The organism is Halosubterraneus shenae (genome assembly GCF_050510935.1).
Classification (GTDB): Archaea; Halobacteriota; Halobacteria; order Halobacteriales; family Haloferacaceae; genus JBDGPU01.
In genome coordinates this window covers 220,004-332,414 of the sequence record NZ_JBNLVO010000005.1, presented here as the reverse complement: position 1 = coordinate 332,414, position 112,411 = coordinate 220,004, and the positions used below count along the sequence as shown (strand labels likewise).

At 67.9% G+C, this 112,411-nt stretch carries 106 protein-coding genes and 1 tRNA gene (2 of these 107 cut by a window edge); 43 read left to right on the top strand and 64 right to left on the bottom strand.

The features are described from left to right. From ACQE3M_RS13150 to ACQE3M_RS13125, 6 genes are all read right to left on the bottom strand, one after another. Positions 1-918 carry the 5' portion of an adenosylcobalamin-dependent ribonucleoside-diphosphate reductase gene (locus ACQE3M_RS13150; RefSeq protein WP_430506081.1) on the bottom strand. 852 nt of this gene lie to the left of the window's left edge, so 918 of the gene's 1,770 nt are visible here — the first part of the coding sequence; the start codon lies at positions 916-918; its stop codon lies off the left edge, out of view. A gap of 93 nt (positions 919-1,011) precedes the next feature. After that, entirely contained in the window at positions 1,012-1,176 is a 165-nt protein-coding gene (gene paaE, locus ACQE3M_RS13145; RefSeq protein ID WP_430506080.1) for a 1,2-phenylacetyl-CoA epoxidase subunit PaaE, read from the bottom strand. A 2-nt stretch (positions 1,177-1,178) separates the two neighbouring features. Next, the gene (gene paaD, locus ACQE3M_RS13140) at positions 1,179-1,664 is read right to left on the bottom strand and encodes a 1,2-phenylacetyl-CoA epoxidase subunit PaaD (RefSeq protein ID WP_430506145.1); all 486 of its coding nucleotides are present in this window, start codon (positions 1,662-1,664) and stop codon (positions 1,179-1,181) included. A 92-nt stretch (positions 1,665-1,756) separates the two neighbouring features. Continuing rightward, entirely contained in the window at positions 1,757-2,584 is an 828-nt protein-coding gene (gene paaC, locus ACQE3M_RS13135; protein ID WP_430506079.1) for a 1,2-phenylacetyl-CoA epoxidase subunit PaaC, read from the bottom strand. Then, positions 2,581-2,907: a 1,2-phenylacetyl-CoA epoxidase subunit PaaB gene (gene paaB, locus ACQE3M_RS13130; RefSeq protein WP_430506078.1), complete on the bottom strand. Its 327-nt coding sequence runs from the start codon at positions 2,905-2,907 to the stop codon at positions 2,581-2,583. The genes paaC and paaB overlap by 4 nt, the downstream gene beginning before the upstream one ends. A gap of 2 nt (positions 2,908-2,909) precedes the next feature. Next, complete coding sequence (locus tag ACQE3M_RS13125; protein ID WP_430506077.1) at positions 2,910-3,851, bottom strand: Phenylacetic acid catabolic protein; 942 nt, start codon at positions 3,849-3,851, stop codon at positions 2,910-2,912. Positions 3,852-3,942: 91 nt separating this feature from the next. On the opposite strand from ACQE3M_RS13125, the gene ACQE3M_RS13120 reads away from it, so the two are divergent. Next, positions 3,943-4,599: a helix-turn-helix domain-containing protein gene (locus ACQE3M_RS13120; RefSeq protein WP_430506076.1), complete on the top strand. Its 657-nt coding sequence runs from the start codon at positions 3,943-3,945 to the stop codon at positions 4,597-4,599. A 95-nt stretch (positions 4,600-4,694) separates the two neighbouring features. Here ACQE3M_RS13120 and ACQE3M_RS13115 read toward each other — a convergent pair whose 3' ends face one another. The 5 genes from ACQE3M_RS13115 to ACQE3M_RS13095 form a co-directional block, all read right to left on the bottom strand. Beyond that, positions 4,695-5,753: a DNA-methyltransferase gene (locus tag ACQE3M_RS13115; protein ID WP_430506075.1), complete on the bottom strand. Its 1,059-nt coding sequence runs from the start codon at positions 5,751-5,753 to the stop codon at positions 4,695-4,697. Between the two features lie 80 nt (positions 5,754-5,833). Beyond that, entirely contained in the window at positions 5,834-6,355 is a 522-nt protein-coding gene (locus tag ACQE3M_RS13110; RefSeq protein ID WP_430506074.1) for a MaoC/PaaZ C-terminal domain-containing protein, read from the bottom strand. A 281-nt stretch (positions 6,356-6,636) separates the two neighbouring features. Continuing rightward, positions 6,637-6,831 carry a cold-shock protein gene (locus tag ACQE3M_RS13105; RefSeq protein WP_430506073.1) on the bottom strand — a complete coding sequence of 65 codons (195 nt, stop codon included), beginning with the start codon at positions 6,829-6,831 and terminating at the stop codon, positions 6,637-6,639. Positions 6,832-6,991: 160 nt separating this feature from the next. Then, positions 6,992-7,660, bottom strand: a complete 669-nt coding sequence (locus ACQE3M_RS13100) for a DUF6517 family protein (protein WP_430506072.1) — start codon at positions 7,658-7,660, stop codon at positions 6,992-6,994. A 66-nt stretch (positions 7,661-7,726) separates the two neighbouring features. Further along, the gene (locus ACQE3M_RS13095) at positions 7,727-10,060 is read right to left on the bottom strand and encodes a DEAD/DEAH box helicase (RefSeq protein ID WP_430506071.1); all 2,334 of its coding nucleotides are present in this window, start codon (positions 10,058-10,060) and stop codon (positions 7,727-7,729) included. A gap of 275 nt (positions 10,061-10,335) precedes the next feature. Between ACQE3M_RS13095 and ACQE3M_RS13090 the strand changes: the two genes are divergently transcribed. The 5 genes from ACQE3M_RS13090 (at position 10,336) to ACQE3M_RS13070 (ending at position 18,399) form a co-directional block, all read left to right on the top strand. Next, entirely contained in the window at positions 10,336-13,755 is a 3,420-nt protein-coding gene (locus ACQE3M_RS13090) for an MEDS domain-containing protein (protein WP_430506070.1), read from the top strand. Further along, positions 13,755-14,213, top strand: a complete 459-nt coding sequence (locus ACQE3M_RS13085) for a response regulator (protein ID WP_430506069.1) — start codon at positions 13,755-13,757, stop codon at positions 14,211-14,213. Before ACQE3M_RS13090 ends, ACQE3M_RS13085 begins: the two co-directional genes overlap by 1 nt. A 101-nt stretch (positions 14,214-14,314) precedes the next feature. Then, positions 14,315-16,264, top strand: coding sequence for a threonine--tRNA ligase (gene thrS / locus ACQE3M_RS13080; protein ID WP_430506068.1), 1,950 nt, complete (start codon positions 14,315-14,317; stop codon positions 16,262-16,264). Positions 16,265-16,402: 138 nt separating this feature from the next. Further along, complete coding sequence (locus tag ACQE3M_RS13075) at positions 16,403-17,545, top strand: pyridoxal-phosphate-dependent aminotransferase family protein (RefSeq protein WP_430506067.1); 1,143 nt, start codon at positions 16,403-16,405, stop codon at positions 17,543-17,545. Between the two features lie 122 nt (positions 17,546-17,667). Continuing rightward, on the top strand, positions 17,668-18,399 hold the full coding sequence (locus ACQE3M_RS13070) for a methyltransferase domain-containing protein (protein WP_430506066.1): 732 nt from the start codon (positions 17,668-17,670) through the stop codon (positions 18,397-18,399). Positions 18,400-18,450: 51 nt separating this feature from the next. On the opposite strand, the gene ACQE3M_RS13065 is transcribed toward ACQE3M_RS13070, so the two are convergent. Continuing rightward, positions 18,451-19,734, bottom strand: coding sequence for an MFS transporter (locus ACQE3M_RS13065; protein ID WP_430506065.1), 1,284 nt, complete (start codon positions 19,732-19,734; stop codon positions 18,451-18,453). A gap of 120 nt (positions 19,735-19,854) precedes the next feature. On the opposite strand from ACQE3M_RS13065, the gene ACQE3M_RS13060 reads away from it, so the two are divergent. After that, positions 19,855-20,289 carry an acyl-CoA thioesterase gene (locus ACQE3M_RS13060; RefSeq protein ID WP_430506064.1) on the top strand — a complete coding sequence of 145 codons (435 nt, stop codon included), beginning with the start codon at positions 19,855-19,857 and terminating at the stop codon, positions 20,287-20,289. 253 nt (positions 20,290-20,542) lie between these two features. Here ACQE3M_RS13060 and ACQE3M_RS13055 read toward each other — a convergent pair whose 3' ends face one another. Further along, positions 20,543-21,133 (bottom strand): DUF998 domain-containing protein, encoded by a 591-nt coding sequence (locus ACQE3M_RS13055; RefSeq protein ID WP_430506063.1) that lies wholly within the window; start codon positions 21,131-21,133, stop codon positions 20,543-20,545. A gap of 252 nt (positions 21,134-21,385) precedes the next feature. Beyond that, positions 21,386-21,459, bottom strand: a tRNA-Lys gene (locus ACQE3M_RS13050). 172 nt (positions 21,460-21,631) lie between these two features. On the opposite strand from ACQE3M_RS13050, the gene ACQE3M_RS13045 reads away from it, so the two are divergent. Beyond that, entirely contained in the window at positions 21,632-23,095 is a 1,464-nt protein-coding gene (locus ACQE3M_RS13045; RefSeq protein WP_430506062.1) for a DHH family phosphoesterase, read from the top strand. Positions 23,096-23,208: 113 nt separating this feature from the next. Here the strand turns inward: ACQE3M_RS13045 and ACQE3M_RS13040 are convergent, their stop codons facing one another. The 4 genes from ACQE3M_RS13040 to ACQE3M_RS13025 all read right to left on the bottom strand — a co-directional run bounded on the left by ACQE3M_RS13040 (position 23,209) and on the right by ACQE3M_RS13025 (position 28,371). Further along, positions 23,209-23,502, bottom strand: coding sequence for a PRC-barrel domain-containing protein (locus tag ACQE3M_RS13040; protein WP_430506061.1), 294 nt, complete (start codon positions 23,500-23,502; stop codon positions 23,209-23,211). A gap of 194 nt (positions 23,503-23,696) precedes the next feature. Then, on the bottom strand, positions 23,697-25,925 hold the full coding sequence (locus ACQE3M_RS13035; RefSeq protein WP_430506060.1) for an LUD domain-containing protein: 2,229 nt from the start codon (positions 25,923-25,925) through the stop codon (positions 23,697-23,699). Continuing rightward, entirely contained in the window at positions 25,922-26,428 is a 507-nt protein-coding gene (locus ACQE3M_RS13030) for a LutC/YkgG family protein (protein ID WP_430506059.1), read from the bottom strand. The genes ACQE3M_RS13035 and ACQE3M_RS13030 overlap by 4 nt, the downstream gene beginning before the upstream one ends. Positions 26,429-26,634: 206 nt before the next feature. Continuing rightward, positions 26,635-28,371 carry an L-lactate permease gene (locus ACQE3M_RS13025; RefSeq protein ID WP_430506058.1) on the bottom strand — a complete coding sequence of 579 codons (1,737 nt, stop codon included), beginning with the start codon at positions 28,369-28,371 and terminating at the stop codon, positions 26,635-26,637. 285 nt (positions 28,372-28,656) lie between these two features. On the opposite strand from ACQE3M_RS13025, the gene ACQE3M_RS13020 reads away from it, so the two are divergent. Next, positions 28,657-31,776, top strand: a complete 3,120-nt coding sequence (locus tag ACQE3M_RS13020; protein WP_430506057.1) for an FAD-binding and (Fe-S)-binding domain-containing protein — start codon at positions 28,657-28,659, stop codon at positions 31,774-31,776. Positions 31,777-31,837: 61 nt separating this feature from the next. Here the strand turns inward: ACQE3M_RS13020 and ACQE3M_RS13015 are convergent, their stop codons facing one another. Then, complete coding sequence (locus ACQE3M_RS13015; RefSeq protein ID WP_430506056.1) at positions 31,838-32,878, bottom strand: DUF5787 family protein; 1,041 nt, start codon at positions 32,876-32,878, stop codon at positions 31,838-31,840. 1,110 nt (positions 32,879-33,988) lie between these two features. Beyond that, the gene (locus ACQE3M_RS13010; RefSeq protein ID WP_430506055.1) at positions 33,989-34,435 is read right to left on the bottom strand and encodes a bis(5'-nucleosyl)-tetraphosphatase; all 447 of its coding nucleotides are present in this window, start codon (positions 34,433-34,435) and stop codon (positions 33,989-33,991) included. Positions 34,436-34,680: 245 nt separating this feature from the next. Here ACQE3M_RS13010 and ACQE3M_RS13005 point away from each other — a divergent pair, with 245 nt between their 5' ends. Beyond that, positions 34,681-35,013 (top strand): 30S ribosomal protein S10, encoded by a 333-nt coding sequence (locus ACQE3M_RS13005; RefSeq protein WP_430506054.1) that lies wholly within the window; start codon positions 34,681-34,683, stop codon positions 35,011-35,013. 84 nt (positions 35,014-35,097) lie between these two features. Then, positions 35,098-36,378: an amidohydrolase gene (locus ACQE3M_RS13000; protein ID WP_430506053.1), complete on the top strand. Its 1,281-nt coding sequence runs from the start codon at positions 35,098-35,100 to the stop codon at positions 36,376-36,378. A gap of 39 nt (positions 36,379-36,417) precedes the next feature. On the opposite strand, the gene ACQE3M_RS12995 is transcribed toward ACQE3M_RS13000, so the two are convergent. The 5 genes from ACQE3M_RS12995 to ACQE3M_RS12975 form a co-directional block, all read right to left on the bottom strand. Then, positions 36,418-37,452, bottom strand: a complete 1,035-nt coding sequence (locus tag ACQE3M_RS12995; protein WP_430506052.1) for an ABC transporter permease — start codon at positions 37,450-37,452, stop codon at positions 36,418-36,420. Beyond that, positions 37,445-38,785, bottom strand: a complete 1,341-nt coding sequence (locus tag ACQE3M_RS12990; protein ID WP_430506051.1) for an ABC transporter permease — start codon at positions 38,783-38,785, stop codon at positions 37,445-37,447. Before ACQE3M_RS12990 ends, ACQE3M_RS12995 begins: the two co-directional genes overlap by 8 nt. Beyond that, a complete protein-coding gene (locus ACQE3M_RS12985; RefSeq protein WP_430506050.1) occupies positions 38,782-40,377 on the bottom strand; it encodes an ABC transporter ATP-binding protein in 1,596 nt (531 codons plus the stop codon). The genes ACQE3M_RS12990 and ACQE3M_RS12985 overlap by 4 nt, the downstream gene beginning before the upstream one ends. Positions 40,378-40,698: 321 nt before the next feature. Then, positions 40,699-41,829 carry a BMP family lipoprotein gene (locus ACQE3M_RS12980; RefSeq protein ID WP_430506048.1) on the bottom strand — a complete coding sequence of 377 codons (1,131 nt, stop codon included), beginning with the start codon at positions 41,827-41,829 and terminating at the stop codon, positions 40,699-40,701. Positions 41,830-41,982: 153 nt separating this feature from the next. After that, on the bottom strand, positions 41,983-43,512 hold the full coding sequence (locus ACQE3M_RS12975) for a phosphohexomutase domain-containing protein (RefSeq protein ID WP_430506047.1): 1,530 nt from the start codon (positions 43,510-43,512) through the stop codon (positions 41,983-41,985). A 114-nt stretch (positions 43,513-43,626) separates the two neighbouring features. Between ACQE3M_RS12975 and ACQE3M_RS12970 the strand changes: the two genes are divergently transcribed. Next, positions 43,627-43,941, top strand: a complete 315-nt coding sequence (locus ACQE3M_RS12970; RefSeq protein ID WP_430506046.1) for an acylphosphatase — start codon at positions 43,627-43,629, stop codon at positions 43,939-43,941. A 69-nt stretch (positions 43,942-44,010) separates the two neighbouring features. Here ACQE3M_RS12970 and ACQE3M_RS12965 read toward each other — a convergent pair whose 3' ends face one another. The 3 genes from ACQE3M_RS12965 to ACQE3M_RS12955 all read right to left on the bottom strand — a co-directional run bounded on the left by ACQE3M_RS12965 (position 44,011) and on the right by ACQE3M_RS12955 (position 48,847). Beyond that, entirely contained in the window at positions 44,011-46,527 is a 2,517-nt protein-coding gene (locus ACQE3M_RS12965; RefSeq protein WP_430506045.1) for an efflux RND transporter permease subunit, read from the bottom strand. After that, on the bottom strand, positions 46,524-48,104 hold the full coding sequence (locus ACQE3M_RS12960) for a COG1361 S-layer family protein (RefSeq protein WP_430506044.1): 1,581 nt from the start codon (positions 48,102-48,104) through the stop codon (positions 46,524-46,526). The genes ACQE3M_RS12965 and ACQE3M_RS12960 overlap by 4 nt, the downstream gene beginning before the upstream one ends. Positions 48,105-48,493: 389 nt before the next feature. Next, positions 48,494-48,847: a winged helix-turn-helix transcriptional regulator gene (locus ACQE3M_RS12955; protein WP_430506043.1), complete on the bottom strand. Its 354-nt coding sequence runs from the start codon at positions 48,845-48,847 to the stop codon at positions 48,494-48,496. Between the two features lie 69 nt (positions 48,848-48,916). Here ACQE3M_RS12955 and ACQE3M_RS12950 point away from each other — a divergent pair, with 69 nt between their 5' ends. The 3 genes from ACQE3M_RS12950 (at position 48,917) to ACQE3M_RS12940 (ending at position 50,598) form a co-directional block, all read left to right on the top strand. Further along, positions 48,917-49,366 (top strand): DoxX family protein, encoded by a 450-nt coding sequence (locus ACQE3M_RS12950; protein ID WP_430506042.1) that lies wholly within the window; start codon positions 48,917-48,919, stop codon positions 49,364-49,366. A 114-nt stretch (positions 49,367-49,480) separates the two neighbouring features. Next, on the top strand, positions 49,481-49,981 hold the full coding sequence (locus tag ACQE3M_RS12945) for a VOC family protein (RefSeq protein ID WP_430506041.1): 501 nt from the start codon (positions 49,481-49,483) through the stop codon (positions 49,979-49,981). Then, complete coding sequence (locus ACQE3M_RS12940) at positions 49,981-50,598, top strand: flavin reductase family protein (protein WP_430506040.1); 618 nt, start codon at positions 49,981-49,983, stop codon at positions 50,596-50,598. Before ACQE3M_RS12945 ends, ACQE3M_RS12940 begins: the two co-directional genes overlap by 1 nt. A 320-nt stretch (positions 50,599-50,918) precedes the next feature. Here the strand turns inward: ACQE3M_RS12940 and ACQE3M_RS12935 are convergent, their stop codons facing one another. Together ACQE3M_RS12935 and ACQE3M_RS12930 are read right to left on the bottom strand one after the other, a co-directional pair. After that, entirely contained in the window at positions 50,919-51,677 is a 759-nt protein-coding gene (locus ACQE3M_RS12935; protein ID WP_430506144.1) for a DUF2797 domain-containing protein, read from the bottom strand. A 131-nt stretch (positions 51,678-51,808) separates the two neighbouring features. Beyond that, positions 51,809-52,483 carry a mechanosensitive ion channel domain-containing protein gene (locus tag ACQE3M_RS12930; protein WP_430506039.1) on the bottom strand — a complete coding sequence of 225 codons (675 nt, stop codon included), beginning with the start codon at positions 52,481-52,483 and terminating at the stop codon, positions 51,809-51,811. 118 nt (positions 52,484-52,601) lie between these two features. On the opposite strand from ACQE3M_RS12930, the gene ACQE3M_RS12925 reads away from it, so the two are divergent. The 6 genes from ACQE3M_RS12925 to ACQE3M_RS12900 all read left to right on the top strand — a co-directional run bounded on the left by ACQE3M_RS12925 (position 52,602) and on the right by ACQE3M_RS12900 (position 58,010). Beyond that, positions 52,602-53,018: a hypothetical protein gene (locus tag ACQE3M_RS12925; protein ID WP_430506038.1), complete on the top strand. Its 417-nt coding sequence runs from the start codon at positions 52,602-52,604 to the stop codon at positions 53,016-53,018. 85 nt (positions 53,019-53,103) lie between these two features. Continuing rightward, on the top strand, positions 53,104-53,427 hold the full coding sequence (locus tag ACQE3M_RS12920; RefSeq protein WP_430506037.1) for a hypothetical protein: 324 nt from the start codon (positions 53,104-53,106) through the stop codon (positions 53,425-53,427). Positions 53,428-53,693: 266 nt separating this feature from the next. Then, positions 53,694-54,281, top strand: a complete 588-nt coding sequence (locus ACQE3M_RS12915) for a hypothetical protein (RefSeq protein ID WP_430506036.1) — start codon at positions 53,694-53,696, stop codon at positions 54,279-54,281. Between the two features lie 78 nt (positions 54,282-54,359). Further along, positions 54,360-55,409: a signal peptidase I gene (locus tag ACQE3M_RS12910; RefSeq protein WP_430506035.1), complete on the top strand. Its 1,050-nt coding sequence runs from the start codon at positions 54,360-54,362 to the stop codon at positions 55,407-55,409. A gap of 50 nt (positions 55,410-55,459) precedes the next feature. Next, complete coding sequence (locus ACQE3M_RS12905) at positions 55,460-56,779, top strand: FG-GAP repeat domain-containing protein (protein WP_430506034.1); 1,320 nt, start codon at positions 55,460-55,462, stop codon at positions 56,777-56,779. Positions 56,780-56,927: 148 nt separating this feature from the next. Then, positions 56,928-58,010 carry a DUF5305 family protein gene (locus tag ACQE3M_RS12900; protein ID WP_430506033.1) on the top strand — a complete coding sequence of 361 codons (1,083 nt, stop codon included), beginning with the start codon at positions 56,928-56,930 and terminating at the stop codon, positions 58,008-58,010. Here ACQE3M_RS12900 and ACQE3M_RS12895 read toward each other — a convergent pair. Then, the gene (locus ACQE3M_RS12895; protein WP_430506032.1) at positions 57,993-58,997 is read right to left on the bottom strand and encodes an acetamidase/formamidase family protein; all 1,005 of its coding nucleotides are present in this window, start codon (positions 58,995-58,997) and stop codon (positions 57,993-57,995) included. The genes ACQE3M_RS12900 and ACQE3M_RS12895 overlap by 18 nt on opposite strands. 128 nt (positions 58,998-59,125) lie before the next feature. On the opposite strand from ACQE3M_RS12895, the gene ACQE3M_RS12890 reads away from it, so the two are divergent. Next, positions 59,126-59,362, top strand: a complete 237-nt coding sequence (locus ACQE3M_RS12890; RefSeq protein WP_430506031.1) for a hypothetical protein — start codon at positions 59,126-59,128, stop codon at positions 59,360-59,362. Between the two features lie 38 nt (positions 59,363-59,400). On the opposite strand, the gene ACQE3M_RS12885 is transcribed toward ACQE3M_RS12890, so the two are convergent. Continuing rightward, entirely contained in the window at positions 59,401-60,768 is a 1,368-nt protein-coding gene (locus ACQE3M_RS12885) for an APC family permease (protein ID WP_430506030.1), read from the bottom strand. 96 nt (positions 60,769-60,864) lie between these two features. On the opposite strand from ACQE3M_RS12885, the gene ACQE3M_RS12880 reads away from it, so the two are divergent. Together ACQE3M_RS12880 and psmB are read left to right on the top strand one after the other, a co-directional pair. Beyond that, positions 60,865-61,041: a hypothetical protein gene (locus tag ACQE3M_RS12880; protein WP_430506029.1), complete on the top strand. Its 177-nt coding sequence runs from the start codon at positions 60,865-60,867 to the stop codon at positions 61,039-61,041. A 104-nt stretch (positions 61,042-61,145) separates the two neighbouring features. Beyond that, positions 61,146-61,880, top strand: coding sequence for an archaeal proteasome endopeptidase complex subunit beta (gene psmB / locus ACQE3M_RS12875; protein ID WP_430506028.1), 735 nt, complete (start codon positions 61,146-61,148; stop codon positions 61,878-61,880). Positions 61,881-62,070: 190 nt separating this feature from the next. Here psmB and ACQE3M_RS12870 read toward each other — a convergent pair whose 3' ends face one another. Then, on the bottom strand, positions 62,071-63,717 hold the full coding sequence (locus tag ACQE3M_RS12870) for a glutamate-cysteine ligase family protein (RefSeq protein ID WP_430506027.1): 1,647 nt from the start codon (positions 63,715-63,717) through the stop codon (positions 62,071-62,073). A gap of 397 nt (positions 63,718-64,114) precedes the next feature. Next, entirely contained in the window at positions 64,115-64,573 is a 459-nt protein-coding gene (locus ACQE3M_RS12865) for a DUF4112 domain-containing protein (protein ID WP_430506026.1), read from the bottom strand. A gap of 303 nt (positions 64,574-64,876) precedes the next feature. On the opposite strand from ACQE3M_RS12865, the gene ligA reads away from it, so the two are divergent. Next, positions 64,877-66,796 (top strand): ATP-dependent DNA ligase LigA, encoded by a 1,920-nt coding sequence (gene ligA / locus ACQE3M_RS12860; RefSeq protein ID WP_430506025.1) that lies wholly within the window; start codon positions 64,877-64,879, stop codon positions 66,794-66,796. Positions 66,797-66,852: 56 nt separating this feature from the next. Here the strand turns inward: ligA and arsN2 are convergent, their stop codons facing one another. The 3 genes from arsN2 to ACQE3M_RS12845 form a co-directional block, all read right to left on the bottom strand. Then, complete coding sequence (gene arsN2 / locus ACQE3M_RS12855; RefSeq protein ID WP_430506024.1) at positions 66,853-67,338, bottom strand: arsenic resistance N-acetyltransferase ArsN2; 486 nt, start codon at positions 67,336-67,338, stop codon at positions 66,853-66,855. Between the two features lie 67 nt (positions 67,339-67,405). Further along, on the bottom strand, positions 67,406-67,693 hold the full coding sequence (locus ACQE3M_RS12850) for a hypothetical protein (protein WP_430506023.1): 288 nt from the start codon (positions 67,691-67,693) through the stop codon (positions 67,406-67,408). Between the two features lie 75 nt (positions 67,694-67,768). Next, the gene (locus tag ACQE3M_RS12845; RefSeq protein WP_430506022.1) at positions 67,769-68,119 is read right to left on the bottom strand and encodes an ArsR/SmtB family transcription factor; all 351 of its coding nucleotides are present in this window, start codon (positions 68,117-68,119) and stop codon (positions 67,769-67,771) included. A gap of 160 nt (positions 68,120-68,279) precedes the next feature. Here ACQE3M_RS12845 and ACQE3M_RS12840 point away from each other — a divergent pair, with 160 nt between their 5' ends. Then, positions 68,280-68,999: an MBL fold metallo-hydrolase gene (locus ACQE3M_RS12840; RefSeq protein ID WP_430506021.1), complete on the top strand. Its 720-nt coding sequence runs from the start codon at positions 68,280-68,282 to the stop codon at positions 68,997-68,999. Positions 69,000-69,055: 56 nt separating this feature from the next. On the opposite strand, the gene ACQE3M_RS12835 is transcribed toward ACQE3M_RS12840, so the two are convergent. The 7 genes from ACQE3M_RS12835 to ACQE3M_RS12805 all read right to left on the bottom strand — a co-directional run bounded on the left by ACQE3M_RS12835 (position 69,056) and on the right by ACQE3M_RS12805 (position 75,635). Further along, positions 69,056-69,469, bottom strand: a complete 414-nt coding sequence (locus tag ACQE3M_RS12835; protein WP_430506020.1) for a methylated-DNA--[protein]-cysteine S-methyltransferase — start codon at positions 69,467-69,469, stop codon at positions 69,056-69,058. Between the two features lie 63 nt (positions 69,470-69,532). After that, entirely contained in the window at positions 69,533-70,177 is a 645-nt protein-coding gene (locus ACQE3M_RS12830) for a class II aldolase/adducin family protein (RefSeq protein WP_430506019.1), read from the bottom strand. Beyond that, positions 70,174-70,875 (bottom strand): HAD family hydrolase, encoded by a 702-nt coding sequence (locus ACQE3M_RS12825; RefSeq protein WP_430506018.1) that lies wholly within the window; start codon positions 70,873-70,875, stop codon positions 70,174-70,176. Before ACQE3M_RS12825 ends, ACQE3M_RS12830 begins: the two co-directional genes overlap by 4 nt. Before the next feature lie 180 nt (positions 70,876-71,055). Next, a complete protein-coding gene (locus ACQE3M_RS12820) occupies positions 71,056-71,463 on the bottom strand; it encodes a DUF7522 family protein (RefSeq protein WP_430506017.1) in 408 nt (135 codons plus the stop codon). Positions 71,464-71,615: 152 nt separating this feature from the next. After that, positions 71,616-72,026 carry a peptide-methionine (R)-S-oxide reductase MsrB gene (msrB, locus tag ACQE3M_RS12815; RefSeq protein WP_430506016.1) on the bottom strand — a complete coding sequence of 137 codons (411 nt, stop codon included), beginning with the start codon at positions 72,024-72,026 and terminating at the stop codon, positions 71,616-71,618. Between the two features lie 71 nt (positions 72,027-72,097). Further along, positions 72,098-73,186: a DNA topoisomerase IV subunit A gene (locus tag ACQE3M_RS12810; protein WP_430506015.1), complete on the bottom strand. Its 1,089-nt coding sequence runs from the start codon at positions 73,184-73,186 to the stop codon at positions 72,098-72,100. A 1-nt stretch (position 73,187) separates the two neighbouring features. After that, complete coding sequence (locus ACQE3M_RS12805; protein ID WP_430506014.1) at positions 73,188-75,635, bottom strand: DNA topoisomerase VI subunit B; 2,448 nt, start codon at positions 75,633-75,635, stop codon at positions 73,188-73,190. A 365-nt stretch (positions 75,636-76,000) separates the two neighbouring features. On the opposite strand from ACQE3M_RS12805, the gene ACQE3M_RS12800 reads away from it, so the two are divergent. The 3 genes from ACQE3M_RS12800 to ACQE3M_RS12790 all read left to right on the top strand — a co-directional run bounded on the left by ACQE3M_RS12800 (position 76,001) and on the right by ACQE3M_RS12790 (position 77,770). Beyond that, positions 76,001-76,447: a DUF2267 domain-containing protein gene (locus ACQE3M_RS12800; RefSeq protein ID WP_430506013.1), complete on the top strand. Its 447-nt coding sequence runs from the start codon at positions 76,001-76,003 to the stop codon at positions 76,445-76,447. Positions 76,448-76,572: 125 nt separating this feature from the next. Then, on the top strand, positions 76,573-77,379 hold the full coding sequence (locus tag ACQE3M_RS12795; RefSeq protein WP_430506012.1) for a ZIP family metal transporter: 807 nt from the start codon (positions 76,573-76,575) through the stop codon (positions 77,377-77,379). Between the two features lie 103 nt (positions 77,380-77,482). Then, positions 77,483-77,770 (top strand): amphi-Trp domain-containing protein, encoded by a 288-nt coding sequence (locus tag ACQE3M_RS12790; RefSeq protein WP_430506011.1) that lies wholly within the window; start codon positions 77,483-77,485, stop codon positions 77,768-77,770. A gap of 83 nt (positions 77,771-77,853) precedes the next feature. Here the strand turns inward: ACQE3M_RS12790 and ACQE3M_RS12785 are convergent, their stop codons facing one another. Both ACQE3M_RS12785 and ACQE3M_RS12780 read right to left on the bottom strand, forming a co-directional pair. Further along, a complete protein-coding gene (locus ACQE3M_RS12785) occupies positions 77,854-78,138 on the bottom strand; it encodes a hypothetical protein (RefSeq protein ID WP_430506010.1) in 285 nt (94 codons plus the stop codon). Further along, the gene (locus ACQE3M_RS12780) at positions 78,138-80,363 is read right to left on the bottom strand and encodes an ATP-binding protein (protein ID WP_430506009.1); all 2,226 of its coding nucleotides are present in this window, start codon (positions 80,361-80,363) and stop codon (positions 78,138-78,140) included. The genes ACQE3M_RS12785 and ACQE3M_RS12780 overlap by 1 nt, the downstream gene beginning before the upstream one ends. Positions 80,364-80,492: 129 nt before the next feature. On the opposite strand from ACQE3M_RS12780, the gene ACQE3M_RS12775 reads away from it, so the two are divergent. Further along, positions 80,493-82,814 carry an ATP-dependent DNA helicase gene (locus tag ACQE3M_RS12775; protein WP_430506143.1) on the top strand — a complete coding sequence of 774 codons (2,322 nt, stop codon included), beginning with the start codon at positions 80,493-80,495 and terminating at the stop codon, positions 82,812-82,814. 15 nt (positions 82,815-82,829) lie between these two features. Here ACQE3M_RS12775 and ACQE3M_RS12770 read toward each other — a convergent pair whose 3' ends face one another. Then, positions 82,830-83,495 (bottom strand): 2,5-diamino-6-(ribosylamino)-4(3H)-pyrimidinone 5'-phosphate reductase, encoded by a 666-nt coding sequence (locus ACQE3M_RS12770; RefSeq protein ID WP_430506008.1) that lies wholly within the window; start codon positions 83,493-83,495, stop codon positions 82,830-82,832. A gap of 135 nt (positions 83,496-83,630) precedes the next feature. Between ACQE3M_RS12770 and ACQE3M_RS12765 the strand changes: the two genes are divergently transcribed. The 3 genes from ACQE3M_RS12765 to ACQE3M_RS12755 are packed head-to-tail and all read left to right on the top strand — an operon-like array spanning position 83,631 to position 87,621. Further along, positions 83,631-85,043, top strand: coding sequence for a Single-stranded DNA binding protein (locus ACQE3M_RS12765; protein WP_430506007.1), 1,413 nt, complete (start codon positions 83,631-83,633; stop codon positions 85,041-85,043). After that, positions 85,040-86,860 (top strand): RPA family protein, encoded by a 1,821-nt coding sequence (locus tag ACQE3M_RS12760; RefSeq protein WP_430506006.1) that lies wholly within the window; start codon positions 85,040-85,042, stop codon positions 86,858-86,860. The genes ACQE3M_RS12765 and ACQE3M_RS12760 overlap by 4 nt, the downstream gene beginning before the upstream one ends. After that, positions 86,860-87,621: a metallophosphoesterase gene (locus ACQE3M_RS12755; protein WP_430506005.1), complete on the top strand. Its 762-nt coding sequence runs from the start codon at positions 86,860-86,862 to the stop codon at positions 87,619-87,621. Before ACQE3M_RS12760 ends, ACQE3M_RS12755 begins: the two co-directional genes overlap by 1 nt. A 17-nt stretch (positions 87,622-87,638) precedes the next feature. On the opposite strand, the gene ACQE3M_RS12750 is transcribed toward ACQE3M_RS12755, so the two are convergent. Continuing rightward, positions 87,639-88,229, bottom strand: coding sequence for a tRNA (cytidine(56)-2'-O)-methyltransferase (locus ACQE3M_RS12750; RefSeq protein ID WP_430506004.1), 591 nt, complete (start codon positions 88,227-88,229; stop codon positions 87,639-87,641). Positions 88,230-88,353: 124 nt separating this feature from the next. On the opposite strand from ACQE3M_RS12750, the gene ACQE3M_RS12745 reads away from it, so the two are divergent. Beyond that, a complete protein-coding gene (locus tag ACQE3M_RS12745) occupies positions 88,354-89,307 on the top strand; it encodes an NAD-dependent epimerase/dehydratase family protein (RefSeq protein ID WP_430506003.1) in 954 nt (317 codons plus the stop codon). Positions 89,308-89,346: 39 nt separating this feature from the next. Here ACQE3M_RS12745 and ACQE3M_RS12740 read toward each other — a convergent pair whose 3' ends face one another. The 3 genes from ACQE3M_RS12740 to ACQE3M_RS12730 form a co-directional block, all read right to left on the bottom strand. Further along, on the bottom strand, positions 89,347-89,685 hold the full coding sequence (locus ACQE3M_RS12740) for a BsuPI-related putative proteinase inhibitor (protein WP_430506002.1): 339 nt from the start codon (positions 89,683-89,685) through the stop codon (positions 89,347-89,349). An 82-nt stretch (positions 89,686-89,767) separates the two neighbouring features. After that, positions 89,768-90,955: a S8 family peptidase gene (locus tag ACQE3M_RS12735; protein WP_430506001.1), complete on the bottom strand. Its 1,188-nt coding sequence runs from the start codon at positions 90,953-90,955 to the stop codon at positions 89,768-89,770. Positions 90,956-91,320: 365 nt separating this feature from the next. Then, positions 91,321-92,010, bottom strand: a complete 690-nt coding sequence (locus ACQE3M_RS12730; RefSeq protein ID WP_430506142.1) for a hypothetical protein — start codon at positions 92,008-92,010, stop codon at positions 91,321-91,323. Positions 92,011-92,129: 119 nt separating this feature from the next. Here ACQE3M_RS12730 and ACQE3M_RS12725 point away from each other — a divergent pair, with 119 nt between their 5' ends. After that, positions 92,130-92,312 (top strand): hypothetical protein, encoded by a 183-nt coding sequence (locus ACQE3M_RS12725; protein WP_430506000.1) that lies wholly within the window; start codon positions 92,130-92,132, stop codon positions 92,310-92,312. Between the two features lie 187 nt (positions 92,313-92,499). Then, positions 92,500-93,189: a class I SAM-dependent methyltransferase gene (locus ACQE3M_RS12720; protein WP_430505999.1), complete on the top strand. Its 690-nt coding sequence runs from the start codon at positions 92,500-92,502 to the stop codon at positions 93,187-93,189. Here ACQE3M_RS12720 and ACQE3M_RS12715 read toward each other — a convergent pair whose 3' ends face one another. From ACQE3M_RS12715 to ACQE3M_RS12690, 6 genes are all read right to left on the bottom strand, one after another. Further along, positions 93,190-93,432, bottom strand: a complete 243-nt coding sequence (locus ACQE3M_RS12715) for an Rdx family protein (protein WP_430505998.1) — start codon at positions 93,430-93,432, stop codon at positions 93,190-93,192. It lies immediately after the preceding gene. A 37-nt stretch (positions 93,433-93,469) separates the two neighbouring features. Next, positions 93,470-94,141, bottom strand: coding sequence for a DUF7546 family protein (locus ACQE3M_RS12710; protein WP_430505997.1), 672 nt, complete (start codon positions 94,139-94,141; stop codon positions 93,470-93,472). Beyond that, positions 94,138-95,490: a heme o synthase gene (cyoE, locus tag ACQE3M_RS12705; protein WP_430506141.1), complete on the bottom strand. Its 1,353-nt coding sequence runs from the start codon at positions 95,488-95,490 to the stop codon at positions 94,138-94,140. Before cyoE ends, ACQE3M_RS12710 begins: the two co-directional genes overlap by 4 nt. Positions 95,491-95,627: 137 nt before the next feature. Continuing rightward, the gene (locus tag ACQE3M_RS12700; protein ID WP_430505996.1) at positions 95,628-96,068 is read right to left on the bottom strand and encodes an FAD synthase family protein; all 441 of its coding nucleotides are present in this window, start codon (positions 96,066-96,068) and stop codon (positions 95,628-95,630) included. Beyond that, on the bottom strand, positions 96,065-96,601 hold the full coding sequence (locus tag ACQE3M_RS12695) for a Mov34/MPN/PAD-1 family protein (RefSeq protein WP_430505995.1): 537 nt from the start codon (positions 96,599-96,601) through the stop codon (positions 96,065-96,067). The genes ACQE3M_RS12700 and ACQE3M_RS12695 overlap by 4 nt, the downstream gene beginning before the upstream one ends. A gap of 101 nt (positions 96,602-96,702) precedes the next feature. Further along, positions 96,703-97,953: an RNA-guided endonuclease InsQ/TnpB family protein gene (locus ACQE3M_RS12690; protein WP_430505994.1), complete on the bottom strand. Its 1,251-nt coding sequence runs from the start codon at positions 97,951-97,953 to the stop codon at positions 96,703-96,705. A gap of 207 nt (positions 97,954-98,160) precedes the next feature. Here ACQE3M_RS12690 and ACQE3M_RS12685 point away from each other — a divergent pair, with 207 nt between their 5' ends. After that, entirely contained in the window at positions 98,161-100,107 is a 1,947-nt protein-coding gene (locus ACQE3M_RS12685; RefSeq protein WP_430505993.1) for a DHH family phosphoesterase, read from the top strand. 31 nt (positions 100,108-100,138) lie between these two features. Here ACQE3M_RS12685 and ACQE3M_RS12680 read toward each other — a convergent pair whose 3' ends face one another. Together ACQE3M_RS12680 and ACQE3M_RS12675 are read right to left on the bottom strand one after the other, a co-directional pair. Next, positions 100,139-101,779: a phospholipase D-like domain-containing protein gene (locus tag ACQE3M_RS12680; RefSeq protein WP_430505992.1), complete on the bottom strand. Its 1,641-nt coding sequence runs from the start codon at positions 101,777-101,779 to the stop codon at positions 100,139-100,141. Between the two features lie 145 nt (positions 101,780-101,924). Further along, on the bottom strand, positions 101,925-103,241 hold the full coding sequence (locus tag ACQE3M_RS12675) for a HEAT repeat domain-containing protein (RefSeq protein WP_430505991.1): 1,317 nt from the start codon (positions 103,239-103,241) through the stop codon (positions 101,925-101,927). A 234-nt stretch (positions 103,242-103,475) separates the two neighbouring features. Here ACQE3M_RS12675 and dpsA point away from each other — a divergent pair, with 234 nt between their 5' ends. Next, positions 103,476-104,018: a DNA starvation/stationary phase protection protein DpsA gene (gene dpsA / locus ACQE3M_RS12670; protein WP_430505990.1), complete on the top strand. Its 543-nt coding sequence runs from the start codon at positions 103,476-103,478 to the stop codon at positions 104,016-104,018. Between the two features lie 108 nt (positions 104,019-104,126). Here dpsA and ACQE3M_RS12665 read toward each other — a convergent pair whose 3' ends face one another. Together ACQE3M_RS12665 and ACQE3M_RS12660 are read right to left on the bottom strand one after the other, a co-directional pair. Next, positions 104,127-104,285: a hypothetical protein gene (locus ACQE3M_RS12665; RefSeq protein ID WP_430505989.1), complete on the bottom strand. Its 159-nt coding sequence runs from the start codon at positions 104,283-104,285 to the stop codon at positions 104,127-104,129. Positions 104,286-104,360: 75 nt separating this feature from the next. Continuing rightward, positions 104,361-105,194 carry a hypothetical protein gene (locus tag ACQE3M_RS12660; protein ID WP_430505988.1) on the bottom strand — a complete coding sequence of 278 codons (834 nt, stop codon included), beginning with the start codon at positions 105,192-105,194 and terminating at the stop codon, positions 104,361-104,363. Positions 105,195-105,354: 160 nt separating this feature from the next. Here ACQE3M_RS12660 and ACQE3M_RS12655 point away from each other — a divergent pair, with 160 nt between their 5' ends. The 3 genes from ACQE3M_RS12655 to ACQE3M_RS12645 all read left to right on the top strand — a co-directional run bounded on the left by ACQE3M_RS12655 (position 105,355) and on the right by ACQE3M_RS12645 (position 108,817). Next, positions 105,355-106,437: an NADH:flavin oxidoreductase/NADH oxidase gene (locus ACQE3M_RS12655; protein ID WP_430505987.1), complete on the top strand. Its 1,083-nt coding sequence runs from the start codon at positions 105,355-105,357 to the stop codon at positions 106,435-106,437. An 84-nt stretch (positions 106,438-106,521) separates the two neighbouring features. Continuing rightward, entirely contained in the window at positions 106,522-107,769 is a 1,248-nt protein-coding gene (locus ACQE3M_RS12650) for a GNAT family N-acetyltransferase (RefSeq protein WP_430505986.1), read from the top strand. Between the two features lie 22 nt (positions 107,770-107,791). Then, on the top strand, positions 107,792-108,817 hold the full coding sequence (locus ACQE3M_RS12645; protein ID WP_430505985.1) for a DUF7547 family protein: 1,026 nt from the start codon (positions 107,792-107,794) through the stop codon (positions 108,815-108,817). A gap of 36 nt (positions 108,818-108,853) precedes the next feature. Here ACQE3M_RS12645 and ACQE3M_RS12640 read toward each other — a convergent pair whose 3' ends face one another. Then, a complete protein-coding gene (locus ACQE3M_RS12640) occupies positions 108,854-109,267 on the bottom strand; it encodes a PhlB family protein (RefSeq protein WP_430505984.1) in 414 nt (137 codons plus the stop codon). Continuing rightward, a complete protein-coding gene (locus ACQE3M_RS12635; RefSeq protein WP_430505983.1) occupies positions 109,264-110,418 on the bottom strand; it encodes a thiolase family protein in 1,155 nt (384 codons plus the stop codon). The genes ACQE3M_RS12640 and ACQE3M_RS12635 overlap by 4 nt, the downstream gene beginning before the upstream one ends. Positions 110,419-110,540: 122 nt before the next feature. On the opposite strand from ACQE3M_RS12635, the gene ACQE3M_RS12630 reads away from it, so the two are divergent. Further along, complete coding sequence (locus ACQE3M_RS12630) at positions 110,541-111,575, top strand: DUF7983 family protein (RefSeq protein WP_430505982.1); 1,035 nt, start codon at positions 110,541-110,543, stop codon at positions 111,573-111,575. A 34-nt stretch (positions 111,576-111,609) separates the two neighbouring features. Here ACQE3M_RS12630 and ACQE3M_RS12625 read toward each other — a convergent pair whose 3' ends face one another. Then, positions 111,610-112,062, bottom strand: a complete 453-nt coding sequence (locus ACQE3M_RS12625) for a hypothetical protein (protein WP_430505981.1) — start codon at positions 112,060-112,062, stop codon at positions 111,610-111,612. 183 nt (positions 112,063-112,245) lie between these two features. Here ACQE3M_RS12625 and ACQE3M_RS12620 point away from each other — a divergent pair, with 183 nt between their 5' ends. Continuing rightward, positions 112,246-112,411 carry the 5' portion of a DUF2062 domain-containing protein gene (locus tag ACQE3M_RS12620; RefSeq protein ID WP_430505980.1) on the top strand. It continues 305 nt past the right edge of the window, so only the first 166 of its 471 coding nucleotides appear in the window; its start codon is at positions 112,246-112,248; its stop codon lies beyond the right edge, outside the window.

Here is a 112,411-nt window from a genome sequence, read left to right as displayed (position 1 = left end):
GACCGTCCGGTCGAGTTTGTCCCAGTCGACCGCGTCGCCGTCGGTCATCTTCGAGAGGTTTACCGAGCCGAGGACGCAGGCCTCGTAGGGGAGCAGCGGGGTCTCGCCGCAGGGGTTCGTCGCGCGGATCCGGCCGACCTCCGGCGTCGGGTTCTCCGCGTTGATCCGGTCGAGGAAGAGGACCCCAGGGTCGCCGACGCCCCAGGCCATCCGCGCACAGGAATCGAGGACTGCTTCGGGGTCGACGGCGTCGACCGCCTCCCCGGTCCGGGGATTTATCAGGGGGTACTGCTCGCCCGCCTCGTACGCGTCCCAGAAGGCCTCGTCGGTGGCGACGGAAACGTTGAAGTTTCGCAGCGCGCCCTCTTCCTCCTTCGCCGTGACGAAGTCGTCGACGTCGGGGTGATGGGCTGGGAGAATCCCCATGTTCGCGCCGCGGCGGCGCCCGCCCTGCTTGATCTGCTCGGTCGCGGCGTCGAAGATGCGCATGAAGCTCACGGGGCCGCTGGCCACGCCGCCGGTCTTCATCACCACGTCGCCCGAGGGCCGGACGTCGCCGAAGGTGAAGCCCGTGCCGCCCCCGCTCTGGTGGATGAGCGCGGTCGACTTCAGCGCGGAGAAGATGCCGTCGATGGAGTCGGGGACCGGGAGGACGAAGCAGGCCGCTAGCTGCTGGAGCTCCGTGCCGGCGTTCATGAGCGTCGGCGAGTTCGGGAGGAACTCCAGGGACGAAAGGGCGTCGTGGAACCGCTCCTCGACCGCGTCCGGATCGCCGCCCCACTGGCTCTCCGCCCGCGCGAGGTCGTGGGCGACGCGCTCGAACAGCTCCGCGGGGGTTTCGACCACGTTCCCCGCCTCGTCCTGCTGCAAGTAGCGCGCTTCGAGCACCGTTTCGGCCACGTCGTCAAGGTTGTCCACAGTCGAACCTCTGTGGTAACGCACGCCACGACCCGGCAAAAACGCGGTGGCCGGTTCCCCCGGCGCGGCCCGCGAGTGCGACCACCCGGAGGGTTATCCGAACCGCTCGAATGGCTGATCGCAGGCGGCGCAGTAGTGCATCGAGCGGCAGAGCCCCGACCCTTTCGGGTGGTCGCGCTCCGTGTCGGTCGACCCGCAGTACGGGCATTCGACAGGGCCGTCCGCCTCGTCCGTCGCCGTCGATGGATCGAAGCGCATCGTCAGACGCTGAGGCCGAACTCGCGGAGGTCGGCCCGTCCCCGGTCGGTCACCATGTTCACGTTCCACTCCGGCGAGTACCGGAGGTCGACCTCGGCGCTCGCTACCTCGGGGACCGTCTCCGCTGCACAGCGGACGTCGTTCGTCAGGACGTCGCGAGCCGGACAGCCGGTGTACGTCAGCGTCATCTCGACCGTCACCGTCGTGCCCTCGCGTCCGTCGCCAGCGCCGTCCCCGTCCGCGTCCTCGACCTCAACGTCGTAAATGAGTCCAAGGTCGACGACGGAGACGGGCATCTCGGGGTCCTGGACCTCGTAGAGCGCGTTCCACACGTCGCGCGCGACGCCCTCGGTGCCGGCGCCGGTCTTCGGGTACTCGTCGGGCGCCTCGCCGTCCTCGTAGCTCGTGTACGCACAGGCGTCCGAACCGACCGGCGCACGGTCCTCGCGCGGATCCGCGGGGTCGACGGCGCCGTGTTCCTCGCGGATCGACTGGATGTCGGACGGCTCGGGCGACTCGTCGGCCTCGTCGTCGGTTGCGTTGCCCGCGCCGCCAACGCCGTTACCGAGGTCGGGCGTCGTCACGCCTCCTCACCCCGGAGCGTCACCGGCTCGTCGGGCTGGAGGTCGTCGTACGTCGCGGTGAACGCCTCGTACAGCTCGGGCCAGGCGTCGGTGTGCGTCCCGTCGCGGCCGCGGATACCGTTCGGGCGAACTTCGTCCGGGTCGGGCACGACGAACTCCAGCGATTCGAGGTGTGGCACGACGACGTCGAGCCACTCCTCGCGGAGGGCCTCCAGCGATTCCGTCCGGAAGCCGTTCGCGCGGATCGCTGGCTCGTGCGGGCCGGCCTCGAAGATGGTGAGTGCGTGGGGGAACAGGTCGTCGACGGCGCGCTGGATCCGGTCGCGCTCGTCGCTGTCGGCAAGTCGGTCCAGCCAGTTCTCGGCGTGCTCGCGGTGGTACTGCTCCTCCGAGAGCACCTTCTCCACGCGGTCGGCCAGCGGCTCGTAGCTGCTGTCGACGATGGCTTCCAGGCGGAGCCGCTCGGCGACGTCGTAGAGGTAGCCGCGCACGACGGCGTCGCCCCAGCCGTCGTCGGCGAAGGGCCGCTCGACGAGGGTGGCGTGGCGCCACTGTCCGGGCGGTTTCTCCCAGATGCAGTCGGCCTCGCTGTAGCCGAAGTCCTCCAGCAGGTCGTACCAGAGGCGGGCGTGGCCGAACTCGTCCTGCGCGATGTTCGCCAGCGCGAGGTCGGATTCGAGCGTCGGTGCGTAGATCTGCCACTCCGTGAGCCGCTCCGCGTGGACGAACTCGTCGTCGGCGAGGCGGAAGAGCAGTGTCTCGAGTGCCTCGGCCGCGTCGGCGTCGAGCTCGTCCGGGCCGGCGTAGCGGGTCGTGGGCGTCACGGCTCCACCTCTTCGCGCTTCTCGGCGGCCTCGCGCTGCTCCTCCTCGCTCTCCGCGACCTCCTCGGCGAAGCTGGCGTCGATGTCGTTGTACGTCATCGCCCAGCGGTACGACTTGTCCGTTGTGCCACCGAAGGCGGTCTCGTCGGCCGACACCTCGCCGATCTCCTCCTTCGGCGCGACCCAGAGGCTGTTCGTCGTCATCCGTCGTCCGTGCTGGATCTGCGCGAACAGCAGCGCCATCTCCCGGTCGGGCGCGTGGACGTTGCCGCAGTGCTGGTGAGCCTCGCCGGGCTCCTCCTGGCGGAAGACTTCGTAGATCATGGTCAGTCGGCCGCCTCCGCGGCGAGGCTGGCCCGGGTTTCGTGGTCGTCGAGCGCGCTCCGGACCCACGCCACCGCCTCCTGTCGCTGGCGACGGGAGCCGATCTGGATCTCCGAGCCCTCGTAGTCGTTTTGCGCGATGGTCCAGAACTCGTCCCAGTCGAGGTCGTCGTACTCCAGCTCGTAGCGACCGGTCTCCTCGTCGTACTCGATCCGGGGGTGGTCCGGGATCTCGAGGCCGTACTTCTCGGCTTTGGGGATGTACATGTCGAGGAACGACTGGCGCAGGTAGTCGTTCGAGGCGGTCTTGAGTCCGACCGCCTGCGCGAAGTCGTTGTGCTTGCTGTCCTCGTCCGGGGGACCGAAGAACTGGACGATCCGCGGCCACCACTCCTCGAACGTCTCCTGGACGCGCTCCTGGACGGCCTTCGAGCTGGTCATCAGCTCCTTGAGGATCGACTCGCCATGTTTGACGTGGAACCCCTCCTCGAAGCAGACCTTGTCCATCGCGTGGGCGTACGGCTCCCAGGAGGTCGTCTTCAGGGTCGCCTGCCGGCGCATGGCGCCGCCGTCGACGAAGAAGTCGATCATCGGCGCCTCGTACCAGGAGTCGACCGGGTAGTGAAAGCAGTTGAGGAACTTCCCCTCGCCCGCGGCGAGCTCGTCGAGCATCTCGTCGCGCGTCTTTACGCCGAGCGTCTCCGCGGCCCGGTAGAGCAGCTGGGCGTGGCCGATCTCGTCCTGGGTCTTCGCCGTACACGCCAGCTTCCGGTCCAGGCTCGGCGCGTGGCGGGTAAACGCTTTGTCGAGATACCCGCCCATCACCTCGCTGTTCGCGTGGAACTGGATCATCCGGGTCGCCGCCTCGCGATACTCGTCCGGCATGTCGTCGGCCGGACTGAACGCGCGCGGCCCGGCGCGCTCCGTGACCTCTTCGATGTTCATGATCGTTGGTTAGATCTACTCGCGGTCGGGGGATATCAGTTAACCCGCGTATAGACGGGCTTTATAAGCGATCGCCGCGTGATCGTCCCACATGATCGAGGAGTGCCTCGTCGTCGAGTTCCACGTCGAGGGCGACGGCTGTCCGCTGGCGACGGCGTCGCGATCGAGCGGCGTCGCCGTCGACGCGCAGCCGCCCCAGCGCCGCGCGGACGGGACGACGCTGCTCCGCTTTTCGGCGGCCGACCCGGACGGGTCGCTCGCGGGCGCGCTCGGCGCCGACGACCGGATCCGGTACCTGCACGCCGCCGACGACGGAGACCGCACGGACTTCCGGTGCGTTTCGCTGTCCCCCTGCGTCGTGCATCGACTCGTCGACCGTGGGTTCCTCGCGGAGTCGCTCCGCTATGCCGACGGCGAGGAGCGATACACGGGCGCGGTCGTCGGCCGCGACGTGCTCGGCGACGTTCTCGAAGCCGCGGGCGAAACCGTCGGCGTCTCCGTCCGGCGACTCTACCCGCTCGGTCCGGAGGACAGCGACCCGGTCGCAGCCCGGTGGGACATCACCCCGCAGCAGGAGGCCGCGCTCAGGGCCGCCGTCGACGCCGGCTACTTCGAGGTTCCCCGGGAGGCGACCGCCACCGAGGTCGCCGCGGACCTCGACATCTCGAAGTCCGCGTTCCTCGAGCGCCTCCGACGTGGGCAGAACCGGCTGTTCGGCCGTGAGTTCGGGGACGGAGAGTCGGAGTAGCCCGTCGACCCAGTTCGTGGGATCGGTGACCGAGCAGTAGTGTCGGACTCGTGCCGTCGCAGTCGCGGGCCGTTGCAATGGGCACCGGCGCCCTTTTAAGATCCGGACCCTCGCCCGCCGACCGGCTCGTGAACGACTTCGTATCCGGACTCCGTCCGCTCCACGTCGGACACGGTGTACAGCAGGATCGGGCGCTCCTGTTTCGTCGTGACCGGGAAGTCGTAGTACTCGGCCTCGTACCCGAGTTCCTCACCGGCCGCCTGCCGCTCCGCGACGAACTCGCGGTGGTCCGCTAGCCGGCGGTCGACCACGCGGCGGGAGAGGGCCGCCACGTCCGCGACTCGGTCCGCGAACACCTCGGTGAGCGACGCTTCGAGCTCGTAGCCGACTGACGAGCGTCCGGCCACCATCGCTGCGAGCGACGTCGTGCCGGTCCCCCAGAACGGGTCGAGGACGGTGTCGCCGTAGACGCTGTACATGTTGATCAGGCGGTACGGGATGGCGAACGGGAATGCTGCCGAGCGCTCGCGCGGGGCCGCCGCGTCGAGCGTCTGGCGGTCGCCGCGGACGTCGGTCCAGAGGTCGCTGAACCAGCGGTTGCGCTCCTCCCAGAGGAACGCCGAGTTGTAGCGCCGCTCGCTGCCGGATTCGAACGTCCGATGCTCCGTACCGTTCCGGAACACGAGGACGTACTCGTGTTCGAGCGTGACGTAGGCGTTCGGCGGCAGCATGCCGCTGCCCATGAACTTCGCGCCGGCGTTGGCCGGCTTCCGCCAGAGGATCTCGGGGAGCGGCTCGAAGCCGAGCGCCTCGAAGCGGTCGACGATCCGCGAGTGGTTCTGATAGACGCGGAAGCTCTCACCGACCTTTCGCGTCGCGTCGCCGACGTTGACGCAGGCGATGCCGCCGTCGACGAGGACGCGCTCGACCTCCGCCCAGACGCGGTCGAGCTGTTCGTGCATCGCGTCGAACGCGGCTCGTCCCTCTGCAGCGTCGAGGAGGGCGCCGATCTCGGGGTCGAGGTCGGCGAACAGGTCGTCCCACATCTCGATCATCGGGTACGGCGGCGAGGTGACGACCAGCTCGACGCTATCGTCGGCGAGGCCGTCGAGCGAGCGCGCGTCGCCGACGACGACGCGATGCTCGGTCTTCATGCTGCCTGGTACCACGACACGCCATTTATAAGTCGGGTTCGGGAGAAACGGGAGTTTGGCAGTGCGAGCGTCGCAGTCGGTCAGGACTCGCGCTCGATCATGAACTTCATGTCGCCCTCGAAGACGGTCTCGTCCTCCTGGTTTCGCATTTCGGTGTCGATGACGACGATGCCGGCGGTCGGGTCGGAGGAGAGCTCCTTCTTCTCGGTGACTTCCATGTCGAGTGAGACGGTGTCGCCGATGGTCACGGGTGCCGGTATCTCCATGTAGTCCATCCCGAGGAACGCGCGGACCGTCCGTTCGAGGAACCCGCACCGGTAGACGAACCCCGTCGCGAGCGTGAACGTCATCGGGCCGTGGACGACGCGCTCGCCGTACGCGCCGTCCTCGGCGTACTCGCTATTGGAGTGCAGCTCCGTCCAGTCGCCCGTGAACATCGAGTGGAAGGTGACGTCCGACTCCGTGACGGTTCGCCCGACGCTCTCGAACTCCTGTCCGACGGTGAAATCCTCGAAGTGGTGCGGCTCGTAGCTGTATGGCATGCCCGAGCGGTTGCGACCTTCAGGATAAATAGTTACCGTCGTGGGCGGCGACCCGGTCACGTTCGCCGATTCGGCGTCGCGGCTAGCGTCCCTCGCGCGTCGAGGCCGGCGATATCGCAGATGCTATCGGCGTCGCTATCGGCGTCGCTATCGCCGACGTTGTCATCGCAGTCGCCGCCGGCGGACGGGTGACTATCGGGTCGACGTCGTCGAAAAATACAAACGGGCGCCGCAGCGACGCGGTCGCCCGGACGCGAGCCGTCCGCGAGCGGATCGTCACCGGAACGACGACACCGGCAGCGATCCCCGCGAGGTCAGCGTCGCCTCGTCAGGGGGGTCTCTTACAGGCGCTCGAGGTTCTTCGCGCGCGGACCCTTGTCTGCCTGTTCGATCTCGAACTCGACTTCCTGCCCCTCCTCGAGGTCGGGGCCGCCGATGTCTTCCATGTGGAAGAACACGTCCTCGTCGGACTCGTCGGTTTCTATGAAGCCGTAGCCGCCAGTGTCGTTGAAGAAGTCTACAGTGCCAGTAGCCATTACTGCGTCTCCACGCTCACATACCGGCTCCGTTTATAAATATTCTATGGTGGATCCGGGTTTAAATACGCTGGAACTTCCGAAGCGGCGGTGAATCGGTCGGCCTTCGCCGGATCCTCCGGAAAGCAGCAGCCCGTTCCGAGCGGTCTCGCTGTCGTTGTTACGATTCGGTCGGCGTTGCCGCCGGATGCTCGAGCGACTCGATGAGCGTCACGATGTTGGGTTCCTCCTCGTCCTCGCGCTGCTGCGGGTAGATGCCGACGGGGATGACGAAGTCCTCGCCGTCCTTCAGCGAGCCGACGTGGACGAAGATGTCGATCTCCTGGCCGTTGAACGTCGCCGTCGCGTCGAACTTCGAGATCTCGACGCTCGTGCCGAGCGTCGACCGGCTGTTCGTCGCGACCTCCTCGTTGACCTCCAGCTGCTCGTACTGGGAGGCGAGGAGTGTGACGAGCTTCTTGTTGCTGTAGTCCTTGACCGGGCTCAGCGTCTGGCCCGCGATCTCGAAGGCCGGCGTCGACACGGCCGCGAAGACGCCGGTCTCCGTCTCGCCGAGGATCGGGTGGTCGAGCGTCTTCTCGTAGGTGGCGATCCAGTTTGTCGCGACGACCGTGCGCTCCTGCCCGGCGATCTCGCGCGTCTCCTCGATCTCCTGGGACTCGACGCCTTTCAGCTCGTAGCCCGTCTCCTGGCTCGCGTCGTCGCTCGCCCGAACGGGCGACGCGGACGCCTCGTAGGCCTCCTCGCCGGTGAGGATACCCAGACAGCCACTCGTCGCGATAACTCCGGTTCCGGCCAGCGCACCGATCAGTTGACGACGCGTTTGCATGTGGTGGCCCTTTGGCGCTGGCCTTCTTATAATCCCCGGCCGAACGTGTGAGCCGCTCTACCCTTGCTATTCGTCACCAAGCAACGCTTCGAGCAGCTGGACTGCCGGCGCTTTCGCCAGGGGGTCGTTCGCGTTCCCGCAGTGGGGCGACTGCACACAGGCCGGACAGCCGTCAGCGCAGTCACAGCCGTCGATGAGCGTCGCCGTCCGCTCGAACAGCTCTTCGACTCGCGCGTGGCCGCGCCGCGTGAGGCCGACGCCGCCCGGGTAGCCGTCGTAGATGAAGACGGCGGCCGAGTCGGTGTGGGCGTGATACGGCGTCGAGAGGCCGCCGACGTCCGCGCGGTCACAGAGCAGGTGGAACGGGAACAGGGAGATGATCCCGTGCTCGGCGGCGTGGATGCCGCCGTTGAAGCCGTACTCGCCCGCCGCCTCGCGCATCGTGAACTCCACGTCCTCGGGGACCGGGAAGTAGAGGGACTTCGTCCGGAGCGTCGTCTCCGGCAGGTCCAGCGTCGAGGTCCCGAGCGTCTCGCCCGTCTTCGAGTCCTTCCGCTCGTAGCCGGTGATCTGCTCCGTGACGGTGACGTCCGCGAAGCGGACGGTCGTGTCCGGGCGCGCCGAGAGTGGCTCCGTCTTCAGGTCCTCGTTGACGACGACGTCCTTCTCCGACAGGATCTGCGTGTAGTAGTCGGCCCAGGACTGCTGGAGTCGCGCTGTGTCGCGGTCGAGGTCGAGGTCGACGACCTCGTAGGTTCGCCCCTGCTGGTGGTAGATCGCCCCCGGGTGCGCGTCCCGGAGCGCGTCCGAGAAGCCGAGCGTCGCGATCGTCTCGTTGCTCGACTGGTCGATTAGGCTGATCTCCCGCTCCTCGGCCGTCCGCAGGTTCATGTCGTGTTGCGGGCTGCCGTCGCCGTTGAACGTCCAGCGGGGGCCGTCGTCCGTCTCCCGCCTTTTTAAGACGCCGGCGTCCGCGAACCGCGAAACGACGTCCGAGAAGGGCTCGCCGAAGTGAGCCTCGTCGTCCTCGGAGAGCCAGTTCTCGTTGGCGGCGCAGGCGACGTGGCGCGGGAGCAGCTGGTCGTTCTCCGGGTCACAGATGGCGTCCTCCGGCGGCGCCTCGAAGACGTCCTCGGGATTCGCCATGAGGTACTGGTCGAGCTGGTCCTCGCCGCCGACCATCATCACCAGGGCGGGGTCGTCGCCGCGCCCCGCGCGTCCGGCCTGCTGGAACGCCGACATGCGCGTTCCGGGGTAGCCGTCCATCAGCACCGCGTCGAGGCCGCCGACGTCGACGCCGAGCTCGAGGGCGTTCGTCGACCAGACGCCCCGGAGGTCCCCCGAGTGGAGGCGGTCCTCCAGCTCGCGGCGCTTTGCCGGCTTCAGCGCGGCCTGGTAGGCGCCGACCTTGCCGGCGAGGTCGCCCTCACCGCGCTCCCGAAGTTCGGTCGCGCTGTCGGTCGCGTACTGCTCGGCGGTCTGGCGGGCCCGCGTGAAGGTGAGCGTCTGGAGCCCCTTCGTGACGAGGTCGGTGAAGAGCCGCTTCGTCTCTGTGTGGCTCGACTTGCGTCGGCCGCTCCCCCGCTCCTGCCAGTCGTCGTCGTACTCCGGCGGGTTCCACAGCACCCAGTCACGGGGGCCGTGGCCCGAGGTGTCCTCGTCGACGAGGGTGAAGCCGTCCGGGTCGCGGCCGGTGACCGTCGCCGCGTGGTCGACCGGGTTGCCGATGGTCGCCGAGCAGCAGACGAACTGCGGGTCGGCGCCGAAGCGCTCGCACATGCGATTGAGTCGGCGCATCGTCAGCGCGACCTGCGAGCCGAAGACGCCGCGGTAGCTGTGTACCTCGTCGATGACGACCAGCTCGAGCGAGGAGAAGAACCACTCCCAGAGGTTGTAGCCGTGCGGGAGCAGCCCGTAATGGACCATGTCCGGATTCGAGAGGAGGACCGTCGGCCGCCGGTCGCGGACGTCGCGCTTCTCGCTTCGGGACTGTCGGCCGGTATACTGGTCGACGGAGACGCGCGAGCCGAAGCCGAGCCCCCGGGCGAGTTCGGAGAGCGTCTCCGCCTGGTCCTCGACGAGGGCGTTCTGGGGGCCGACGTACAGCGTCCGGCCGCCGTGGTCCATCGCGTTCTCGAAGGCGGGGACCGTGTACGCCAGCGACTTCCCGCTGGCCGTCGCCGTCGCGATGACGACGTCGTCGCCGTCGCGCACCGCCTCGATGGCCTCGGCCTGGTGTCGGTAAAGGCGGTCGACGCCCTGCTCGTCGAGCGTCTTCACCATGCGGGGCTTGAGGTCGACGTCCGCGAACTCCGGCTCCTGGCCGGGGATCCGGCGATGGTCGGCGATCTGCCCCTCGTAGTAGGGGCGGTCGCGGAGCCACTCGACGATGTCGTCCACTGCGTAGGGGTCGGGAGTCGGGACGCCTAACCGTTGCGGTCGGTCGGATCCGCGGACGGCCGGAAGCACCGGTCGCGGTCCGCTGTGGCAGTTGCAAGCGGCGGTGTCGAGGCGGCGTCGACGGCAGCGGATCCAGCGGTTTCGATTGCGGCAGTTCGTGGTCCGATGTCGCGTCGTCGACGCCGAACAGTCGTCAGCGGTCTTGCGTTCGGTGCTCGCGAGAGGTTCAGTCGCGACGCGCAGCTTTAAGCGCTTTGAGCCTGTTTGCCCCCGTAATGAGTCAGCAGGTGGACGGATTGTCGGACGGCGGCGACTACGGTCCGGGAAGCGGGCTCGAAGCCCTCCGTCGCAGTTCGGCGTTTCAGGGGCCGGTCGAGCCCCTCGACGGGCACGACCACGCGCACGACCACTTCGCGCTGGTACACGAGGACCGGGAGGAGCAGTTCGGCAGCGTCGTGCCGTTCGTGCGACAGGGTCTCGACCGGAACGAGCGGTGCATGTACGTCGCCGACGACCACTCTCGGGCCGAGATCGTCGCGGAGCTGCAGGCCGGCGGCGTCGACGCCGAGGCCGCCATCGAGTCCGGCGCTCTATCGATTCACACGACCGGCGAGACCTACCTCGAGGACGGGTCCTTCGATCCCGACGACATGATCGCCTTCCTGGAGGAGGCCATCGCGGACGCGACGGCCGACTACGAGTCGCTCCGCGTCGCCGCCGAGATGACCTGGGTGTTCGGGGAGGACCCCGCGGTCGAGGACCTCGTCGAGTACGAGGGCCGGGTCAACGAGCTGTTCTCGGACGGGGACATCGTCGCCGTGTGTCAGTATGACGAAACCCGGTTTCCGCCGGCCGTGATTCGGGACGTCGTCAGGACGCATCCGATGCTCATTCGCGACAACGTCGTCTCCCACAACGTCTACTACACGCCGCCCGGGGAGTTCTTCGGTCCGGATAACCCCGAAAAGGAGGTCGAGCGCATGCTGGGGACGCTCCGCGAACGAACCGAGGCGAAAGTTGAGCTGAAGGAACATACGGAGTCCCTGCGGGAGCAAAACGAGATCACCGCGGATCCGGACCGGGACTTCGAGGAGAAGCTCCAGGCACTGTTCGAACTGGGCTGTGATCGATTCGACGTCGACCTCGGCGGGATGGCCAGGATCGACGCCGACGCGGACCGGTTCGAGCTCGAGTACGTGAGCGGTGACCACGAACACATGGAGGCCGGCCTCCAGCTCCCGCTCTCGGAGACGTACTGCCGTGCGGCTACCTCGGTCGACACCCCAGCGAGTATCGATGACCCCGAGTCCGCGGACTACGACGACGTCACGATGTATCAGGAGTACGGACTCCAGGCGTATCTGGGTACGGCCATCGAAGTCGACGGCGCCACGAATCGAACGTTCTTTTTCGTGACCGACGAACCGCGGACGCGCGGCTTCACCGAGGACGAACGCGAGTTCCTGCAGCTGATGGGCCAGTGGGTCAAGTACGAGCTCGAACACCGACGACACGAGCAGGACCAGCGCCGGCTCTACGAGATCGCTGCCGATACTGAGCGGACCTTCGAGGAGAAGATCCAGGATCTCTTCGAGTTCGGCTGCGAGCGCTTCGACCTCGACCTCGGCGGCATGGCCCGTATCGACCGAGAGACCGACCGGTTCATCGTCGAGCGAGTCAGTACTGACCACACGCACCTTCAGCCGGATACGGAGGTTGCGCTCTCGGAGACGTACTGTCGGGTCCACACCGCCGAGGGGCAGACGACCGGTATCGCGGATCCGCTCGAAGACGGCTTCGAGGGCTCGCTCGCCTACGAGGAGTTCGGCGTGAACTCGTATCTCGGCACCCGGATCGGCCTCGACGACGACCTCGACCGGACGCTGTTCTTCGTCTCCTCGGAGCCACGGAACTCCGGATTCACCGAAGCCGAGCGCACGTTCCTCGACCTGATGGGCCAGTGGGTCGGGTACGAGCTGGAGCGCCGCCGCCGGGAGGAGTATCTCCGCAAGAGCTACGAGATCACCTCCGACGCGACGCTCTCGTTCGGGGAGAAGGTCGAGCAGCTACTCGAACTGGGTTGCGAGCGGTTCGACCTCGAAATGGCGGGGCTGAACCACCTCCCCTCGTGGGACGGCGAGTTCCGGCTGGAGACGGGCGTCGGGCTCGACGTCAGCCCGGAGGACAAACCGCTGTGGACGGATCCGGACGAGGGCTGCTTCTGTCGGCAGACGATGCTGGAGAACTCCCCGGTCTGTCGGGTCGACGTCCGCGGGACGAAATGGGAGGACGACCGGATCCACCGGAAGCTCGGGTTGACGAGCTACTTCGGCACGAGGGTGACCAGCGGGTCGACGCCGTACGGCACGCTCTGGTTCGCCAGCGAGGATCCACGTGAACGACCCTTCACGGACGCACAGCGGACGTTCCTCGATCTGATGGGCCAGTGGGTGAGCTACGAGATCGAGCGCCGCGAGCACAAGCAGTCGCAACGAGAGCTCTACGAGATCACCGCGAACAGCGACCTCACGACCGACGAGAAGATCGACCGGCTGCTGGAGGTGGGTCGCCGGCACCTCGACTTACCGATCGGGGCGCTCAACCGGGAGACAGGCGATTCCTTCGTCGTCGAGCAGCTGAACAGCATGCATCCCGAATTCGACGAACCGACGGTTTCGGCGCTGCCGGACGACTACTGCCGCCGCGTCGTCGACACCGGCGAGCCCTTCTGTACTGTCGATGTCGAGTCGGCTGTTGAAACAGGGAGTGCTGGTCCGCCGCCCCGTGAATCGCCGTCCCTCGCCGTCGACGACCTGGAGGCGTATGCCGGGATCCCCGTCTCGGTCGACGGGGCGACGTACGGGAGCATCTTCTTCGTCGACACGAAGGTCCGGACGGAGCCGTTCACGGAGGGCGAGCTGGCGTTCCTGGACCTCATGAGCCAGTGCATCGGCTACGAGCTCGAACGTCGCCAGCACAAAGCGGATCTCGAGAAAACGATCGACCAGCTCCAGCAGTCGAACGACCGCCTGAAGCAGTTCGCCTACGCGGCCTCCCACGACCTGCAGGAGCCGCTGCGGATGGTGTCGAGCTACCTGCAACTGCTCGATGACCAGTACGGCGACGACCTCGACGAAACCGCTCACGAGTACGTCGACTTCGCCGTCGACGGCGCCGAGCGCATGCGGGAGATGGTCGACGACCTGCTCGCGTATTCTCGCGTCGAGCAGTCGGAGGGCGAACTCGAGCGGGTCGACACCGGCGCCGTCCTCGACCGCACCCGCGACGACCTCCAGGCGCGGATCGAGAAGACCGACGCGACCGTCTCCGCCGAGTCGTTGCCGACGGTCCGGGCCGACCGCGATCAGCTCGAGCAGCTGTTCCGGAACCTCGTCTCGAACGGGATCAAGTACAACGAGGCGGACCCTGCGGTCGAAGTCGACGCCCGAAAACGGGCCCAGTGCTGGGAGTTCACCGTCGCCGACGACGGCATCGGCATCGATCCGGGGAGAGCGGACCGGATCTTTGAAGTCTTCAAGCGACTGCATCACGATGATGAGTACACGGGTACGGGCATCGGACTCTCGCTGTGTCAGGAGATCGTCGAGAATCACGGCGGGGACATCTGGGTCGAGTCCGAACCCGGCACGGGATCGACGTTCCACTTCACGCTGCCCAGGAGCGACGCCCAGTGATGAGTGAGGATGGACCGACAGCGGCGGTCGACGTGTTGCTCGTCGAGGACAACAGCGGGGACGTCACGCTGGTCGAGCGAGCCTTCGACGAACGCGACCTGCCGGGAACGCTACACACGGCCCGCACCGGGAGCGACGCGCTCGATTGGCTGAACCAACGTGGCGAGTACGCGGACGCCCCGATGCCCGAGATCGTGCTTCTCGACCTCAACCTCCCGGCCACCAGCGGACACGACGTGCTGCGGGAGATCAAATCCACACCGGAACTACGACAGCTTCCGGTCGTCGTCCTCACCAGCTCCCAGGCGACGGCCGACCTCGAGGAGGCGTACGAGCAGCACGCGAACGCGTGTCTGATCAAACCGGTCGATCCCGAGGAGTTCGCGGACCGGATCGAGACGCTCACCGACTTCTGGATATCGACGGCCGTGCTGCCGAGCAGCTCGTCGTCACAGTAACCGGTCGTTTCGGACCGAAGCGCGCAAAGTCGTTTCGGGGGTGTGTATCGTCGTGACGGCGTCCAATAACCCTTAAACCCCTCGTCTGGTTTGTCCGTTGTATGAGCGAAAGCGACTCCCAGGCCGACGTGACGGTCGTCCTTCCGGACGGATCAGCGATAACCGTGCCGGAGGGGTCGACAGTCGAGGACGTGGCCTACGAGATCGGCCCGGGGCTCGGACGCGACACGGTTGCGGGCAAACTCGACGGCGAGCTCGTCTCGAAGCACGACGAGGTGTACGACGGCGCCGAGATCGAGATCGTGACCGACCAGTCCGACGAGTATCTGCAGGTGCTGCGCCACTCGGCAGCCCACGTCTTCGCCCAGGCGCTCCAGCGCGAGTACCCCGAGGCGGAGCTCACCATCGGCCCGCCGACGGAGGAGGGCTTCTACTACGACGTCGCGGACGTCGACCTCGACGAGGACGACCTCGAGGCCATCGAGGCGGAGATGGAGTCGATCATCGAGGCCGACTACGACATCGAGCGCGTCGAGCGCGACCGCGAGGAGGCGGAGGAGATCTACGCGGACAACGAGTTCAAACGGGAGATCCTCGCGGAGGAGGCCGCTGGCGAGGAGACGGTCACGTTTTATAAGCAGGACGCCTGGCAGGACCTCTGTCAGGGCCCCCACGTCGACTCGACCGGCGAGATCGGCGCCGTCGAGCTGCTCAACATCTCCGCGTCGTACTGGCGCGGCGACGAGGACAATCAGCAGCTCACGCGCGTCACGGGGACCGCCTTCGAATCCGAGTCCGACCTCGAGGAGTTCCTCGAGATGCGCGAGGAGGCCAAGGAGCGCGACCACCGCAAGCTCGGCCAGGAGATGGACCTGTTCTCCATCCCGACGGTGACGGGTCCCGGGCTCCCGCTGTATCACCCCAACGGCAAGACGGTGCTCAGCGAGCTGGAGGGGTTCGTCAACGAGCTCAACGAGGACGCGGGCTACGAGCAGGTGGAAACGCCGCACCTGTTCCGGACGGAGCTGTGGAAGCAGTCCGGCCACTACGACAACTACCAGGACGACATGTTCCTCCTCGACGTCAACGACGAGGAGTACGGCCTCAAGCCGATGAACTGCCCCGGCCACGCCACCATCTTCGACCAGAAGTCGTGGTCCTATCGGGAGCTCCCCCAGCGCTACTTCGAGAACGGGAAGGTGTACCGGAAGGAGCAGCGCGGCGAGCTCTCCGGGCTCTCCCGCGTCTGGGCGTTCACCATCGACGACGGGCACCTGTTCGTCCAGCAGGACCAGATCGAGGGGGAAGTTCGCCAGGTGATGGACATGATCTTCGAGGTCATCGAGACGTTCGACCTCGAGGTCGAGGTCGCGCTGGCGACCCGCCCGGAGAAGTCCGTCGGCAGCGACGAGATCTGGGAGTCCGCCGAGGACCAGCTCCGCGAGGTGCTCGACTCGGGGGGGTACGACTACGACCTCGAGCCCGGCGACGGCGCCTTCTACGGCCCGAAGATCGACTTCAGCTTCGAGGACGCCCTCGGTCGCACGTGGGACGGCCCGACGGTCCAGCTCGACTTCAACATGCCCGACAGGTTCGACCTGACGTACACGGGCGAGGACAACGAGGACCACCAGCCCGTCATGATCCACCGGGCGCTCTACGGCAGCTACGAGCGCTTCTTCATGGTGCTCATCGAGCACTTCAACGGCAACTTCCCGACGTGGCTCGCGCCGGAGCAGGTCCGCGTGCTCCCCGTCTCCGACGACAACCTCGGCTACGCCCACCGCGTCAAGAACGAGCTCGACGACGCGGGCTTCCGCGTTGAAGTCGAGGACCGCGACTGGACGGTCGGCCGCAAGATCCGCGAGGCGCACGACGACCGCCTCCCGTACATGCTCATCGTCGGTGACGACGAGGAGGACGCCGGCACCGTCTCCGTCCGCGACCGCTTCGAGGCGGAGGCCGACGACGTCGACCTCGAGGACTTCCTCGACCACCTCGAACGCGAACGCGACGAGAAGCGCATCGAACCCGACTTCGTCGGCGAGTAAGCGGACGGCGGCAGGTCCCCGAGTTTACTCACCCTTCGGGCCGAAAATATCTCCGCTGTCACGGGAGCCCTTCACACGGGATCGACGGCCTGAACCCGCTATCGCCGCGTTTTTGGCCTCCCACCGCAACTCACGTCCATGAGCGACGCACCCGACGTTGGCGAGCTGACGCCGCCGGACCGGACCCTGATGGGGCCGGGTCCGAGCGAGGCGCACCCCCGCGTACTGAAAGCGATGAGCACGCCGCTGGTCGGCCACCTCGACCCCTCCTTCGTCGAGATCATGGACGAGACGCAGGAGCTCCTGCGGTACACGTTCCGCACGGACAACCAGTGGACCATCCCCGTCTCCGGCACCGGGTCGGCGGCGATGGAGGCCGCCATCGGCAACGTGGTCGAGCCGGGCGACACGATGCTCGTCCCGACGAACGGCTACTTCGGCGGCCGGATGGCGTCGATGGCGCGCCGCGCCGGCGGCGAGGTCGTCGAGGTGTCGGCGCCGTGGGGCGAGCCCCTGAACCCGGCCGACGTCGAGGCCGCCTTCGAGCAGTACCAGCCGGACGTCTTCGGCTTCGTCCACGCGGAGACGTCGACCGGCGTCCTCCAGCCGAACGTCGACGAGCTCACGTCCATCGCGCACGCCCACGACGCGTACGTCATCGCGGACACCGTCACCTCGCTCGGCGGCGTGGAGCTCCGCGTCGACGACTGGGACGTCGACGTCGCCTACTCCGGCCCCCAGAAGTGTCTCTCCTGCCCGCCGGGCGCGAGCCCGCTGACGCTCAACGACCGCGCGATGGACAAGGTCCTCGACCGCGAGGAGGATCCGCGCTCGTGGTACCTCGACCTCTCGCTACTGGAAGGGTACTGGGGCGACGAGCGTGCCTACCACCACACGGCGCCCGTCTCGAACGTCTACGCGCTCCGCGAAGCGCTCCGGCTCGTCGCCGAGGAGGGCATCGAGCAGCGCTGGGCCCGCCACCGCGACGTCGCGGGCGACCTGAAGGCCGGCCTGCAGGAGATGGGCCTCGAGATGAACGCGCCTGACGAGTACTGGCTCCCCAGCCTCAACGCGGTGCAGGTCCCGGACGGCGTCGACGACGGTGCGGTTATCGACTACCTGCTGAACGAGTACGACCTGGAGATCGCCGCCGGCCTCGGTGCGCTCTCCGGCGACATCTGGCGCATCGGCTGCATGGGTCACTCCGCGCGCTCGCAGAACGTCGAGTTCCTGCTGTCCGTCCTCGAGGAAGCCCTCGCGGAGCAGGGCTTCGAGGCGTAAGCGGTCGCTGCGGTCCGGGATTTCCCGTCACTACGCCGGTCGCAGGTCCACCGTACTGCCGTCGTTGTTGACTGGTACCGACTCTCACATACACTTTTTCCGACAGGCTGTCACCTGCAGCCATGGCTGCCGACCATCCCGACGCCTTCGGACGAGCCATTCGCGATCACCACCGCGGCGACCTGGCGGAACCGCTCTACCAGGTCGACGGTTCCGAGCGCCGCGAACACCCGATCGAGCAGTTCTACTTCACCGAGTTCGACCCCGAGACGAGTGCGGATCACCGCTGGTTCGCCGAGCGACTCGAGGGGCCACTCGTCGATCTCGGTGCCGGCGCCGGGCGACACGCGCTGTACTTCCAGGAGCAGTTCGAGACGGTCGCCGTCGATCCGAGCCCGGCGCTGGTCGAGACGATGCGCGATCGCGGCGTCGACGACGCCAGGGAGGGGGACATGTATACGCTCCGCGAGCTGTTCCCGGCGGACCGCTTCGCGTCGGCGCTCGCGCACGGCACCCAGCTCGGTCTCGCGGGGTCGCTCGCCGGCGTCGAGGCGTTTCTCGGGGACCTCGCGCACGTGACGACGGCGGACGCGACGGCAATCGTCGACTGCTACGACCCGACCCGCGGCGACGGCGAGGCGATGCTGGGCTACAGGGCGGACGAGCCGACGGGCCTCGCGCACCGCGTGAACTGGTTCGAGTACGACGGCGACGCGGACCCGGTGCTCCACTTTCGGCTGTTCTCACCCGACCGGCTGCGCGAGGCCGCCGCCGAAACTTCGTGGGCAGTACGCGAGGTCAAGCGCGGCGGGACGGACGGCGCTCACTACGACGCGATGCTCGAGAAGGAGTAACTCGGCCCGTTAGACCGTAGCGACGGTCGCCGGCGCCGATCGCCAGGCCGATCACCACGCCGTCAGCGCTTCTTTTCCGTAATCGCGAGCGAGGATCCCGAGGAACGCCAGCGCGCCGGTGATCGCGAACGCGCCGCCGACGAAGAACACCGAGGCCATGCTCACTTCGACCATTAGCCAGCCGGCCATCAGCGGCGCGGCGACGGAGCCGGGCCGCCAGACGAGCTCGCGGATGCCGAAGCTGGAGGCGACGCCCCCCTCGTCGGTGCCCTCGTCCGCGAACAGCGCCATGCTCGCGGGCTCGCGGAAGGAATCGACGACGCCGAGGAGCCCGGAGAGTATCACGAGCGGGAGGTACGCGGGCGGCGTCGCGCCGAGCAACGGCAGCGACGCCGGCGCGCCGATGATGGCGCCGATCTCGGGCGCGAACGGGATCGCGAGCGAGATGAGCCCGTAGCTCCCGCCCCCCGCGAAGACGAACAGAGCGCGGCCGAAGCTGTCGGAGAGGCGGCCGGTGAACAGCTGGCCGACCATGTTCGTGCCCTTCTCGGCCGTTACGGTGACGGCGACCGCGAGGGCGGCGACGTCGAGCCCGCCGGCGGCCATCTCCGTGCCGGCGTAGATGGGGATCCACGTCCGGACCATCGTGACGGCGAAAGCGTACTGGAAGCGGAAGCTGGAGATCGTGATCAGCTTCCGATTGACGGCGAGGTCGGTGAAGGGGAACCCCTCGACGCGCGTCTCGTCCGGCTCGAGGAAGACGTACAGCCCGGCCCAGGCGACGACCATGAGGACGACGATGATCGAGAAGATGGGGCCGAAGCCGACGGCGTCGTAGATCGCGCCGGCCGACAGCGAGCCAACGATGGAGGCGGCGAAGGCGGCGGCGTTCGCCCGGCCGATGGCCTTTGCGCGGGTGCCGACGGGCGCGATCTGGCCGACCAGCGAGAGGCTCATCAACCCCGCGCCGGTGACGGCGACGCCCTGGAGCGCGCGGATCGCGACGAAGGAGGCGGAGGAGTCGACGACGGGGAATAAGGCGTACACGCCGGCGCCGAGCGCGAGCGTGCCGAGCAGCATCGTCCGCTTGTCGAACCGGTCGCCGGCCCACGCGAGCGGGACGACCGCGGCGGTCTGGGCCAGCGTGAAGCCGGTGGTGTACATCCCGATGATGAACCCGGCGCTGATCGTGATGCCGAGAACGGTCGTCGCTTGCGGGTCGAGATTGTTGATGTAGGTCGGGAGCAGCGTCAGCAGCGTGATGAACCCGAACCCCTCCGCGAACCGGGTCAGGTAGAGCGCGTAGAACTGCAACCGGGAGTCGCCGTCGGTCACGTTCCTACCGGTGGGTGGGCACTGAAAAGCGGTTTCGGTTCGAAGCCATCGCCCGCGCCGGCATTCCGAGACCGAGCGCCCTGCGCAAAGCCTCAAGCACCGCGGCCGTGAGGTGCCTCCATGGTCGACCTGATGGAGACGTATCTGGAGAACCGCTCGCGGATCCAGCCGAACCACACCAACAACTACGGCAACGCGCACGGGGGCAACATCATGAAGTGGATGGACGAAGTTGGCGCCATGTCCGCAATGCGCATGGCCGGAGAGACGTGCGTCACCGCCAACATCGAGGGGATGGACTTCAAGCGCCCCGTCCCCGTCGGCGATACGGCGGTGATCCGGGCGTACGTCTACGACACGGGGCGCACGAGCCTGCGCGTTCGCCTGCGGGCGTTCCGCGAGCAGCCGCGAAGCGGCGAGATCGAGCAGACCACCGAGTCGACGTTCGTCTTCGTCGCCATCGACGAGGAGAACGAGCCGACGCCGGTGCCGGAGCTGACCGTGTCCTCCGAGCGCGGCCGGCGGCTGAAGGAGGAGGCGCTGGCGACGGAGTAGCGCGCCGACGCTCGGTTCGTCCTGTCGCGACCGCCGAAACTGTCAACTACTCACACGCCGAACGACGGGTATGGGCGACCAGAGCTGTGACCGGGTGTTCTGCCCGTCGTGTGACCTGCCGCTGACGACCGCGGACGACGAGTGCCCGGATTGTGGGGCGGCGATTCCGGACTCGTGAGGCGCGGCGGCGAGCGGCACGCCCAGTCGAACGCCTGTGCCACCGGCCGTCGGTGAGGTCTTTTAAAAAGCGAATTCAGGTAGCCGTCGTGTCCCGGGGGAGCAGAAACCCACCGAACGCCGTCGCCCAGGCGATCCCCAGGTACGCCACCCAGCGCTCGAGGCCGCCGATACCGAGCGGCGTCGCTTCGCCGATCGTCACGAAGGCCACGAACGCGAGCAGTTCGAGGACGCCCAGCCCGGCGGACAGGTACCGGAACGGTCCGCGGACCGTCGCCGCGACGACGAGCGCCGACACCCCGATCCCCCCGAAGGCGATCACCGCGGCGAGGAAGTGCGGGAGACCGGTCTCGGCTGGAAAGACGCCGACGCCAACCAGCCCACCGAGGCCGGTTACCGCCACGAGTGCTGTGAGTCCTCGTCGCCCGTAGACGCCGTGGAGACCGTAGGCGGCGACCAGCGTCACCCCGCCACTCAGGACCATCGCGCCGTTGAACACGGCTCGCGACGCCGGCGTTCCCCGGGCCGACCCGAGCGCGCTGATCGTCTGCGTCGACGTGCTGTACCCGGGGAACTGCGATTCCGCGGTGACGAAGCCGAGGAGCAGGATCACGCCAACCGCGACGAACGAGACGCCAGCGAGGGTCCGGTCTCGGATGCGGTCCATCGGCGTACTAATGCCGGGGCGGGCTTGAATACGTATGGGTGGATCCGAGGGAGATTACTCGGCTTCGAGGCGACTGGTCCGTACCCAAAGCCGCCGCTCGCGACGTTGCTCGCGGCAGAAAACGGGCCGGGAGGGAGTTGAACCGAGCGAAGACGTTCCTGCTCACTCCGTTGCGCGGGCTGCGTCTTCCCGGGTTCAACTCCTCCCTGCCGGTTCCCGCACCGCCGAGCTGTCGCTCGGCGGTTTACTGCACGGGCCGGGAGGGAGTTGAACCCCCGACCGACGGATTAAGAGTCCGTCGCTCTCCCTGACTGAGCTACCGGCCCTCACTCTCACGTATCGCGGTGAGTAGTAAAGGCGTTTCCCTTCGGGTGCGCCCGCGTCAAAAAGGCGCACACGGGCCGGGGACGACCCGCGTTCGTCGGCGTTCACGGAAGCTAGCCAGGAACAGGCCCAAGCAGGGCTGTTAAGTGTCGGCCGTGCGGAAATCGGGTAGCTATGAGTACTGGGGCGAGTGGGTCTTCTCGAACGCGATATGCGATCCTTGGGTGTGGGAGCGTGGGGCACGCTGTCGCGGAAGATCTGACGGAGCGAGGCAAAGACGTCCTCATCCTGGACCGCGACGAGAGTCGCGTCGAAGCGCTCCGGGACCAGGACCTCAACGCGCAGGTACAGGACATCGCGGACCCCGACGTCGCCGACGTCGTCGCCGACCGCGACATCATCCTCATCCTCGCGTCCGACGTCGAGGCGAACAAGGACGCCGTCGAGGCGATCCGCGAGCGGGGCGGCGACCACTACGTCGTCGTCCGCGCCTCCGACCCCGTCAGCGAGGACGAGCTGCGGGACCTCGGCGCCGACGTCGTCATCAACCCCTCCACGGTCATCGCCGACTCCGCGCTCCGCTCGCTGGAAACCGGCGAGCTGGAGTACAAGTCGCGCCAGCTGGCCGACATCCTCCGGGAAACCGACGGCAAACTGGGTATCCTTACTCACGACAACCCCGACCCGGACTCCATCGCGTCCGCGAGCGCGCTCCAGGCGATCGCCGGCGCGTACGACACCGAGGCCGACATCGTCTACACGGGCGACGTGGGCCACCAGGAGAACCGCGCATTCGTCAACCTGCTCGGTATCGACCTCGTCTCGCTGGAGGAGGCCGGGCCGCTCGAGTCGTACGACACCGTCGCGCTCGTCGACCACGCGAAATCCGGGCAGCCGGAGGTCGAGTTCGACGCCGACATCGACATCTACATCGACCACTTCGAGGCCGAGACGGAGGTCGAGGCCCGCTTCGTCGACGTCCGGACGAACGTCTCCTCGACGTCGACGATCCTGACGAAGTACCTCCAGGAGTTCGACATCTCGCCGTCCGAGGCGGTCGCCACCGCGCTCCTGTACGGCATCCGCGCGGAGACACTCGACTTCAAGCGCGACACGACGCCCGCGGACCTCACCGCCGCCGCGTACCTCCACCCGTTCGCGAACCACGACACGCTCGAACAGGTGGAGTCGCCGTCGATGTCCCCCGAGACGCTTGACGTCCTCGCGGAGGCCATCCAGAACCGCGAGGTGCAGGGGAGCCACCTCTTCTCGACCGCGGGCTTCATCCGCGACCGCGAGGCGCTCGCGCAGGCGGCCCAGCACCTCCTCAACCTCGAGGGGATCACGACGACGGCCGTCCTCGGGATCGCCGACGAGAAGATCTACCTCTCCGCGCGTTCGAAGGACATCCGGATCAACATCGGAAACGTCCTGCAGGAGGCGTTCGACGAGATGGGCGACGCTGCGGGCCACTCCACGCAGGGCTCCGTCGAGATCCCGCTCGGCATCTTCACGGGTATCGAGACGAGCGAGGAGAACCGCGACACGCTCCTCCAGCTCACCGAGGAGGCAGTTCGCAAGAAGCTGTTCGAGGCGATGGGCGTCGAGGGCTCCAGCGAGAGCTCCAACGGGTCCTGACCGGCCCTCCCGCTCCTGACAGGCTCATTCTCCCTCCTGACAGGCTCTCCCGCTCCTGACAGGTACCTTCGCTGGTCGCTACGCGACCGGCAGCAACGCAAAAGGGGTCGCCGCTACACCGCCGCTTCTTCGGCTTCTTCCTCGCCAGTCTCCAGCCGCTCGATGACGTCGTTGACGAGGATCACGTCACCGACGGCGCGGACCCAGCGGTAGGGCACGATGGCCCCCTCGCCGGGCGCGACGCGTCCCCGGAACAGTTCCCCGTTCAGTTCCGAGAGCGCGAGCCCGGTCACGCTTTCCGCGTCGAGGTCGAGTCGCACGTCCTCGACTTCCCCGACGAACACCCCGTTGCTCGAGTAGACCTCGCGACCAACGAGGCTCGTGATCTCCTCAGGCGTCGTGTCCATACCACATCACTTGCAAGCCCGCCTATTAAGCGTTCAGTGTCGGACGACGTGTGTCTGACAGCGATCCCCGGTCTCGACGCCGAAAATCGGGTCGAATGACTCGGTGGTCGAGCCGATCGACCGGATAACCTGTCCGGCGAGCCGGGAGCCCATCGAACTAGCTAGAAACTCGCCCGTTCACCTCGGGCCGTCGCTCACTTCGGCGGCGCGACGACCTCGACCGGGTGCCGGGTGGACCGGCCGAGCAGCGCGTCCAGCTGCTCGGAGCAGGACGTGCCCTGTGCGACGAGCGTCCGGTCGGTGTCGCCGAACTGCTCGACGAGGGGCTCGCCCACGTCGACGCTCAGCTCGTAGTACTCCTGTTTGTACCCGAAGGAGCCGGCCATGCCGCAACACTCGGTGTCCGAGGTCAACACGTCGTAGCCGAGGCGGTCGAACACCTCGGTCGTGTACTGGTCGATCTCGATCGTGCGTGCCTGGCAGTGCGCGTGGAAGGCGAGCTCCGCGTCGCGCCCGGCCTCGCCAGCGCCCACGAGTTCGTCGTCGCTTCCGCCGTTCTCCAGCAGGCCGAACAGGTACTCCATCACGTCGTAGCTCGACTCGGAGAGGCGCTCGAAGGCAGCGGGCTCGAGGAACTTGTCGTACTCGTCGCGGAACATCGCGAGGTCGCTCGGCTCGACGACGACGACGTCGCGGTCGGCGTCCAGCTGCTCGGCCAGCGCGCCGTAGAGGTCGTGTGCCTTCCGCTCGGCGGTGTCGATCATCCCCTGCGAGAGCGGCGGGCGACCACTGCCCGGCAGGTCCGGGACCTCGACGTGGACGTCGAGGGCCTCGAGCGCGCGAACCGCGGCCTTCCCGCGCTCGGGGTTTACGTAGTTCGTGTTCGTGTCCGCGTAGAGGATCGCCTCGCGGGCGGCGTCCTCGCGGTCGACCTGCGCGCCGCCCCGGTTCTCGAACCACTCGACGAGGCTCTCGTTCGCGAAGTCCGGGAGGTCGCGTCGGCGGTCGATGCCGGCGACGCGTTCGAGCGCCGCCCGGACCGGGCCCGTGTTCTGGACGCGGTTGGCGACGGGCGCCGTCTTGTGCCCGAGCTTCGCCAGCGTCTCGAAGTTGCCGACGAGCCGCTTCGTGACGTCGAGGCCGTCGGGTTCCTCGTCCGGCACGAGCCCGTCCGGCAGGAAGTCGACGTCGCTCTCGTCGGCCTTCTTCCGGTTGATCCGGTCGCGGACGACGGTGTTGATCCACGGGATGTCGATCTCGACGGGGCAGGCTGGCTTGCAGCGCGAGCAGCCCGTACAGAGGTCGTTGAAGTCGTCGGCGACGTCGAGGCCCTCGATGCCGGCCTCCCAGCCGCCGGCGATGCCGCCGGTGTACGTCTCGCCGCCGAACTCGTGGCCGCCGACGCTCTGGAAGTTGCCACAGGAGTTCGCGCAGGCGCCACAGCGCACGCAGTACAGTGTCTCCTTTAAGTGCTCGTCCTCGCGCATCGCGAGCCGGCCGTTGTCGACGAGCACCATGTGGAACTCGCGGTCGGGGTCCTCGCCGGCGTCGGCGTCAACGAGCGGCTGGTCCGGCGCGGAGAAGTCCGGCACGGGGCTCTCGACCGGCGGCGTCAGCAGCGAGGTGTACACCGTCAGGTCCTGGCCCGTCCCGGAGCGCCCGAGCAGCTGCATGAACGGTTCGAGGTCGTCGACGGTCGGCAGGATCTTCTCGACGCCCGCGACGGCGATGTGCGTGTCCGGCGTCACCGCCACCTTGCGGGCGTTCCCCTCGTTGGTGACGAGCATGATCGACCCGGACTCCGCGACGATGAAGTTCGCGCCCGTCATCCCCACGTCGGCCTCGCGGATCTGCTTCCAGAGCTTCTTGCGAGCGAACTGGGTGAGCTTCTCCGCGGTGTCGAGCTCCTCGTCTGGGTCGAACGTCTCGTAGAGCAGCTCCCGGATCTCGTCCTGCGACTCGTGGATCGCCGGCGCGATAAGGTGGGACGGCTTGTCCTCGGCGAGCTGGACCACCCACTCGCCCAGGTCCGTCTCGATCGCCTCCGACCCGGCTGCCTCGAGCGCCTCGTTGACGTCGAGCTCCTCCGTCGTCATCGACTTCGACTTGACGACGGACTCGCCCTCGTCGACGACGTTCGTGATGTAGTCGTTCGCGTCGGCGGCGTCGTCGGCGACGTACAGGTGGCCGCCGTTGGCCTCGACGCTCTCGCGCAACTGGTCGATCAGCTCCGGCAGGCGCTCGATGGCCTCCTCCTTCTTCGCTCGGGCCCGGCTCTTCAGGTCCTCGTACTCCGGCAGGTCGGCGACGGCGTCCTTCCGACCCTGGTTGTGGTCCCGCGCGTGGTGGGCGATGGCGTCGCCGTCCTCCGCCATCGTCTTCCGGAGCTCCGCGGCGCGCTGCTGACGGTCGGATCGGCTCATGCGTTCGCCTCCTCGACGAGGACGACGTGGACCTCGCCCGGGCCGTGGGCGCCGACGACGAGCGCGCCCATGTCGGCGGTCGCGCTGGGTCCCGTAGCGATGATCCCCGAGTTCCCGTCACGCAGTTCCGGGCCGACGCGGTCGACCGCGGCCGGAACGTCCGGGACGAGGTCGGCCTCGCGCAGGACGGCGACGTGCCGGTACGGATAGAGGCTGATCGGCTCCGTCCCCGGGTGATCCGCCTTCAGATAGATGCTGCCCGTCTCGGCGATGCCGAACGTGGCCGGCGTCACGCCGGTTTCGGCCGATTCCAGGTCGCCGTTCGTGGGGTCAGTGTGGACCTCCTCCGGGAGGTCGAGGTCGTGGTGGAGCGGGACGCCGACCGCCTCGCCCGCGAGGGCGTCGGCGACCGCGTCGGCGCAGCTCTCGGGCGTCGTCCGCGAGAGCGACACGTCGAGCTCGTCGAGCGCGTCGACGAACGCCGAGGTCGATGATCCTGTCATGAGTGATGAGTACGGTCGAGGCTTTATGTGCCTTTGCCAGGCGGCGACGTTGGCGAAACCGGCATTGCGACCGGAACCGACGGGATCCATCGATAGCTCCGGGCCCCTGGGGCCGGTACTACCCCGTTCTGGAGGCTCGTCTGGATCACCTCGCCGCAAAAGAATCGGACCGCACCGCGTCGAAAGTGCGACCGGCGTCGGACCGCCTAGAAGACGCCGGTGAACGTCACGTACGAGAAGAGCAGCGCGAGCAGTCCCGTGAACGTTGCGTAGTACGCCAGCGGGATCAGCTCGTACCGGATGACGCGTCCCTCCTCGCCGACGAGGCCGACGACGGCCAGCGCCGCGACGACGTTGTGGACGGCGATGAGGTTCCCGATCGCGCCCCCGACCGCCTGCGCGGCGACGAGGACGGTTCGGGAGACGCCGAGCTCGGTGGCGACGCCGTACTGGAACGTGCCGAACAGGATGTCACTGACCGTGTTCGATCCCGCCAGGAACGCGCCGAAGGCGCCGACTAGCGCCGCGAAGAAGGGGTAGACCCCACCCGCGGTATCTGCCGTCGCCTCCGAGAGGATCTGCAGCATGCTCTGGCCACCGGTCGCGGTGCCGGACTGGATCATGATCTGGACCGTGCCGACAGCGAACAGCAAGGCGACCGTCGCGGGCGCGACCTTCTTCCCCGTCTCGACCCAGGCGTCCTTCACCTGCTCGCCATTCATCCCGTGCAGCGGGATGGTGACGAGGTGGATCGCGAGGAACACGGCGCCGGGCAGGTAGAGGAAGGCGAACTCCCCACTGAGCCCGGTGCCGAGAATGTCCTTCCACGAGAGGACTAACGTCGACTGCAGGAACGACGTGAGCGGGCCGATCGTCCGAGTCATGACGAGCAGCGCAGCGAGACCGATGTACGGCGTCCACGCCTTCCAGATTCCCATCCGCTGGGCGACGCCGCCGTCAGCGGTGACGGTCGCGCCCGAATCCGAGCCGGAACCGACGCCCGTGCCGACGCCGGATTCGCCGGGCTCGATGTCGCCGACCCAGTGTTCGGGCCAGCTGTCGCGCGGACCGAAGTCCCACTCCTCGTCGGGGTGGAGGTAGCCGAGCTTCAACACGCCGACAGTGAGCGCGAGGCCGACCATCGACCCGAGGAGCCCCGGGAAGACCGGGCCCAGGAAGTACGCCGTAAGCCAGTAGGGAACGGTGAAGGCGGCCCAGGCGAACAGGCAGAGCGGCAGCGCCTCGAGCGCGGGCTTGATCGAACGCTCCTCACCGAAGAAGCGCGTCATCATCGCGACGCCGATGAACGGGAGCGCGACGCCGACGATGCCGTGGTACGTCGCCGCGAACACTGCGATCTCTCCGACCCACTCGGTGACGTTCATGCCGGTGCCGGCGAGGTCGCTGGTGATCGTCTCGGACTCCTGGAAGACGTCCTGGAGGCCGATGACAAGCGGCGTCCCGACCGCGCCGAAGGTGATCGCCATCAGGTTCCCGGTCAGTGCCACCACGACGGCCGCGAGCGGCGGGAAGCCGAGCCCGACCAGCAGCGGCCCGACGACCGCGGCGGGCGTCCCGAAGCCGGCCGCGCCCTCGATGAACGAACCCATCAGGAAGACCAGGAGGACGACCTGCACGCGACGATCGTTACTGATCGACGCGAAGCCGGCGTTGATCGCGTCGAAGGCGCTCGTCTGCTTGAGCGTGTACAGTAGTAGCACGGCGCCGAAGACGATGAACAGGATATTCAGCGCCGTGATGAAGCCGGATATCGTCGCGGCGGCGATCCAGGTGGACGACATCCCCCAGCCGGCGAAGCCGATGGCGACGGCGACGCCCCACGCAATTGGCATGGCTCGCGTCGCCGGCCAGTACCGCGCCACCATCAGATAGGCGATGGTCAGCAGCGGGAGGACCGCCATCACGATCTCCGCGACACTCATTCGTTCTCACCCGCAGTTGACTGACAACTCGATTCGACCGCAGTGTGTGTGGCGCTTCGTAACACACCACCAGCACAGCGATCTACTATCATAATTAACCATGTTTGAGCAAAAATTACACGGCGACGCAAGGTTTTCGTATTTCGACGTCCGTAGATCCCTAACTATCCACCACGATCCAATCCGCTGGCGGCTCTCCACCGGATTTTTTCCGAATGCGGATATCAGCTCGTGATATCGCCGCGTACCGGGTGCTTTTGGGGATACGGATCGAGTTTCAGGCAAATGGCTTCGCATCGTGATGCCGCTCCCGACCCCACCACCGCGGGGAATTTCGACTATCAGAGCGAGGACGTCGAACGACCCGACCTGGCCGCAGCCCTCGAATCGCGCGTCGACGGCGACGTGCGGTTCGACAGCTACTCGCGAGAGCTATACGCGACCGACGCGTCGGCCTACGAGGTGACGCCCATCGGCGTCGTCCTCCCGCGGTCGACCCGCGACGTCGCCAACGTGGTTTCCTACTGCGCCGAGGAAGGGATCCCCGTCCTCCCGCGGGGCGGTGGCACGTCGCTGGCGGGCCAGACGGTCAACGAGGCCGTTGTCCTCGACTTCACCCGCTACATGGACGGCATCGACGAGGTCGACCCCGACGCCGAGCGGGCGACGGTCGACGCCGGCGCCTACATCGGCGACCTCAACGCCGAACTGGAACCGCACGGCCTGAAGTTCGCCCCCGATCCGGCCTGGCGGGACAAAAGCGCCGTCGCCGGCGCCATCGGTAACAACTCGACGGGCGCGCACTCGCTCGTCTACGGGAAGACCGACCACTACGTCGAGGAAGTAGAGGTCGTGCTGGCCGACGGCACTGTGACAACGCTCGGCGAGGTCGCGGTCGAGGACCTCCGCGAGCGTGCGGCGGGCGTCGAGCGCGTCGACCCCGCGGTGGCCGCCGCCGGGGCGGAGTCGGACGCACCTGAGGCCTTCCCCGGCGAGGTCGACCTGGAGGCCCGCATCGCGGCCGAGGTCGTCCGGATCCTCGACGACGCGGCCGACGACATCGACGACCGCTACCCGGAGCTCAAGCGAAACGTCTCCGGCTACAACCTCGACCGCCTGCTCGCGGAGTATCGCGGCGAGTACGGGGAGGAGGGCGTCGTCAACCTCGCGCGCCTGCTCGCCGGCAGCGAGGGGACGCTCGGGGTCGTTACCGAGGCGACGGTGTCGCTGGAGCCGATCCCCGAGACGAAGGCCGTGGCGCTGCTCACCTACGAGGACCTCCAGAGCGCGATGGAGGACGTCTCCGCAGTGCTCGAACACGACCCGGCCGCCGTCGAGGTGATGGACGACGTCCTCCTGGACCTCGCCCGCGACACCTCGGAATTCGCGGACGTGGTCGGGATGCTCCCGGAGGGGACGGACTCGGTCCTGCTCATCGAGTTCTACGCCGACAGCGACGAACAGGGCCGCCAGCTCGTCGCCGACCTCATCGCGGACCGCGTCCCCGACGCGTCGACGGTGGCGACGCCTTCGGACGACGCCGCCGACGTGACCGACGACCCCGTCCGCGCGCTGACCGCGATGGAGGCCCACGACGCCGAGACGCGCGAGAAGTTCTGGAAGATGCGCAAGTCCGGTCTACCGATCCTGCTCGGCCGGACGAGCGATGCGAAGCACCTCTCCTTCATCGAGGACTGCGCCATCCCGCCGGAACACCTTCCCGAGTACAGCCGCGAGTTCCAGCGCATCCTCGATGACCACGACACGTTCGCGTCCTTCTACGCGCACGCGGGCCCCGGCGTGCTCCACATCCGCCCGCTCATCAACACGAAGATGGTCGAGGGGGTCGAGCAGATGGCGAGCATCGCCGACGAGGTCTCGGACCTCGTCGTCAGCCTCGGCGGGTCCATCTCCGGCGAGCACGGCGACGGTCGCGCGCGGACCCAGTGGAACCGGAAGCTGTACGGCGAGGAGCTGTGGACCGCCTTCCGCGCGCTCAAGACCGCCTTCGACCCCGACTGGCTCCTGAATCCGGGGCAAGTCTGCGGGGACATCGACATGACCGAGAACCTCCGGTTCTCGCCGGACTACGAGTTCGAGACCGCCATCGACACGTCCCTGAACTGGCCCAACGAGAACGGCATGCAGGGGATGGTCGAGCTCTGTCACGGCTGTGGCGGCTGTCGCGGCCCGCAGGAGACGACCGGCGGCGTCATGTGCCCGACCTTCCGCGCCGCCGAGGAGGAGATCCAGTCGACCCGCGGGCGGGCGAACATGCTCCGCGGGGCGATGTCCGGCGACGTCCCGGACGACCCGACGGAAGACGAGTTCGCGGAGGAGGTCCTCGACCTCTGTGTCGGCTGCAAGGGCTGCAAGATGGACTGCCCGAGCGAGGTCGACATGGCGAAGCTGAAGACCGAGGTCGCCCACGCGCGCCACGAGGAGCACGGTCCGAGCCTCCGGGACCGGGTCTTCGCGAACGTCGAGACGCTCTCGGCCTGGGGATCGAAGCTCGCGCCGCTGTCGAACAAGCTCCCGAAGCTGCCCGGCGCCCGCAAACTGATGGAGAAAACGGTCGGGATCACCGCGGAGCGAAAGCTCCCGACCTTCCGCTCGGAGAGCCTCGAGGACTGGTTCGACGCCCGCGGCGGCGCCGCTATCCCCGAGGCCGACGCCGACCGGAAGGTCCTGCTGTTCCCGGACGCGTTCACGAACTACAGTCGCCCGCAGGCGGGGAAAGCCGCGGTCCGCGTGCTGGAGGCCGCGGGTTGCCACGTCGCGATCCCGGACGTGCCCGGCAGCGGCCGCCCGGCGCACTCGAAGGGCTTCCTCGACCAGGCCCGGGAGACGGCGACCGACGTCGTCGAGGAGCTCTCTCCTGCGGTCCGCGACGGCTGGGACGTCGTCGTGGTCGAGCCCTCGGACGCCGTCATGCTCCAGTCCGACTACCACGACGTCCTTGGCGGGGACGTCTCGTCGGTTGCGGACGACCACGTCGCCGCCGTCGCCGAGTCGACCTACGGCGCGCTGGAGTACCTCGACGTCCTCCGGCTCGACGACGAGCTCCCGCTGTCGGCCCCGGACGAGCAGCTCACCTACCACGGCCACTGCCACCAGAAGGCGACGGCGAAGGACCACCACGCGGTGGGCGTCCTCCGCCGCGCCGGCTACGGCGTCGACCCGCTCGACACGACCTGCTGTGGGATGGCCGGCTCGTTCGGCTACGAGGAGGAACACCTCTCCATGAGCGAGGCCATCGGCCAGCTGCTGTACGACAAGGTCGACGAGAGCGACGGGGAAACCGTGGTCGCGCCCGGCGCGTCCTGTCGCTCACAGCTGGAGCACCGCGAGGGCGCCAGCGAGCCGCCGCACCCGATGGAGAAGGTCGCCGAGGCGCTGGAGTAGCTCGGGCACCGTTTCTATTTAAAAGGACGAGGGGATCAGTCGCCGGCGCGTGACTCGCTGTTCAGTCGCCGGCGCGTGACTCGCCGCTCAGGTCCGGTCGCCCGTCCTCCCGTTCCTCGCGCGCCTGCGTTCGCTCGCGAGCCCGCTCGCGACGCCGGTCGAGCAATCGCTGGATGCCCTTCCCGGGACCGCCTTCGATGGGCCAGCCGTTCGTCCGCCACTGCGGCGGCTCGGGGCCGTAGCGGGAGCAGGATCCGGCGCACTCGCGCGCAGTCGGGCACTTTTGCTTTGCCGTGCAGTACGGCACGAGCGCGTCGCCGGCGCGGTCCAGCTGGAACGACCGGCAGTCCGGCCGCATGGTGTCGTGATACGAGCGCCAGCCCTTGCCGTAGGCGCGCTCCGCGAGCTCGAGGCGTCGCGTGCGCTGATCCTCGGTGCGCTCGGTCCGCGAGAGGTCGCTCGGGAGCCACTTGACCTCGGCCGCGTCGGCGTGGACGCCCTCCGAGAAGTCCGTCACGAGGATGCCGGCCTCGACGGGCATTTCCCGAAGCAACGCGGGCTCGACGCGGTCGTCCGTCGCCGAGGTCGCGAGCCAGACCTCGTCGGCCAGCGCGGCGTCGACGTCGTGTTCGAGCTGGTCGGCCAGCGCGTCCGCCGCGCTCGCGGTGAGATCCGGCTTGTTCTCGATGGCGACGACGCGCTCGACCCAGTCCGGGTACGGCCGCTGCCGACGGAGCTCGATCCGGCCGTCGCGCTTCCGCTTGTCGATGACCCCGCGACCGCCGGCGCGGTGGACTGCCGCCCGGACGTAGCGCCAGGGGTAGCCGGGGTACGGCAGGGCGTCCTGGTACCACTCCCACTCGGCCGGCGCGTTGCGGACGACGTGGAGGAGGTCCGAATCGATCTCGCGGTCGCCGAACTCCTGGCGTTGCGCGAGCGCGTCGGCGTCGACCTCGAGGACGACGGTGTCCCAGCGCCGCTCCTGCGTGCCCAGCTGCCGGGAGACGACGACCGGCTTGCGGCCGGGCTCGTCGGGGGGCCAGGCCAGCTCCGCCCAGCGGCAAGTCAGCAGTTCGTAGCCGAACTCCGAATCCGGAACCACGACTGGGGTTTTGAATGGGGGTTAGAAAATTGTTCGCTCGTATTCTTCCGATCTACCTCGTGTGATGGAGGTGGTGCTGGAGATCGATGGGAAGATATCTGATGGTCTTTATAAGCCATATTTAAATTAATAGGTGGAATTACTCTGAACGGCGTCTAGAAAACCCCCTACTGCTTCCCATTCCCGGGTTTGGACAGATGATACGGTTTCACGCTCGACAGCACCGCAGAGTCCCTGAAAGCCCTCGGCCGCTCTTGCTTATAAACTGGATGCACAGGTGGAGACGCTGCTACGCTTGCCAGCACCGCAAACACCCAGAAAGCCCTCGGCCGCTCGCGGTCGCTGCACGACATATCCACGCCTCTCCGCCTCGGAAGACGTTCCGGGCTGCCTGCAGTAGCGGGCTGCCGGGCTGCGACTTTCTGGCCTTCGTTCACTGCGTTCACGAAGACACCGCCCGGCGTGGATAGGGGTCGGTGCAGCGACTCCCCTTCGGCGCGACCGGCACACGCCCTTTCAGTCCGCCAGGACCGCACCCGCGACAGCACCGCGACCGCCCAGCAACCACAATCCCTCAGCCCTCCCCAGCCTCGGCCGTGGCGCGCCGGCACCGCAACGCACGGCGCGGCGCGCCCCGCCCTCCCTCGCACGCGTTGCTCGCGCGCGCCAACCGCCCGGCACCGCGAACGTCGAGCAGCCGCCGCGAGCGACGCCAGGCAACCACTCCTGGGCGGGACTGAAAGGGGCAGCCGCTGAGCGGGACGCCCTGCGAAGCTAGCACCGCAATCCCGGCGAGCGACCGAACGAAGTGAGGGAGCAAGCCGGGTGCGGAGCGCAGCGAGCAGCGCGACCGCTCAGCGGCTGGGGCTTTCTGGGTGTGCTGAGTGGTGTTGCTGACGACGATAGCCGATCCTGTTTATAAGTGCGACCGCTCAGTGGTTGGGGCTTTCTGGGCATGCTGAGTGGTGTCGCTGGCGACCGTAACCGGTCTCATTTATAAGTAACCGCCCGCCAAATCCCCTCTCGCCAACCTCACCCAGCGAACACGGAACTCACGAAAGAAGCAGCTACGCAGTCGAAATAGGACACCGAAAAAGCCCGAAACGCCCGTTAAACGTAGCCGTCGTCGGCTTCGGCTTTCAGATCGTCGAGGTACTCGTGGGCTTCCTCGAGGATCTCGCGGGGGCCGTCCTGGGTGATCGTGTTGATTGCCTGGTCGTAGTCGCGCCACTGGAGGTCGCGGTGCTCCTTCGAGAGCTCCGCGCTCGCCTCGAACGAGTGGGCGATGAACAGGTGAACGGTCTTGTGGATCGTCTTGCCGTTCGCCTCGAACACGTAGTCGTACTCGCGCCGGAACCCGTCGATGAGTCTGAACTCCGAGATACCGGCTTCCTCTTCGACTTCTCTGATCGCGGTCTGCTGCAGCTCCTCCTCCCCTTCGACCCCGCCTTTCGGGAACTCCCAGTCCCCCGGTCGGCTCTTCAGGAGCAAATACTCCCGTTCGCCGCGGGTGTCGCGGAAGAGAATGGCTCCAGCACTCGTCGCTTCAACCGTCATTGACAAATAATACGAGATGACGTGTAAAGAGGGTGTCGGACCGCGGGGTTAGGGACCGCGAAATCCCATATGGCCGAATTTCACGCGGCTACTGCGTGTTCCCTGGACTGTCACGTTTGTGTCATCGCCGCGGTCGAGCGACTCGCCGCCGACCACGCCGGTCAATGTGGCCGGTTCACACGCGTCCCGGCCGGTAGGTGCGCTTTTAGGGGTTGGGGACGAATTCACGTTCAACTTCCCAGCTCATGACGTTTGTAACCAAACTCTCGCTCCAGTCGGGCGACCGAGCCGTCCTCGAGGACACGGTCTCCGACCTGGTGTCGACAGTCGAACGCAAGGGTGCGGAGTGTAAAGGCCCCCACTCCTCGCCCGCGCAGACGATCCGTGCCCCGCAGTACAAGCAACTCCAGCCCGGCGACAAGTTCTCGCCGTGGGAGTACTCGGTGTACACCCGCGAGATGGAGATTCACGGTGCCGACGAGATCGCCCGCGAAGTGACGAGCCAGGAGTTCCCGGATTCGATCCACATCGAGGTCGAGATCGACCGCAAGAAGCCCCTCGGGCACAAGCGCGACTGAGCGGTTCGACCGACCACCTTTTCGAGCGGCGCGACGGGCTGCCGGCTCTCGGCCATTTAAGCCCGCGCGGCGATAGGTGCGAACGTGAGCACCCAACAGTCCGATCCCTACCGAGCGTTCCGCCGCGATCTCCACCAGCATCCGGAACCCGCCTGGTGTGAGTTCTACACCACCTCCCGCATCGTCGAGGAGCTGCGCGACCGCGACGTCGACGAGATCCACGTCGGCCGCGACGCGTTGGCCGAGGACCTCCGGATGAACGTCCCGGACGACGACGAACTCGCCGAGTGGCACGCGCGCGCCGAGGCCGCGGGTGCGGACCCCGAGGTCCTCGAAAAGACCGAGGGTGGCTACACCGGCGCCGTCGCCGTCGTCGAGCAGGGCGACGGCCCGGTCGTCGGCCTCCGCGTCGACGTCGACGCGCTCCCGATCCTCGAGAGCGAGGAGGACGGCCACACGCCCGCCGAGGGCGGCTTCCGCTCCGAGAACGAGGGCTACATGCACGCCTGTGGCCACGACGCGCACGCGACCATCGGCCTCGGCGTCGTCGACGCCGTCCTCGACAGCGACTTCCAGGGCACGCTGAAGGTGTTCTTCCAGCCGAGCGAGGAGGTCGTCTCGGGCGGCAAGCCGATGGCCGAGTCGGGCCACCTCGACGACGTCGACTATCTCTACGCAACCCACATCGGCCTCGACCACCCCTCCGGCGAGGTCGTCTGCGGCATCGACGGCTTCCTCGCGGTCCGGCACTTCCTCGCGGAGTTCGAGGGCGACTCGGCCCACGCCGGCGCGCGCCCCGAGGCCGGCAACAACACCGTGCAGGCGATGGCGACGGCGATACAGAACCTCTACGCCATCCCGCGCCACTCCGACGGCCCGACGCGCGTCAACGCGGGCCTCGTCGGCGGCGGCACGGCGACGAACATCATTCCCGAGGAGTCGTACATCGAGGGCGAGGTCCGCGGGAAGACGACCGACCTCGCGGAGTACATGTACGAGGAGGCGGAGAACGTCCTCGACTCGGCCGCGGACATGCACTCCGTCGACGTCGACGTCTCGCTGGAGGGCGAGGCCCCCAGTGCGACGAGCGACCAGCCCCTCGTCGACGTCGTCGGCGACGTCGCCGGCGAGGTGTCGGGCGTCACCAACGTCGTCGAGCGCGACGAGCTCGGCGGGAGCGAGGACGCGACGTTCCTGATGAAGAAGGTGCAGGAGCAGGGCGGCGAGGCGGCCTACGTCGGCGTCGGCACCGACCACCCTGACGGCCACCACACGCCCGCGTTCGACGTGGTCGAGGACGACCTGCAGGTCGGCATCGACGTGCTGGCGAACGCCATCGAGCAGGTCGCCGCGGAGCAGCCGTAAAAGAGGGAAACGAGCGAGCGTTTTCGCCGAATATCGCCGCTATTCTTCCGTCTCGTAGTGCTCGCCGGCCGCTTCCGGGAGCTGCGTGCGCCCGACCAGCGCGAGCACGACGATGACGACGACGTACGGGATCGTCTGCACCAGCGTGTCGGGCACGGCGTAGCCGAGCTGCTGGAGGCGGAGCTGGACCGCTTCCAGGCCGGCGAACAGGACGCCGGCTCCCAGCGCGCCGATCGGGTTGTAGTTGCCGAAGAGGTACGCGACGATGGCGATGAACCCCTTCCCCTGGACCATCGTCTGGCCCGAGCCGACGAACTGGCCGACGGTCAGCGCGAGGGTGCTGCCGCCGATCCCCGAGAGGAAGCCCGAGAGCAACACGCCGGCGTGGCGCACCCGCGAGACCGAGACGCCGACCGTGTCGAGCGCCTTCGGGTTCTCGCCGGCCGCCTGCAGGTGCTTGCCGAACGACGTGTGGTTCAGCGTCCACCACGAGGCGACCGTTCCCACCGCGATCAACAGCGCCGAGAACTGCCAGCCGAGGTTGGCGCTGAGCGCCGGACTGTTGACGCCGCCGTAGAAGACGGTCGAGAGGAACGGTGCGAGCCCCAAGGCGATGAGCCAGACGGCCAGCCCGGCGATGATCTGGTCCGCCTTGAACTCGATGCAGACGACGCCGAAGACGCCCGCGAGCGCGGTCGACGCGACGATGCCGGCCAGGAACCCGACCCACAGCGCGGGGAGCCCGAGGACCGCGTTGCCGCCGCCGACCACCGTGGCGACGTGGACCGAGACGAACGCCGAGATGATCAGCAGCCCCTCCAGCCCGATGTTGATGACGCCGGACTTCTCCGCGAAGATGCCGCCGAGCGCGGCGAGCACGATGGGCGCCGCGGTGCGCGCGGTCGACGTCAGGGTCCCGCCGGCGAACACGATGTCCGCGAGGTCGCCGACGATGGTCTCCGGGAAGACGGCGCCGGCGACGGCGAGCAGCGCCAGGATACCGACCGTCCCCCCGACCAGCTTGCGGACGTACGCCGATTCGATGACCTCGTCGAGGAGGGGGATCTTACCCATCGGTCTCACCTCCGTCGGTCGCGGCCGTCTCGTCCGACTCGCCGTCGGTCGACTCGGCGACCGGATCCTCGTCGAGCCCGAGATAGCGGCCGAACTGCCGGAAGAACTCCGGCATGGCGACGAAGAGGATGATCATCCCGCGGAGGACGCCCACCAGCTCCGTGGGGACGTCCGTCTGGAAGCCGATCTCGAGGGCGCCCCCTTTCAGGACCCCGAACAGCAGCGCGGCCGGGACGATCCCGAGGGGGTTGTTGCCCGCGAGGATCGAGACGGTGATCCCGTCGAAGCCCAGCGCGGGGATGGATTCGAGCCAGCGCCCCTCCTTCATCAGCACCCAGACTGCGCCGCCGACGCCGCCGAGGGCGCCGGAGAGCGTCATCGCGCTGACCGTGGTGCGCTTGGCGTCGACGCCGCCGTACTCGGCCGCCATCGGCTGGATCCCGCTCGTCCGGAGGTCGAAGCCGAACGGCGTGTGCTCGACGAGCACGTAGAGCCCGGCGACGAACGCGAGCGCGATGAGGAGCGCGAGCTCCGCGAACCCGCTCGTTCCCGGGAAGAACCACGGGTCGAGCTGGGCGTACTCGGGGGCGTACTTCGTCGCGACCACGGAGCTGCCCGGAGCGCGGAACACCTCGAGCACGAGGACGTAGGCGATGTTCGCCGCGATGAAGTTCAGCATGATCGTCGTGATCACCTCGTTGGCGTCGGCGTAGGCCTTCAGCGCGCCGGGAATGGCCCCCCAGAGCCCGCCGCCGACGGCGCCCGCGAGGACGCCGAGCGTGATGAGGACCGCGCCGCCGACGAGCCCCTCGGGGAGGTACGGCGCCGCCCCGACGACGACCAGCGCGGTCAGCAGCGCGCCGATGACGAGCTGGCCCTGCGTCCCGATGTTGAACAGCCCGGCACGGAACGCGACGGCGACGGACAGCCCCGTGAAGATCAGCAGCGTCGTCTCCGAGAGCGTGAGCCCGAGCGAGAGGTTGAACAGGGTCCAGGCAGGGTCGAGCCCGAGCTGGAGGTTGATCGGCATCCACGTGGGCAGCACGTACGGCGCGCCCTCGCCGATGAGGAAGGGGTAGCCGAGCGCGCCGTTGAACAGCACCGCGTACACCTGGAACGGGTCGTAACAGAAGCCGATCCCCGTGAACGGCATCGTCCAGGCCGCCGTCTCGCACGTCGCCATTCGCCCGGTCGCCAGGATGATGAAGAAGCCGACGACGACGGAGAGGGCGACGGCGACGACGCTGATCAGCAGCCGCTCGGCCGCGGACAGATCGACGAACTCGCGCAAGAACTCCTTGATCGACCTGGCGATGGGCCCGAGGCGGCTCATTGGGCACCTCCGGAGGTCCCGGCGGCGACGTCCGGCCCGCTGCCGTCACCCAGCGAGGCCGTTTCGACGGCGCTGTCGTCGATCGATTCGCCCGCCATCAGGAGGCCGAGCTGCTCCTCCGTGACGGTCCCCGGGTCGACGACCCCGGAGAACGAGCCCTCGTGCATCACGGCGAGGCGGTCCGAGAGCCCCTGCACCTCGTCGAGTTTCGAGGAGACGAGCAGGATCGCGGTCCCCTGCTCGCGCAGATCGAGGAGCCGGTCGTGGATGAACTCCGTCGAGCCGATGTCGACGCCCCGCGTCGGATGGGTCGCGACGACGAGGTCCGGGTTCCGCTGGAACTCGCGCCCGACGATGAACTTCTGCTGGTTCCCGCCCGAGAGGTCCTCCGCCGGCACCTCCCGGTCGGCCGGCCGGACGTCGTACTCGTCGATGATTCCTTCAGCGTGGGCCTCGGCGGCGTCCCAGTCGATGCGGCCGCCGTCGCCGAACGCCTCGTCGTGTTGGCTCCCGAGAATCCCGTTCTGCGTCAGGTCGTAGGGAAGGACGACGCCGCGCGCCTGGCGGTCCTCGGGGACGTAGGCCATCCCGCGGTCGATGCGCTCGCGGCGGCTTACGCCGGCGAGGTCGTCGCCGAGGAACCGAACCGTGCCGCCGGTCGCCTCGCGGAGGCCGGTGATGGCCTCGACGAGCTCCGACTGGCCGTTGCCGTCGACGCCCGCGATGCCGACGATCTCGCCCTCCCGGACGCCGAAGGAGACGTCGGTGACGGCCTCGACCCCACGCTCGTCGGTGGCGGAAACGCCGTCGACGTCGAGAACCGTCTCGCCCGGCGCCCGGTCCGACGTGGCCGGCTCCATCAGCACCTCGCGGCCGACCATCATCTCGGCGAGGTCCTCGCGGGTCACGTCGTCGGTGTCGACCGTGCCGACGTTCTTCCCGTCGCGGAGGACGGTCACGTCGTCGGCGGCCTCGAGCGCCTCGCCGAGCTTGTGCGTGATGAAGATGATCGTCTTCCCCTGGTCGGTGAGTTCCTCGAAGACGTCGTAGAGGTCCTCGACCTCCTGTGGCGTCAGGACGGCCGTCGGCTCGTCGAGAATGAGGACGTCGGCGCCGCGGTAGAGCGTTTTTAAGATCTCCACGCGCTGCTGGATCCCGACCGAGACCTCGCCGATGGTGTCGTCCGGGTCGACGGCGAACCCGTACCGGTCGCTGAGTTCGTGGACCGCGTCGCGCGCGGCCGCCTCGTCGACGCGGAGGCCGCCCCACTTCGTCGGCTCGTTGCCGAGGACGACGTTCTCCCAGACGGTCATCGGGTCGACCAGCATGAAGTGCTGGTGGATCATCCCGATGCCGGCGTCGATGGCGTCCCGCGGCGAGTCGAACGATTGCGGCTCGCCGTCGATGTGGACCGTCCCCTCGGTGGGCTGGTAGAGCCCGTAGAGAACGTTCATCAGCGTCGTTTTCCCCGCCCCGTTCTCCCCGAGGAGCGCGTGGACGCTCCCCTCCTCGACGACGAGGTCGACCTCGTCGTTGGCGACTACCCCGGGAAACCGCTTCGTAATTCCGTCCATGTTGACCGCGGGGGACATTTGTCTGAATCTCCGCCGCCTATCGGATAAACGCGCGGATCCTGAACCGTCGTCTCGGTCCGTGGTACGGCTACTCGTCGCAGTCTCAGGGAACTGACGGGAACCCCTGAACTGACGGCGTCGACGTCGCGGGCACCGGCGGAATGAGTCACCGCGTCCCGGGACCCCGCTGACGTGGCCACCGGGCCCGTCGCCGAGGCGGGCGTTCTCGGGTTGGTATAAAAGGTCGCTCAGCAAGAGGGCGTACGCTTATAAAAGAACTCCCAGTCCACGGGTCCGGTTATAACGACCGATCCGACCGAGGGGAAGCGTAGCTCCGGCTTACTGCGGCGTCGTCGGCACGTCGATTTCGCCCTCGATGATCGCCTTGGCGCTGGCGTCGATCTCCGTCTTCACTTCGGCCGGGATCTCCGCGCCGAGCGTGTCGCCGTAGACGCAGGCGACGCCGTCCTGCTCGAGGCCCAGCGAGACGCTGGAGCCGCCCTGGTGGTTGCCCTCGACGACGTTCTGGGTCGTCTTGTACACGGCGGAGTCGACGCGCTTGACCATCGAGGCCAGGATGACGTCCGCGAACTCCGGCTGGGTGATCGACTGGTCGGAGTCGACGCCGATGGCGAAGCGGCCCTCGCTCTGGGCCGCCTGGAAGACGCCGGCGCCCGTCGCGCCGGCGGCGTGGTAGACGATGTCCGCGCCGCTCTGGTACATCGAGAGTGCCGCCTCCTTCCCGCCGGACGGGTCGGAGAAGCTGCCGACGAAGCTCGTGATCACGTCCACGTCGTCGGTGACGTGCTTGACGCCGGCCTCGTAGCCGGCCTGGAACTTGCGGATGAGCGGGGCGTCCGCGCCGCCGACGAAGCCGACGTTCGTGGAGTCGCCCTGCGTTGACCCCTCGCCGGCGCTGAACGAGCGCGTCGTCATGAGGCCGGCGAGCGCGCCGACGAGGAACGAGCCCTCCTCCTCCTTGAACGTGTAGCTCGCGACGTTGGGTTCGTCGACGACGCTGTCGACGATCGTGAACTGCTGGTCGGGGTAGTCCGGCGCCGTCTTCGCCAGCGAGTCGTGCTGGGCGTACCCGATGCAGTTCACCAGGTCGTACTCGGGGTCCTCGGAGCGTGCGTAGCGCTGCTGGAACTGCTGGAAGTCGCTCGCGCTGGACGGCTGGGACTCGTCGAAGGAGATGTCGAACTCCTCCGCGGCGTTCTCGATGCCGCGGTGGGCGGAGTCGTTGAAGGAGTTGTCGCCGAGCCCGCCGAGCGCGTACACCATGCCGACGTTGACGGAGGCCGAAGCCTCCGCGGTCGCGCCGCCTTCGGCTCCCTCGGTGTCCTCCTCGCTGGTTTCAGTTCCCGTGCCCTCCTCGCCCTGCGGGCCGCCGGTACAGCCCGCCACGCCGACGAGCCCTGCTGCACTTGCCGCCTTGATGAACTTGCGTCGTTCGAAATCGGATCCCATCACGTCTGCAGAGGTGGTCGAAACCCCCATAAGTCCGTTGGCTTCTCGTCGAAATCGCGTGTGTGAGGGTGTCTCTCGCGGGTTTGTCGGATCGATACAGTGAACACGAGCCGGCTGGCGGACAAGGAGACGACGGCGCGACGACAGTCCGGCTTACGCCTCGGCGACGGCGTCCGCGATGACCTCGCGGGCGTCCTCGATCAGCGCGTCGACGTCGTCGCTCTCGGCGTAGAGTCGAATGTACGGCTCCGTCCCGGAGGGACGCACGAGGAGCCACGAGGCGTCCGGGAACTCCAGGCGGACGCCGTGTTCCGTCGAGACCTCGGCCTCGGGGAACGCCGCCGGGAGCGCCGTTTCGAGTTCGGCCATCGCGGCCGCCTTCCGGTCGTCCGGGCAGTCGACGCTCACCTTCCGGTACGGGCGCTCGGTGACGGGCGCGCGGAGCCCGTCGAGCCCCTCCGCGGCGACGAGCCGGGCGACGACGGCGGCCGAGCAGACACCGTCGATCCAGCCGCCGAACGCGGTGTGGACGTGCTTCCACGGCTCGGCGGCGAACGCGACCCTGCCGGCGGTTCCGTCGTCAGTAGCGTCGCCCGCTTCTCCCTCCTCGACCGCGGCGATGCCCTCGTGGAGCGCGCCCAGTCGGACGCGCTCGACGCGGCCACCGGCCTCGCGCACGCGCTCGTCGATGCGGCCGGAGGCGTTCGGCGTCGTCACGACGACCGGATCCGCAGCGTCGGACGCGCGGACGTACTGCTCGGCCAGGATGGTGAGGACCGTGTCCTCGTGGACGATCTCGCCGTCGGCGTCGACGACGACGATCCGGTCGGCGTCGCCGTCGTGGCCGATCCCGAACGCGAAGCCCTCGTCGCCGCCGCGCCCCGGCGAGTCCGTCTCCGCGCGCTCGTTCGCGTCGGCGACGAACTCACGGAGGTCCGTGAGCGTCTCCGGGGTCGGCTTGCTCCCGCGACCGGGGAAGTGGCCGTCGACGTTCGCGTTGAGCGTGACGACCTCCGCACCGAGTTTCCGGAGGACTTGCGGCGTCGCGACGCTCGCCATGCCGTTGCCGCAGTCGACGGCGATCCGCAGGCCCTCGAGCGGGGCGCCGTAGTCCCGCGCGTACTCGGCCACCGCCTCGCGGTACTGCTCCAGCACGTCGATGGTGGCGGACTCGGTCCACTCGTCCCACGCCGCCGGTTCCGGCTCGGCGGCGACGCGCCGCTCGACGAGCTCCTCCAGCTCGCGCTCGAACTCGGTGCCGTCGTGGAACAGCTTGATCCCGTTGTCGTGGGGCGGGTTGTGCGAGGCCGTGATCATCACGCCGTGGCGCCCCTGTGAGGCGTACGCCAGGGCCGGCGTCGGAAGCACGCCCGCCCGGAGCACCTTCGCGCCCGCCGACGCGAGCCCCGATTCCATCGCGGCCGCGAGCGTCGGCCCGGTGACCCGACCGTCGCGGGCGACGACGACTTCGGGGACGCTGTCGGTTGCGTTGCCCTCGTCGTCGCTTCCGTTGCCCTCGTCGTCGCTTCCGTTCCCCTCGTCGTCACCGCCATCTCCTCCCCCTCTCGCGTCCGCACGCTCGCGAGCGGCGCTTCCGACGGCCCCCCCGACCGCCAGCGCGAGGGCCGGCGTCACCCGGTCCGTCGCGCTGCCGCGGATGCCTGCAGTGCCGAATAGGTCCATATCAGCACCTCGCCCGCCGCCCGTTAGAAGTCGTCGGTCGCGAGCGGCGATGCGCCCAGCCCAGCCGGCCGCGCCGCCGACCCTTATAAGTCGCCGCGGCCCGACGCCCCGGACATGGCAGAGGATCCCGACCTCGAGGAGGCGCCGTTCGCCGGTGAGCGAGTTCGCGCACACGTGTACGTCTCCGGAAACGTGCAGGGCGTCTACTTCCGGGCAAACACCCGCGAGGCCACCGAAGGACGCAACGTGGACGGCTGGGTGCGTAATCTCGACGACGGTCGCGTCGAGGCCGTCTTCGAGGGGCCGGAGGGAGCCGTCGAGGCGCTCGTCGAGTGGTGTCACAGCGGCAGCCCGCAGGCGACCGTCGAGGACGTCGAGGTCGAGTTCGAGGAGCCGCAGGGGCTCGACGGCTTCGAGATCCGTCGGTGAGGGAGGGTTATTTTTAAGAGGCCGTCGCGATCGCGCCGAGGTCGCCGTCGACCTCGGTCCGTTGCCGACTCAGTTGACTTCCCCACGTCCGCGCTCCGCACCCATCGTGGCCTCAAGGTCCCCGGCCGTCAGCCGATCCCAGACGATCAGCACCGAGGGGAGGACGAGCAGCGACGCAACGAACGAGTAGACGATGCTGAGCGCCGTGAGGAGGCCGAACTGGCCGAGCACGTCGAGCACGGCGAGCATGAGGACGCCGATGCCCGAGGCCGTCGTGAGCATGCTCCCGGCGAGCGCGCCGCCCGTTCCGCGGACCGTCCGGTCGAGCGCCGTGTACGCGTCGGTGCCGCGGCGCTCGTCGACGTAGCGGTGGACGACGTGGACGGAGTAGTCGATCCCCAGCCCGATAGTGAGCGCGAGGATGGTGGCGGTGAAGGCGTTGAAGGAGATGCCGAGCAGCCGCATCGATCCCGCGATGGCGCCGACGGCGACGGCGATGGGGACGGTGTTGGCGACGCCGAGCGAGGGCCGACCCTCGAGCACCCAGTAGACGGCGACGAGGAAGACGATCGTGGCGGCGAGCGCGACGGCCAGGCTGAGGACGGCCGACTCGAAGATGACGTCCGAAACCGCTTTGAACACGACGATCTCCCCGGTCGCGATCGCGGTGCCGCGGAAGCGGTCGGCGACCGCGCGGCTGTCCTCCGTCACTTCCTCGTTCGAAGCGTCGGCGGACACGGTATAAACTACGCGCGCGCTCCGGCGATCCTCGGCGAGGTACTGGAGCGTGCGCTCGCTCGAGGAGGAATCGAGCAGGTAGTCGTAGATCTCCCCGAGGTTCTCGTCGGGGATCCCGTTCCCGTTCCGGTCGTTGCGCTGGACGAGCCGGCGGAACTCGGGGTCCCGATCGGCGCGGTCCTGGATGACCGTCACGATGCTCGTGCTCTCGGCCCGGTGACCGTCTCTGACGAACGACGACGGCGGGTCGTCGCCGGCGCGGTGGATCTCCTCGAGGACCGTCGGGTCCGTCATGCGCCGCTCGAGGTATATCGTCGCCGACCCCCCCTGCGTCGCCGTGAACTTCGACTCGAGGAAGTTCAACTGGCTGACGACCGTGTACTCGCTCGGCTCGATGACGTCCGGGAGGTGCTCGTAGTACGCCGGCGTCTCCTCCGGCGGCAGGAAGTCCTCCTGGGAGAAGCTCGTGTCGACGCCCGTCGCGTACGCGCCGGCGCCCATCGTGAACAGGAGCGCGACGATCAGGAAGATAACGGGCGCTTTCCGGGCGATGACGACGCCGCCGGAGAGGACCGCGCCGAGCTTCGAGTCGCCCGTCCCGAGTGGCTGCTGGCTGCCCGTCGGGACGGAGATGCGGTGGCGGTTGCGGTCGAGGACGACCTTGCAGGCGGGGAGGAAGATCCCGAACAGCAGGAAGGTGAAGAGGATCCCGCCGGCAGCGACGACGCCGAACTCCCGGATCGGCTGGAGGTCGCTCGTCAGGTTCGCGAGGAAGCCGATGACCGTCGTGCCGGTGACGACGAGGAACGCGACCAGCAGCTGGTCGGAGGCCCGCGTCATCGCGTCGTCGATGCCGTACCCCTCCACCCGCTCCTCGCGGTAGCGGTTGACGGAGTGGATCCCGAAGTCGATCCCCACCGCGAGCAACAGCGGTGGCACGGTGATCATGATCTGGCTGAAGGGGATCCCCAGCAACCCGAGGAACCCGAAGGTCCAGACGACGCTCAGGAGCAGCGTCACCGTCCCGAGCAGCAGGTCGAACAGCTCGCGGTACGCGGCGACGAGGAAGAAGACGATGAACAGCACGGAGAAGGGGACGACCACCAGCAGCGAGTCCGTGATGACCGTCGAGAACTCCTGAGCGATGATCCCGCTGCCGAAGACGGTGATGTCCCCGTTCGACGTGCTCGCGATCCGCTGGGCCTCGAGCTGGATGGCGGTAAGGGGACTGGAGCCGCCCTGTCCGGCGCCGCTCCCGAGCCCGCCCGGGACCTCGTGGCGGACGACCCCGATCGCCGCGGTCGCGGCGGCGCTCTCGCGGTTGAAGTCGTTGCTGACGGTGCCCGTGAAGGCCGGATTGTCGGCGTTCTCGCGGACCGCCGCGCGGACCTCCGAGTCCGTCGCGTCCTCCAGCGTCCGGATCTGCGCTTCCGTCGTCGTCGCCGACGGATCGATCGTCCGGGCGACGACCGCGGCGGCGCTGTTGACGCCCTCGACCCGCATGCCCTCCCGCTGCTCCATGCGGTGCTGGGTCCGCAACATCGCGAGCATCGACCCTCGCGAGAGGACGTTGTTGCTCCGCTGGATCAGCTGGGTGCTGCCGACGTCCTCGCCGAAGGTCGGGCTGAACTCCGTCTGGATATCCTCCAGCGCCCGGTTCGAGGGGAGGTCCTCCGCGAACTGCTGGGTCCCCGCCGAGGTCGTGACGGAGCCGAGCCCCGTCCCGAACAGCATCGTCACGAGCAGGAAGGCGACGATGACCGTTTTGGGTCGGTCGACGATCAGCGACTCAACGCGGTCGACGGCGCGCTCGTGGAGGCGGGTTCCGTCGGCGTCGCGGTCGCTCATTGGCGCCAGTACAGCAGGCCACCGCCGGCCAGGAGGACCACCAGCGCCGCCCCGCCGACCAGCGGGAGCGGGGGCCCGTTGGACTCCGTCTCCTCGACCTGAACCGGGACGGAGTACGTGTCGGAGATCCGGGTGTCACCCGACGCCGTCTCGTAGCGGAAGTCGACCTGTGCGGGGTACGTCTTCGGGATCGCGCCCCCACCGACGCTCAGGCCGAACACGACCGTCGTCGATTCGCCCGCGCCGAGCTGGGTGACGAAGGCCTCGTCGTCCGAGCTGGAGAGGGGGGCGTCGGTGAACAGCTTCGCCTCCACGTTGGAAACCGGGTCCTCGAGGTTGTTCGTGATCTGGACCTCCAGCGTGTCGCTGGCGCCCTGCTCGAACGTGACGTCGACGCCGCTCACGGCGAACTCCTCGCGCTCCTCGCCGATGCTCACTAGCGCGTCGAGGTCGTCGCTCCGGCGCTTGTCCCCGTCGCTGTTTCGGTAGGTCGCCCGGAGCGTGAACTGTCGGTCGCCGGCCGTCGCGCTCGAGCTCACGTCGGCGTCGAACGAGAACTCGACCCGCTCGCCGGCCGCGACGTCGCCGAGCGCGACCTCCGGCTCCTGCACGTTCACGTTCGGGTTGTCGGTCTCGAGTCGCAACACGACGTTGCGGGCGGTCGCCTCGCCCGTGTTGTGGAAGACCCCGCGGATCGTGCCGTCCTCGCCGACGCGGAGCGTGCTCTCGACGTCGGTGACGGCGAACTCCTGTTCGGCCGCCGGGACGAAGCCGAAGGTCAGCTCCTCCGAGCGCGCGGACGCGCCGTCGACGTCGTCGTAGTCGAGGCGCGCGGAGAGGCTGTAGTTGCGCCGTTCCGCGCCCGCCGCGACGTCGGCGTCGACGGTGATGGTGCGGGTCTGGCCCGGTGCGAGCGTGCCGATCTGCTCGCGGACGGTGGCTGTACCCGCGAAGGTGACGCTCGGGTTCTCGGAGGTGAGCGTGAGCCGGGCGTTCGAGACGGGCTCCTCGCCGGTGTTGGTGACGTTGAAGGTGACCGGGCCGCTGTCGCCGACGTTCGCGCCGCTCTCGACGTCGGTGACCTCGAAGCGCGGCTCCGGCTCGACGCTCACCGTCTCGGTCACGGTGAACTCCTCGCTGCGCTCCTGGACGACGCCCTCCGACGGGATGTACTGGGTGATGTAGTCGTACTCGATCGTGAGTTCGACCTCGTAGTCGCCGGGCTCGACGTCCTCGCCTACGAAGACGTCGACCGGGGCTCTCGCGAGGCTCCCGTCCCGTATCGACCCGAGCGCGAGCGTGTCCGTGCGCACGTCGAGCGCGTCGTCGGCCCCCGTAACCGAGACCGTCACGCCGCGAGCAGTCAGCACCTTCTCGTCGAGCGAGGGGTTCCGGGTATAGTCGAGCTCGCCGCGGTTGGTGACGTCGAACGTGACGGTCGACTCCGCGCCCGGAGTGAGCGCGTCGTCCGCGACCGTGACGGAGAGGTTGGGCTCGCCACGGACGGCCGCCAGGGCCGGCGCGGCGGAGACGAGCAGCAACAGGACGCCGAACGCGATGAGGAAGCGCCGTCGCATCTGGATACACCGTTCCACGGACGGTTCCCTTATAAGATATCCCGAACCTACAGGAACGGAGAGTACGTTTCGCAGCGAGTAGAACGGTGAGGCGTTAGTGCAGCGGAAATGGGCCAACTATGGTGTTCGACCGATGATACTATATTCATACAATCTACCAGGGGTAATAAACAATGTCCGAAACGCAACGGACCTGGTTTCACGGATACACCAAGTGGTATTTAAGAACACTTATAGTATGTATCCAGGCAATGGTCGTGGGCGCGATCCTCGAATTTGCGCTGGGCTCAATTGGACTCGCCCTCGCTGGACCAATCGCGGCGCTACTGTTTTTCCGGCAGATTCATCATCACGTTCGGCAGGAAATTGAGGAAAGTTAGAACCCCTGTCTATTCGGAACACTCGGCGAGCCAGCTGTCGGCCCAGTCCTCGATCTCGTCGAAGACGGGACACAGCGAGCTCCCCTTCGGGGTCAAGCTGTAGTAGGTCGCGACCGGGGACTCCTCCTCAAGCCTGCGGTCGACGAAACCCATCTCCTGTAAGTCGTCGAGAACGCGCGAGAGCGTTCGGGAGTTGGCGTCTGTCTCTCGTTTCAGTTCGTTGAACCGACTCTCGCCGCCCTGCAGCTCGTGGAGCACGACGAGGCGCCACTTGGAGCCGATCTGCTCCAGCGAGTCGACGACGGGACAGGGACTGTCGTCGCTGGACTCCGACGCGTCGCGGGTGAGGGGTTCCGATGACATCGATGTTACCTGCTTACCCCTATGTCCGGGAATAGATATAACAGTTCGGTTCTTACAGCCAGTTACACGATGTTACCAGCTATCGAAGCGGTTCCGCTCCAGACGTTCGACGCCCCGCTCGCGGGTGAACTGTTCGCCGTCGCCCGGCTGCTGTTCGGGGGACTCCTCGCCTTCATGGGTCTGAACCACTTCCAGAACCTCGACCACATGGCCGGCTACGCCGAGATGAAGGGCATCCCGGCGCCGAAGTTCTCGGTCGCCTTCTCCGGTGGCCTGCTCGTCTTCGGCGGCCTCGGCGTCGCGCTCGGCGTCCTCCCGACGCTTTCCGCCGGCGCCCTGGCGACGTTCCTGCTCGTGTCCGCGGTCAAGATGCACGACTTCTGGAACGCGCCCGAGGAGGACCAGCAGACCGAGATGACGCAGTTCCTGAAGAACGTCACGCTCTCCGCTGCTGCGCTCGGCCTGCTCGCCGTGAGCGGCGCCGAGTGGCCGTACGCCGTCGGCGTCGGCCTCCTCTAAGCCGGTTCCGAACTGCTGCCGCCGCGGCCGACGTTGTCGCTGACGCCGTCGCTGTCGCGGACGGACAGCCAGCGAGGCCCCACACATAACTACCACCACGACGATCCATTCATAATGACTGACTCACCACCCACCACCGGCCTGCACCACGTGACGAACATCTGTACCGACATGGACGAGACCGTCGAGTTCTACGAGGACGTGCTCGACTGGCACACGGTCAAGCGCACCCAGAACTACGACGACCCCGGGACGAAGCACTACTACTTCTCGCCCACGCCGGAGGGCGAGCCCGGGACGAACGTCACCTACTTCGAGTACCCGGACTCCCGCGGCGCCCCCGGCCCGGGCGCGAGCCACCACTTTGCCATCGGCGTCGAGGACGAGGCGACCCTTGAGGAGTGGCGCGAGTACCTCGCCGACCAGGGCGTCCGCGTCTCGCAGGTGAAAGACCGGACCTACTTCAAGAGCATCTACTTCAGCGACCCCGACGGGCTCGTCTTCGAGATCGCGACCGAGGGCCCGGGCTTCACCGTCGACGAGGAGGCGCCGGGCAGCGAGGAGATCGACCCGTTCGCCGACGAGGAGTCGGGCGCCGACGGGGCCGACGACTGATGACGGAGCAGGCGACTGACGACGACCGGCAGGTCCGTGGCGGGGAGCCCGACGAGTTCGGGTCCCCATACCGGCTCCTGTCCGGATCCGTCGTGCCGCGCCCGATTGCGTGGGTGTCCTCCCGTGGCCCGTCCGGGGAGAACCTCGCGCCGTACAGCTTCTTCAACGTCGTCGCCGTCCAGCCCCCCGTCCTGATGTTCGCGCCGGTCGCGACGCCGACGGCGCCGAAGGACACCCTCGCGAACGCGGTGGAGACGGAGGCCTTCGCGGTCAACGTCGTCACGCGCGACCTCGTGGAGGCGATGAACGAGTCCGCGGCGACGCTGCCGCCGGGCGACTCGGAGTTTGAGCGGGCCGGCGTCACGCCGGTCGACGCCGACCGCGTGGACGCGCCGCGCGTCGCGGAAGCGCAGGTGAGCTTCGAGTGCGAGCTCTACGAAGCCACCGAGGTCGGCGGGTCGACGATGGTCCTCGGCGAGGTCGTCTACGCACACGTCGACGACGCCGTTACTACGGACGGCAAGCTCGACACGGAGAAGCTCGACGCCGTCGGGCGTCTCGCCGGCAACAGCTACGCCGACGTGAGCGAGCGGTTCGATATCGAGCGGCCCCCGTAGCGTCGCTCGCTGCGATCCCGAAAGGTCGCGAACTCCCGCCGCACCATTTATATTAGGAACCTAATATGCTATATAGTGTACTGAGAGCCTTCTACAAAGCGTTTATACGCTAATCCACGTGAACACGTATCACAATGGCTGACGACGACGCGGACACCATGAAAGACGTCTCGCACACTGCACCGAACGACACCTCGGCGGACGCCGTCTGGGGACGAGGCCGGGACACGAACGCGTCGGACGACTGAATTCGGCTCTCGACCGACGCACAGCCCGATACCCTCCTCATCTTCTCTCCGAACCACACGCAGAGCGGCCACTCAGTCGCCAAACGCGCCGAGACTCGACTGCAGGTCGCGCTCGGCGGTTCCGTCCTCGAGCTCGTAGCCGACCAGGTCGCGGACGTCGACCGCGTACGTTGAGCCGCCGCGCTCGAGTACCAGGAGTCGCCCCTTCGTGCCGACGACGGTGCCCGTCGCCATCGTCTCGGCGACTGGCCGGCTCGAAAGGTCGAGTCCGTGGTCGAAGTCGAAGGTCTCGATGGGGTCGAACCGGTCGAGCAGCGACTCCCAGCCCGCTTCGTCGACGGCGGCGACGAGGCTCTCTCGTTTGGTGCCCACGCGCACGCGGTCGACGAGGTCGTCGGCGGTCGCGAGCTCGGCCTCGATCTGTCGGGCGACCCGCCCGTTCTCGACGGTCCTGATGTGCGCCCCGCGGTCCGCCCCCTGCTCCCGGAGCCGCGTTTCGAGCCGCCACTTGCGCGTGACGCCGACCTTGAAGCGGTTGGGCGCGAAGGCGGCGAGGTAGATGGCGTGGTCGTCGTAGCAGTCCATCTCGTCTTTGAGACAATCGCCGGTGCATCGCGCACAGACCCAGACGCTGTCGTGGGCGTCACAGTACGGGGCCGCCGGGGCGTCGCAGGCGACGTGGCCGCCCTCGTGAATGGTCCCGGCGCAGTGGCGTTCCCCGAGCGTGTAGGCGAGGTCGGTGCCCGGCGTCAGGTCGACGTACTCGACGCCGCCGTCGCCGTTCCCGCCGCTGTCGCGCTCGTCCTCTCCCGCGGCGTCGCTGTCGCTCACGAGCAGGCCGGCGTCGCCCGTGTCGTACCCCACGATCTGCACGAGTCGGGGTAGGCGACGGGCGGACAAAGGCGTGTCCCTTGCAGCGATGCGGCAGCCGCCTGCCGGCAACGAGGCCGCAGTCGACGCGGCTACTCTTCGCTCTCGCTCTCTTCGTCGCCGGCAGGCGCCTCGTCGTCAGCGGCGTCAGCGTCCTCGGCTTCGGCGTCCTCGGCTTCGGCGTCCTCGGCTTCGGCGTCCTTGGTTTCGGGTTCCTCGGGTGCTTCCTGCGTCCACCGCTTCTCCACGTCCCGATTGGCCACGACGACGAGATCGCCGTCCTCGGTCCGGATACGGGTCTTCCGGAGGTCGATGCCGACGACCGTGCCGGTCGTCGACGCGGTCGTCACGAAGTCGCCCTCGTTGAAGTCGGGGTCCTGCAGGAGGTAGACGCCGGCGACGGTGTCGGAGAGCATCTCCTTCAGCGCGAGAGCGACGCCCAGCGCGATGAAGCCGGTCGCGGTGCCGAGACTCGCGGCGACGCCCTCCATCCCGACGATCTTCAGCAACACCAGCGCCGCGGCGAACCACAGAAACAGCGTCGCCACCGCCACCGCGAGGTCGACGATGAGCTTCTCCTCTTTCGAGTAGATGCGGCTCAGCGTCGACCGTAACACCGTGGTGAGGAGACTGATCGCCAGGTAGGCGATCGTCAGGAAGACGATCCCGTAGATCAGTTTCGGTAACGCGGCGACGATCCCCCCGACGAACTCGGAGACGACCCGCTGGAGGATAGTCCCCTCGGCCTGGAGCGTGTAACCACTCATTACAGTGGCTTCTCACGCGCCCGACACAAGTAGCCTTTCGTGAAAGTAGCCCTGTGTGACCACCAGCCGCCACCGGACCGCGCGGAGGAGGTTTACGTTCGCGGCCCGTACTCCGGCCGTGGTTCACGTCACTCGCGACCTGTTGACGGTCCTGCTCGACCACGCCTCGGAGCGCGAGCCGTCGACGGTCAGCATCCAGCTCACCGCAACGCCGGCCGGTGAGTTCGAATCGCCCCTCGATCTGGACCCCGAAACGCCCGTCCTGACGCACTTTACCCTCCCGGACGTCGGCGGCTCGGTCAACGCGGTGTTCGGGGTCGACCTCGGGACGCCCGCGGGCCGCGGCCGAGCGCGATTCGTCTCCCACCCCGACGGCTCACCCGAGTTGACAAAGACCGACGACCTGGCCGGCGTCGTCCTCGTTGCGATCCCGCCGTGGGAGCCGTCGGACGTCGTCGCCTACGACCGCGCAGGCACCCGGATCGACCTCGCTATCGTCGACGCGGCCCCGCCCGAGGAGACGGTCCCGGAGTGAGTTCGGCTCCCGTGGGGGCGCCTCGTGGCCTCTCCCCGGGGCGAACGCCGTGGATTTTTGAAGGGAGCGACCAAATCGACGCGTAATGGCTGTCAGGCCCCCGAGCGGAGATGCAGACGAGCCGGAGGCTATCGAGTTCGGTATCGCCGCGCTCGACGCTCGTATCGACGAGGCGGACGTCGAGTTCCCCGCGACGGACGAGGAACTGCTCGTCGCCTTGCACGCGACGGAGATCCCGTACGACGCGGCCGGCCACACCCTCGACCTCTCCGAGGCGCTGGATCGCGTCCCCTCCTCGGAGTTCGAATCGGAGACGGAGCTGCTGGACGAGCTATACCCCGTATTCGAGCAACGCCGACGCCGCGGAACGACGTTCGTGGAACGCGTCCGCGGGCTGCTTCCGTTCTGATTCCGGAGCGAGACCCGCCTTCTCGGTTCTTGATGATGGTTTCGCCTTCGTGACTCTTCTGCAACTCCGGATGTCTTCGGCGAGGCGGTTTCGTCGTACGACGACTCCAATACCCTGACATTAAATTTATTGTATCTCGGGAGAGAATAATTTACAGGACGTCGCCTCACCGCTCCCACAGCTCGAATTCTGTTCCGCTAGAGGAATCAGAACCTAAACACTTAGCCTCGCGCCTTATCAGGGTTTCTGGAGTCTGCATTGACGACATGGCTCGGGCAACACTCGCCGTCGTACTTGCAGCCGTACTCGTATTGAGCACCGTGGCGTTCGGGGCGACAGCGTTCACCACCGCGACAGTCGAACGACAGGCATCGATCGACGTCGTCTCCGACGACAGCGGTCCGTTGCAGTTCACTTCGGGCGGAACCGGGATCACCGAGATGGGCTCGAACGGGGAGCTAAACATTGACGTTGGACTCCTGGGCGGTACCTCGGGAATCAATCCGAACGCGAGTTACACGTTCGGGAACGCAAGCGCGGATGGAGCGTCGTCGGTCTCGGCGTCCGACTACGTGTTTACGATCAACAACACTGACAGCGTCAATCACACGGTCCAGCTCACGTACACCCCCGACAACAGCATCGGCGCAAACAACGTCGTCTTCGAGGTCTACCGGCTCGGGAACGGGACTGCGAGCGGGTCGCTCGCGACGGTGAATGCGGGCGGCTCCGATTCGTTCACCGCGGAATCGGACACGACCTACCACATCATCGCGATGTTCGACACGGGCATCGACGGACAGACCGTCGACACGTCGTCGACCCTCTCGGGCACGATGAACGTGAGCGTCTAACCCGGCCGTCGTGAGCAGCTAATCGGCCACCGACGCCGCCCGCGGCGTCGGTTCGACGATCGTTCCGAACGTGAACACGTGGCGCTCAAACCCTGGCACGCTGTCGCCCTCGTCGCCGTCGCGCTCCTTGCGATAGCCGCAGCGCCGGCGACGTCTCCCGTAACCGTCTCGTACGTTTCCTCCGACAGCATGGAGCCGACGATCGCGCAGGGCGACGGCTACATTCTCGTTCCCGCGGGTGAGATCGAAACGGGGGACGTAATCACGTTCTACTCCGAGGATCGGAACGTCTACGTCACCCACCGGGTCGTCCGCGAGACCAGCGACGGGTTCGTGACGCAAGGGGACAACAACCCGACGCCGGACCAGGCGACCGGACTCCCGCCTGTGCAGCGACACCAGATCGTCGGCGAGGTGCTCACGGTCGGCGGCGACCCGGTCACGATCCCGAGTCTCGGACCAGCAGCGGAGTTCGTTCGATCACACCCCCTCGGGGTGCTGCTCGGCGGCATCCTCGCCTGGGCCCTTTCGGCCGTGGTCGCGGAGGGGCGACGTCGACGACCGGACAGGACGGTGCTGCGGGTCCGCGACGTCGCGCTCCCGGTGTTCGGCGTCGCGCTCCCCATCGCCGTCGGCTTCGTGCTGCTGACGGCGACGCACTCGACGTTCACGTATACGGCCGTGCCGGATGGCGGCACGTCGGCGGCAACGCTGCCAGTGAGCGAACCCGTTACGCGGTCGAACACGGTGCGGATCGTCCGGTCCGTCCTGACGACGGTCGTCATCAGCGCCGACGGCGCGGACGTCGCGGCGCTCACGGTCACCGATCGTTCGAGCGTCGGGCTCGTCGCCGAGCGGACGACGATCAACGCAACGATGAGCGTGACGGCGGACGCGGTCGGTCCCCACCGAACGACGCTCCACGTCTACGTGTACCCGGCAACGCTGCCGGAATCGGTACTGCTGTGGCTGCATCACCACCATCCGTTCTGGGCGGCGAGCGCGTCCGTGTCGGCGCTGTTCGCCCCGGTCTGTATCGGCTACGCGCTGTTCGTCGACGGGGAGACCCCGCTCCGCACTCCCCGAAGTCGGACGCTTCGCCGACTGTTCGGCGACGGAAATCCATGAGCAGGCGCCGGAGCCAGCGGCGCGATCGCCGGCGCGGCGGTCGAGCCTGGGTGCGGCTCCTGGTGCTCGTCCTGCTTTGCTCCAGCGTCGTCGGTATTGCGCTCGATGGAACCGCCGCGTTCGACGCGGCGGCCCTCGAACGGGAACCCGGGGCCGACGTCGTCACCGACGAAAACGGCGTGCTCTCGCTGGACGTCGCTGCGGACGTCCACACCGGGACGACCGAGAACCTCGTCGACACGTCGAACAGTCTCGACAGCGACGTCTCCGTTACCGTCAGGGTGACCGGCGCTGCGACGGACTACGGGGACCTCGTCGTCGACGGGACCAACGTAGGCGATTCGACCACGTTTACGCTAACGAGCGGGGACGCCCAGCAGGTCGAGTTTCAGACGGTCTGTGACAGCGGCGTCGTCGGCGAGGCCGTCACGTTCAACGTCTCCGTCGATGGCGACGGGCTCTCGGGAACGGCCGACCGATCGGTCCCCATTGACGACGGCAACTGCGACCTCGCGCGGGGCGTCGTCTACGCGACGCCGAGCGACCGCGACCTCAGGACGGTCCGGAACGGCAGCAGTGCGGCCTACGACGCGACCAGCGTCCAGGTGACCGGGCCGATGACGGCGGACCTCGACGACGACGGCCGCGCGGAGATCCCGTACGTCAACGGAAGCAACGGCGACGTCTTCGCCGTCGACCGCAACAACGAGTCGACCCAGCTGCTCGACGCGAGCGCGCTGTCGGGCGTGCTCGATGCGGGCGCGGAGACGGACAAGACGAAGATGGCAACCGGCGTGTGGAACGAGAGCGGCCACGCGGTCTTCTTCGTCGACGACGGGGAATCGTACGTCTACTACGCGAACGAGACGGACACTGTCGAGATCGTGGAGGCCTCCAACGGCGCGAGCGCCGTCGTCGGCGTGCTGGATTTCGACGGCGACGGCGCGACCGAGATCGTCTTCGTCGACGGGAGCGCCCAGCTCCGGTACGTCGAGGAGGATGGGTCGACGATCCGGAAAGTATCGAACGGGGGGATCGGTTCGAACAACGGCGTCGGAGCCGGTGCGCCCGCGGACTTCGACGGCGACGGGACGCCCCGCGTCCCCTTCGTCGACGGGAGTAACGTCCTCTCAGTCGTTACCGCGGACGGAACCAGGACGAAATTGAGCACCGACGGGAACAGCATCTCGGCGGACAAAGCACCGGTGGCCTCGTTTGACTGGGACGACGACGGGGATCCGGAGATCCTCTTCCGCGATGCCGGAGTGCTCTACGTCGCCGACGACATCGGCGACGGGACGGCGACGGTAACCAGGGTCACCGTGGACGGCTCGGACGTTAGCGTCGCGGCTGAGACGGGGGCGGCCTGATGGCTGGACAGCCGGATTGCTGGGGTGGCTGATTGCTGGACCGTTCGATGCGGGACAGCCCGATGGCTGAACAGCTCGACGCCGGGGATGGCCGTCGTTTTCTTAACACTGTCCGCACGTGGGTAAGACAGAGCATCGTTTCTGAATAATGATTGGAACCGTCGATCTCAAGGCCAGATATCTCCTCGCCAGGCACGGCCTCGCCGTCGCCGCCGTCCTGCTCGTGCTCGCGTACGTGGCCGGTGGCGCCGCGGGCGTCGCCTACGCGAACGCCGACTCGTCGTACACTGTCACCGAGCGCGAGCACGTCCAGACGTTCCGCCAGACGGCGAACGACAGCGCCGTCGTGACCGGAGACACGCCACTCTGGGAGGAGGGGACCGTCCTCCGGGACAAGCCGATCTACCTGACCGACGTGTCGCCGAAACTGACGGTCACCTCTACCACTCGGACGCCGGCCAACACCGAGGTACACCTCTCCCATCGCGTCGACCTCGTCCTCGAGGCGACGGTCAGCGGCGAGGAGCTCTGGAGCGACCGGTTGCCGCTTACTCGGCGGAACGTGACAGTCACGGACGGTCGCTCCGTGACCGAGACGACGATCGACGTTCCGGCGACCATCGACCGGGTTAACGAGATCCGCGGTGACCTGAGCAGTTCGGTGTCGCTGTCGACGCAACTTCGCATCCAGACGCAGTACGAGAGCGACCGCTACGCCGGGTCACTGTCGACGACCGTGCCGCTCTCGCTGGGGACGGAGTCGTACTCCATCGGCGGTTTCCAGCCCGCCGAGCGCACTCACGAGCAGACGACGACGCGTCGACGGACCGCCGAGGACGAGCCGCTCCCGTCGACCACGTTCCTCGGCGGCGGCATGGCGCTGGTCTCCCTGTTCGGCGCGGTCGTCGCGGTCGTCGGCGCGCGCCGGATCGACGACCCCGAGAGGATCTACCGGGAGCTCGAGCGCCAGCGACTCGACGAGTGGATCTCCGCTGGCGCTATTCCGAGCTGGGCACTGGAGGAGTCGATTCGGATGGACACGCTCACCGACCTCGTCGACGTCGCCATCGACGCCAACGAGCGCGTCATCTACGACGAGGCGCGAGACGTGTACGCCGTCGTCGACGGGCCGACGACGTACACGTATCCCGGGACCGAAACTGGCTTTGTCTTCGGCGGGAACGACGAGGAGTTGGCCGCTACCCACTCTGAGTCAGTCGAGGACGACTGACTCCGGCAGGTACGCCGTCACGGTCCAGTTCGGAGCGTCGACGACCTCGCTGATCTTCAGGTCGACGGCGGCCGAGCAGAGCACGTAGGCGTCCGGCCGCGAGAAGCCGCGGTGCTCGTGGAGGTGGTCGATCATGTTCCGGACGGCGTCCTTCGTCGCGTCCATCAGGTCCGGCGCGATGCCCGTCGTCGCGTACATCGGCTCGTCGCGCCCCGTCGGCGTGAACGGGCCGGTCGTCTCGAACTCCGGCGCGTCGACCGACCGGCCCTCGGCGAGGTCGAAGCGCGCGGTCACCGACATCGGCGCCTCGATGCCGGTGATACACACCTCGCCGTCGCCCTGCGCGGCGTGGCAGTCGCCGATCGAGAACAGCGCGCCGGCCGCCTCGACCGGGAGGTAGAGCGTCGACCCCGCCGTCAGGTGTTTCACGTCCATGTTGCCGCCGACGTTACGGGGCGGCATCGTATCGTGCTCGCCGTCCTCGCCGGGCGCGAGGCCGAGGTTCCCGGGGAACGGGTCGAGGGGGACGGCGACCGCCGGCGCGTCGTCGTCGGCGAACCGGGCGACGCGGGTCCCGTCCTCGCGCGTGTCGAGGTCCCAGACGCGGAAGTGCGGGTCCGGGAACTCCTCCGGCAACAGGCCACCGCCAGAGTCACCATCGGGAACGCCGGAGAAGCCCCAGCCCTCGTGTTCGAACGCGAGGAGGTCGACGCGGAGCGTGTCGCCCGGCCCCGCGCCCTCGACGGCGACGGGGCCAGTCAGCGCGTGGCCCTCGGTCTCCACGGCCAGGTACTCCGTGAGGTCCGAGTCCGGTCCGACCTGCCGGTCGGCGGCGTCCCGGCAGTCGAACCTGACGACGTCGCCCGGCGCGACGGTGAGGACCGGGTCGATCCCGTTGTCCCAGGTGTAGTGGACGTTGCTGTCGTCGTCGGTCAGGTGATGGTCCGGCGTCGGCACGTCGCCGGCGGCGAACCGTCGCTCGGTCATGGAAATCGGTTACGGCTCTGCCCGGAAAACGATACTGTCGCCGGCACACGACACTCGCAGTGCTGGGTCGGCCGCCTACTCTACCGGCCACATCCGTTATTCGGCGCGGCGGCGAACGTCGAACTGACATGAGCGCAACCGTGTACATCGACGACCCGATCGGTGGAGAGGAGGCGCGGATCGAGTGTGAGGAAGTACGGATCATCGGCGAGCTCGTCTGGGCGACGCCGGACGGGGACGGACAGGAGACGGTCGTCCCGCTCGGGAACGTGACGGGCGTGAAGGGCGACGTCGTCAAGCAGGACGTCGAGGAGATCGAATCGCCCGGTGGCCTCTTCACGGAGCTCGTCACTGACCTCTCCTGAGGCAGGCGGGCTACCATCCCGGCAGCGGCCCGTTCGATTCAGAGGAGGTCGTCCACGCTCGCCGACTCCTCGTCGTGCCAGCCGTCCGGTTCGACGAGCCGTTCGAACGTCGTCACCTCCTCCTGGAGCGCCTCGTGCTTGAAATAGAGCGTCTCGACGGCGACGAGCGCGAGCGCGATGACGAGAACGGCGTAGAAGGTGTGCCGCTCCGTGCTGTAGAGGTGCCAGAACATGACCACGAAGAAGCCACCGGCCCCGACGGCGCCGATCGCCGGCGGGATCGGGTTCACTTCCGGCTGCTCGCGTTGTTTCAACGCGAGCAGGCTCATCGCGCCGAAGACGACGATGAACGTGAGGGAGGCGAAGGAGGTGATCGCGCTCAGGGACCCGAACGCGGCGAACGCGGCGATGACACCCCCGAGCATGATCAGGATCCGTTGCGGGACGCCGTCCGCGCTCGCGTCGCCGACGCGGTCCGGCACCAGGTCCTCGGAGAGCATTCCCTTCGCGAAGTAGCCGGCCGAAAACAGTGTCGCGTTGAGCGCGCTCCCGGTCGAGAACAGCGCCGCGAGCGAGATGACGACGAAGCCGTAGGGGACGACGGGGTCGGCCGCGACGGCGAGGGCTCGTTCGGGATGCTGCTCGATGACGGACAGCGGCGCCAGACTGAGCGTCGAGATACCGACGAGGACGTAGATCCCGACGGCGGCGACGACGGAGGCGTAGACGGCTTTCCGGATCGTCTCCATCGGGTTCTCGAAGCTCTCCTGGCTGTAGAACAGCAACTGCCAGCCCTGGAAGGCCACGAAGGAGACGCCGGCGGCCATCACCGGCTGGACCGAGGCGATGCGCTCGAGCCCGGCCTCGATCTGTCCGGTGTTCACGCCGTAGTAGATCCCGGCGACCCCGAACGTGAGGAGGATGGCGACTTTTACCCCCACCAGGAGGTTCTCCGTCGCGCCCGTCGCCTGCGCGCCGAGCAGGTTGAGCCCGACGAACCCGGCGACCATCAGCACGGAGACGACCGGCCGCATCGGGACCCCGGCGACGGCGTCCGGGACGACGGCGAACCCGACGGTGTAGCTCCCGAACGCGTACGCGTACATCGCCATCGATCCGACGTAGCCGAACAGCAGCGTCCAGCCGGCCATCCCGGCGAGGTCCGGGTTCTCGAGGAAGCACTGGATGAACGTGACCGAACCGCCCTGGCCCTCGCTCAGCTCGTTGAGCTTGACGTACGAGTACGCCGCACAGAGTGCGACCACTCCGGCGACGACGAACGCGAACCACGCCGCGGCCCGGGTGATCTGGGCGACGACGCCCAGCACAGCGAAGATGCCGCCGCCGATCATTCCACCGAGTGCGATCGAGACTCCCTCGGTCAGTCCGAGCGACTCTCCATCCATACCCGGCGAAAGGAGAGGGAGACTGATATGCGTGTTCGCCGTCGTCGCCGAAGCGACAGTACATTTATATACACGCCCGCCCCCGAGACGGGTATCATGCTGAACCGCGTTCGCCGTCCCCTGCTGTTGGGTCTCCACCAGGTCGTCGTCGCCGTCGGTATCCTGCTGTTCCCGCTCGAGCTCGCCGCCCACCGTGCTGGCCTCCGCCTTCCCGTGCCCATCGCGCGCCTCGTCGACGCGACGGGCCGGGCCCTCGAGAACGCAACGAACTGAGCGGGTTTGGTCCCAGTTCGCGGCGAACTCACGACCAGGAACGAATGGGGCAACGAAAGGCGGAAGGGTTGCCTTTATCAGCGCGCCGAGCTAACGATGGCGTAATGCGAACTCCGCAAGCTGATCTCTCCAGCGAGATGTCTCACGACGACCAGCCGGTGTTCGGTCCCGAGCTCGGCGAGTTCGAGCAGAGCGAACAGCGCGCTGCCGCCGCTGAGGACCAGGACGGCATGAAGACGGGGACGACCACCGTCGGTCTCACGACCGAGGAGGGCGTCGTGCTCGCGACGGACATGCGCGCGTCGCTCGGCCGAATGGTCTCCTCGAAGGACGTCCAGAAGGTGGAGCAGATCCACCCGCGCGGCGCGCTGACCATCGCCGGCTCCGTCTCGGCGGCCCAGTCGCTGATCTCCACGCTGCAGGCGGAGACGAACCTCTACGAGGCCCGCCGCGGCAAGGACATGTCGATGGAAGCGCTCTCGACGCTGACGGGCAACCTGCTCCGCTCGGGCGCCTTCTACATCGTCCAGCCGATCCTGGGCGGCGTCGACGAGGACGGTGCACACATCTACTCCATCGACGCCCTCGGCGGCACGACCGAGGAGAAGTACACGGTTACCGGCTCGGGCTCCCAGTACGCCCTCGGTGTCCTCGAGCAGGACTACGACGAGGACCTCTCGATCGAGGAGGCCAAGCAGCTGGCCGGCCGCGCCATCGAGTCCGCCGTCGAACGTGACCTCGCGTCCGGGAACGGGATCAACGTCGCCGTCGTCACCGACGAGGGCGTCGAGATCACCCGTCACAAGGACTTCGCGGAAGTCCTCGGCGACGAGGAGTAAGGTCGTCGCCGTCGAGTTCGCGCTCGACGACGCCGACGCAGACCACATCACCGAACTGGCCCGTCGAACGCGGTCGCTGACTCTCTTCCGTTTCTCGTGACGGCCAACTCGGCCGTCCGTTCTCCAGCGACACCAGCAACAGCGTCGCTGTCGACAGCGACGACTGTCCTCAAAACGGTTTGACCGCCGACTACCAGCCGGCGAGGCTTCCGTTTATAAGCGTCTCCGTCTGGTTCCCGACGTACTCCCGCTGGGTGTCCTCCACGGCGTCGGCGAAGGCCGCTCCGTCGTCGAGCCGTTCGCGGACGCGGTCTTGCTTCCAGCTCGCCGGCGTCGTCCACTCCTCGACGCGCCAGCGGAGGGGCGCGAGCCAGCGCTCCGCCTCGGCCTCCGAGCAGCCGGCTGACTCCAGTCCCGCGCCGGCGTAGTCGAGGATTTCCTCGTAGATCTCGTCCGTCTCGGTCGTCAGCGTGCCGTCCGTCCCGATCCACGAGAGCTCGGCGTCGATCCCGTCGGCAACCGCGGCGTAGAAGTTGTCGACCGCGCGCTCGTGCGAGAGGCTGATCACCGGGTGCTCGTGCTGTGGCAGCGCCTCCATCAGGCCGGCGAAGGCGGCCTGGAACGCGACTGAATCCCGGACCGTCGGCTGACCGGGGACGGGCCGGAACTCGATCCGGGCGTTCGCGGCCGACCGGCTTGCGCCCTCGAACACCGGCCGGACCCACCGCCAGTACGTGCCGTGCTTCAGCCGGAAGGTCGCGAAGTCGTCGTCGAACCGGTCGCTGCCGGCCTCGACCGGCATCGGGACCAGCGTTTCGTCGGACGCGATGCGGTCGACTGCCTCCTCCGCGGTTTCGAGGTCCCGGGGGAACCGGACCTTGTTCTCGTCCGTGCGGCTGTTCAGCACCGACTCGAAGACGTGGATCCGGTTCTCCTGGGCGCCCTCGGCGAGGACGCGCTCCGCGTCCCAGTCGTCGTCGTACAGCTCGGGTGGGAAGAACGGCGAGTTGACGCCGAGCGCGAGGAGGGGGCCGGCGATCCGCAGCGCGTAGTTGAAGTGGACCGGCAGCGTCGCCGCCTGCGCGACCTGGTAGTGGGGCTGGATGGAGGTGATGAGGCTCTCCGGCATCACCGTGTCGGCCTCGAGGGTAATGCCGGGCGCCTCCAGTGTCGTCGTCGCCGGTTTCCCGGGTGCGTCGTCGCCGCCGTCCTCGCCAGTGTCGTCCCCATCGTCGGCGTCCTCGTCAATGTCCTCGTCGTCGCCGGTTTCGTCGCTGCCGACGTCGACGGCCCCGAAGTTTGCCATCGCGTGATACCGGGCGGCGTCGCTCATATTCGTCGCGACGCGGATCCCGTCGATCTCGACGCTGTCGGTCAGGTACTCCCGCGCGCTCTCCCCGACCGGCGGGATCGTCCAGACGCCGTCCGAGACGAGCCGCATCCCTTCCGCCGCGGCCGTGTCGAGCGCGGCGGCCAGCCGGGCCCGGATCTCCGACTCCTGCGCCTGGAGCCCGTGCTCCGAGAGGGGCTGCGGACTCGTGCGCATCTCCGCGTTGTGGAGCCCGAGCTCCTTCTCGAAGCCCATGTGCTCGAGCAGGCGACGGGGCACCCGCATCAGCGCGTAGTCCTCCGCGCGCGACTCCTCGCTCCAGCGCCCGTCGGCGACCGCGTAGAACTCGTACTCGAACCCGACGATGGACTGGTGGTTATCGAACGCGCCGTCCCGTAGCGCTTCCTTGACGACCTCAGCGTCGGCCTCGGCGCGGGCCGAGAACTCCTCGGCGTCGACGTCGAGGGCTTCCCGGACGCGCGCCGCAAGGTCCGACTCCGTGCTCATGCCAACTGCGACGGGCGGCCACATAAAAAAGCCCGGCGACCGATCCGACGTTCGCGGACGACTGCCGTGCACCGCCGAATCCCGGCGCCAGACGGCCTGAACGAGCCGGGCCAGAAGTTGAGACCGCTAATCCCGATGCAGACGACGGTAGTTTGGCCAGTGATGGCAAAACACTTTCTGGGACTACCACCTATCGGTTGAGCATCGTGTTATCGGGGGTGTTACGCGAAGGACTCCTCCAGTATGTCGTGTTCGGGGCCACTCCCGAAGCCGTCGGCCAGCGATCTCAGATACCGCCATCATGACGAACCGTGATCTCGGAGTCACGTCACGCATGACTCGGTGGTTCAAATGCCGCCGTCGTAGTCGGGCTCGTTGGGAGCAGTCGAATAAGCACTCAGTCGTCAGATTCGACGGGGATGTCGACGCCGCCTGTCCCGCTGCCGGATCCGTCCGTCTCCGCCGCCTGGGCCAGGTCCTCCAGTGCGAGCGCGACGTTGCGTTTGTTCGCCTTCCAGAGCGCATCGAACACGGTACCGGCGTAGGGAATGGACCCACCCGTCAGGTCGATGGTGATGTTGGCGATCATCTCCAGCAGCGTGGTGAAGGAGACTCCGAGGTACGCCGACTCGGCGACGATGTACAGGGAGAAGGCGCCACTCACCACGTCGCCAGCGACAGGGAGTGCACCCAGAACCGGGTCGATACCGATGCGGACGCCGATGCCGGGGACGCGCACGCTCTCGTCGAGCACGTACGCGACCGTCTCCATCCGCTTGAGCGCGGCTTCGTCGACGCTCCCCGGTAGTTCACCGTCGTAGTCGACGTCGAAGCGAGATTCGAAGTCCGCGGGCATGGGGGTAGCGTTTCGTGTTGGTGACGGAAAGTCTGTGTGGCGGGTGTCGTCCCGACGCCAGTCTCGGCCCTTCATTCGCGAGTCAACGCGTGATCGAACGCCCTTCGGGCACGGTCATCGCGACCAGATACGTGAGATCCCTGTCGAGCAAACTCGCGAGATGTACCGACAGGGGGGCCAGCAACTCATCGACGAGCTCGCGGAGATGGAGGCGTTCTTCCGGGCGGGTATTGTCGCGATCGACCCCGTCGACGCCCACCGCCGGTCCGGGGGCCTTTTGAATGCCGCCGGATCACCCACTGTATGGAGTTTGCCGAGTTCGCCGCCCGGGCCGAGACGATCGAAGCGGAGCCCGGGGACCTCGAGACGACGGCGCTCGTCGCCGCGCTGTTCGACGACGCCGACGAGGCCCTCCCGACGGTCGTCCGCTTCCTGCTGGGGCGTGTCTTCCCCGCGCACGACACTCGAACGCTCGACATCGGTCCCTCGCTGTGTCAGGAGGCCATCGCCCGCGCAGCCGGACAGAACGTCGACGCCGACGACGTCGAGGACCGGCTCGCCGAGCGGGGGGAGATCGGCGCCGTCGCGGCCGGCTACGAGTTCGGCGGGCAGCAGGGGCTCGGCGCGTTCGCCGGCGGCACCGACGCCCTCACCGTCGCCGAGGTGGACGAAACGCTGCGCGAGCTCGCAGCTGCGTCCGGCGCGGGCAGCGAGAGTACCAAGCTCGACACGCTGTTCGGCCTGTTCAACCGGAGTGAGCCGACCGAAGCGAAGCTGCTCGCACGGCTCGTCCTCGGCGAGATGCGCCTCGGCGTCGGCGAGGGCGCCGTGCGCGACGCCATCGCCGAGGCGTTTCTCGCCGACGCCAAACAGGCTGGGGAAGGCGACCCAGCGACTGAGGCGGCCGAAGCCGCGGAGGCGACGCTCGAACAGTTCGCCGTCGAGGGGGAAGATGCCGACGCCGATGACGCCGTCGACGCCGATGCCGCCGCGGATGCCGATGCCGACGCGGACGCTGGTGCCGTCGCGGATGCCGCTGCCGACGCGGAGGCCGATGCCGAAGTCACCCTCCACGCGTCGGACGCCGACGTCGCCGCCGTCGAGCGCGCGCTCCAGGTGACGAACGACTACGGGCACGTCGCCATCCTGGCGCGCGACGAGGGACGGGAGGGCCTCGACTCGGAGGGGCTTCAGGTCGGGCGACCGGTCCAGGCGATGCTCGCGCAGGCCGGAACCGCGAGCGACGCGATGGACGAGTGGGACGCCGCGGGCGTCGAGACGAAGTTCGATGGCGCGCGCGTCCAGATCCACTACGCTCCCGGGGACCAGGCCAGCTCCGTGTCCGAGGCTGGCCGCAACCCCCTCGAACCCCGGATCTACTCGCGGAACATGGACGACGTGACCGCCGCGCTTCCCGAGATCGGCGAGTTCGTCGCCGACGCGGTCGACGTCCCGGTCATCCTCGACGGGGAGGTTGTCGCCGTCGACGACGCGGGCGACCCGCTACCCTTCCAGGAGGTGCTCCGTCGCTTCCGCCGGAAGCACGACGTCGAGCGCATGCGCGATGAGGTCGAGCTCCGGCTCCACGCGTTCGACTGCCTCCACGTCGCCGGCGACGACCTGCTCGACGCGCCGCTCGTCGAGCGTCACGACCGCCTCGCCGACGTCGTCCCCGACGCCGCGGCCGACCTCGACGTCGTGGAGACGGTCGACGCCATCGCGGAACGGGAAACCGCCGCGCTCGAGGCCGGTCACGAGGGGATCATGCTAAAGGACCCCCACGCGGCCTACACCCCCGGTGACCGCGGGCGCAACTGGCTCAAGCGGAAGCCGGACGTCGAGACGCTGGACCTGGTCGTCACGGGCGCGGAGTGGGGCGAGGGCCGCCGGGCGAACTTGCTCGGCACGTTCCTCCTCGGCGTGCGCGACGACGAGGGGGACGGCTACGAGACCATCGGCAAGGTTGCCACCGGGATCACGGACGAGGAACTGGAGGACCTGACCGAATTGCTGGAGCCGTACATCGCGAGCGAGGACGGCACGGAGGTCGACCTCCAGCCCGAGGTCGTCTTCGAGGTCGGCTACGAGGAGATACAGCGATCGCCGACCTACTCGTCAGGCTACGCGCTCCGCTTCCCGCGATACGTCGAGCGCCGCGAGGACAAGGACCCGTCTGACGCCGACACGCTCGCGCGCGTGGAGCGGCTGGCCGACCAGCAGTAAGCGGTCACGGGCGGGGCAGTAAGCGGTCACGGACGGGGGCAGTCGCCGGGGGCCGTTCACGGCGGCGTCGAACCGAACCGATCTCCGTCGCGTTTCTCAGCTAAGTCCTTCCGTAGACAGGCCGCCGTCTCCGGACAGAGGTCGGTGAACTCGTTCGTTTGCCGAATCGACTCGGGCACTGCGGTTCGCTCCGCGGGTTCGTAGCCGCGCTCGCGGAAGAACTCCGTCGCCGTCGTCGTCAGCAGAAACAGCGTCTCGACGCCCGTGGATCGTGCCTGTGCCTCGAGCGCGTCACAGATCGCCGTCCCGTAGCCCTCGCCGCGGTTCGCTTCCGTGACGACGACCGACCGGAGGAGGCCGACCGTCCCGTACCGCTCGACGCCGCCGAGGCCGACGAGATCGCCCTCGTCGATGACTCGATATATCGAATCGGCGTTCGCGCCGACGTCCGCCGCTGGCAGATCGTTCGCTCGCAGCAAGGATCTCACGTCGTCGAGGTCGCTCCCAGCTGCGGGTTCCAGCTGGACGGATCTCCCCGTCATTGCGGTCGTCCCGCCCCGGATGCGGAGCCGAATTTGGTGGTTCCAGGCAGCGGTCGGCGCGACCGATTCAGCATGGCTCCTCCGCGGGTCGCCGGCAGACCGTCACTCGGGCGTCGCCGACGTCGAACGCGAGCCGTCCGCACTGGTAGAAACACCGGATCAGCCCGGCGGCCTTGCGTGCGCCGAGGCCGAGGCTAGCGATCATGCCGACCGCCACGAGGCCGGTCACTGGGTTGGCGGCCATCCAGAGGACAGCTGGAATCGCCGCTATCATGACGTAGCTGAGGAGCACGCTGTCCCAGGTGGGCTGGTCGGGAGCGGAGCGTCGTCGTGGGTCACGGGTTGGGTCTCGCATTGGGGTGAGCGATGTGGGCTTCGAATGGTTCGATCGGTTCGGCCGGTTCGGCCGGTTCGGCCGGTTCGGAGCTCGCTATCTCGTTTCGTCGAGGACGCGCAGGAGCCGCTCCGCGCGCGGCGTGGCGCTGTAGTACCGCCAGCGCCCCTCCTTGCGACGGTCAACGAGGCCGCTGGTGAAGAGCCGGGAAAGCGCCTGGCTGACTGCGCCCTGACTCACGCCGAGTTCCGGCTCCAGGTCACAGACACAGACGCCGTCCTCTGCCTCGGCGATGAGCCGGAGCGCCTCGTATCGGGTGTCGTTGCCAAGCGTCGCAAGCGTTTCGACGTCCTCGGCGATCTCCGCGTTCGACAGCGAATGGTCGACCGAACAGCAGCGCTCGGACCGGGCGGCCTCCCCGTTCCCGGCGGTGTTCTCGGAAGACATCTTAGTATATGCTAATATAAGCAGTAGCTAATATAAAACTACCGCCGGGTGAGCACTTCGTGGTCGACGGTCGACGGGTTGGCCGATCCCATCCGCGACGAGTTCTCGCGGTCTCGCCGCGATGGCCACGCTCAAGAGCCAGCGGGAACCACACGCAGGTATGACCGTCCGACACCACAACCTCACTGTCGAGTGGCTCGGCTACGCGACGGCGCGCCTCGAGACGACCGACGGCACCGTCGCCTACACCGACCCCGGCCGCTACGGTGTCCTCGAGGACTACTGGGGGAAGGACGCGGACCTCGTCGTCGTCACGCACAACCACCACTACAGCACCGACGGCATCCGCTCGGTCGCCGGAAACGACGCGACGATCGTCGTCTACGAGGGGGTCGACGCGAGCGAGATCGACCGTGACGTCGACCCGGTTGACGAGCTCGCGCAGGAGTTCGAGGTCGTCCGCATCGGCGAGGAGGACCGCGTCACCGTCGGCGACGTGACCGTCTGGTCCGTCCCCGCGTACAACGACCCCGAGGGCCCGAACGCGCAGGACGGCGAGGTCGCGCACCCGCCCGGGCTCGGCGTCGGCTACCTGCTGTCGCTGTCGGGCACGACCGTCTTCTGGCAGGGTGACTCGGACGCGCTCGACGGCTTCGCGGAGCTGGACGTCTCGCTGTACCTCGCCAACATCGGCAACGGCGGCATCGTCTCCGACCGTCATCAGGCGGCCGACCTCGCGGAGAAGCTGGACCCCGACCTGGTCGTTCCGATCCATTACGACACCTTCGAGCAGCTCGAAGCGGACGACGACGCGTTCGCGGCCGACGTGGCCTCGCGGTCGATCCCCGTCGCGCTCGACCGGCGCTCGGCGAACCAGTAGCGGCGGCCTCCAACCTCCACGCTCAGCCGCCCCGTACCCCCGCCCTCCCACTTTATTTAAAAGGCGTCCAGCCGCGACTGCGATCCCTCGCCGCGCTCGAACGCGAGCAGCCGCCGCTTCGCCGCCGTCCCGCCCTGCGCCGAGAACCCGCCGAGCGAGTCGGCAGCGACGACGCGGTGACAGGGCACGACGACCGGCACGGGGTTCGCGCCGCACGCCTGCCCGACGGCCTGGCCCGCGCTGTCGAGGTCGGCGGCGAGGTCGCCGTAGGTGCGGGTTTCGCCGTACGGGATCGCCGTCATCGCCCGCATGATGTCGCCGCGGAAGCCGTCCGGGAAGTCCACGGCGACGTCGAACTCGCGTCGCTCGCCGGCCTCGTACTCGGCGAGCTGGCGACGGAGCTCCGGCTCGTCGACGTCGAGGAGGGCGCCGTCGATCACGTAGGCGTCGCCGAGGACGGTCGCCTGCACAGGTCGAGGGAGGCGGTCGTATTTTAAAGGGTTTGCGCGCGGCGCCGCCGGATGTCCGCAGAGTTACTCCGCGTCCGGCTGCTGCCCGTACGTCTCGAACTTCGCCTCGACGGTCGCGAGCTGCTCGTCGGTGAGCTCGTTCGGCTCGCCGAACCACGAGCTCTGGAGGTAGAGCCGGCAGAGGTCCTCGACGTGCCGCGTGTTCTCGATGGCCGTCTCCAGGTCGGGGCCGGTGACGACGAGCCCGTGGTTCTGGATGATCGCGGCGTCCGAATCGGCGTCCTCCATCGCGGCGACGACGTTGGCGGCGAGCTCCTCCGTGCCGAAGGGGGCGTAGTCGGCGACGGGAACCCGCCGGCCGACGGCGACGATCATGTAGTGGATCGGCGGGAGCGGCTGGTCGAGCACGCTCAGCGTCGTCGCCCACGGCGAGTGCGTGTGGACGATCGCGCCCGGTTCGTCGTGGCGGTAGATGCCGGTGTGCATCGGCACCTCGCTCGACGGGGCCATCTTCCCGGCCCGCTGCTCGCCGTGGAAGTCGACGACGGGGACGTCCTCGACGTCGAAGGCGTCGTAGGCGACGCCGGTGGGGGTGACGGCGAAGGCGTCGCCGCTGCGGACGCTCAGGTTCCCGGTTCGTCCCGGCGTGAGCGCGGCCAGCTCGGGTGCGTGCTCGACGACGGCTTCGCGTTCGGGGGTGAGAGTCACAGTACCACCTCCGTCAGGTCGCCGAACGTTTCTATCCGGTGGTCCGGTCGCTCGTGGCCCGCGAGCTCGCGGTCGGTGTCCGCGTTGAAGAGGACGGTGTCCATCCCGGCGGCGTTGCCGCCCTCGACGTCGCTCGTGACGGAGTTACCGACCATGATCGCCTCGCTCGGGCGCAGGTCGAGCTCGGCCAGCGGCGTCGTGAACATGATAGTGCTCGGCTTCTCCCGCCCCGTCTCCTCGGAGGTGAGCAGCAGGTCCACACGGTCGTCGATCCCGAGTGCCTCGAGCTTCCGGAGCTGTATCCGGGTCGTCAGGTTGGTGACGACGACGACGTCGAGCCCGGCGTCCTGGAACGCGTTGAGCGTCCCGCGGACGCCGTCGAACAGCTCCATCTCCGCGACGTAGCGGTCCCAGTAGGCCTCCCCGAGCGCGAGTGCGTCCCCGGCGTCGTGGACGTCGGCGTACAGGCGGAGTGCGCGCTTGAAGTAGAGGAACCGCCCGTGCGCGGACGCGGTGCCGGCGAGCTCGCGTTTGGTCTCCCGGCGGCTCTCCTGGTAGAGGGCCGCGAACTCCTCGCGGGAGAGGTCGTAGCCTAAGTCGAGAAACGTCTCGTAGGCGGCCCGCTTGCCGGCCTCGTTGCAGCGGTCGTAAGGGTACAGCGTGTCGTCGAGATCGAGGAAGACGGCCTCGTAGTCCATGCCGACACACTCTCCGCGACCGCTGAAACCTCTTTGGCCTTCAGTCGAGGAACCGTCGTGTCGGGCGGAGTGCTATTTCGGACGGCTGCCGCGACGGCGGGCTCGCTGTCACTACTCGTCGCTGGACAGGCTGTTTTGGAGTATGACGAAGCTTCCCTTTTAAATGGGGCAGTGCAGGCGTCAATCGGTCACGGACTCCGTCCGATACTCCGAAGTGTGCGTTTCCAGAACCGAGATCGCCTGGTCGACGAATGACGCCAATTTTTGTGCTGCATCGCGGTCGAGAGAAATCAGCACCCCTTCGCGGTCCTTTTCGGGAAAGTGGATGATGACGCCGTTCTCGTGGACTTCGGTCGTCGCCGTCGTGTCACCGAGCGGCGGATATTCTTCCCCGCGAAGGAACGCGCGTTTTTCTCGTGCGCGTTCGACCGCCTTCGGAACCGATTCCTCCAGTTGTTCCGTGGCCACGTCCTCCCGCACGTGGAGCGTTTCCCACCCATCGGCGTGATAATAGAACGCCGTCCGGTACGAGTCACCCGCTCGCTCCATCACGAACTGGTGTAAGGCCCGATGCCGATTCTCGACCATGTACAATCGAGCGAAGCGCTCCCACTTCCGATTTGGGGCAGTAGTTGGTTCTCGGGCCTGTAATGGTCGTTTTAACCGGTCTCTAACTGGAAACCAGCCGCGTCGCCAACGGCAGCTGCGACGGCGACGCCAACGACGTCGGTACTACCGGGTTACTCCTCGTCGAAGTCGATGGCGACCGAGTTGATACAGAACCGCTTGCCGGTCGGCTCGGGGCCGTCGTCGAAGATGTGGCCGAGGTGGGAGTCGCAGTTCGCGCACTTCACCTCGGTGCGGGTCATCCCGTGGCTCTTGTCGACCTCGCGGGTGATCGACTCCTCCTCGGCGGCGTAGAAGGCGGGCCAGCCGCAGCTGGAGTCGTACTTCGTCTCCGACTCGAAGAGGACGGTCCCGCAGGCGCCACAGCGGTAGACGCCCTCCTCGTCGTGGTCGACGTAGTCGCCGGAGAAGCGCGCCTCCGTGCCGCTCTCGCGCAGCACGCGGTACTCCTCGTCGGTCAGCTCCTCGCGCCACTCCGCGTCGGACTTCTCCGCCGGGCTCTCGACGGGTTCGCTGTCGCTCATACGCGTACTGGGGGTTGCGCGCGGAAACCGTTTCCGCCGGAAAAGGGGGTCGCTGGGTGCTGTCTCTTCCGCTACAGCACGCCCATGTCGTCGAGCCGCTCGGGCAGGTACGTGTCGGTCACGAAGTCGAGACCGCGGCTCGCGAGCGCCTGCTGTTCGGACTTCTTCCCGATGTCGAGCTGGAGCTCGATCTGCTCCTCCCAGTAGTCCGTCTGGAAGCGCGGGTCCTCTAGCTCGGATTCGAGGGCGTTGATGTCCGAGTCCCCGAGGGGGTCGCTCGGCAGGTCGTACTCCACGATGTCCTTCGGCTGGATGCCGACGAAGTCGGCTTTCGGCGTCGCGAGGTACTCGGACAGGTGGGCCGACTTGATCGACCCGTAGGCGACGGAGCCGTAGATCCGGTACGACCACGGGTCACCGTCTGTGAAGACCACCACGGGCAGGTCGAGCTCGTCGTGGAGGCGCTTCGTGATGCGGCGGGTCGCCCGCGCCGGCTGGCCTTTTAAGTGGACGACGAGGCAGTTGTACTCCTCGTCGAAGCCGTTCTCGACGAGGCGGTCGCGCATACCACCGGTCTCCACGGCCAGGACGAAGTCGATGTCGTGGTCGAGGAAGTCGATCATGTCCGGGTTGTTCGGGATCTGATAGCCGCCCTCCCCGACGTCCTCCTGGCAGTGGATCTCGCGCTCGCCGCGGCGGGTCTGCTCGCGCAGTTCGAGCGGGCCCATCAGCGTCGCGCCGGACTCCTCGGGTCGCATGTGGAAGTCCTCGCGGGTGACCCCGGAGACGATCTCGAGGTCCTCGACGAGCTGGTTCGACTCGTCCTGGCTGTTGAACTGGGCCTCCTCGTTGTCCCATGACTCCGAGAGGTAGTACAGCTCTCGCAGCGTCGACGAGCGCCCCTCCTCCAGCTGGTCGGAGAGGAACTCGATGGTGTAGACGGCCTTCAGCAGCTTCCGCGCGCCGCTGACGGAGTTGGCCGAGCGCTTGGAGGTGCGGTCGCCGTACACCCAGACGTTGCTGTCCTCGTCGAAGACGATGTTGCTCTTCGTCCGCGTCGGCAGTTCCATCTCGGGGATTTCGCCGCCGGCGAACTGGTCGTAAAAGTCCGCCGCCAGGTCGATCAGCTCCTCTCGGGCTTGGGCTTCGTTCTTGCTCATGTTAGGCGTCCACCGTGAGTCGTTCGTCCTCGACGCCGCTGACGCTCACGTCGCAGTCGGCGTCGGTCGATACCTCGTAGCTGAGTTCCGCCTCGTCGCCGGCGGAAACCGTCGGTTTCCACTGGATGAACCACTCGTCGTCCATGTCGACGACGGTGGCGCCGTCGCCGAGGCCGGTCGGCTCCTCGCTGACGATCTCGGTGACCTCGAGGTCAGCCGAGCGGTCCGAGTGGTTCTCGACGACCAGCTCGACCGCGTCGCCGTCGCGCTCGCGTTCGACGGTGACGTTGTTCATGATCCGGGCCATCGCGGAGTCGATGTTCGGGCGCTCCTCGCCGGCGACCTCGGCGACCTTGTCGGCCATCTCCGGAAGGATCCGGCCGAGTACGTCCTGCTTCTCCCGGCGCTTCTGCATCGACCGCCGCTTGTTGAGGAACGACTTCAGCTCGCGGGCCGCCTCCCGGATCGCGAGCTCGATCTCGTCTTCGATCTCCGGGATATTCGCGAGGGCGTCCTTCGACTCGCTCGTGAAGGGCACGTTCGTGGAGGCGACGTGGATGCTGATGACGACCGGCCCGTTCGGCGTGCCGCTCCCGCCGGGCTGGTCGAGCCCGTAGTTCCGCCAGCCGATCTGTTTGACCACGTCGGTCGTCGCACAGGCGCCGCGCTGGTAGACGAGCGGCACGCGGTTGGCGAACCGCAGGATCTCTGCTTTCCCGTCCTCGATCTCGCCGCCGTAGGCGATGCCGGCTTCGACGATGAAGGGGTCGCCGCCGTGGACCTCGGCGTCGCGCGTCGCGGCCGCGTAGAAGTCCGCGTCGTACTCCTTCTTCAGGCCGGCCTCGACGAGATCCTCGGTGATCGGCGCGAGACAGTCCGTCGGCGGCGCGAGGATGTCCGTCCGGCGCATGGCCTCCAGCAGGTCGGCTGCGGCGTCGCGGTCGGTTGCGACGTCGGCGACCTTCGGGACCTCGTCCGGGACGGTCTCCATCGTCGACCAGAGCGTCTCGACGACGTTCTCCTGGGCCGTATCGCCGAAGGTCGCGTCGTGCTGCTCGGCGACGTAGTCCGCGGCGTCGGCGACGAGTCGCTCCAGGTCGTCGTGAGAGATCCGGAACGCGACGCCCTCGAGCGCGGCGAAGCGGAACGCCAGCGCGTCGGCGACGGCCTGGACCGTCTCGTCGTCCTTCCGCGTGCTCGTCGCGTCGTCGACGACCGCGTACAGGTCGGGCGCGAGGCGCTCCTCGTCGACGTCGGGGACGTCGTCGCCGGCGGGATCGGCGGGCGCCTCGAAGCCGGCGATCTCGGCCCAGGCGGCCGCGGTCGCGTTCTCACGGACCGTCGCGCCGAACGTCTTGCCGGTGTCGTCCTCGACGGAGTCGGCGACGTTGTCGACGATCTCGCGCAGTTCGTGGTGGCTGACGTCCTCGTTGTTGCCGACGGTGTCGGCGACGTCGGTCGCGAACGCGTCCGTCGCGTCTGCGCCCTTGTTCGAGACGGCGCCGCGGATGGCCTCGGCGACGTCGGCGTCCTCGTGGGCCGCGGGCGGCGACCAGGCCATCTCGCGGCCGTAGTAGCGGTCGCGGAAGTGGTCGATGACGGAGTCCGCGGTCTTCCGACCGACGCGCGTGAACTCCTCCTGCATGAAGCCGGAGACGGAGTACGACTCCGTCGACTCCAGCATCTTGATCAGCGTCCCCAGCTCGACGCCGTGGGGGTGCGGCCGGATCTCCTCGGTCTCGTCCGGGAGCTGGTCGGTGGCGCGCTCGAACTTCATCGGCTCGTCGAGCCCCGGCTCGCGCAGCTCCAGGCGCGCGTGCGGGTTGACGACGGCCGTGCTCCGGATGTAGTCGTGGAGCTGGCTCCGGGCGCGCATGTTCCCCTCCATCTCGAGCTCGATGCGCGTGCCGTGGGGCCGGTCCCACGTCGTCTCCTCCTCGTACTTGATCTCCGGCTCGTTCTCGTCGGTGTCGATGATCAGCTCGAAGTACTGCGCCCGGTCCTGGCCGCGGGGCCGCGAGGTAACCTTCGCGGGCTGCCCGGAGGTGAGCTGCGAGTAGAGGACGGCCGCGGAGATCCCGATCCCCTGCTGCCCGCGCGACTGTTCGCGGGCGTGGAAGCGCGAGCCGTAGAGGAGCTTTCCGAACACTTTCGGCAGCTGTTCCTTGGTGATGCCCGGCCCGTTGTCCTCGATGGTGACCTGGTAGTAGTCCCCGGCCTCCTCGATCTCGACGTAGATGTCGGGGAGGACGCCGGCTTCCTCGGCCGCGTCGAGGGCGTTGTCCACCGCCTCCTTGACGGCGGTGACCATTCCTCGGGCGCCCGAGTCGAACCCGAGCATGTGCTTGTTTTTCTCGAAGAACTCGGCGATGGAGATCTGTCGCTGGCTCTCGGCCAGCTCCTCGGCGATCCCCTCCTCGTCGCCGATCGTCGACTGGAAGGACGTCATTCAGTGGGAGAACGTTACCCGTTATGGGCTTAAAACCCCTCCGCCAGCGGGGTGGAAGTGAAACGCCCGACGGCGTCGCCCCGTGGAGACGGCTGGAAGCGGTCGAAAACGGGCGATTTCGTCCATTCATTCGGACCGGGCCCCGGCCCGCAGCCACCATCGATAGCCCACAAACGCTGCCGCGATCGCGTGGTCGCCCCGCTGCGCGTTTCCGGCGTTGCGTCGCGATGAATTCGCTGGACAGCGAACGGTCAGTGTCGCTGTCGGCGGGACGACCCGGAATTGGCCGTGATTTTTACCCGTCAACCGGGTGTCGGTTGGGCTGAACCGCACGACGGACACCGAGCCGTCGCGGGAGACACACTATGAATTTCAAGGAATTCACTGGTCAGGTGCAGCACCGACTCGAAGCCGATTCGCAGGGACGGGCAGTCCGTGCGACCCGGGCCGTTCTCACCACGCTCGGTGACCGACTCGATGCGGGCGGCGCGTCCGACGTGGCGAGCCCGCTCCCGATGGAGATCGACCGCTACGTGGTCGAGGGCGACCACGGACAGCGCTTCGACTACCAGGAGTTCCTGGAACGGGTCGTCGAGCGAGCGAACAACGAGGACATCCCGTACAACTTCGGGAAATCGGGCGAGATGGAGATGGCCGACGCCGACTTCGCGTCCAAGGCTATCGTTGCGCTCGTCGTCGACCAGCTCCCCGCCGGGCAGGAGTCTCACCTCGAGGGCCAGCTCCCGGACGACTACGACGACCTCTTCGAGTTCGTCCACGCCGATCAGACTCCCTGGGAAGAGATCGAGTAGGGAGGCCGACACCGCGCCCATCGTCCCGCCATCCACCTCGCGTCCTTTTCGCTGGCAGACGTGGGTCGAGAGCCATCGACCGTCGGAAACGTGCTTTTAAGAACTGAGTCACTCAACGGGAAGCAATGAGTTCTCTGGGGACGATGTTGCTGGTGACGACCGTCGCCGGCGCGGCGACCGGTCTCGGCGCCCTGCCGGTCTTCTTCACCAGCCAGGTGACGCCCCGGGTGTACGACAGCGCGCTCGGGCTCGCCGCTGGGATGATGATCGCCGCGAGCGTCTTCGGGCTGATCATTCCGGGGATGGAGGACGGGACGCTGACCGCGGTCATGATCGGCGTCTTCATCGGCGGCTTCATGCTGCTCGTCGGCAACAGGGTGATCCCGCACGTCCACGCGCACGTCAAGGAGTGGCGCGCCGAGGGTGGCGCCGAGGGCGACGCCGATGCCAACACTGAAGCCGAAGCCGAATCGCCGGAGCTCGCGACCCGCGCACGGCGCGCCCTCCTCATCGGCGGGGCGATCACCCTCCACAACGCGCCCGAGGGCCTCGCCATCGGCGTCGCGTTCGCCGCCGGTATCGACGAGGTCGCGATGCTGCTCGCGGTGATCATCGGGCTCCAGAACGTCCCGGACGGCTTCGCCTTCGCGGTCCCGATGTCGGAGACCGGCATGTCGAGTCCGCGAGTCCTCCTCTACACGACCCTGTCCGGGCTTGTCCCCCAGGTGCTCGCCTCGCTGTTCGGGTTCTCGCTCGTCGCCGTCGCGACCGGCCTCTTCCCCGTCGCCGCCGGGTTCGCGGCCGGCGCGATGCTGGCGGTCGTCTTCCGGGAGATGATCCCCTCCGCCGTCGACCACCCGGACGCCGCGACCGCCTCGTTCCTCGTCGGGTTCGTCGTCCTGATCGTCGTCGACACCGTCGTGGTCGTCTGAGGCTCTCACGGTGCGCTCCCCACGCGTTCGACCGTCGGCATCCGCCGACCTCTCACCGTAGTCAGCAGATACCCTTTTCGCCCGGGGCGTCGTATGGTCCGCTATGCCTGAAAAAGTGCTCTTCAACTCGGAAAGCGACCAGTCTCGTGCGGAGATCGCCTCGTATCTCCGGACCGTTGCCGACAAGCTCGACGATGGCGGCGAGGTTACCCTGAAGGCTGGCAGCGAGTCCGTGACGCTAACCCCGCCATCCCGACCGACCTTCGAGGTGAAGGCCGAACGGGAAGGTCCGGCGGACGGGCCCGGGGAACTGAGCATAGAGTTCGAGCTCGAATGGGACGAGAACGCCGGCGAGGAGGCCGGCGAAAGCGGGACGCTGGAGATCGAGTAACTAGTCGAACGCTGCCCGTCGACCGCAGCGACGTTGATACCGGCTCCCGACCGCAGCGACGCTGATGCCGTTTTTTCACCGCGCTATGGCGACGCCGGCTCGATGACCCAGTGGTCCTCGCCCTGGTCGACGAGGACGGCGGGCTCGCGCAGTTTCGCGACGTAGCCCGTCGGCGACTGCTCCAGCGCGTGGTCGGCCTTCACCCGGACGAGATGGCCGTTGAACTGCGCGGATGGGGGCTTCTGGGCCGCACCGCAGTCGTAGATCGTGACGTGTTCGCCGCCGTCTTTGGCCTCGTAGACGATGACGTGGGCGTGTCGGGCGAGTTCGTACCGCCCCTCCGCGACCTCCGGGAGCTTCAGGGTCATCAGTCGGTTCCGTCTGAGTCGACGAACACGGCGTCGTCGTCCGGATCGATGATGTGGGAGAACTCGTCGTCACCGTTGTCGCCGTCGTCGCTGGCGTCGCTGGCGTCGCTGGCGTCGTCAGATCCGCTCGCATCGCTGGCGTCGGTCGCGTCGTTCGCCGTGGCCGTCCCGGCCGTGGTATCGACGTCTCCCGCGGGCGTCGATTCCGCTCCATCGTCCGAGTACGGGTCCCGCCCGGTCGCGGCCCTGGCGAACTTCTTGGCGGTCTCGCTGAGCCCGTGGCCGGCGAACTCGTCGACCTCGATACTGTCGCGGTCGACCCCCTCGAGGGGGTCGTCGCCGCCGTCGCTGCTGTCTCCGCCCTCGCCGCCGTCGCCGTCGCTCTCGCTCCCGTCGTCGTTCGCGGCAGCCTCGGCGGCCATCGACGCCCCGGACGCAGCGTCGGTCGGCGGTGCGGGCTCGCCGTTCCGCGTGATCATCGGATCCTCGTCCGGGTAGTCCAGTTCGCCCGGCGGGACGAACGCCTCCTCGACCTCGGCGACCATCTGGGCCACCTCGGGTTCCCCGAGTCGGTCGGCGTACGCCTCGCGGATGAGGGCCGGGATGGCGTACTCGTACTGCCCGCGGTCGGCGTGCCGGATGAGCCCCGACTTTCGAATCGGTCGGTGGCGCGCGTACGCGTGTTCCGCGTCGCCGTCGCCGCCGGCGTCAATGTGGGCCGCGATGGGCTCGCTGGCACCCTGGCGTCGATAGTGGCGGAGCATCGCGGTCGACATCTCCGGCAGTTCGGCCACGCGTTCCCGGAGTTCCTCGATGACGGCCGCTCGCGTCCCGAGCTCCATCTCGGCGTCGAAGCGGAGCGCCTCCTCGGCGACGTCCGCGCGCGTGACGGGGTCGACGTCGTCGCGGTCGGTGTCGGCGGCGTCGGAATCAGCGTCCGGAACATCCGGCGCGTCTTCGGCGCCGGACTCGTCGTCGGCACCGACGTCGACCGCGTCGTCAACATCGGCGTTGCCGGCGTCCGCGTCGGCCTCGGCATCGGCGTCGGCTGCGTCGCCGGTCCCGTCCGGGCTCGTGCCGTCCTCCGCACCGTCGTCGTACTGGTCCAGCGCGGCCTGGTCCTGTGAGGCGGGGCTCGCGGGCTGGCCGCCACTCCCGCCGCGATAGGGGGCCTCGGCGCGGCCGAGCAGGGCCTGCGCGAACTGGTCGGCCATGTTGCTCAGGTCGCGCGCGTCCTCCAGCTCCTGCTCGAGCTGGTTGATCCTCGCGCGCTTCTTGTCGAGTTCCTGCCGGAGGTCCGCCATCTCCGACTCGTGGCGTTCTTGCTCCTCGGAGATGGTCTCGAGCTCGTCGACGAGGTTGCCGGAGACGGACTTGAGCTCCGGGCGCTCGAAGTCGTCGAGGCCGGGCGTCGCGCCCGCGTCGAACGTCTGCTTGCGGTGGAACTGGATCCGGCGGATCGACTCGTCCCAGTCGGTCATCAGGAACGCCTCGCCGTCGTCCATGTCCTCGATGGCGTCGGCGTAGTCGGAGCCGAGGATGCGGCTGACGACCTTCGTGTCGTTGTCCCAGGTGAGCCGGTGCCAGCAGAGCCAGTCGCACTGGGTGATGAAGTCCTTCTTCACGTCGGCCGGGCGCTGGCTGATGCCGACGATGCCGAGCCCGTGTTTCCGCCCGCGCTTGCCGACCTTGATCAGCATCTTGCCCGTCTCGTCCATCCCGCCGCCCTCGGGGATGTACTCGTGACACTCCTCTAAGACGAGCAGGAACGGCTTCTTCATCTTCTTCTCCTTCGCGAAGAGGTGTTTCACCACCTCCAGCAGGAGCTCGTTGGCCGTGTCTTCCTCGAGGTACCCCGAGACGTCGAGAATGATCGGGACGTTCTGGTCCAGGGCGAGCGTCGCGATCTTCTCGGCGTGCTCGGGCGAGACGACGATGTCGCACTCCTCGTCGGCGCCGGCGTGGAGGATCTCGTACTCCTCCTTCAGCCCGTAGTACTCGCCGTCGGTGTCGACGATGAGCACCGGGAAGTTGTTGTCCAGCAGGTTCTCGATGATCACCGACGCCGTGTTCGACTTGCCCGAGCCCGACTTCCCCGTGACGAAGCCGCGGCCGGTGAGCAGCTCGACGACCGGCACGTCGACCGGATCGCCGGGCTCGGTGTCGGGGTCGCCGCCGACCCCCTCGCTCACGTCCGCGACGTGGATCGTCTCGTCGTCGCTCATCTACCCCAATCGTGCCGCCGGTGCCTCAAAGAGTTTCGCCCTGGGGTCCGGGCCGTCGGGCCGTCCGGCTGGAAGGGTTTAAACCCGAGACCGCACAAGCCACGCGCAGTGACGACCGACGCCGAGTGGATGGACTTCTTCGGCCATCCGGAGCCGTACCCCGAGCAGGCGGACGGCATCGACGCCGCCATCGACGCCGCCGCGGACGGCGGCTTCCTCGCGCTCGAAGGGGCCTGCGGGACGGGGAAGACGATGCTCGCGCTCACAGCCGGGCTCGACCGGGTCCGCGACCCTGACTCCGACTTCGAGCGCGTCCTGGTGCTCACGAGCGTCAAGCAGCAGCTCCGCCAGTTCGAGACCGATCTTGAAACGATCAACGCGAACCTGCCGGAGAACTACGAGCCGATCTCCGGCCTCACGCTCGTCGGCAAGGCCGACGTCTGCCCGTACGCCCGGGAGAACCGGGGCGGGGTCGACCGTGAGAACGTCTACGAGCGCTGCGAGGGCCTCCGCGAGCGCACCCGGAACCTCACGGGCGAGGACGGCCCGGCGACCGCCAGCCAGCTCGCCAGCGAGGCCCGGAGCCAGCAGGTCGGCATCGCTGATTCAGGCGCGGACGGCGGTGCCGATGGGGGCGGCGCGGCCGCCGCCAGCTACCTGAGCGTCGACGGCGAGCCGACGCCTTATAAACCCGACACCGAGGAGTACGGCGACACCGAGTACTGCCCGTTTTACGCCGGCTTCCTCGAGGACGTGCCCGACGAAGGCGACGCGACGGAGGCGGTCCCGTTCGACGTGACCGAACTCGGCCACGTCGACGACGACGAACTCGTCCAGCTCGCCGCCAGCCACGGCTCCTGCCCGCACTCCGTGATGGGCGCGCTGGTCCCGGAAGTCGAGGTCGTCATCGGGAACTACTACCACGCCTTCGATCCCGTGACGACCGGCTCGATGACCGGCGCGCTGCTGGACGACGCGACCTACGTCGTCTGCGACGAGGCACACATGCTCGAACCGCGCGTCCGCGACCTCGTCAGCGACGCCGTCGCCGACGCGAGCCTCCGCGACGCCGAGGCCGAACTGACGCGCGTCATCCAGCCGCTCAAGTTCGACGACGAGGGGAGCTACACGGACGACGCCGACCTCGTCCGGGGCGAGCTGGAGGACAGCAATGTGACGCTCGCCCAGCTCGAGGCCGTTCGCGACTTCTACGGCGACCTCCGCGAGGAGCTCGACCGCCGCGTGAAGGCTCACCTCAACCGCGAGCGCCCCGACTGGCGCGCCAACCTCGCCGACCTCGACGACGCCGAGCTCCCGCTCCGCGACCCCGACACCCCCCAGGAGGACGAGATCACCGAGTGGGCGATGGAGGCGGGCCACGGCGACGAGGTCTGGGCCCGCGCGGAGGCAGCCGGCGCCGTCGTCGAACGCGTGCTTAACGAGCTGGAGGGCGAGGACACCCAGCGCGCCGCGCCCGGCGTCGGGCGCACGATCAACGCCTGGTACCGCGAGGACCACGAGACGTTCTTCCGCTCCATCGAGCTCGACCGGACCTGGGACGAGACCGAACCCCCGGAGAGCTGGCGGCGCGCGTTCAACGCCCGCTTCTCGCTGGTCAACTGTCTGCCAAGCGAGGCTATCGGCCGCCGACTCGCCGAGTTCGGCGGCGGCGTCCTGATGAGCGCGACGCTCGAACCGATGGACGTCTTCCGCGAGGTGACTGGGCTCGACCACCTCGAGGACCAGGGCCGCCCGGTCGTGGACCGGACCTACGGGCTCGGGTTCCCGGAGGAGAACCGCGCGAGCTTCGCCGTCGACGCGCCGAAGTTCACCCACAGCAACCGCGGGCCGCCCGGGGAGTCGAACGAGACGCGGCTCGTCTACGTCGACTCGACGGCGGAGGTCGCGAAGCGGGACGGCAACGTCCTCGTGGGTATGCCCAACTACGCGGAGGCGGAATGGATGGCCGGCGAGCTCGACGACCGGCTCGACAAGCCGGTCCTCCTCGACGAGTCCAGCGGCGACCGCGAGACGCAGTCGCTGAAGGACGACTTCTTCGCGGGCGCGGACAAGGTGCTCGTGACGAGCCTCCGCGGCACGCTCACCGAGGGCGTCGACTACCGCGGCGACCGCCTCGCCGCCGCCGTCGTCTGCGGGGTCCCCATCATCAACACGGCCCAGCCCCGAACGCAGGCGGTCGTCGCGGCCTACGACCGCCAGTTCGGCGACGGCTTCGAGACGGCGCTAACGGTGCCCGCAGTCCGAAAAGCGCGGCAGGCGATTGGGCGCGTGATCCGCGGGCCGGAGGAACGCGGCGTCCGGGTGTTCCTCGACGGGCGCTACGCCCGCGACTCGTGGAACTCGGTGCGCTCACACCTCCCGGCACACGAGCGCGAGGAGTTCCAGCCGGTGAGCCCGGACATGCTCTCGTTCGCGCTCGACCGCTTTTAAAAGGCGACTAGCGATTCAGTCGATAACGTCGTACGACAGCACGATCCCGTCGTCCAGCTGTTCCGTCCCCGTCAGCTCCAGCTCCGAAAACTCGTCGACGAAGCCGTCGCCGTCGGCGAGCGTCGGCGCGTCGCGACCGCCGATGACCATCGAGCCGACGTACACCGAGAGCTCGTCGACGAGCCCGGCGTCGAACAGCGAGAAGATGAGTTCGCCGCCGCCCTCGACCATGAGCCGGTCGATCCCCCGGTCACTGAGCGCGTCCAGCCCGGCCGCGAGGTCGACGCGCTCCTCGCCGGCGACGATAACGTCAGCACCGGCGTCCGCGAGCGCCTCGCGGCGGTCCTCGTCGGTAGCCTCACTTATAAGCAGGAACGTCTCCGCGGCGTCGTCGAGGATGCGCGCGTCCGTCGGCGTCCGCCCCGTCGAGTCGGCGACGACGCGAGCGGGGTTGCCCGGGCGACCGTTCCGGAGCCGCTCGACGCGGCGGTCCTCCTCGTCGAGGGTGAGGTGCGGGTCGTCGGCGACGACGGTGCCGACGCCGACCATGATCGCGTCGACCGACGCCCGGAGGCGGTCGACCCGGTCGAAGTCCTCGGGCCCGGAGATGCGGAGTTGCTCGCGGCGGTGCGTCGCCAGCTTCCCGTCGACGCTCTGTGCCGCGTTGACGACGACGTGCATACGTCCACCTCCGCCGCCGCGGGGTTGGGCGTTTCGGTGCTCGAGGCTACCGCTCTCCGGGACGCCCGACGCCGGATCTCCCGCGCGACCGGCAGCGAGCAACCCTTTTGTGGAATGACGCCGAAACCCTGGTCGATGGAAATCGACAAGCATGCCGAGGAGCTTGCCTCCGCCCTCGGTGTTGACAAATCGGAGGTCAAAGCCGACCTGGAGAACCTGCTGGAGTACAGCGTGCCGCTGGACGAGGCCAAACAGAGCGTCCGCCGGAAACACGGCGGCGGTTCGGGCGGCTCGTCGCCGGAACCCGACTCCGTCGACGTCGCCGACGTGACGACCGAGCACAGCAACGTCACGGTCACCGTGAAGGCGCTCACGGTCGGGACGCGCACGATCCGGTACCAGGGTGAGGACATCCAGATCCGCGAGGGTGAACTCGCCGACGAGACCGGGCGCATCTCCTACACCGCCTGGCAGGACTTCGGCTTCGAGCCGGGCGACTCGCTCACCATCGGCAACGCGGGCGTCCGCGAGTGGGACGGCGAGCCGGAACTCAACCTCAACGAGTCGACGACCGTCGCCATCGCGGACGAGGACGTCGAGGTCCCCTACGACGTTGGCGGCGACCGCTCGCTCATCGACGTGAACGCGGGCGACCGCGGCCGCAACGTCGAGGTGCGTGTCCTCGAGACGGAGTCGAAGACGATCTCCGGTCGCGATGGTGAGACGGACATCGTCGAGGGCATCCTCGGCGACGAGACGGGCCGACTCCCCTTCACCGACTGGGATCCCCGCCCCGAACTCGAGGTCGGCGCCGACCTGCGGATCGAGGACGTTTACGTCCGCGAGTTCCGCGGCGTCCCCTCGATCAACCTCACGGAGTTCACGGAGGTTACCGCACTCGCGGAACCGGTTGACGTGAAGGAGGAGGCACCCGAGCTCTCCGTCGCCGAGGCGGTCGGCTCCGGGGGCAAGTTCGACGTCCAGGTCGAGGGCAACGTGCTGGAGGTCCGGGACGGCTCCGGGCTCATCGAGCGCTGTCCGGAGTGCGGGCGCGTCGTCCAGAACGGCCAGTGCCGGAGTCACGGCGAGGTCGACGGCGAGGACGACCTCCGCGTGAAGGCCATCCTCGACGACGGCACCGACACCGTCACCGTCGTCCTCGACGACGAGCTCACCGCCGAGATCTACGGCGGCGACGTCGACGACGCGCTCGACGCGGCGAAGGAAGCGATGGACAAGGAAGTCGTCGCCGACGCCATCCGTGAGAAACTCGTCGGCCACGCGTTCCGTGTGCGCGGGAACCTCTCCGTCGACGACTACGGTGCGAACCTCGACGCCGAGGAGTTCGAGCGCGCGACCAGCGACCCGACCGAGCAGGCTCGCGAGGTGCTCTCGACGATCGAAAAGGGCGACGGCGTCGACGTCGCCGCCGACGGTGGCGTTGCGGTCGACGACGACGGCGAGCCGCTCGCTGACAATGGCAAGCCGCTCGCTGACGACGGCGGGCCGCTCGCTGACAATGCTGCGGCCGAGGAGGTGGACCGATGAGCGACGACGGGCCCGGCACGCGGGAGGTCGCGTACCGCCTCTTCGCGTCCGAGTTCGACGACGCGACGCTGTCCTACTCCGAGAGCGACGAGGAGCGCGCGCCGAACTACGTCGTCACCCCGACCGGCCTCCGCGTGAACCGGCTGTTCGCGGTCGGCGTGCTCACCGAAGTCGAACGCGTCAACGACGACACGCGCCGCGGGCGCGTGGTCGACCCCACGGGCGCGTTCGTCACCTACGCGGGGCAGTACCAGCCCGACGAGCAGACGTTCCTCGAGCGGGCCGACCCTCCGATGTTCGTCTCGATCACGGGGAAGGCGCGCACCTTCGAACCCGAGGACTCGGACCGCGTGTTTACCTCCGTGCGCCCGGAGAGCCTCAACGAGGTCGACGCCGAGACCCGCGACCGCTGGACGGTCACGGCGGCCGAGGCGACGCTCGACCGCCTCGCGGTGTTCGCGAGGGCGCTCGATTCGGACCTCCGCGGCGACGACCTGCGTGCCGCGCTCGAAACCGGGGGTGCCCCCGCCGCGCTCGCGGCCGGCATCCCGAAGGCGCTCGACCACTACCGCACGTCGCCGGCGTACCTCGAAGCGATCCGGCGGATGGCCGTCGACGCGCTGGAGGTCGTCGCCGGCGACCGCGACGACGTGCGGACGCCGGACCTCGCGCCCGACGAGGGCGGGACCGCGGAACTCGGGCCGCTCCCCGAGACGGACGTCGTCGTCGACGAGACGGCCGTCGCCGAGTCCGAGCCGACAGTCGCCGGTGAGACGCCAGCGGCCGAGGCTGACGAAGCCGAGGACTCGAGTGGGAAGGGAGCAGAACCCGCGACGGCAACGGCCGAGACTGCAACCGAATCTGAGCCCGCATCGACGGAAGCGTCGCCAACGGAGCCGTCGTCGGCGGAAACTGCTGCGGAAAGCGCGGACGAGGGAACGTCGGCGACGGCATCCGCGGATACGACTTCGGCTGCGACGTCCCAGGCAACGTCGGAAGCGACGACCGAAACCGAATCGGGGGAAACGGAGGATCTTGAAGAGTTCGACGACGAGCTCGAAACCGATACCCAGGCCGACGAGACCGCGGAACCGGCGGGAACCTCAACCGACACCGCCGACGACCTCGGATCGTTCGACGACGAGTCCGAAACCGTCGACGAGAGCCCGTCGTCCGCCGAGTCGGTCGCCGAACCGGACGCCGAGAGCGGCTCGGAGATGGGCGCGGCGACGAATGAGGACGGTCCCGTCGCCGGCGACACCGCCGGCAGTGGGGGCACCGACGGCACCGACGGCACCGACACCGGCGGCATCGGTGCCGGGGCCGGCGACGACGAGGACATGTACGAACTGGACGAGGAGGAACGCGAGGAGATCGAGTCCGAGTTCGGCACGGACTTCTCGACCGGGACGGAGGTCGAGGAGCCCGGTGAGGCCGACATCGACGTGCCCGACCCCGAGGAGCTGGAGGAGCTGGAAGCCGACGAGGGCGCCGGGGCCGCTGACGGGGTCGAACCGGAGCCCGCGACGGGCGACGCCGAGGCCGCCGAGGAACCGGGGGCCGAGGAGCCGGAGGTCGAGGAATCCGAAGCCGAGACCGACGACGAGGCCGCGGCCGGAGACGTCGACCTGGAGGCCGCGGTCGTCGACACGATGAACGACCTCGACGACGGCGACGGGGCCGACCGTGAGGCCGTCGTCGCCGCGGTCGTCGACGAGTACGGCGTCGATCCGGGCGCGGTCGAGGACGCCATCCAGGACGCGCTGATGGGCGGGCAGTGTTACGAGCCCGGCGAGGGCACGCTGAAGGCCATCTGATGGCGCTGGTCGAGCCCGTCCCGGACGCCCCGGCGGCGGTCGCCGACCTCCCGGACGAACGCGCGCTCGTCGTCGCGGACTACCACGCCGGCATCGAGGTCGGCCTCCGCTACCAGCGCGGCGTCGAACTCGAGAGCAACGCGTCCGTCCGTCGCGAGCGACTGCTCTCGCTGCTTGAGGACACAGATGCGGACCGGCTGGTCGTTCTCGGCGACCTCGCGCACCGCATCGCTGCACCGGAGGGCGAGGAGCGCGACGAGCTGGAGGCCCTGATCGACGCCGTCACCGAGCGCGTTCCGTTCACGCTCGTCGTCGGGAACCACGACCCGGGCGTCGCGGAGGCGTTCGCCGACGACCTCGACGTCATCGGCTCCGGCGGCGGGCGTATTGGCGACGTCGGGTTCGTGCACGGCCACACCTGGCCGGACGCCGAGGTGCTGGGCGCCGACGTGGTCTGCATGGGCCACGAGCATCCCCAGGTCAAACTGGAGGACGCGGTCGGCGGCAGTCGGACGGAGCGCGCGTGGCTGCGCGGCCCCTTAAAAAGAGAGCCGTTCGTCGCCGAGGTCGGCCCGGACGTGAACGAGACGTGGAACGACCCGGAACTCGTCGTCTTCCCGGCGTTCAACGACCGCTCCGGCGGCACGTGGATCAACGTCGAGGGGCAGGAGTTCCTCGCGCCGTTCCTCCCGGATGCGCTCGCGGACGGCGACGCGTACCTGCTCGACGGGACGCGACTCGGGAACTATCGGCGCGTCTGAGCGGCCCGTTTTAAAAACTAGTCCGCGGCGCCGTCGCCGTCGTCCGCGCCCGCAGGCCTGTTGACGTCCTCGCCCGCGACGTCGACGACCTTTTTCCCGGTCGCCTTCGGGATCACGTCGCGCTCGGCGCCCTCCCACTCCTGGTCGAGCTCCTCGCCGTCAAAGAGGCGGTCGAGGAACACGGCGAGCCCGGCGACCTCGGAGTGCGGCTGGTTCGTGACGCCGACGTTGAAGTCGGCCTCCTCGTAGAGGTCCCACGGCACCTTCTCGCCGCCGACGACGATCAGGACCGGCTCCTCGGTGCTTGCCTCGCGCACGTCGCCCTCGACGTCCTGGACCGGGAGGCCGTACATCGTGAGGTGGACGACGGTGCCCTCCCAGTCGCGGACGATCGCCGACTGGTCCTCGCGGAGTTCGACCGCGAACGGCCCGCCGAAGCGGCCGGTGATGTCGCGAACGGTCTCGGCAGGCTGGGTCGCGTTGTCCGGGAAAATAGCCCGGTCAGCGCCCAGCGCGCGCGCCGTCAGGCCGACGTGGGTCGTCATGCGGTCGTCGCGGCCCGGTCGGTGTCCGTACCGGAGCACGGCGACCTCGTGGTCAGTTTGCATACGCTCCCTACGGCCAGCGCGGGTTAGGAGCTTTCGACACGGTAGTCGCGGTGATCGCGTCCGGTACACGAGTATCGGCCCGCTCGCCCGACACCAGAACGCACTTGCGACCCCGCGGAAAGTGGTGCACATGGAACTCTCCGACGCACGCGTGCTGATCACCGGCGGGGCGGGGCTCGTCGGGAGCCACCTCGCAGCCGAACTGGTCGAGGACGCCGAGCTCGTCCGCGTCGCCGACGACCTCTCGAAGGGCGACCGCGAGCGAGTGCCCGACGGCGCCGAGTTCGTCGAGGCCGACATGACCGATCCCGCCGACGTCGCCGACGCGATCACCGGAGACCTCGACGTCGTCTTCCACTTCGCGGCGTACACCGACACGAACTACGACGACGACCGCGAGCTGTTCGAGGAGAACACGGAGATGACGTACAACGTCCTCGAGCGGATGGACGAGGTCGGCGTCGACAACCTCGCGTTCACCTCCTCCTCGACGGTGTACGGCGAGGCTCCGCGCCCGACGCCGGAGGATTACGCCCCCCTCGAGCCGATCAGCATCTACGGCTCCTCGAAGCTCGCCGACGAGGCGCTGCTGTCGACGTACGCGCACTCGTACGAATTCACCGTCTGGTGCTTCCGCTTCGCCAATATCGTCGGCCCGCACCAGCGCGGCAACGTCGTCCCGGACTTCATCGAGAAGCTCGTCGACGACCCGGCGACGCTGACGATCCTCGGCGACGGGCGCCAGGAGAAGTCGTACATGCACGTCACGGACTGCGTCGATGCCATCCGCCACGTCGTCGAGCACGCCGAAGACGACCTCAACACCTACAACCTCGGCACGCGCACGACCACGTCGGTCACGGCCATCGCCGACATCGTGAGCGACGAGCTCGGGCTCGATCCCGAGTACGAGTACACCGGCGGCGACCGCGGCTGGACCGGCGACGTGCCGAAGATGCGGCTCTCCATCGAGAAGCTCTCGGCGCTCGGCTGGGAGCCGTCGCGCTCGAGCCACGAGGCCGTCGAGCGCGCGACGCGGCAGCTCATTGCCGAGATCGCGCCCGAGTACGCGGACTGATCCGACTCGTTGAGGAGTGGGACGACCTTCGCCGTCACGTCAGTCCAGCTCGACGACCATCTCGGCGCTCGGTCGGTGTTCGTCGTCGACGACCTCGCCACGCACGCGATAGGCACCGCTCGGCGGATCCGGCCACTCGACCTCGTACTCGAGCCGGTCGCCGGGGTCGAGCACTTCGGTGCCGAGTACCTGCCCGAACATCCGGCCCTCGCTCCAGCGCCACACCTCGTTGCCCGAGTCGACCTCGGCGGCGACGAACTCGGCTCGCTGTGCGTCGCTGAAGTTCAGTTCGACCGCTTCCTCGCCCTCGTTCTCGACCGCGAGCGTCAGCTCCAGGGCGTCCTCGCCGGGCGTGACGGACAGCGTCGCTTCGAGCATATCTCCTCTCTCGACGCAGACGCTCTTAATTCCTCGCCATACTGAGCGGCAGAAAACGAACGGGGACTGGTCGGCGGGATCGTCAGCAGTTCGGGCCGTCGCCGGTGCCGTCGTCGCTGGAGTCGAGCCCGAGCGCGGCGGCGACGTCGAGCAGGCCGGCGCCCTGGTCGTTGGACGGGAGTCCGAGGTCCTCGGCGGAGTCCTTGAGCTGCTGTCGCGCCTCCGTGTTCGTGTAGCCGTTCGCCATCAGCTGGGCGCCGGCACCGGAGACGTGCGGACAGGCCATCGACGTGCCGTCGTAGGTGTCGTAGCCGCCGATGATCGTCGAGTAGACGTTCTCGCCAGGCGCGGCGATCTCGATCTCCGGGCCGGTCGAGGAGAAGCTCGCCAGCGTGTCGTCACAGGACGTCGCCGAGACGGCCATCACCGTGCTGTACTTCGCCGGGTAGCCGACGCAGTCCGAACAGGGCCCGTCGTTGCCGGCGGCGGCGACGAGGAGGACCCCGTTGTCGTACGCGTACTGGCAGGCATCCTTGAGCGTCTGGGAGCTGGAGCTCCCGCCGAGCGACATCGACGCGACGTCCCAGCCCTGGTCGGCCGTGTACTCGACGGCCGCCGCGATGTTCGAGTAGGTCCCGCTGCCGCGCTTGTCGAGCGCCTTCAGCGCGTGGAGGTTAGCCTGCGTGGAGACGCCGATGACGCCCTCGGTATTGTCGACGCCGTCGGCCGTCCCGGAGCAGTGGGTGCCGTGGTCGTTGTCGTCGGACCAGTCGTAGTTGCAGTTCGGGCCCTTGCACCGCTCGTACGCCTTGTGGTTCCCACTTACGCTCGGGTCGGCGATGTTGCCCTGCAGGTCCGGGTGGTCGTCGTCGATGCCGGTGTCGACGATCGCGACGTCGGCGCCCTTGCCGGTTTCGCCGTTGGCGTGGGCGACGTCCGCGTCCGTGCGGTCGATCCCCCACGGCGTCGTCTCGCCGAGCGCCTCGTAGGTCCCGTTCTCCTCGACGTACCGCACGTCGTCGCGGGCGGCGAGGCCGGCGATCGCTTCCTCGGCGACCGTGATCGTGAGGGCGTCGAAGTTGAACTCCCGTTCGACGTCCATCGCGGCGTTGAGGGCCGCCTGGCGACCGCTCTCCGCGTCGTACCCGACGTTGACCTCGACCGTCCCGTCAGCAGCCGACGCGGCGCCCGAGATCCCGGCGACGCCGACCGCTCCGCCAATCGTCTGTAACACTGTGCGCCGATTGGTGCCATGGGAATTATCCAACATGGTGTCTGCGAAATATACTGTATTATACTTAAATTTACCCTGTATAGTGAAAGATGAATGGCTCAGGAGGGACAGCTATATTGGGTATCAAACCTCGTGTCGGACTCAGGTTTGGGTCTCTCGACCGTCTCCGCCGCCCAGAGGGGTCCCCGACTCGGCGTCCGACACCAACGACTGCGAACGAACCCGCCACGTGTTCGTACAGTACGACCGGAACCCGACTGCAGACGCCGAGGCTGTTGCTTCGGTTGGGCCGGATCCAGTGCCGTTGCTTCCGTTGAGTTGATCCCAACCAACTTCGAGGCTGCTGATATCGCGGACTCATTATAAGGCGTCCCGTGCGATCCGAGCGACCTCACGAAGCGTTACTTTCCGACGAACGATCGCAGCGCCTTCGTGAACGCGGCGGGTGCGCGCCGACGAGATCCGCTCAGTGCGTCCGCCAGCGCGTCGCCGGCGCCCTCGTGGATCCCGCTCCCGTGCCCGACGAGGATCCGTTCGGGATCGAGCCCGCCGAGCGCCTCCCGCGGCGGGACCAGCCGCAGCATCGGGTGGACGCCCAGCCGCTCGTCGCCGGCGCGGAAGAAGTCGGCGGTCCCGACGGCCTCGGGGACGACGAGCGTCTCGCCGTCGTAGAGCCCGACCTCCTGCCACGGCGGAATCGTGGAGTTCCGGACCTCGAGCGCGCGGAAGCCGGTGTCGGCCAGCTCCCCGCTGAACCGCGCCGTCGTCGCGGCGAACTCCGACGCGACGCCGTCCATCCAGTCGGGCACGAAGACCGGCGCGTCGTGCCGCTGGGCGATGGCGTCCGCATCTCGCTTGTGTCGGTCGAGCCCGACGACGACACCGGCGACGGTTCCGAGCGAGTCGAGCAGGTCGTCGACGCCGGGGGTGTCTACCGGGTCGACCACCCAGACGTCGGCGTCGCCGTCCGCCGACGGCACGGCGAGCGCGTGGCTCGCGCGCTCCATCCCCTCGTCAGGATAGGCCATCCAGCCGACGCCGTGCTCGAACCGGTCGATCTCCGTCAGGTTGCCCTCGCCGGAACCCTTGATCGGCATGCCCAAAATGGGGGCTATCGCTACTTAAAAGCGGACGCTATCCCGCCGCGGAAGGGAGGCCGCTCCGTCGTCGGCCCACAGCGTTACAGGCTCTTCGGGTGGAGTCTCTCACGATGTCCGACGACAGTGACCGCTTCGAGAGCGTGGACAGAGCACTGGACGAGGTTCGCGAGGAACTCGACGAGGCAGTCGAGGGGACGAAGGAAGCCGGCAGCAAGGCCTCGAAGGAGGTCCGCGAGGCGCTCGACAGCGTCGAGAAGCGCCTCGGGAAGCTCCGGGACCGAAACGAGGAGTAATCGCCGTCGACCCGCTCTCCGGGTCGTCGCCGCCAGCCCTTTTTAAGCCCGCTTCCCGTCTGTCCCGTTCACCGGACCGTTCGACGCCCGCTCGCATCCTCGCTGCCACTCGAGCGACGGCGCCGCGGGTGCCACCGGTTCCCGAACGACCCCAACACACTTGCCGGACAGCGGCTATCGTGGTGGCATGTCCGACGAGACCGACCGGCGAACGGCGATCCGGCGAGGATACGACGACCTCGCGGACGCCTACGCCGCCGAGCGGGAACCGAGCGAGGGGGAAGTAGCGGCGTTTCAGGTCCTTCGGGACCGACTCGCGGCTGCCTCGTCCGGGTCGCCCACTGTCGTCGACGCCGGCTGTGGGGCGGGAACGCCGGTGCTCGAGGCGTTTGACGGGTCGCCGGTCGAGGCAGTCGGGATCGACTTCTCGTCGGCCCAGCTGGCCAGGGCAAACGAGAGAGGGTCGGTCCTGCAGGGCGACGTGACGGCGCTTCCGATCCGCTCGGCTACAGCCGACGCGGTCACCGCGTTCCACTCGACGATACACGTCCCGACGGAGCAGCACGAGGCCCTCTATCGGGAGTTCGCTCGCGTGCTCAGGGCCGAGGGCTGGCTGCTCGCCTCGGTCGGCGAGGAGGGCTGGACCGGGTCGAATCCGGACTGGCTCGACGCCGGCGCCGCGATGCACTGGAGCTTCCCTCCGCTCGAGACGACAAAGGAGTATCTCCGCGACGCCGGCTTCTCGGTCGTCGAAACGTGGCGCTCCGAGGATAGCATCGGGGACGGTTCGTGGGCGTTCCTGCTCTGTCGACTGACGGATCCGGAAAAGGGCTCGACCGACGCCAGCGACGCCGAGGGCGAGGCTGGCTCTTTGTAGTTAGGCGGACGCGCCCACGTACGGACGGACCGATCGGACGATGGCGTCGACGTCGAACTCGTCCTCGGTCTTGTCGAACACCGTCTCACCGTCGGCACGGACGACAAAGACGCCATTGTCGCCGGTCACCAGCGACACCTCGTCTATCTCCTCGCCGAACTGCTGCAGGACGGCGCCGGCGACGTCCTGAGCGCGGTTCAACATGCCACACGGCACGCAGTACTCGACTTCGACGCGTGTCATATTCCTGTGTAGCCGTTTTCACCGGTTAAAAGGTCGGCTAGCGGAAGCCGGGCCGCCAGTAGAGCAGCACGACCGTCAAGAGGAACACCAGCGTCGAGAGGTCGTAGGAGCCGTCCAGCGCGGAGGCGGTCAGGATGGTGCCGCCACCGAGGATCGTCGACGCGACGCCGGCGACGATCGGCCAGGTGCAGGAGACGCAGGAGAAGAGTCCGAGCACGCCGGCGACGGCCGAGCGCGACGTGGCGAGCACCGTGTCGTAGACGAGGTACGACAGCGCGACGTAGCCGAAGAGATACGCCGGCATGACGATGATGCGGATCGTCGGGCTGGCGAACGCGAATGCCGGGCCCCAGCCCGGGGGCAGCATGGCGATCCGGTAGCCGACCTCGTACTCGGGCGAGCCGGGATTGATCATCCCCCCCGCGATCGCGAGCAGGCCGAAGTACGCCGTCGCGACGGCGACTGCCCGCCGTCGCTCCCGGAACGACGCGTTCGGCGGGTCGACGTGCCAGAGCACGAGCCCGGCGACGTTCAGCCAGACCAGTCCGTAGACGACGTACCGCGGTTCGGTAATCGACGCGTCGGTGAACAGGAAGTAGGAGACGACGGTGAGCAGCTGGAGGTTCAGGAGGACTGCGACCCAGCCGATGGTCGTCCGATCGACCGACGTGCGTCGAAGCCTGTCGAAGCTGGCGGTGAGCTGGGTCATAGGAGGACGGAGTCGAAGACGACGGCGAGCAGCAGCAGGCCCAGGTACGCGTTCGACGCGTGGAAGGCCCTGAACGCCGCGGATTCGGTGCGCTCGTAGTGGAGCTGCACGACGGCCCAGAGGAACACGGCCCCGAGCCCGACGCCGACGACGACGTAGAGGACGCCCAGTGCGTCCGAGACCGCTGCCAGCACGGCGGCGGCCACCAGCGTGGCGCCGAGGTACCAGAGGATATGGCGTCGCGTCGTCGTCTCACCGCGTACGACCGGCATCATCGGGAAGCCGCCGCGCTCGTAGTCGTCCTGGTACGCCAACGCGAGGTTGTAGAAGTGCGCGGGCGTCCACAGGAAGATCAGCGTCGCGAGCAGCAGGCCGCCGACGCCGACGTCGCCGGTCACGGCCGCCCAGCCGATCAGCGCCGGCAACGCGCCAGCAGCACCGCCCAGCACCGTGTTCTGGACCGTGTTCGGCTTCAACACGAGCGTGTAGATGATGCTGTAGAAGGCGATCGCCGTCGCACCGAGTACCGCGGCGAGCACGTTGATCGACCAGAAGAGGCCGACCGAAATCGCCGTCAGCAGGAGGCCGAACGCGACGGCGTTCCGGACGGGAACGAGGTCGACCGCGAGCGGGCGGTCGCTGGTCCGGTTCATGCGACGGTCGACGTCGCGTTCGAGGACGTGATTGAACGTGCCGGACGCGCCGATCGACAGGCAGCCGGCGAGCAGCGTCGTCCCGACGGTCTCGACGGTAAAACCCGGCCCGCCTGCGAGGGCCATCGCCGCGGCGGCGACGAGACAGAGCAGCCACATCAGTCGCGGCTTCATCATCCGCCAGTACGCGGCAATAGTCGCTTTCACTCGCGGGACGAAGGCGTCGGGTACCGTTCCGGTGGCCGTCGCCGGCGGGAGATCCTCGTCCATCGTCGGCTCGCCCTCCGGCGTGTCGTCGGGGGACCCCGTTTCGGCTTCCAGCCACCACCCGAGCGCCGCGAGTTCGGCGGCGAAGATCGCGATCCCGACCGCGAGGTGAACCGCGGAGATCCGCGGGGAAGCACCTGCCGTCGCGACGAACGCGCCGAGGCCGGCCTGTGCGGGATACAGCAGCATCGCAGCGAGGAGCGCGTAGCGAACCCGACGCGATTCACCGCGCCGCCACGCCAGGACGGTCGTCGCGACGACGAGCAGCCCGACCGCGACGGCGGCGATCCGGTGGCCGAAGGCGACCCACCCGAGCGTGCTCGTCGGGAGCGCGGAGCCGTTCCCACAGGCGGGCCACGCGGTACACGCCGCGGCGGCGTCGGTGACGGCCGTCGTCGCCCCGACGATGAGGAGGAGGTAGACACCCATCGCGGTGGCGGCGAGATAGCCGGGGAAGCGATCGGGAACGTTCACGCGTCAGGATTTGGGTTACCCGCATATAGGTTCCGCGTTTCGTTTTCGAGCAATGGGAATTCACTGAAAAGCGCGCTACAGCCGACGGGGTTTCACTCCGACGGGTCGCACCGTTCATCGAGCACGCGGTCGACGATGGCGCCGGTCGAAAGGAGTTCGTCCTCGTACCGCTTCTCGCGTCCGCTAGCGCGTTCCACGCGACAGTCGATGCCGCGCTCGGCGAGCGCGCCAGCGATTGCCTCCTCGTCGTGGTGCTGGTCGTAGCCGAGGACGATCACGTCGGGGCCGATCTGCTCGATCGGGACGAAGATGTCCGACTCGTGGCCGAGTCGCGCCTCGTCGACGACGTCGAGCGCGGCGACCATGTCGCGTCGCTGGCGATCACAGAGGATCGGCGGGTCCTTGTGCGTGACGTTCCCCGACCGAGCGACGATGACGTGCAGCTCGTCGCCGTACGTCGCGGCGTCCGAGAGGTAGTGCACGTGGCCGGGATGGAGGAGGTCGAACGTCCCCTGCGCGACGACCCGTGTCATCTGAGCCACGAGAGGAAGCCGCCCCGTTCGTCGTCCGCTGCCTCCGCTTCCTCGGCCGCGAGCTCGGCGTCGATGTCCGCCTGCGTGAAGTCGAAGAAGTGGTCGTCGGGGACCTCGACGTCGAGGACCTCGAGGGTCGTCTGCTCGCCCGCGTTGTCGAACACCTTCCAGTCGCCCCAGCCGTACGGGGCCCCGACGATGATGTGCACTTCTCCCTGGCCGAAGGTGTCCAGGTCGGCGTCGCTGGGACGGAGCACCCCGTTCGGGTGGGAGTGGACCGACCCCACCGACCGCATGTCGTTCGGCTTCATGTCGGAGCGGACCGTCGCGCTCGTCGGGTCCGAGACGGTCCCCGGAATGACGAGGACGTCCGTGATGACCTGTCCGGTCCGGTCGAGTCCGAGTTTCCGTGCGTCCTCGGCCCGGAGGAAGCCCATGTACTCGTCGGGATGGGTCTCCTCGGCGGCCTCGAGGACGAACTCCATCGTCTCCCGGGCGATGCCCAGGAGGTCGTTCGACCGGAACAGTCGCATACCTAGAATTCGAACGCCGCTCCTTCTAAGGGTTCCGGGTGACATCCTCCTCGCCGTAAACGGCGAGGCTTCCCGTACCGCACGTTGGGATATTTACCGGTCTACGATACGACCTGTTCTCTCGTGCGAAACATCCCGCTTTCGCGGTCGAACAGGTGTACCGATGGCTGTGCCACACAGCCGTTACTCCTATCCTCGCCGTGAGGACTCGGAGTTATCTTCTGCCGCATGTTTTCCGCTCCGTTACAATCCGCATTCGCAACCAACTCGCACGACGAGCAAACGTACAGGCCACGTTCGACACGGTTCGACTTCGTGTTGTCACCACACCGTGAGCAGGTCTTACTGGTGTCCCACTCGTTCTCCTTCAGCACCTCAACACCGCGTATCTCGCCCTTGTATTCGAGGTACTGGTAGATGCGGTCGAACGCCCACGAGTGTAACTTCTTGTTCCCGGTCTTGCCCCAATTCGACTCTCGCACGTCTTCGGGCCAACTCACCGCGAGCGTGCCAACACCGCGTTCGACACACTCGGTGATGATGGCGTCTGTGAGAACGTGGTAGAAGTGGCTTTCACGGTCTGCAAGTTTTCGACGTGCCCACATCGACGTCTCCGAGGGGCCGTTCTCGCCTTCCGTGTCGTACTCTGTGCGGGTGAAGTAGTGCTTGTCCTGCTTGAGCGAGTTGCCGGAGTACAGAAGGTATTCGTCAGGAAAGGCAACCGTGGCGATGTTCGTGATACCGAGGTCGATGCCTGCAACTTCCTCACCTGCTGACTCTGTGGGTTTGAGTTCGACTTTGCAGATGAAGTGCAGTTCCCATTTGTCCCCGTTCCAAACCGTACGAATGTTCTGCACCTCGTTGACCTCACCGAGGTCAACGTCCGGACGCGTCTGATACTCGCAGAGGATGAAGTCCGACCACGATTCTTTGAGGTTCGAGCCTTTACTGAGTCGGACGCGGTTGTTGTCTGGGTCGTGTTTGAAGCCGTCTGCTTTGAACGTCACCGTGCTTCGTGGTCGGGTGTCGCCGTGTTTGCGGTAGCCGGGCGGATTCGCCTCTGGAACTTTCTGTCGCAGATCGAACCACGACTGGAAAGCGTCAGAAAGTTCTTCGATGACTTTCTGACTGGATTGCGCGTTCAAGTCTTTCCAGCACGACTGGTTCTTCATATACGCTTTCAGCGGGCTTTCATCTGGGATTTCGCCGGTTGCGTCCCAGATGCGGTCGGCTGTCCAGCGTGCAACGTTCCAGAGTTTCGAGGCGGATTCTCCGAGCGAATCGAGGCCATCGCAAACCTGTCGATGGTTCTGGATGGAACCAATGTAGGTGCGTGTGACCTCAATCGCCATGCATAGCCTATGTATATAAGACTAGTTAATGGTGTGGATTGGCGTGGAATATCCAGCCTGCCGGGTGGTAGATTGTGGAGGAAGTGTTGGATTCACTCCCGCCGTAAACGGCGGGATTCTCTCCTCGCAGAAAGATAGGCCACCGTCCGGTCCCGTACCTCGGTACGTATAACAAGCTTAACACCCGTCGACGGCGAAGCACTTCCCATGAGTGATCAACACGCCGGGGATTCCGGCGAGCGGGACGATTCGAGTTCCGCACCCGCCGCCGAATCGGCGGCCGCCGCACGCGACGAACGGCCGGTCGTCTACGACCTGGCCCCCGACTGCACCCTCTCGGACGTCGAACCCGACGCCTACTACCACGCCGAAGTGAACGGCGTCGTCGAGTACGGTATCTTCGTCGACGTCTCCGACGCCGTGAGCGGCCTGGTCCACGAGTCGAACCTCTCCGACGACTACGACGTCGGCGACAAGCTCGTCGTCCACTTAAAGGAGATCAAGGAGAACGGCGACATCGCGTTCGACGACGTCGACCTCGCGGACTACGACACCGAAACCGTCGATCACGAGCCCGAGATCACGCGCGTCCACGGGCTCGAACCGGGCGACACCGTCACCGTCGAGGGCGAGATCGTCCAGACCAAACAGACCGGCGGGCCGACCATCTTCGGCGTCGCCGACGCGACGGGCATCGTCTCCTGTGCCGCCTTCGAGGAGGCCGGCGTCCGCGCCTACCCCGAGATCGAGGTCGGCGACGTGGTCCACCTCTCCGGCGACGTGGAGACCCGCGAGAACGCCCTCCAGATCGAGGTCGACTCGCTCACGAAGCTCGAGGGTGACCGCGAGGCCGACGCCCGCGAGGCGTTCGAGGACGCCATCGACGAGCGCGCCACGCCCGAGGACGTCGACCCCCTCGTCGAGTGGGAAGCGTTCGAGGAGATCCACGAGGAGCTGAAGGAGGTCGCTACGCTGCTCCGCCGGACCGTCCTGGAAGGGCGCCCGCTCCGCGTGCGCCACCACGCGGACGGCGACGGCATGTGCGCCGCGATCCCGGTCCAGCACGCCCTCGAGAACCTCATCCAGGAGGTCCACGAGGACGTCGACGCCCCGCGCCACCTCTTCAAACGCCTGCCGAGCAAGGCCCCCTTCTACGAGATGGAGGACGTCACGCGCGACCTCAACTTCGCGCTCGAGGGGCAGGCCCGCCACGGCCAGAAGCTCCCCTTCCTCCTCATGCTGGACAACGGCTCCACCGAGGAGGACGTCCCCGCCTACGAGAACCTGGCGCACTACGACATCCCCATCGCCGTCGTCGACCACCACCACCCGGACCCGGAGGCCGTCGACCCGCTGCTCGACGCCCACGTCAACCCGTACACGCACGGCGAGGACTACCGGATCACGACCGGCATGATGTGCGTCGAGCTGGCCCGGCTCATCGACCCGAGCATCTCCGAAGAGCTGGAGCACGTCCCCGCCGTCGCCGGGCTCTCGGACCGCTCGAAGGCCGAGGCGATGGACGACTACGTCGAGCTCGCCAGCGAGGCCGGCTACGAGCGCGACGACCTGCTGGACATCGGCGAGGCGCTCGACTACGCGGCCCACTGGCTCCGCTACAGCGAGGGGAAGACCCTCGTCAACGACGTGCTCAACGTCGGCTGCGAGGACGAGGCGCGCCACGAGGAGCTCGTCGAGTTCCTCGCGGAGCGCGCCGAGCGCGACGTGGACCGCCAGCTCTCCGCCGTCGAGGACCACGTGGAACACGAGCGGCTCGCCTCCGGCGCGCGCCTCTACCGCATCGACCTCGACGAGTTCGCCCACCGGTTCACCTACCCTGCACCGGGGAAGACCACGGGCGAGCTCCACGACAAGAAGGTCAAGGAGACGGGCGACCCCGTCATCACCATCGGCTACGGGCCGGACTTCGCCGTCCTGCGCTCTGACGGCGTCCGGCTCGACATCCCGAACATGGTCACCGAGCTCAACGAGGAGCTGCCGGAGGCCGGCGTCTCCGGCGGCGGGCACCTCGTCGTCGGCTCGATCAAGTACGTGAAGGGCGTCCGCGGTCCAGTCATCGAGTCCCTCGTCGAGAAGATGGCCGACGCCGAGATCGACGAGGCGCTCTCGTCGACGATCCAGCTCGAGGACTGATTCGACGCCTCGGGCAGTTCCGGCTCCCCCCTCATCGAACGAAGCTCACTTTTCGTCGCCCGAGCCAGCCGGCGCCGAGCAGCGCGGCCGCGACCGCCCCGACGAGCGTGAACGGGAGGAAGACGCTCCCGCCGCGCCAGTCCGCCGCGAAGACGCGCGCGAAGTAGTCCGCGAGTCGCGGGCTCTCGATCGCGAGTAACACCTCCCGGTTCTCGGTCGCGGCCTGTCGGTTCCAGTTGAGACTCCCGACGACCACCGTGTCGTCGGCGACGACGCCCTTCGCGTGAACCTTCCCGTAGCGACTCCGGGGCTCGGCGATGCTGACGGTGAGCGGCACGTCCCGGGCCACGGCGCGGGCGTTTAACTTCGCCGTCAGGTTCTCGTTCTCGCGCTCGTCGTACCAGGCGTTCGACAGCAGTATCCGCGTCCGGACCCCGCGGTCCGCGGCCCGGAGGACCGCCGCGAGCAGCTCGCTGTCGTCGCCGGCGCGCGGGACGACGACGAACACGCGCTCGTCCGCGTCGTCGACGATCGAAATCATCCGGCTCCGGCCGCCCTCGGGCGTGACGAGGAGCTCGACCCGCTCCGGTTCGGCGCTGAGGGGCCCGAACCTGTCCGGGAAGCCGGCGGCAGCGCGCGAGTCGTTCTGCAGGGTCACGTTCGCCCGCGCCGTGGGCCAGGGCTGTGCGTCGACCGCCGTCGCATCCAGTTCGAACAGCCGGGCGAGGTCGCTCGCGAGCGACGCGTTCGCGACGGTGACGCCCCATCCCCGGCTCCCCGCGCCACCGGTTCCGGCCGGCTTCCAGTTCTCGGTCATGACGACGACCCGGTCGTCAGCGACGGCGTACTTGGCGTGATGGAAGGCGAACCGACTCCGCGGGCCGGCGAGCACGCGGACCTCGATACCGGCGCGATGGAGTCGGTCGAGGACGCGTGCCATCGGTCGCGGGAACCCGCCCACTGGCGTTCCCTCGACGAGAACGCTCACCACGACGCCGCGCTGATGGGCGTCGACGAGCGCGTCCGCGACGCGCTCGGAAGCGAGCGTGTAGCCCGCCAGCCGGATCCGGTCGTCGGCCTCGCGGAGCGGGGCGAGTGGCGCGTTCGGCTCGTCCGGGAGGACGAAGGCTGTCGCGGTCGCGTTCCTGACGACGTTTCTCGTTCCCGGGTCGAACGCCTCGTAGCCGTAGGGGCGCCAGCCCGACCCGCGCCGCCATACCGTCGCCTCCTCGGCGTCGGCGTACTCGACGACGTCGACGGGAGTACCCTCGTACCGGAGTTCGATGCGGTCGCCGCTGGCGGAGAGCGGGAAATGGTCGACCCGGTAGATCCGGCCGTCGACGTGCCGGCTCGCGTATTCGGGGTCCATGGCGACGACCACAGCACCGACTGCGTGCTCCGGCAGTCGCGCGCGGTGGTGACCGTCCCAGAGCGACCAGTTCCCGGGCCGTGGGAGGTCGACGACGAGGTACTCCCCCCGGTTCCCGTCGGCGACGGGGTTCGGATAGTGCTCGAGGATGGCCGCGGTGCTCGGCGCCGTCGCGTTGCCGTCCTGAACGGCGTCGGCGTCTCGCTCGGGGGCCGTGGCGGCCGGGGCAGCGCTGGTCACCCCGACGGCTGGACACAGTGTGGCGAGTAGTAGCGCCGTTGCAAGCAGGCAAGCCCTTCGCACACGGCGTCTGGTTCGTAATGGGATAAAAACGTCCGTGCGGGTAGCGTGCCGGCGACGGATCCGTCGATGCGAGCCGATCCTCCGGGAAGCTATTTAAAAAGGTCCAGCGTTGGGTCGACCCCCGGGATTTCCGTGAACCTCCGATTCAGGCCGGCTGTGCGGCCGCGTCGAGCGCTTCGCTGGCCTTCTGCGCTTCCGTCTGGACGATGAAGACGCGCTCGTCCGTGTACTCGGCGACGATTTCGAGCGCTTCCTGGGTCCCGATCTGGCGGAGGGCCCAGGCGGCGGCCGCGCGGACCTCGTCGGATTCGTCGGAGTCGAGGGTTTCGGCGAGCGGGTCGACGGCGCGCGTGTCGCCGATGAGGCCGAGCGCGCGCGCCGCGAGCGGGCGGACGTGCTCGTTGTCCATCTCGAGCTTGTTCGCGAGCGGCTGGACCGCGTCCTCGGCGCCGATCTCGCCGAGCGCCTTGAACGTCACCTTCTGCAGGCCGGGGTCGGAGTCCTCGTCGACGTACTCGAGGAGGGTCTCCGTCGCCTCGTCGGCGGCCATCTTGCCGAGGATACGGATACCGTCCTCGTCGCGCTTGCCCGCGCGGTCGAGCATCGTCTGGATGGCCTCCTCGGTGGCGGCCTTCTTGCCCATGCGCTCCAGCGCTTCGAGGCAGCGACGCTCCATGAAGTCCGAGCCCATCATGTCGAGCGCGAGCAGGACCATGTCCGTGTTGCCCTCGCGTTCGTGAGCCTTCAGCGCGGCCCATTCGACCGGGTAGTCCTTGTAGTGGCCGAGCACGTCGAAGTAGCCCTGCGCCTGGAGCTTCTCGCGTGATTCGAGGTCGTCCCACTCCTCCGCGGCGTCGAGGTCGGCGGAGAGCGTGTCGACGGCGTCGACGAGGGACGCGATCGTCTCGGCGTCCTCGTCGGGATCGAGGTCGGCGTCCTCGACGGCGTCCGCGAGCGATTCGAGCGCGACGACCAGCGACTCCTCGTCGGCGGATTCCGGATGGACGTCGACGTCGATCGTCTCCGCGAGCGTGTTCGCGAAGGTGTCGACGGCGGCTTCGATCTCCGACGCGCCAGTTTCGGTCCACTCGCTCTCCTCGATCGTCGAGACCGCTGCCTCGACGTCGGCCACGACGTCCTCGGCGTAGGGGCCGCGAGCGTCCTCGACGTCACTGCGGAGGTCCTCGATGCGTGATTCGAGCGCTTCCTGGGGGTCTTCCTCTTCTTCGTCCTCGGGTTCCGGGAGGTCGGCGTCAGCGAGCGCGCTCTCGGCGTCGTCGATCAGCGCGTCAACGTCGTCGAGGTCGGCCTCCGTCTCGGCCGCCTCGAGTTCGTCGGCGACCGCGTCGAGGTACTCGTTCAGCGACTCCGCCGTGGTCTCTTCGGGGAGCGATGGGGCCTCCGTGTCCGCGGCCTCCGATGCCGCGTCGTCGGTCTCGCCCTCGTCGTCGCCGTTGCTCATATGGGTCGAACTGCGCGCGTGTTGCATTAAGGCGTTTCCCTTCGCGCGCACGAGGCGCTGTGCTCGTACCGAGTTGGGGTCGTCAGTCGCGTAATCTGCCCCCCGCGGTGGCGTGTTGCGCTCACGGTCTGTCACAAAGTGGAACGCATATCGAAAATATTTATTTTCAAAAAACAAATTTGGATTACCACAGTGTGAACCTTTAAGTACTGAGCTGCCGAAATGGGGAACGTAATGAGTACCCAGAAGACCGTCCGCGACGAATACGGCGAAGTCCACGAAAGCGAAGCCCTCCGCATCCCGGAGGACAAAGCGGAGCAGCTGGTCGACGCGCTCAACAGCGACCTCGCGGCGACGTACGTCCTGTATCACCAGGTGAAGAAGCACCACTGGATCGTCGAGGGGGCCGAGTTCCACGACATCCACGAGTACCTCGGTGAGGTCGCGGCCGACCTCGAAGAGGGCGCGGACATTATCGCCGAGCGCGCGCAGGCGCTCGGCGGCGTCCCGCTCTCCGGCGGCGCCAACTACGAGGAGGTCGCCCCCGTCTCGCCCGAGGGCAAGGACGCCTACGACATCCGGACCTCCCTGGAACACGACCTCGAGATATTCGGCGACGTCACCGAGCAGCTCCGCGAGCACATCCGCCTCGCCAACGAGCTCGGCGACTACAACACCGAGGAGGAGCTCCGTGGCGTGCTGGCCGACGTCGAGGAACACGGCCATCACATCGAGCACTACCTCGAGGACGACACGCTCGTCGAAGCCGCCGAGTAACCGTCGCCGTCGGTCGCGTCGCTTTTTATAAACGGCGCCGCAGAACGTCGAGTAGCAACCCCTGCAGACAGCAACGGTAGAAACGGAAGAACCAGTGACCTCGGCTGCTTATCGCGGCAGCTCCACGGTGTAGTCGATCGCGATCCAGCCGTCGGTATTGTCCTCCTCGGAGAACACTGTTCGGTCGTCGGAGTGCCGAATGGCGCGAACCAGCGGGTGGTCGTCCTCGGGCACGTCCTCCGCAGCCGGTGCGTCAGCAGCTTCCATACCGGTCCATGAGAGCCACCCACTAATATGGATTTTGGTCAGCCTAAATCCCGGTAGTGGCTCGACGGGCAGTTCCTACTCGCGACCGATGCCGCAGCCGGAGATGGCCGTGCAGTCGACGCCGCGGGCCTCCAGCTCGTCGATGAGGACGTTCAGCCCGATTGCGTCCGAGGCGATGTGGCCCGTCACGACGAGGTTCTTCTCGTCGCCGTACGCCTCCGTGAGCCCCTCGGTGTCGCCCGCGCCGACGTGGATGTAGAGTACCGTGTCGACGCCGTGGTCGAAGTACGCGCTGGCGACGTCCTCGCCGCCGTTGGTGCCGGCGGCGTGGTGGACGGCAACCTCGCCCAGCTCGTTTGCCTCGTCGCCGACGCGGAGCTGAATGTCGGTCATCGCGTCCGCGAACTCCGGGAGGTCGCCGAGCGCGTCGATGAAGTCCCCGACCGCGTCGTCGCCGTCGAACTCGTCGGCGACGTCGGCCATCTTCCGGCGACCGATCTCGTCGGGCGCCAGGTGGATGTTCATGTACGGCTGGTCGAGCAGCTCAGCGACGGAGGGGTCGTGGCGGTAGTTCATCGAGTGCGCGCCGTGGTCCATGCGGTCGACGATACCACTCGCGGCGTCGCGGGCGACCTCCTCCGGGACCCCGTGGTTCGTCATGAACTCGACCTGCTTCTCGAGCACGTCGGTGAACTCGAGCCGCGCCTCGTCGCCGGTCGGGTGGTGCGCGAGCACGAGGTCGTAGCCCTCGCGGTCAGCGAGCTGGATCTCCGGGCTCTCGAGGTCGATGCCGACGAGGGTGGATTCGACGTCGTCGCCCTCGACGTAGGTGGTCGAGTCGCCGGGCACCTCGTCCCAGCCGACGAGTTCGAGACTCAGGTCCATGATCTCCGCAGTGGATAGGCCCATACCCCTCCCTGACCGTGCGGGGACCCAAAACCCGCGGAATCGGCAAGCCGGACGCGACGCGGCGACCGCGGGACCGGCGCCACGCATGCTGGCTCCGCGATACGGGCAAGTCCCACGGCGTATCGCAGGGGCTTACCCGTCCCAGTTCCTCGCTGCGGATATGACGGATACGCTATTCACCCCACTGACGCTCCGGGACACGACGTTCCGAAACCGCGTGATGGTCTCGCCGATGTGTCAGTACTCCGCGGAGGACGGCTTCGCGAACGACTGGCACCGGATCCACCTCGGCTCCCGCGCGGTCGGCGGCGCGGGCCTCGTCATGTCGGAGGCGACGGCGGTCGAGGCCCGCGGCCGCATCACGCCGCAGGACCTCGGGATCTGGACGGACGAGCACGCCGAGAAGCTCGAACCGATCACGGAGTTCGTCAAGTCGCAAGGCGCGACGCCGGGGATCCAGCTCGCCCACGCCGGCCGGAAGGCGTCGAACACCCGGCCCTGGGAGGGTAGCGAGCCGATCCAGCCCGAGGCGGGCGGCTGGGAGACGATCTCCCCGTCCGGAATTCCGTACCCGTCCGACGAGCCGCCGGAGACGGCCGCGATGGACCACGGCGACATCGCCGCCGTGATCGACTCCTTCCGCGCCGCGGCCGAGCGCGCGCTCGACGCCGGCTTCGAGGTCGCGGAGGTCCATGCGGCCCACGGCTACCTCATCCACCAGTTCCTCTCGCCCGTCGCGAACGACCGCGACGACGAGTACGGCGGGAGCTTCGAGAACCGCACGCGGTTCGCCCGAGAGGTCACCGAGGCCGTCCGCGAGGTCTGGCCCGACGACAAGCCGGTGTTCGTCCGCATCTCCGCGACCGACTGGCTCGACGACCGCGAGTCGTGGGACCTCGAGCAGTCCGCGCGCCTCGCACCGATGCTCGAGGCGGCCGGCGCCGACCTCATCGACATCTCCGGCGGCGGGATCCACCCGGACCAGGACGTCCCCCATGCCGGGCCGGGCTACCAGGTGCCGTACGCCGAGGTCGTCCGCGAGGACGCCGAGGTTCCGGTCGCCGCCGTCGGCAAGATCACGGACCCGACCCACGCCGACTCGCTCGTCCGCAACGAGCGGACGGACCTCGTCGCGCTCGGCCGGGAGATGCTCCGGCATCCCTACTGGGCGCTCGAGGCCGCCCACGAGCTCGACGCCGACGTCGAGTGGCCGCCGCAGTACCGACGCGGTCGGTTCGATTGAGGTCGCCCGCGCGGGCAGGCGGTCGACTGACAGTGCTTCGCACACGACGGCAACCCTTTTGCTCCGTCCCGCCGGCTCTCGGTTATGGTCGAGTATCGCCCCTTCCCCGAGGACCGCAAGGCCGAGTTTCACAAGCTGGCGAACTACGCGTTCTCGCCGGAGGACGGGCAGTTCGACCCCGAGGAGGTCGACGAGCGTCCGTCGCTGGAGCAGCCGCGAGGGCTGTTCAGGGACGACGAACCGCTGGTCATCTGTGCCCACCGGGACTTCGACCTTCGGATCCGCGGCGTCGACCGCGACGTTGCCGGGCTGAGCGTCGTCGCGTCCGCGCCCGAACACCGGCGGCAGGGGTACACGAAACGGCTGCTCGAGGAGTCGCTGGCGGAGTACCGCGAGAACGGGACCGCCTTCTCGGTGCTATGGCCCTTCGAGTACTCCTTCTATCGGAAGTACGGCTGGGGCACGGTGAGTCAGTACGTCTACGTGAAGACCCCGCCGGAGCAGCTCGCGTTCGTCGCCGACGCGGACGCGACCCGGGACGCGCCCGGGACGTTCGTCGAGCTCGGCGCGGACGACTTCGCGGCGACGGAGCCGGTGCTGGACGCGATGGCCGAGCAGTACGACTTCACGCTGGACTGGACCCAGGACTGGTGGGAGCGGCTGATCCTCCAGACCTGGAACGACGACCCGTTCGTCTACGGCTGGGAGCGCGACGGCGAACTCCGGGGAATCGTCAGGTACACCTTCTCCGACTCCGGCGAGGACCGGGTCCTCGAGGTGAGCAACGTCGCCTTCGCGGACGAGACGGCCTGGCTGAACCTCCTGCGCTTCTGTCGCAACCACGATTCGCAGGTGTCGGAGGTCCGGATCCGCGCCCCGCCGGACGTCGAGCTACTGGACCGCGTTGACGACCCGCGGGCGATCACCTGTGAGCAGCGCACGGGGCCGATGTTCCGACTCATCGACGTCGCGGTCGCGTTCGAACGGCTCTCTCCCACCGTCGCCAGCGACGACGAGGGTCGAGTCGACCTCGTCGTCTCCGACCCGCTGGTCGACTGGAACGACGGTCGGTTCGCGGTCGAGGTGCGTGACGGGACCGTTTCCGTCGATCGGACCGATTTAAAAGCGGAATCGGCGAAAGCGACGGAAACCGTCCCGACGGTCGAGGTCGGTATCGGGACGCTCTCGCAGCTCTACGCCGGGTATCACGGCGTCGACGAGGCCGAGCGGATAGGGGATTTAAAAGTTACCGAGGGAAGCAGTGACGCAGCTCGGTCGACCCTGGGGGCGCTGTGCCCGCCGCGCAGGACGCACCTGCGGGAGGGCTTTTAACCCGGCGTGCGAAGGGTCGGCAATGACCGATCGAGATACCGACCGCGACCACACTCCCGACCGCGATCGAGATCCGGGCGATCGAGACCCGGGTACCGGCCGGGCCACCGACTCGGGGCCGAACCCGAGCCGCGAGGACCTCGAAGCACGCCTCGCGGAGCTCGAGACGACGCTGGAGGAGCTCCGCGGGGAGTTACGGGACGAACGAGCCGGTCCGCCGCGGCCGCCGAGCCTCTCCGAACTGCTCCGATTCACCGAGCAGTATACGATCCCGTCGCTCATCGCGCTGCTGGAGACCACGATCAAGTCGCTGGAGCTGCTCCAGGGCACGCTCCGCCTCGCCGACCCGGGACGCGAGCTGTCGCCGGAGGACGACCGGCGACGGCGCAGGGGTACCGGCGCTGGATCCGAACGGCTCGCCGGCGTGCGCGAGAACGCCGAGGCGCAGCTGGCGTCGACGCTCTCGGACCTCCGTGAAGCGCTCTCGGCGGCCGACCTCCCGGAAGAGAGCGCGCCGCGGTCGATACTGCAGGACGCTCGCGAACTCACCGCCGAGATCGAGGCGGAACTCGAGCGGTCGACGCGGCCGGAGGAACGGGGACCGCCGCCGGCGACGGAGCCGACCGAGCCGGGGTCGACGGACCCGGGCGATGGCGATGCGACCGCTAGCGACGCCGACCCCGAATCCCGGCACGACGGGGCGGTCCACATCGACGTCCACGACCCGGCTTCCGAGGGGGAATCGCGCCGGGAGTCGAGCGAGACGGTCGACGGCGACGGGCCCGTTGCCGGCGAGCCCGAGCGCGCGTCAGTTGACGTCGACTCCGAACTCGAGTCGATCAAGCGCGAGCTGGGCGACGAGGGGGATGCGACGGACGAAGCTGAGGAGGCGGTTGAAAGCGGAGGCGAGCAGGCAGCCGAGGGCAACGAGGACGCGAACGCCGAGGGAGACGGCGACGCGAACGCCGAGGGAGACGGCGACGCGAACGCCGATAGAGACGGCGACGCGGACGCCGACGGCGAGGATGGTGCCTCGTCCGAGTCGTAGCGGAAGTATCGAGCGACCGCCGCTCCGGCTGACTCCTTATTCGACGGGCCGGAATCGGAAGCCGTCCCAGTCCTGGCTGTCGGGCTCGCGGATGCCGGCTTCGGGGTCGCGGAGCTCCTCGGCGTACACCGGTTCGACGGTGTCGCCGATCTCGACGTCCTCGTCCGCGACGATCTGCCCGAGCGCGCGCACCGGCGGGCCGTCGTAGTCGTCGCCGAGGTCGAAGTCGACGATGGCGAGCGTGTTCGGTTCGCGGACGCCCGGCGGCGTCGCCGTCGACTCCGTCCAGGTGAAGACCTCGGCCTCGTACTCGGCGAGGTTGACGGTGCCGACGCGGTCGGCACCGCCCGGTCCGAGTCGGTGCGGTGGATAGGCGATCGCGCCGTTCTCGTATTTCGCTGCCTCGAGGACCGGGTCGTCGGTGTCGTGGTCGGTGGTTTCGTCGCTCATTGTTCCGCCTCCATGATGGTGGTCGTGACACAGTTCCCGAACCCGCCGACGTTGCAGGCGAGTCCGACCTCGGCGTCGACCTGGCGGTCGCCCGCCTCGCCGAGCAGCTGTTGATAAATCTCGTACGCCTGCGCGACGCCCGAGGCGCCGAGCGGGTGGCCCTTCGACTTCAATCCGCCGGAGGTGTTGATGGGGAGCTCGCCGTCGCGGTCGGTGACGCCCTCCTCGACGGCCTTCCAGCCCTCGCCCTTCTCGAAGAAGCCGAGGTCCTCGCTCTGGAGGAACTCGAGGATGGTGAACATGTCGTGGAGCTCGGCCACGTCGACGTCGTCCGGGCCGAGGCCGGCCATCTCGTAGGCCTCGTCGGAGGAGTCGACGACGCCGCCCATCGTCGTTGGGTCCTCGCGCTCGTGGACGACGTGGGTGTCCGTCGCGCCGCCGATGCCGGAGATGACGACGTACTCGTCCGTGTACTCCTTCGCGACGGACTCGGGACAGAGCATGAGCGCCGCGGAGCCGTCCGTGATCGGACAGAAGTCGTAGAGCCGGAGCGGGTCCGCGACGATCGGCGAGTCGAGCACGGTGTCGAGGTCTACCTCCTTCCGGAACTGCGCGTGCGGGTTATCGAGGCCGTTCCGGTGGTTCTTGACCGCGACCTTCCCGAGACTCTCGCGCGGCGCGTCGTACTCGTCGAGGTAGAGCCGCGCCGTGAGGCCCGCAAAGGACGGCAGGGTCACGCCGTGTTTGTACTCGACCGGGTGCGTCAGCGACGCGATGACGTCCGTCGCCTCCGTGGTGCTCCGGTGGGTCATCTTCTCGCCGCCGACGAGCAGCGTCATGTCCGAGGCGCCGGAGGCGACCGACTGCCAGGCGGCGTAGATCCCCGCGCCGCCCGACGACGACGTCTGGTCGATACGCTGGGTGTACGCCGGCATCGCGTCGAGGTCGTGCGCGAGCGCGTTCGGGACGCCCGTCTGGCCCTCGAACTCGCCGCTTGCCATGTTCGAGACGTAGAGGTGGTCGACGGCATCCGGTTCGACGTCCGCGTCGTCGAGGCAGGCCGCACCCGCCTCCGCGAGCAGCTCGCGGACCCACGCGTCCCGTTCCCCGAACTGGGTCATCGACGCTCCGAGTATTGCTACGCGTTCCATACTCGTCGCTTCTGGGCCAGCCGCCTATACGTTATCGTTCCGGCGGAGGATTCGACCGACCGTCACTCGGACCGAACCCGCGCGTCCGAAGGGTCAAACCGGATGCCGCCCAAGCCATCCCCATGTCAAACGGATCGGCCGACTGCCCGGTGGCGGACTGCGGCTTCAGCGACATCCCCTCCCTCGTCGCCGCGCACGTCAACGGGACGTCGGACGCAGACCACGACTGGGACGAGCTGCCGTTCGACGGGCCCGGCGCGTTCCTCTCGGCGGCACGCGCCGACGGGCCCACGATGCCGACCGATGCCGGCGCCGACCGGGGCGTGGAGAGCGAGGATAGCAACGACGCGCGCGACGAAGCTGCCCACGCAAACGACGAGACTGACCACACGAGCGACGAAGCCGACGACGCGCCCGACAACGCCGGTGAATCGGGGACGAAGGCGGCGGAGTCGGACGCCGAGTCGCGCTCGAACAGGGGGAGCCGGGCCATCGCCGGCGACCCGGAGCCGCTCCCCGTTCGGTGTCCGGTCGACGGCTGTAGCTACACGGGGCCGCCGAAGTCGGTCGCCGCGCACGTCAGCGGGAAGCGCGACCCGCCCCACGACATGCGAAAGATCGACTACCCGAACGCCGAGGCGTTCCCGCCGGCGCCGAGGGAAGCCGACGAAACGGGCGAGGATAGCCAGCCGGTCGATCCCGACCATCCGTTCGACGTGAGCGACGTAGAGCGTGCGGCCGAGGTCGCCGTCGACGAGGCCGAGGACGTCGACGCGCTCGACGACCTCCCGCTCTCGAAGCTCGTCGACCTCCACGTCGCGTTCTCGGTGCTGGCGAGCGAGGCAAGCAGCCTGCGACGCGATCTTAAAAGCGCCATCGTCGACCGCGTCGAGGAGGACGGCGAGATCGAGGGCCGTCTGGGCGCCGTCGAGCGGTCGACCGGGACGCGGAGGTCCCTCCGCGACGAGGCCGTCGTCCAGAGTCGGCTGCTCGGAGCCGGGATCGACCCGGCGGACGTACAGTCGTTCGACCCCGACCTCGTCGACGACGCGATCGAGGACGCCGACCTCGACGAATCGGCCTTCTTCGAGACGCGAGAAACGGACCGGCTCCGACGGGCGGACGTGAACGAGGACCAGTTCTCGCCGGAGTCGTAGGTCTCGGAGGGTCGAACCGACGGGTTCGCGGAGCTCAGTAGTCGTCCCGCTCCCGGCGCTCGGCCGCGAGCTCGGTTTGCTCGAAGCCGCGGTGCAGCGACGGCGACGCGAACCCGGCGATGGTCGCGACGAAGGTCAGGATCCCGATCGCGGCCAGGATCGGTGACGGGGAGGCGAGCATCCGCCAGAACGTCCCCAGCGAGACCAGCATGGCGGTGTACACCCCGGCGACCCCGACCGAGACGAGCGCGTGGCCGCCTTCGAGTCGTCTTACGGCGAAGCCGAGCGTCGCGGCGACGAACACGTACGGAACCGGCGCGAACGGAACTACCGTGAGCGCGCTTCCCGCGATGGCGACGGACGCCAGCACCGCGAGGAGCACGATGGGGGACACCTTCAGCAGCCGACTCCAGAACGACCAGTAGGTCACCGGTTGCTGGAGCGTCAGCCAGGCGTCGAGTCGTTCGACCAGCCGGCTCCGGTCCATCGTGGGTATAGGATAGAACTCGGTGGCTACCGAAAAAGCGTTGCGACTGCCTGTACCCCGGTTCTCGACGTTTCCGCACCATTCCCCTCGTCTCGGGCGTCGACTGCTAATTCAGGCGCGCTGGAACGTGGTGGAGGTCGGTGGCGATGGTTTCATGCGCGTTCGCGGTGAATCGAGGGTACGTTGCTCCCCGAACTACGCGCGAGGATCCGCCGGGACGTCGACCGGACCAGGGGGGTCCTCCACCAGGCGTTTACACACGACCACTCCCCGAAGGAGGTGGCGGGCAGCTTCGCGCTCGGTGTGTTCATCACGATGCTGCCGACCCTCGGGGTCGGGTTCCTGGCGT

Coding starts and splice junctions, on each gene's coding strand:
- ACQE3M_RS12665 (WP_430505989.1), bottom strand. CDS start 104,285: ATGGAAGCTGCTGACGCACCGGCTGCGGAGGACGTGCCCGAGGACGAC.
- ACQE3M_RS12675 (WP_430505991.1), bottom strand. CDS start 103,241: ATGAGCAACGGCGACGACGAGGGCGAGACCGACGACGCGGCATCGGAG.
- ACQE3M_RS12845 (WP_430506022.1), bottom strand. CDS start 68,119: ATGTCTTCCGAGAACACCGCCGGGAACGGGGAGGCCGCCCGGTCCGAG.
- ACQE3M_RS12950 (WP_430506042.1), top strand. CDS start 48,917: ATGTTACCAGCTATCGAAGCGGTTCCGCTCCAGACGTTCGACGCCCCG.
- ACQE3M_RS12755 (WP_430506005.1), top strand. CDS start 86,860: ATGGCGCTGGTCGAGCCCGTCCCGGACGCCCCGGCGGCGGTCGCCGAC.
- ACQE3M_RS13025 (WP_430506058.1), bottom strand. CDS start 28,371: ATGAGTGTCGCGGAGATCGTGATGGCGGTCCTCCCGCTGCTGACCATC.
- ACQE3M_RS12955 (WP_430506043.1), bottom strand. CDS start 48,847: ATGTCATCGGAACCCCTCACCCGCGACGCGTCGGAGTCCAGCGACGAC.
- ACQE3M_RS12775 (WP_430506143.1), top strand. CDS start 80,493: ATGGACTTCTTCGGCCATCCGGAGCCGTACCCCGAGCAGGCGGACGGC.
- ACQE3M_RS12825 (WP_430506018.1), bottom strand. CDS start 70,875: ATGGACTACGAGGCCGTCTTCCTCGATCTCGACGACACGCTGTACCCT.
- ACQE3M_RS12995 (WP_430506052.1), bottom strand. CDS start 37,452: ATGGGTAAGATCCCCCTCCTCGACGAGGTCATCGAATCGGCGTACGTC.
- ACQE3M_RS13055 (WP_430506063.1), bottom strand. CDS start 21,133: ATGGACCGCATCCGAGACCGGACCCTCGCTGGCGTCTCGTTCGTCGCG.
- ACQE3M_RS12785 (WP_430506010.1), bottom strand. CDS start 78,138: ATGACCCTGAAGCTCCCGGAGGTCGCGGAGGGGCGGTACGAACTCGCC.
- ACQE3M_RS12795 (WP_430506012.1), top strand. CDS start 76,573: ATGAGTTCTCTGGGGACGATGTTGCTGGTGACGACCGTCGCCGGCGCG.
- ACQE3M_RS13070 (WP_430506066.1), top strand. CDS start 17,668: ATGGCTGCCGACCATCCCGACGCCTTCGGACGAGCCATTCGCGATCAC.
- paaE (WP_430506080.1), bottom strand. CDS start 1,176: ATGCGCTTCGATCCATCGACGGCGACGGACGAGGCGGACGGCCCTGTC.
- ACQE3M_RS12715 (WP_430505998.1), bottom strand. CDS start 93,432: ATGACACGCGTCGAAGTCGAGTACTGCGTGCCGTGTGGCATGTTGAAC.
- ACQE3M_RS12915 (WP_430506036.1), top strand. CDS start 53,694: ATGGCTCGGGCAACACTCGCCGTCGTACTTGCAGCCGTACTCGTATTG.
- ACQE3M_RS13005 (WP_430506054.1), top strand. CDS start 34,681: ATGACGTTTGTAACCAAACTCTCGCTCCAGTCGGGCGACCGAGCCGTC.
- ACQE3M_RS13020 (WP_430506057.1), top strand. CDS start 28,657: ATGGCTTCGCATCGTGATGCCGCTCCCGACCCCACCACCGCGGGGAAT.
- ACQE3M_RS13125 (WP_430506077.1), bottom strand. CDS start 3,851: ATGAACATCGAAGAGGTCACGGAGCGCGCCGGGCCGCGCGCGTTCAGT.
- ACQE3M_RS12970 (WP_430506046.1), top strand. CDS start 43,627: ATGGCAGAGGATCCCGACCTCGAGGAGGCGCCGTTCGCCGGTGAGCGA.
- ACQE3M_RS12820 (WP_430506017.1), bottom strand. CDS start 71,463: ATGGTCGAGAATCGGCATCGGGCCTTACACCAGTTCGTGATGGAGCGA.
- ACQE3M_RS12895 (WP_430506032.1), bottom strand. CDS start 58,997: ATGACCGAGCGACGGTTCGCCGCCGGCGACGTGCCGACGCCGGACCAT.
- ACQE3M_RS13035 (WP_430506060.1), bottom strand. CDS start 25,925: ATGAGCCGATCCGACCGTCAGCAGCGCGCCGCGGAGCTCCGGAAGACG.
- ACQE3M_RS12930 (WP_430506039.1), bottom strand. CDS start 52,483: ATGAGTGGTTACACGCTCCAGGCCGAGGGGACTATCCTCCAGCGGGTC.
- ACQE3M_RS12655 (WP_430505987.1), top strand. CDS start 105,355: ATGACGGATACGCTATTCACCCCACTGACGCTCCGGGACACGACGTTC.
- ACQE3M_RS12710 (WP_430505997.1), bottom strand. CDS start 94,141: ATGACCCAGCTCACCGCCAGCTTCGACAGGCTTCGACGCACGTCGGTC.
- ACQE3M_RS12790 (WP_430506011.1), top strand. CDS start 77,483: ATGCCTGAAAAAGTGCTCTTCAACTCGGAAAGCGACCAGTCTCGTGCG.
- ACQE3M_RS13090 (WP_430506070.1), top strand. CDS start 10,336: ATGAGTCAGCAGGTGGACGGATTGTCGGACGGCGGCGACTACGGTCCG.
- ACQE3M_RS12980 (WP_430506048.1), bottom strand. CDS start 41,829: ATGGGATCCGATTTCGAACGACGCAAGTTCATCAAGGCGGCAAGTGCA.
- ACQE3M_RS12865 (WP_430506026.1), bottom strand. CDS start 64,573: ATGCCCGCGGACTTCGAATCTCGCTTCGACGTCGACTACGACGGTGAA.
- ACQE3M_RS12720 (WP_430505999.1), top strand. CDS start 92,500: ATGTCCGACGAGACCGACCGGCGAACGGCGATCCGGCGAGGATACGAC.
- ACQE3M_RS12735 (WP_430506001.1), bottom strand. CDS start 90,955: ATGTTGGATAATTCCCATGGCACCAATCGGCGCACAGTGTTACAGACG.
- ACQE3M_RS12810 (WP_430506015.1), bottom strand. CDS start 73,186: ATGAGCAAGAACGAAGCCCAAGCCCGAGAGGAGCTGATCGACCTGGCG.
- ACQE3M_RS12850 (WP_430506023.1), bottom strand. CDS start 67,693: ATGCGAGACCCAACCCGTGACCCACGACGACGCTCCGCTCCCGACCAG.
- ACQE3M_RS12870 (WP_430506027.1), bottom strand. CDS start 63,717: ATGAGCACGGAGTCGGACCTTGCGGCGCGCGTCCGGGAAGCCCTCGAC.
- ACQE3M_RS12740 (WP_430506002.1), bottom strand. CDS start 89,685: ATGCTCGAAGCGACGCTGTCCGTCACGCCCGGCGAGGACGCCCTGGAG.
- ACQE3M_RS12650 (WP_430505986.1), top strand. CDS start 106,522: ATGGTCGAGTATCGCCCCTTCCCCGAGGACCGCAAGGCCGAGTTTCAC.
- ACQE3M_RS12890 (WP_430506031.1), top strand. CDS start 59,126: ATGAGCGCAACCGTGTACATCGACGACCCGATCGGTGGAGAGGAGGCG.
- cyoE (WP_430506141.1), bottom strand. CDS start 95,490: ATGGGTGTCTACCTCCTCCTCATCGTCGGGGCGACGACGGCCGTCACC.
- ACQE3M_RS12985 (WP_430506050.1), bottom strand. CDS start 40,377: ATGTCCCCCGCGGTCAACATGGACGGAATTACGAAGCGGTTTCCCGGG.
- dpsA (WP_430505990.1), top strand. CDS start 103,476: ATGAGTACCCAGAAGACCGTCCGCGACGAATACGGCGAAGTCCACGAA.
- ACQE3M_RS13010 (WP_430506055.1), bottom strand. CDS start 34,435: ATGACGGTTGAAGCGACGAGTGCTGGAGCCATTCTCTTCCGCGACACC.
- ACQE3M_RS12900 (WP_430506033.1), top strand. CDS start 56,928: ATGATTGGAACCGTCGATCTCAAGGCCAGATATCTCCTCGCCAGGCAC.
- msrB (WP_430506016.1), bottom strand. CDS start 72,026: ATGAGCGACAGCGAACCCGTCGAGAGCCCGGCGGAGAAGTCCGACGCG.
- thrS (WP_430506068.1), top strand. CDS start 14,315: ATGAGCGAAAGCGACTCCCAGGCCGACGTGACGGTCGTCCTTCCGGAC.
- ACQE3M_RS12805 (WP_430506014.1), bottom strand. CDS start 75,635: ATGACGTCCTTCCAGTCGACGATCGGCGACGAGGAGGGGATCGCCGAG.
- ACQE3M_RS12840 (WP_430506021.1), top strand. CDS start 68,280: ATGACCGTCCGACACCACAACCTCACTGTCGAGTGGCTCGGCTACGCG.
- ACQE3M_RS13120 (WP_430506076.1), top strand. CDS start 3,943: ATGATCGAGGAGTGCCTCGTCGTCGAGTTCCACGTCGAGGGCGACGGC.
- psmB (WP_430506028.1), top strand. CDS start 61,146: ATGCGAACTCCGCAAGCTGATCTCTCCAGCGAGATGTCTCACGACGAC.
- ACQE3M_RS12760 (WP_430506006.1), top strand. CDS start 85,040: ATGAGCGACGACGGGCCCGGCACGCGGGAGGTCGCGTACCGCCTCTTC.
- ACQE3M_RS12880 (WP_430506029.1), top strand. CDS start 60,865: ATGCTGAACCGCGTTCGCCGTCCCCTGCTGTTGGGTCTCCACCAGGTC.
- ACQE3M_RS12940 (WP_430506040.1), top strand. CDS start 49,981: ATGACGGAGCAGGCGACTGACGACGACCGGCAGGTCCGTGGCGGGGAG.
- ACQE3M_RS12920 (WP_430506037.1), top strand. CDS start 53,104: ATGGCTGTCAGGCCCCCGAGCGGAGATGCAGACGAGCCGGAGGCTATC.
- ACQE3M_RS12695 (WP_430505995.1), bottom strand. CDS start 96,601: ATGCGACTGTTCCGGTCGAACGACCTCCTGGGCATCGCCCGGGAGACG.
- ACQE3M_RS12945 (WP_430506041.1), top strand. CDS start 49,481: ATGACTGACTCACCACCCACCACCGGCCTGCACCACGTGACGAACATC.
- paaB (WP_430506078.1), bottom strand. CDS start 2,907: ATGATCTACGAAGTCTTCCGCCAGGAGGAGCCCGGCGAGGCTCACCAG.
- ACQE3M_RS12690 (WP_430505994.1), bottom strand. CDS start 97,953: ATGGCGATTGAGGTCACACGCACCTACATTGGTTCCATCCAGAACCAT.
- ACQE3M_RS12635 (WP_430505983.1), bottom strand. CDS start 110,418: ATGGAACGCGTAGCAATACTCGGAGCGTCGATGACCCAGTTCGGGGAA.
- ACQE3M_RS12885 (WP_430506030.1), bottom strand. CDS start 60,768: ATGGATGGAGAGTCGCTCGGACTGACCGAGGGAGTCTCGATCGCACTC.
- ACQE3M_RS12965 (WP_430506045.1), bottom strand. CDS start 46,527: ATGAGCGACCGCGACGCCGACGGAACCCGCCTCCACGAGCGCGCCGTC.
- ACQE3M_RS12700 (WP_430505996.1), bottom strand. CDS start 96,068: ATGACACGGGTCGTCGCGCAGGGGACGTTCGACCTCCTCCATCCCGGC.
- ACQE3M_RS12660 (WP_430505988.1), bottom strand. CDS start 105,194: ATGGGCCTATCCACTGCGGAGATCATGGACCTGAGTCTCGAACTCGTC.
- ACQE3M_RS13030 (WP_430506059.1), bottom strand. CDS start 26,428: ATGACAGGATCATCGACCTCGGCGTTCGTCGACGCGCTCGACGAGCTC.
- ACQE3M_RS12765 (WP_430506007.1), top strand. CDS start 83,631: ATGGAAATCGACAAGCATGCCGAGGAGCTTGCCTCCGCCCTCGGTGTT.
- ACQE3M_RS13085 (WP_430506069.1), top strand. CDS start 13,755: ATGAGTGAGGATGGACCGACAGCGGCGGTCGACGTGTTGCTCGTCGAG.
- ACQE3M_RS12750 (WP_430506004.1), bottom strand. CDS start 88,229: ATGCAAACTGACCACGAGGTCGCCGTGCTCCGGTACGGACACCGACCG.
- ACQE3M_RS13105 (WP_430506073.1), bottom strand. CDS start 6,831: ATGGCTACTGGCACTGTAGACTTCTTCAACGACACTGGCGGCTACGGC.
- ACQE3M_RS13040 (WP_430506061.1), bottom strand. CDS start 23,502: ATGGACACGACGCCTGAGGAGATCACGAGCCTCGTTGGTCGCGAGGTC.
- ACQE3M_RS12685 (WP_430505993.1), top strand. CDS start 98,161: ATGAGTGATCAACACGCCGGGGATTCCGGCGAGCGGGACGATTCGAGT.
- arsN2 (WP_430506024.1), bottom strand. CDS start 67,338: ATGACGGGGAGATCCGTCCAGCTGGAACCCGCAGCTGGGAGCGACCTC.
- ACQE3M_RS12780 (WP_430506009.1), bottom strand. CDS start 80,363: ATGAGCGACGACGAGACGATCCACGTCGCGGACGTGAGCGAGGGGGTC.
- ACQE3M_RS13060 (WP_430506064.1), top strand. CDS start 19,855: ATGGTCGACCTGATGGAGACGTATCTGGAGAACCGCTCGCGGATCCAG.
- ACQE3M_RS12975 (WP_430506047.1), bottom strand. CDS start 43,512: ATGGACCTATTCGGCACTGCAGGCATCCGCGGCAGCGCGACGGACCGG.
- ACQE3M_RS13075 (WP_430506067.1), top strand. CDS start 16,403: ATGAGCGACGCACCCGACGTTGGCGAGCTGACGCCGCCGGACCGGACC.
- ACQE3M_RS12770 (WP_430506008.1), bottom strand. CDS start 83,495: ATGCACGTCGTCGTCAACGCGGCACAGAGCGTCGACGGGAAGCTGGCG.
- ACQE3M_RS13045 (WP_430506062.1), top strand. CDS start 21,632: ATGAGTACTGGGGCGAGTGGGTCTTCTCGAACGCGATATGCGATCCTT.
- ACQE3M_RS12645 (WP_430505985.1), top strand. CDS start 107,792: ATGACCGATCGAGATACCGACCGCGACCACACTCCCGACCGCGATCGA.
- ACQE3M_RS12625 (WP_430505981.1), bottom strand. CDS start 112,062: ATGGACCGGAGCCGGCTGGTCGAACGACTCGACGCCTGGCTGACGCTC.
- ACQE3M_RS12725 (WP_430506000.1), top strand. CDS start 92,130: ATGTCCGACGACAGTGACCGCTTCGAGAGCGTGGACAGAGCACTGGAC.
- ACQE3M_RS12960 (WP_430506044.1), bottom strand. CDS start 48,104: ATGCGACGGCGCTTCCTCATCGCGTTCGGCGTCCTGTTGCTGCTCGTC.
- ACQE3M_RS12630 (WP_430505982.1), top strand. CDS start 110,541: ATGTCAAACGGATCGGCCGACTGCCCGGTGGCGGACTGCGGCTTCAGC.
- ACQE3M_RS12990 (WP_430506051.1), bottom strand. CDS start 38,785: ATGAGCCGCCTCGGGCCCATCGCCAGGTCGATCAAGGAGTTCTTGCGC.
- ACQE3M_RS13115 (WP_430506075.1), bottom strand. CDS start 5,753: ATGAAGACCGAGCATCGCGTCGTCGTCGGCGACGCGCGCTCGCTCGAC.
- ACQE3M_RS12640 (WP_430505984.1), bottom strand. CDS start 109,267: ATGAGCGACGAAACCACCGACCACGACACCGACGACCCGGTCCTCGAG.
- ACQE3M_RS13100 (WP_430506072.1), bottom strand. CDS start 7,660: ATGCAAACGCGTCGTCAACTGATCGGTGCGCTGGCCGGAACCGGAGTT.
- ACQE3M_RS12800 (WP_430506013.1), top strand. CDS start 76,001: ATGAATTTCAAGGAATTCACTGGTCAGGTGCAGCACCGACTCGAAGCC.
- ligA (WP_430506025.1), top strand. CDS start 64,877: ATGGAGTTTGCCGAGTTCGCCGCCCGGGCCGAGACGATCGAAGCGGAG.